Here is a 115,343-nt window from a genome sequence, read left to right as displayed (position 1 = left end):
AGAAACTCCTCATCGATGGGATAGCGCTCGCCATAGCGCCGCTGTTTCTCGTCCATCGATTCAAAAAAGCGACGGCGCTGTTCATCGGCATCGGTGAGTTCGCCAAACCCGTTCGCCAGTTCGACACCGCAAGCATAAACTTCAAAGCGCTCGGCGACATCAGGATTGGCCGCCTTGGTCCGCGCCAGCGCCGCTTCCGGTGTCGGATATTCGTAAAGCACGGTCATCCGCCCCTGCCCGAGATGCGGCTCCACATGCTCGACCAGGATCTTACTGAAAATGTCCGACCAGGTGTCGTCATCGGCGACGCGGACGCAGCCTTGTGCTGCCGCGGCGAGTGCTGCTCTGTCTCCCTCGTGCTGCCGCACGGTTGCGGCGAGATCGACGCCGGCAAAGCGCTCGAAAGCATCAAAAACGGTCAGGAATTCCGGTGGCAAACTTGCATCAGCTTTCTGGCCGCGGAAGCTGAACTCCCGCGTCCCCGCCGTCTCGGCAGCCAGCTGGATGATAGCAACCGTATCCCGGATGACCGCCTCGTAGTCTTCATTCGCCCGGTACCATTCCAGCATGGTGAATTCCGGCAGATGCCGATCCCCGCGTTCGCGATCCCGAAAAACCCGCGCCAGCTCGAAAATGCGCGTTTCGCCGGCCGCCAACAGCTTCTTGCAGGCGAATTCCGGCGACGTCCGCAGGTACCGCTCGCGTTTTTCGCCGTCATGGCCGGTCAAATCCGATCGCGGCGCGTGCAGATGGGTCTCATTGCCCGGCGACACCACCAGCGCCCCGGTTTCCACCTCGGTGAAGCCGTTAGCGTCGAACCAGGCCCTGACGGCGCGCGTTATTTGCCCACGCGCGGTGAGGAAGCCGCGGCGGTCATTGTGGCGGTTTGGGCTCCACCAGGGTGAAATCGGGGTGGTTTCGGGGGTCAAAACGGCCCCTTTTTCGGTTGCAAGGCGCTGGCATTCCGACCGCAAATCAGTATGTTGCAGCCCGAAATCGCTTCGCAGGCCGCGTGGCAGCAATCGTGCCCCATCCGGCCTCGGCCGACAAATTCAGGAAAATTCACTGTGAGAGTCATCGCCAGTTCTATTCGCAAGGGCAACGTCATCGAGCAAGACGGCAAGCTCTATGTGGTTCTGTCCGCCGAAAACATCCATCCCGGCAAGGGCACCCCGGTCTCGCAGATCGAAATGCGCCGAATCAGCGACGGCGTGAAGATTTCGGAGCGCTACAAGACCACCGACCAGGTGGAAAAGGCGACCATCGAGGACCAGAACTTCTCCTACCTCTATCAGGACGCCGACGGCTACCATTTCATGAACCAGGAGACCTACGACCAAGTCCAGGTTCCGCCGGACGTGATCGGCACCTCCGCCCCGTATCTGCAGGAAAACATGGTCGTGAAGCTCTCGCTGCACGACATGGTGCCAGTCGCCATCGTGCTGCCGCAGCGCGTGACGCTCGAAGTCGTCGAGACCGAGCCGGTCACCAAGGGCCAGACCGCCTCGTCCTCCTACAAGCCGGCGATCCTGTCCAACGGCATCCGCTCCGCGGTTCCCCCGCATGTCGGCACCGGCACGCGCATCGTCGTGCTGACCGAAGATGGTTCCTACGTCGAGCGCGCCAAGGACTGATCCTTCGGCGGTCGAACTGACATCAAGCCCCGGACGCTCACCGCGTCCGGGGCTTTTGTTTTGCGCCGGCGGAGCACGTTGCTGCGACAGCTTTGCCCTGCCGCACCCGGCCATCCCGCGCTAGACTGACGGGATGAATCAGATCGATCTCCGCCTCACCCGCCGTGCAGTGCTGCAGTCCGGTCTCGGCGCCGCGGCAACGCTTACGCTGCCCGGCGCAGCGCTCTCCGCGCCCGCGGGCTTCGATGCCTGGCGCGACGGATTTCGCGCCAAGGCATCGGCCAAAGGCATTTCCGCGGCCACTTATGACCGCGTGATGGGCCGCCTGGAGCCGGACATGTCCGTGTTCCAGAAGATGAAGAAGCAGCCCGAGTTTCACGAACAGGTCTGGCAATATGTGAACCGTCGCGCCTCCGACTGGCGCATCACCGCCGGCAAGGACGCGCTCCGCAAGAACAGCGGGCTGTTCGATCGCATCGAGCGTGATTTTGGCGTCGAGCGCGGCACGCTGCTGGCGCTGTGGGGCGTCGAGTCCGCCTATGGCGATCCCTTGGTGCAGACCAATCACATGCGCCCGGTGTTTCCGCAGCTCTCGGCGCTCGCCTGGAACGAGCCGCGCCGCCGCGCTTACTGGGAAACCGAACTGATCAACGCGCTACGCGTGGTGCAGAACGGCTGGAGCACGCCGGACGAGATGCGCGGCTCCTGGGCCGGCGCCATGGGGCATACGCAATGGATGCCCGAAGTCTGGCTCAATGTCGGCATCGACTACGACAAGGACGGTCGCGTCTCGCCCTTCGGCAAGCCCGATGACGCGCTCGGCTCCAGCGCGCGCTTCCTCGTCAACCGCGGAAAATATCCGCGCGGCGAGCATTGGGGTTATGAGGTGCGCGCTGACGGTGCCGCTTCGTCGGATGCCAAGCGCAGTTACGCATCATGGACTGCAGCCGGCGTGACGCGTGCGGATGGGCAGGCCTTTCCGCAACCAAATGCAACGGCAAAACTCTGGACGCCGGCGGCGGGCGGACCCAGCTTCCTGCTCGGCCAGGGTTTTTACGCCGTGCGCAGCTACAATCCGTCGATGAATTACGCGCTGGCGATCTGCCATCTCGGCGACCGCATTCTCGGCGCGCCGCCTTTCATCCAGCCGTTCCCCGGCTCGGAGCGCATCCTCACGCTCGCTGAAGTGCAGGAATTGCAGACGCGATTGACACGCGCGGGCTTCGACACCGGCGGCACTGATGGGCGCGTCGGCAATGACACGATGCAGGCAGTGCGAAATTTCCAGACCAAAGCAGGACTGCTGCCTGCGGATGGCTATGGCGGCCTGAAGGTGTTGGCGCGGCTGCGGCAAGGCGGCTGACGCTGCCGTAGAATGGATTGAGCGCAGACGACGAGCAGCATGAATTTTCGCTGCGCTCAACCGATCAAACGATATCGAACTATTTGCTCAGGCTCAGCACGCGATCGACCATCGGGCCGCACAGGCCGAGATAATTCGCGGGATCGCAATGCTTGCGGATTTCGTCTTTGCCGCCGAGCGCTTCGACGATCTCCGGTACCTCGGTGAGAATATCGGCAAGCCTGCCGCCGCCATCGATGGCCTTGCGGCAGGCGTCATAGACGACGTCATGCGCATGCTGGCGACCGAGCTTGGGCGCAGCCGCCATCATCACGGCTTCCGCCACAATGAGCCCGTGGGTGAGATCGAGATTGTCCAGCATCCGCTTCTCATGAACCACGAGACCGCCGAGCATGAACTTTGCATTGGCCAGCGACGCGGCGGTGAGCAGGAAGCTCTCCGGCAGCGAGGCCCATTCCACATGCCAGGGGCCGGTGGCGCGTTCGAGATCATGGATCATGCCGTCGAGCATGGTGGCGACGTGCTGGCGCACAGCCTTGGCGGCAGCGAGCATCAGCTCGCTCGAAATCGCATTGCGCTTCTGCGGCATGGTCGAGGACGCGCCGCGGCCCGGCACGAACGGCTCCGCCACTTCGCCGAATTCGGACGACGACAGCAGCATCACGTCGGTGGCGATCTTGCCGAGGGTGCCGGTGATGAGACCGAGCAGCGTCACCGCTTCGGCAATGCCGTCGCGCGCGACGTGCCACGTGATCGACGGCTGATGCAGGCCGAGTTCCTCGCAGAACAGTTTCTGCATTTCGAGGCCACCCTCGCCCACCGAGGCCAGCGTGCCGGCAGCGCCGGAGAATTCACCGAGCAAGATGCGCGGCAGCGCCTGATCGACGCGCTCGATATGGCGGTCGATGGACGACAGCCAGACCGCGGCCTTGTAGCCGAAAGTCACCGGCAGCGCCTGCTGCAGATGGGTCCGCCCGGCCATCGGCGTGTCGCGATACTTTTTCGCCATCGCCTGGAGGATGCCACGGACCTCGCGGAGATCGCGTGCGACGATCTTCAGTGCGGCGCGGATCTGCAGGACATTGGCAGTGTCCATGATGTCCTGGGTGGTGGCGCCCCAATGGACGAAACGGCCGGCCTCGCCTGCGGCGGCGGAGAGCTGATGCACCAGCGGCAGGATGGGATAGCCGACGATCTCGGTCTCGTGGCGGAGCTTGTCGTAATCGATCTTGATCGATTTTCCGGCGGCTTCGATGGCGACAGCAGCATCCTTCGGTACCACACCGAGACGTGCCTGGGCGCGGGCGAGAGCGACCTCGGCTTCGATATAGCGGCCTACCAGCGCCTCGTCGGAAAAGATCTCGCGCATCTCCGCGGTACCGAACATGTCGCGAAACAGCACCGAGTCGAAAACCGTGCTCCCCATGGTGTCTCCCTCTTATCGTGTCTTAGGTCGGATGGGGCGAACGCGAAGATACCCATCCTGCGAAATCACCTGATCATTCGCGGCTCGCTCGACGGCAGCGCCACGTCGATGACGCGCATCTGCACCCGCTCCTGTCCCTGCCAGCGATCGACGGTGAGCGAACCGGCTACATGCACCTGCTGCCCGCGATATTCCTGCAAGGCATTGCCGAGTTTCTGGCCGATGGAGCGGAACGCGATGCCATTGACCATGGCGCCATCGGCCGCCTTGAGACGCAGCCGCAGATGCGCCTGGCCGACTTCATCCACATAAGCGAGCTGATGCGCGGGCAACGCGATGACAGGCTCCGGATTGGCTTGGCCAAATGGGCCCGCGCGGTTGAGCGTGTTGACGAGATCGACAGTGACGCCGCGCGCAGTGACGGCGCCGTCGATGAACAGCTCTTTCTCGTTGCGTGACTTCGCGACATCCGGCGCGAGGCGCTCTTCAAGGAAAGCGCGAAATTCGCCGAGCTTCTCCTTCTTCAATGTGACGCCAGCAGCCATGGCGTGACCGCCGCCCTTCATCAGCAGGCCGTCCGCCACGGCCTGACGTACCGCCTTGCCGAGGTCGACGCCGGAGATCGAACGGCCGGAGCCGGTACCGATACCGCCGGGCTCCAGCGCGATGGCAAAAGACGGTCGTGCGAACTTCTCTTTCAGCCGTGATGCGACGAGACCGACGACGCCGGGATGCCAGCCTTCGCTCGCGGTGACGATGACGCTGCCCTTGTCCTCGAGGCCGAGCGCAGCCAGCGCCTCGGCTTCCGCCTGCGCCTCCGCCGCCTGTTCGATGACGCGACGCTCCATGTTGAGGCGATCGAGTTCGGCGGCGATCTTCGCGGCCTCGGAGACGTCGCCTTCAAGCAACAGCCGAACACCGAGATCGGCACGGCCGATGCGGCCACCGGCATTGATGCGCGGGCCCAACATGAAGCCGAGATGCCAGGCTTCCGGCGGCCCGTTGAGCCGCGCCACATCCATCAGCGCGACATGGCCGACATGATCGCGCCGACGCAACGCGATCAGGCCTTTGGCAACGAAGGCGCGGTTGAGGCCGATCAGCGGTGCCACGTCGGCAACGGTGCCGAGCGCCACGTGATGCAGCATGTCGAGCAGGTTCGGCTCGGGCATTTCCGGCTTCCAGAAACCGCGTGCGCGCAGCTCGCGATTGACGGCGACCAGCGTGATCAGCACGAGGCCGACGGCGGCGAGATGGCCAAGACCGGAAATGTCGTCGAGGCGATTGGGGTTCACGACAGCCTCGACGTCGGGCAGTTCCTCATTGGCCTGATGGTGATCGATGACCACCACGGACATGCCGAGCTTCTTCGCCTCGGCCAGCGGCTCGAACGACGTGGTGCCGCAATCGACGGTGACGAGCAGCGTATTGCCCTTCCCGGCCAGCGCGCGGATCGCATCGGCATTGGGGCCATAGCCCTCGAAGATGCGGTCGGGAATGTGGATCGCGGGATCGAGGCCGCAATGGCGCAGGTGCCAAGCGAGCAGCGCAGAGGATGTCGCGCCGTCCACGTCATAGTCGCCGAAGATCGCGACCTGCTCCCTGCGCACCGCGGCATCGGCGATGCGCTTCGCGGCGGCTTCCATCTGGGTGATGGTGAACGGGTCCGGCATCAGCTTGCGGATGGTGGGATCAAGGAAATCCTCGACGGCATCGATCGGGATGCCGCGCCCGGCGATGACCCGCGCGAGCATCTCCGGCAGCTTGAACCGCTGCACCATGGCCAGCGCCCGCGCCGCCCCGCGCTCGTCCACCCGGTCGCGCCAGATGCGGCCGGTGGCGGATTGGGTCACGCCGAGGAAGGCGGGATGGATGAGTTCGGGGATGTCGGTGGTCGGAGACATGCGCGCAGATAAGCATGATGGGCGCGGATGGCAAATGGGCGGGTGTCAGTGCCCGAAATAGCGGGTCAGGCCGGAGGCGACGAAGATCGCGACCAGAAAGCCGAGGAGCTGGATCGTCGTTGGCATCGCATCCAAGCGACCGCGGATGTAGCTCATGTCAGTACGCAACGAATTCATATCGCTGCGAATTGCTTTCACATCGGTTTTCAATTCCGACATGTCATCCTCAAGTCGTTTGACGCGGAATTCCATGGGATCGAGCACCTCTCCGCCCCCATCAGCCATCGTCGCAAATTCGCCTGACACAACCAATAAGGTATAATAAGCAACCTCAGCGAGAGATCAAGGTCTCTACCGGTTCGCCATCGGCGTCTTAGCACCCCAGCCGCTTCGCCATGTCCTCAAAATCTTCCGCCACTACGTCCCAGTCGCCGTCGGCCTTGAAGTCGCGGCTCTGGTGCGGGCCGTATTCGGTGATGCGGGGGACGAAGCTGGTCTTGAGGCCACACTTTTGCGCGGCGTCGAGGTCGTTGTTGTGGGCGGCGACCATCATCACTTCATGCGGCTTGAGGCTGAGCAATTCGCAGGCACCGAGATAGCTTTCGGGATCGGGCTTGTAATGCTTGAACAGCTCGGCGCTCATGATGAGGTCCCATGGCAGGCCGCCGAACTTCGCCATATTGGTGAGCAGCGCCACATTGCCGTTGGACAGCGGGCTGATGACGAATTTCGTCTTCAGGCGGGTGAGGCCCGGCACCGAGTCCTTCCACGGATGCAGGCGGTGCCAGCCGAGGGTGAGATGATGCAGATCGTCGTCGGTCAGGCCCTTGATGCCGAACTTCTCGACGAGCGCTTCCAGCGAGTGGCGATGCAGTTTGTCGAGCTTGAGGAAGCCACGCTCGGGGTGATGGCGCACGCTATCCATCGAAGGTACGTAAGCCTGCCGCCAGGCATCGACGAGCGCTGTCCAGTCGGCCTTGATACCCCGGGGCGCGCTCCAGGCAGTGAGGTCGTTGATGAGGCTGGTGCGCCAGTCGACGACGGTGCCGAACACATCGAAGATCAGGGCTTTGACGGCGGAGGTGTCGCTCATGGTCTCGCTCCCGTGTTTTGTTTTTTGATTTCTTCGTAGCCCGGATGGAGCGAAGCGCAATCCGGGAACCGGCGTTTCAATTAGCTCTGCTGTACCCGGATTACGCTTCGCTCCATCCGGGCTACAATTCAGAATATCTTCCGATACTGCATGAAGCCGGAATTGTCCGCGACCTGATCATACAGAATCCGCGCCTGTGCGTTCTCATTCTGGGTCAGCCAGTGCACGCGGCTGCAGCCGTCGGCCTTGGCTTTCGCATAGACCGCCTCGATCAGCGCACGGCCGAGGCCGAGACCGCGGGCGCTGTTGTCGACGAACAGGTCTTGCAGATAGCAGTAGTCACCCGGCGTCCAGGACGAGCGGTGATACAGGAACTGGACGATGCCCGTGAGCTTGCCGTCCACGTAAGCGCCGAGCAGAAACATCTGCTCATTGGCATCGTGAAAGCGCTTCCACGCGGTGTCGGTGGCAACCTGCGGCAGCGTCGCCTTGTAGAAGGTCAGGTAGCCCTGCCACAGCGGCTCCCAGGCGGCCCGTTCATCGGGGCCGACCGGGCGGATTTCAACATTTTGGGCTTTGGGCATTTGCGCCTTGCTCAATCGAGGTGGAATTTTTCGAGCTGGCGATGTTCGCCCTTGATGACGCGGACGGTGCCGGTCACCGAGCGCATCACGATGGTCTCGGTCTCGATCACATTGCCGCGGAATTTGACGCCCGACAGCAGCGCGCCATCGGTAACGCCAGTGGCCGCGAACAGGCAGTCGCCCTTGGCCATGTCCTCGATGCGATAAATCATCTTCGGATCGGTGACGCCCATCTTGCGCGAGCGCTCGCGCTTCTCGTCGGTGTCGAGAATCAGGCGGGTCAGCATCTGGCCGCCGGTGCAGCGCAGCGCCACGGCCGCGAGCACGCCTTCAGGCGCGCCGCCGGTGCCCATATAGATATCGACGCCTGACTTGTCGGGATCGGTAGTGTGGATGACGCCAGCGACGTCGCCATCCGGGATCAGGCGGAGCGAGGCGCCGGTGGCGCGGATCGCGTTGATCAGCGCTTCATGGCGCGGACGCTCCAGCACCAGCGCCGTGATCTCCGACACCGGCACGCCTTTGGCCTTGGCAAGACGCTGGATGTTCTCGGCCGGCGGCGCATCGAGATCGAGCAGGTTCTTGTCGTAGCCAGGGCCGATCGCCAGCTTTTCCATATAGACGTCCGGCGCATGCAGCAGCGTGCCGCCATCGGCCATGGCGAGCGTCGCGATCGAGCCCGGCATGTCCTTGGCGCAAAGCGTGGTGCCTTCGAGCGGATCGACCGCAATGTCCACCTTCGGGCCGGCATTGATGCCGACCTTCTCGCCGATGAACAGCATCGGCGCTTCGTCGCGCTCGCCCTCGCCGATCACGATGGTGCCTTCGATGGGCAGCTTATTGAGTTCGCGGCGCATCGCGTCCACAGCAGCCTGGTCGGCTGCCTTTTCCTTGCCATGGCCGCGCAGGCGCGCTGCCGACACCGCCGCACGCTCGGTCACGCGCACGATTTCCAGTGTCAGAATGCGCTCCAGCAACTGCTGCGGCGGGACGGAAATAATGGTGGACATCGATTGGCTCCTTCAATTCTTCGGGGCGTTGCCGCCCCTTCAATTTAGCGAGGGCCTTGCGGCCCCGGGGTCATCTGACCCCGATAACGCTTACGCGGCCGTTCAGTTCTTTTCGATCCGGATCACCTGCGGCTTGCCCGAGATCACCTTGTCCTTCTGCACCGCCTGCAGCGCGCGGCGCATGGCGTCCTCAGAAGTCGCGTAGGTGATCAGGATAACCGGCACGGGTGACGATTTCTTGGTGCCGTCGATGGGCTCGAGACCGCCATTCGGATGCTTCTGCACGATGGATTCGAGCGAGATCTTCTGCTCGGCCAGGCGCGTGGCGATGCGCGCTGCGGTGCCGGCGAGATCACGCGCCATCAGGCGGATGTAATAGCCGCCTTCGTGCCGCTCCATCGGCGCCTTGGTGGTGGTCTTGAGTTTGGCGACCGGTTGCGCGAATGGCAGCGCACGGACGTTACGGGCGACGTCGGCGACATCGGCGAGCACGGCGGATGCGGTGGCCGCACCACCTGCCCCGGGACCAACCAGCGTGATCGGCGCAATGCCGGCGCCGTCGATGGTGACGGCATTGGTCACGCCCATCACCTGCGCGATCGACGAGGTCAGCGGCACCATGGTCGGATGCACACGCTGTTCGATGCCCGTCTTGGTGCGCATGGCAACGCCAAGCAGCTTGATGCGGTAGCCAAGATCGGCGGCCGCGCGAAGGTCTTCGGCGGCGATCGTTGAGATGCCTTCCACCGACACTGCGCTCTCATTGACCTTGGTGCCGAATGCGAGGCTGGCGAGGATCGCAAGCTTCTGTGCGGTGTCGTAGCCATCCACGTCGAACGACGGTTCGGCTTCGGCATAGCCGAGGCGTTGCGCGTCCTTGAGGCATTCCGCGAAAGACAACCCCTCCTGCTCCATCCGGGTCAGGATGTAATTGCAGGTGCCGTTGAGAATGCCATAGACCCGATTGATCGAGGTGCCCGACAGGCCCTCGCGGATGGTCTTGATCACCGGGACCGCGCCGGCGACCGCGGCTTCATAATTCAGCGCGCCGCCATGCTTCTCGGCCAAAGTTGCTAGCTTGACGCCATGCTTGGCCACCAGCGCCTTGTTCGCGGTGACGACAGACTTGCCGGCAGCGAGCGCCGCGGAGATCGACGACAAAGCGGGATCGCCTGCACCGCCCATCAGTTCGACGAAGCAATCGACCTCGGGATGGGTCGCGACCGCCAGCGGGTCCTTCATCCAGTCGATGCCGCGCAGGTCAATCCCGCGCTTCTTGGACTTGTTGCGGGCAGTAACCGCCACAACCTTGATGCCACGGCCACAGCGCGCCGAGAGGATGGATTGCTGCGCTTCGATGAGACGGACGACTTCGGCACCAACGGTGCCGAGACCCGCGATACCCACTTTGAGGGGTGCGACCATAAAGATTAGACCTGTCGGAAGAGTTCTTATTGAGCGACGGACCGGACGCCGCAAGCGACGTCCGGACGGTGCCTATCGCCGATTGGCGAGCGGAACCACGTTGTGCAACGTTTCCAGCCCGCTTTCAAGGAAGCGGCGGACGCCGCGGGCAGCCTGGCGAATACGTTGTTCGTTCTCGACGATGGCGATGCGGACATAGCCCTCACCGTGTTCGCCGAAACCGATGCCGGGGGAAACCACCACGCCGGACTTTTCAACGAGAAGCGTTGCAAACTGCATGGAGCCGATCTCGCGGAATTTCTCCGGCAGCGGAGTCCAGGCGAACATCGAGGCTTCCGGCACCGGGATGGTCCAGCCAGCACGGCCAAAGCTCTCGATCAGCGTATCGCGGCGCTTGCGATAGGTGTCGCGCATCTCCTTGATGCAGTCATCCGGACCGTTGAGCGCAGCCGTCGCGGCAACCTGCACCGGCGTGAAGGCGCCGTAATCCAGATAGGATTTTACGCGCGCAAGAGCAGCGATGATGCGTTCGTTGCCGACCGCGAAGCCCATGCGCCAGCCGGCCATGGAGTAGGTCTTCGACATCGAGGTGAATTCGACGGTGACATCCATAGCGCCCGGCACCTGCAGCACCGAGGGCGGCGGATTGGCGTCGTTGAAATAGATCTCGGAATAAGCGAGGTCCGACAGGATGTAGATCTCGTGCTTTTTCGCGAAGGCGACGAGGTCCTTGTAGAAATCGAGGCTAGCGACCTTAGCCGTCGGATTCGAGGGATAGCAGACCACCAGCGCGATCGGTTTGGGAATCGAATGCTGGATCGCGCGCTCGACGGCCGGGAAGAAGTCCGGCGTCGGGTCCGACGGCACCGAACGGATCACGCCGCCGGCCATCAGGAAGCCGAAGGCATGGATGGGATAGCTGGGATTGGGCACCAGCACGACGTCCCCGGGCGCGGTGATGGCCTGGGCAACGTTGGCAAAGCCCTCCTTGGAGCCGAGCGTGGCGACGATCTGGGTGTCAGGGTTGAGCTTCACGCCGAAACGGCGGGCATAATAGGCAGCCTGCGCCTTGCGGAGACCGGGAATGCCCCGCGACGACGAATAACCATCGGTCCGCGGTTTGCCGAGCGTCTCCTTGAGCTTTTCCAGGACGTGCGGCGGGGTCGGCAGGTCCGGGTTGCCCATGCCCATATCGATGATATCGGCCCCCGAATTGCGCGCGGCGGCTTTGGCCCGGTTGATCTGTTCGAACACATAGGGCGGCAGACGGCGAATTCGGTAAAAGTCTTCCATTGGTCTCGGGCTCCGGGGAAACCGCCTTCAAGGTGCGGTTGAATCGCCTAGTTTTAGCATGGGGACCGGGTGACACCAGTCACGACCGGGTGGAATCGCTCAGCGGGTCGAGGTTTTTGCCGCTGCGGCCGGCGGGGTCACGATGGCCTGCCGGTCCCGCGCCCGGATCAGATCGGCCTCGATCTTGGCCTGTTCGGACGGCGCCAGTGTCTTGTTTCCAGTGCTGGCGGGCATGTCATGGACCGGGAGGTATTCGCCGGGCTGCGCCGGACGCTGCGGCAGCCCCGCCGGAGCACCCACAACGGGCAGATCGGCCACGGTCGAGGCGCAGCCGGCCAGCCCGGGAAAGGCCAGCACGGCAAGCGCCAGCCAAGCCGCCGCACGCCCTGCCCGGCTGCCTCGCGTCGATCCAACCGCTGTTCCTGAACGCGTCACGCCACAACCTTACATCTCATTCGGATCGGGTTCATCCCGCCGTGTGGTCACACCCGAATAGATGACAACTGATTAACGCCGACAGAATGGCGGAGGCTTGGCGCTGCAATATGACGGAAGCAAGACCTGAGCGCACTCATGACGCACCGCAGCACATCGAATCCTGCGACGATCCGCGAACTATGTCATCATGCTGCCGCGTGGTGACGTATCGTCACCGCATTGGAATGAAACCGTAGCTGCGCCATGACCGACGTCGTCGAGACCAGATCTCCCCCGGCCACACCAACGGCAAGGCTGACGACGGGGCTGCCAAACCGTTCAACCCGGAAGCCTTTGCGCTCAACATGGCGAAGGCGATGGAAAGCAGCGGCAAGGCGCTGGCCGCCTATCTGCAGCCGCGCCAGACCGGCGAGACCGGCGATAAGCCGCCGAATGAATTGACCGAGATCATCAAGACCTTCAGCACGGTGGCCAATTACTGGCTGTCCGACGAGAAGCGCTCGTCCGAGCTGCAGATGAAGCTCGGAAAAGCCTATCTCGACCTCTGGGGCAATGCGATGCGCCGGATGACCGGCGAAGCATCGGCGCCATCAAGTCAGGCCCCGCTGAAGGACAAGCGCTTCAGCGATCCCGAATGGAAGTCGAACCAGTTCTTCGATTTCGTGCTGCAGGCCTATTTGCTCGGCACCCAATGGGCCCATGAACTCGTCCGCAATGCGGAGGGGCTCGACGCGCATACGCGCAAGAAGGCCGAGTTCTACGTCACCCAAGTGACCAATGCGATGTCGCCATCGAACTTCGTGCTGACGAATCCGGAAGTGCTGCGCGAGACCGTGGCCTCCAATGGCGGCAACCTCATGCGCGGCATGTCGATGCTCGCCGAGGACATGGAAGCCGGCCGCGGCGCGCTGAAAATCCGCCAGTCAGACCCCAGCAATCTCGCCGTCGGCGTCAACATGGCAATGACGCCGGGCAAGGTGATCTATCAGAACGAGATCATGCAGCTGATCCAGTACACGCCCGCGACCGAGAGCGTGCTGCGGACGCCGCTGCTGATCGTGCCGCCGTGGATCAACAAATTCTACATTCTAGACCTGAAGCCCGAGAAGTCCTTCATCAAGTGGTGCGTCGATCAGGGCCTCACGGTGTGAGTGATCTCTTGGGTCAATCCGGACAAGGCGCTCGGCGCCAAGACCTTTGAAGACTACATGAAGCAAGGCCCGCTCACAGCCATGGATGTGATCGAGAAGGTCACCGGCGAGTTCACCGTCCACACGATCGGCTATTGCGTCGGCGGCACCCTGCTCGCCTCGACATTGGCTTGGCTCGCCGAACATCGCCGCGTCCGCGCGGCGTCAGCGACTTTCATGGCCGCGCAGGTGGATTTCTCCCATGCCGGCGATCTCATGGTGTTCGTCGACGAGGACCAGATCGCGGCGCTGGAAAAGGACATGCAGGCCGCAGGCGTGCTCGAAGGCAGCAAGATGGCAATGGCCTTCAACATGCTGCGCTCGAACGACCTGATCTGGTCCTATGTCGTGAACAACTATCTCAAAGGCAACATGCCCCGCGCCTTCGATCTCCTGCACTGGAATTCCGACGCGACGCGGATGCCTGCCGCCAATCACTCCTTCTATCTGCGCAACTGCTATCTGGAGAACAAGCTCTCCACCGGCAATATGGTGCTCGACAACACCCGCCTTGACCTCTCCAAGGTGAAGGTGCCGGTGTATAATCTGGCCACCCGCGAGGATCACATCGCGCCGGCGGAGTCGGTGCTTTACGGTTCGCAGTTCTTCGGTGGCCCCGTGAAATATGTGCTGTCCGGCTCCGGCCACATTGCCGGCGTGGTGAACCCGCCAGCATCCGGCAAGTATCAATACTGGACCAATGACAGCAACCACGCCGCCAATGTCGCCGACTGGATGAAGTCGGCCACCGAACATGCGGGATCATGGTGGCCGAACTGGCGGGAATGGATCGGCAGCGTCGATGGCGAAGAAGTGCCGGCGCGGCGTGTCGGGACGGAAGCCTATCCGCCGATCGAGGACGCACCGGGCAGTTACGTGCGGGTGCAGGCGTAACGCACTTCCCTCCTCCTTCCCTTGGCGTTGTCATACCAACCGTCTATGCTTCCCCACGAGCATGGCTGCTCCGCCCTGCTCACGATTTGCATGACCTTTTTCCCGCGTTTTTCGCGGACATTTCGAGGAACCGCCCATGACACGCGAGTTGTTCTGGCTGACGCTGACGGTGATTCTCACTGGCGTGATGTGGCTGCCCTACATCCTCAACCGCATCATGGTGCGCGGCGTCGGTGGCGCCATGGCCAATCCCTCGCGCGCGGACAAGCCTCAGGCAGAATGGGCCAACCGCATGATGTTCGCCCATGACAATGCGGTCGAGAATCTCATCATCTTCGCGCCGCTGGTGATTATCCTGAACCTCGCCGATGTCTCGACCCCCGCTACCGTGATGGCCTGCATGGTCTATTTCTGGTCGCGGATCGCGCATCTCGTGGTCTACACGCTCGGCCTGCCGGTGCTGCGCACCGTCGCCTTCATGATCGGCTTCGTCGCCCAGGCCGTGCTGGCGATCGCGATCCTGCGTATTCCGGTCTGAGGCGGGATGCGCTAGTCCATCTCGATGAGCAAAGCTGCGCCAGATCTCCAGACCGTCGTGACCGAAATAGCCGAGGAGATGGCGCAGCGGCCCGACCGCGGCGAAGTCGCCACCTACATTCCCGAACTCGCTGGCGTCGATCCCAACCAGTTCGCGCTGGTGGTCGTTGACGCTGACGGCAATATCGCCGCCGGCGGCGATGCGGACGTGCCGTTCTCGATCCAGAGCATCTCGAAGGTTTTCACGCTGACGCTGGCGCTCGGCATGGTCGGCGACCGGCTCTGGAAGCATGTCGGCCGCGAACCCTCGGGCAACCCGTTCAACTCCATCGTCCAGCTCGAGCGCGAACGCGGCGTGCCGCGTAACCCGTTCATCAATGCAGGCGCCATCGCCGTCACCGATGTGATCCTGTCCGGCCACCAGCCGCGCGAGGCGATCGGCGAGATCCTGCGTTTCATGCAGTTTCTGTCCGGTGACAATTCGATCGTGATCGATGAGACGGTGGCCGCCTCGGAAAAGCGCACCGGTTTTCGCAACACTGCGCTGGCGAACTACATGAAGTCGTTCGGGGTCATCAACAATCCCGTCGATTTCACGCTCGGCGTCTATTTCCATCACTGCGCCATTGCCATGTCATGCCGGCAGCTGGCCATGGCGACGCGGTTTCTGGCCTATTCCGGGCGCAATCCGAGCACCGGCCTGTCGGTGGTTTCATCCGAGCGCGCACGCCGGATCAATGCGCTGATGCTGATGTGCGGTCATTATGACGGCTCCGGCGAATTCGCCTACCGCGTCGGCCTGCCCGGCAAGAGCGGCGTCGGCGGCGGGATTATCGCGGTGGCGCCCGGCAAGGCATCCATAGCGGTCTGGGCGCCCGGTCTCGATCACCACGGCAATTCCCACTTGGGACGGATTGCGCTGGAAGAACTGACGCGGCGGCTGGGGTGGTCGATCTTTGGGACGTGAGGTGCTCACGAAAAAGGGCCGAAACATCGCTGTTTCGACCCTTGATCTCCGACCTCGCCCGGCGCGTTCAATGCTCCACCTTCCTGGCGTCAGCGATGGCTTCATCGTGATACCAGCCTGAGCCGAAATCCACGGCGGGATAGTCATGGAAGTCTGCCGGCTTGATCTCGCCTGGGCGCGCATTGAGGCCCGAGCGGCCGCCTACCGGGAACTGATAAATGGTTGCAGTCGGCTGGTTTTGACCGGAATGATTGGTAGTCCTCATCTCCTGGATCTCCTGCCTGACGTGTTTTTGGGTCGGTTTGCCGTCAGGGCTTGCAAGTGTAACAGCCCGGCTCGCGCTTTGTGCCAACTGCCTCATAAAAAGCAGGCAAATGCCACTAATATGCGCAACTCAAAGGTATGCGCTTTGGGCACGCAGGTTTTCGCTGCGGTCTACCGACCTGACATCGCCCGAATGAGCGCCTGAGAAGCAGAAAAGTTCCTCTCAAAATGCCCCTGCAACGGAATTGAGCAGGAGGTATTTTGGTGTCCGACCAAAAATCTGCTGAATTTCGAGAATTTTGCGCCGATTCTTCCGCCGCCGACCGGCCGATGGCGGGGTCACGGAGCGTCTCTGGGGACACAGGCGATTTTCTCGTCACAAAACCGTTGCACCGCGGCAAGTTGGCATACTACGTGCTTATAAGGACACGCCGCCGGGGATGGAATGTCCGATCCCGGCAATGTCCGAGTTTACTCCTGCCGGGGTTCACTCCTTTCGCTAACTCGTGAGAGACCTGAATGACCAAGTTTAAGCTCGAGTATATCTGGCTCGATGGCTACACCCCCGCCCAGAACCTGCGCGGCAAGACCCAGATCAAGGAATTCGACGCGTTCCCGACGCTTGAGCAGCTGCCCCTGTGGGGCTTCGACGGTTCATCCACCGAGCAGGCTGAAGGCCGTTCGTCGGATTGCGTGCTGAAGCCAGTCGCCGTGTTCCCGGATGCTGCCCGCGTCAATGGCGTGCTGGTGATGTGCGAAGTCATGATGCCCGATGGCGTCACCCCGCACGTGTCCAACCACCGCGCCACCATTCTCGACGACGCAGGCGCATGGTTCGGCTTCGAGCAGGAATACTTCTTCTACGAGAACGGCCGTCCGCTCGGCTTCCCGTCGGAAGGCTATCCGGCTCCGCAGGGCCCCTACTACACCGGCGTCGGCTACAAGAATGTCGGCTCGGTCGCCCGTGAAATCGTCGAAGAGCATCTCGACCTCTGCCTCGCCGCCGGCATCAACCACGAAGGCATCAATGCCGAAGTGGCCAAGGGCCAGTGGGAATTCCAGATCTTCGGCAAGGGCTCCAAGCGCGCCGCCGACGAAATGTGGATCGCTCGCTACCTGCTGCTCCGTCTGACGGAAAAGTACGGCATCGATATCGAATTCCACTGCAAGCCGCTCGGCGACACCGACTGGAACGGCTCGGGCATGCACGCCAACTTCTCGACCGAATATATGCGCACTGTCGGCGGCAAGGCTTACTTCGAAGCTCTGATGGCCCAGTTCGACAAGAACCTGATGGACCACATCAATGTCTATGGTCCGGACAACCACATGCGCCTGACCGGCAAGCACGAGACCGCGCCGTGGAACAAGTTCTCCTACGGCGTTGCCGACCGCGGCGCCTCGATCCGCGTGCCGCACTCGTTCGTCAAGAACGACTATAAGGGCTATCTGGAAGATCGCCGCCCGAACTCGCAGGGCTGCCCCTACCAGATCGCTTCGCAGATTTTGAAGACGATCTCCGAAGTCGCGACCGAAAAGAAGGCCGTCGCGTAAGCAACGCCTGACCTGACAAACGAAACGGCCCGGATGAAAATCCGGGCCGTTTTGTTTTGGTGCGCAGCTCATTTGTCGCGCCACGATCGATCCGGCAATTGGTATGGATAGCGACGCGCATGATCCAACGCGCATCCGTTTCAGCCGACAGGACGACAATGTCTTCCGAACCATCTCCGACGCATCCGGTACAATTCGCCTGGTGCCATGACACGACCGCAACCGACGCCGTTCTCGGTATCCTGCTGGCCTATGACGATCCCGCTTACATCTCCCATTCGGAGCTGCAATACGGCGTGGCTGACGACATCGGTCGCTGGTCGCCGGATCGCGCGACCAAGGCGCGGACATACATCAATGGCCTGCTGTCGAATGCGTCCAGCGACGAGACGATGCTGGCAACTGCGACACAGGGCGGCGTCATTGTGGGATTTGCTCTGGTCGAGATCTCCCGGCTCAATCCGGAACGTCCGTTCGCCACCATCCACGATTTGTTGTTTTCGCCGTCCGTGCGCGGTCAAGGGCTCGGTAGCGCCCTGTTCGACTGGCTCGCCGAGCAATGCCGCACGCTTGGCGTCACCCGCTTCTTCCTGGAGAGTGGCGTCGATAATCACCGCGCGCATCATTTCTTCGAACGACACGAATTCAGGCAAACGTCGATCGTGATGATGCGAGATCTGTGAACGGACAGCGTCAATAAAGAAACGGCCCGGATCGAAATCCGGGCCGTTTTGTTTGTGCAGCCTCACTCTGCCCTCATCCTGAGGAGCGCGCCCTTGCGCGCGTCTCGAAGGATGGCGGCACACTACTCGCCAGGCTAGCTCATGGTTCGAGACGGCGCTACGCGCCTCCTCACCATGAGGGACGGAGTTACGGGAACATCGCCGGCTGATCGATGCCGAGCGTTTCCGCAAAGCCCAGCACCAGGTTCATGTTCTGAACCGCCTGCCCCGACGCGCCCTTGGTGAGGTTGTCGAGGGTCGAGACGATGATCGCGCGGCCCGGGATACGATCCGCGGCGACGCCGATGAAGGTCATGTTGGAGCCGCGGACATGCCGCGTGTGCGGCGTCTTGCCGAATGGCAGCACGTAAACGAACGGCTCCTTCTCATACTGCTTCACCAGGATCTCGTGCAGCTCCTCGGCAGTCTTGCCGCGCCGGCCGCGCACATAGATCGTGGAGAGGATGCCGCGGTTCTGCGGAAGCAGATGCGGCGTGAACGTCACGATTACTTCCTTGCCGGCGGCCTTGGAGAACTGCTCGTCGAGCTCGGCCATGTGCCGGTGCTTGCCAACGCCATAGGCGTTGAAGCCGTCGGACACTTCCGAGAACAGCATCTCTTCCTTGGCGGCGCGGCCGGCGCCGGTCATGCCCGACTTGGCGTCGATGACGATCTCGTCGGTCTCGATGGCCTTGGCCTTGATCAGCGGTACCAGCGGCAGCTGCGCACAGGATGTGTAGCAGCCGGGATTGGCGACGAGCCGCGCCTTCTTGATGTCGCGCCGATAGACTTCGACGAGGCCGTAGACGGCTTCCTTCTGCAGCTCCAGCGCATGATGCTCGTGGCCGTACCACTTGGCATAGGCCGCGGGATCGCTGAGCCGGAAGTCGGCGGAGAGATCGACGACCTTGGTCTCCGGCGCCTTGGCGAGAACGTCCTGCAGCACCTTCTGCGTGGTCGCATGCGGCAGCGCGCAGAACACGAGGTCGATGCCGGCGGTGGTCCAATCGACGCTGTCGATGGTCACCAGCGTGGGCAGCTCATAAGGCGCGAATTGCGGAAACACGTCGCCCATCTGCTGGCCGGCGCGCCGGTCGGCAGTGAGGATCGTCAGCTCGACCTTCGGGTGGCGCAGCAGCAGCCGGACCAGTTCGGCGCCGGTGTAGCCAGAGGCGCCCAAAATGGCGATTTTCTTCTTGTTGCTCATCCCATAAATCCTTCCGCCTCGGCCATAGCAGCCAAATGTGACGTCTCTTCCGCAAACAAATGCGGCCGTAATTTGCGCATCGCGTCCGAAATCTCAATGGCGTCCGGCTCTGGCCGCATGGCCAGCGCGCTCATGACAGCCAGATGATCGGCATCGGACTTGTGCTGGTTGAGCTTGAAGCTCCCCTCGACTTCATCCACGGCCATCACCACGCCGACGATCGCCTTCCGCATCGCTTCGAGCCGCCCCCTGGCCATCTTGGCGGAGGTCCAGGGTGGCTTCGGTGCGAGCCAGCTTTCGAACCTCGCGCTCAGCGCGTCAAGATGCGCGCCGAGTTCGCGCTCGGGCAGAAGCCGCACAGGCCCTGTCAGATGCACCGCCTGATAGAGCCAGGTGCCGACCTGATCCGGCGAGACATACCAGTCGGGCGAGACATAAGCGTCGGCTCCGAGCACCGCCATGGTCCACGACGTCACACCGTCGGCGTGCTTTAGAAGCGGGTTCTGCCGCGCGAGATGGAAAGCCAGATGCGGCGTGCCGTCGTTGCCGTATTCGAGATAGAACGGCACCGCCGAGGCTATCGGCTTGCGGCCGTCAAAGGCGCACACCGTTCCAAAGCCACGCGCATCCGCAAACGCCAAAGCGTCGCTGCGATCGGTCTGGAATCTCGGCGGGGTATACATTGTCAGGCTCCTTCTGGGTTGAAGGCCGCCGGATCGATCGCGCTGCTGTGAGGGAAAAGACTGCCGCGGACCGTATCCGGCGGCAGTGAGGCGATCCTTAGAGACTAGCGCCTGCTGCCGCGGGAATGCGGCGACGGCGGGCGATGGCGCTGGTCACGAAATGGATCATGGCCGCGGACATAAAGCCGCGGCCATGAAACGTCAAGGTTGTTTGTTTGGATCGTAGGGCGGATCAGCGCAGCGTAATCCGCCGGCCGAGCTCAAAGCTGAAACTCCGCGGCGGATTACGGCTCCGCCTCATCCGCCCTACGGCAGGCTTAGTAACTTACACCGGGCTCCACGGCGCCGGGACGATGCGATAGCCGCTGCCGTCCTTGACCACGTGGCCATTGGCCGGGAATGGATAGTGGAAGCCCTGCACGCGCATCTTCTCGGCCACCAGCATGTCATAGACCTTGCGGCGGGTGGCCTCGGCCTGGGCCGGGTCCTGGTCGAACATCAGATGCCAGCCGGGATTGGCTGCGAACAGCGCCGGCTGATTGGTGATGTCGGACTGGATGAACAGCTTGTCGCTGCCGGACGAGAGGATGAACGAGGTGTGGCCCGGTGTGTGGCCGGCAGCTTCTACTGCCAGCAGGCCCGGCGCGATATCCTTGCCCCACTCATAGGGCGTGACCTTCTTCTTCAGGCCATCATTGAAGAGTTTGCGGTTGCTGGCGAACAGGCCCTTCATCCGATCATTCGCAGCCTTGGCCATTTCGCCATCATCGTTCCAGTATTTCCACTCGGCGGCCGGAACGAGCACTTCGGCATTCGGGAAAGCCGGCGTGCCATCGGCAGCGAGAAGGCCGTTCACGTGGTCGCCATGGAAATGCGAGATCACGACCATATCGACATTCTTGGCATCGATGCCGGCGGCGGCCATGTTGCTGGCGAACTGGCCGACATTGCCCTTGGTGGCGGCGAAAGCGCCAGGGCCGTTGCCGGTGTCGATCACCACCAGCTTGCCGCCGGTGTTGATGACCAGCGGCGCGAAATGGATGGTCATCTTGTCCTTCGGCAGGAAGGACTTTTCCAGCTGCGCATTGACCTCGTCCTTCTTGGCATTGAGGACGAACGTATCGGCGAGCGGAAAGGTGTTGGCGCCATCGGAGATGACATTCACCTGGGCATCGCCAACCTTGTAGCGATAGAAGCTCGGCGCCTGCTTGTCGGCAAGCGGCGCAGCGGCCTTGGCGGGAATTGCGGAAACAAGCGGGGTTGCTGCGAGCGCAGCAGCGCCGGTGAGAGCCTGACGACGTGACAAGTCCATGGTCCATCCCTCCAGTGAAACTGACCAGCATGATGCCGGGCAAATGTCGCAGCGATCTTTATCAGCGGTTTGACAGTTCCGCGAGACGACAGATCGCCATGCGCGGGTTCAACACCTGCAGGATCGAGTTATTCCAGCGGGACTATTTGAGCTTCAGCGCCCATTCGGTCGCGACCGAGAGCGCATCGCCGCACATGATGAGCACGGCCGACCAGACAAAGGCGGAGGAGAAGTTTGCGAGCTGGAAACGCCAATAGGGCATCTCGAAAATGCCGGCGACGAGCGGCACCGAGGCGCGCAGCGGGCCGGAAAAGCGGCCGATGAAGACGCTCGGCACGCCCCATTTCTTGATGAATGCCTCGCCGCGCGGCAGCAGGTTAGGGAATTTCGACAGTGGCCACATCTGCGCGACGCGCTCCTTGTATCTGTGTCCAACCCAGTAGGACAGCCAGTCGCCCAAGGCCGCGCCGATCGCGCCGGCGATCAGCACGGGCCAAACGCTGAGATCGCTGGCGGCCACCAGCGCACCGATGGCGATCAGCGCTCCCCAGGCCGGGATGAGCAGCGATACAAATGCGAGTGACTCGCCGAATGCGAGGAGCAGGACGATGGGGGCCGCCCATGCCTGATGCTCCCTCACGAAATCGGTGAGGCCTTGGAAAGCGTCTACCATGGCGTCAGGTCTTGCCAGAGCCGCAGGCCAATTGCCAGCAACGACCCTGCGACATGATCATCACGGTTTGCGGAGGAAATAGTCATCGCCGCCCAGGGAGCCGTAGACGAACGGTTCCTGGCTATTACCGGTGGCCGCCATCACGTCGTCGCGAACCAGACCGAAAAATTTGCGAATTTCGACCCCAGGCTTGCCCATGTTCCGGATCAGCGCCGTGGCAAACGGGCTATTGGCCTGCCCGGCCACGCCGTCCGACGCCACCTGCCCTGCCTTGGCCGCGTAAGCCACGAGAGTTGCACTAGATTCCGGCTCAATCCGCGCAAGCCCACGGCCCACCGACCGGCTCGCCACGGTCTTGGCCATGTCGCGCAGGAACGGATTGTCGCGGCAGGCATCCAGGATCACCAACCGCAACTTGCGCGCGCTTTCCACGCTCGCCAGCACCGAATCGAGCGGCACCGCTTCGAACTGGACGGAACGGTCGGTTTTCAGCTTGGCATCGACCGGGATCAGGTAATTGGTGCCACTCACCTCGATTCCGTGGCCGGCATAATAGACCACAGCCCAATCCGCCTGCGCCGCCTCGGCGGAGAAGGCATTCAGTTTCTCGCGCATGGTCGCGGCATTGAGATCGTTATCGAGATACACCGTCTTGAAACCGGCAGCCCGGAGCGAGTCGGCAACGGCTTTGGCGTCGCTGCCCGGATTCGGCAACTTGGGCACGGAGGCATAGGCGCCATTGCCAATGACCAGCGCGACGCGGACCTCACCGCCCGGCGCGTCCTGTGCGATCACGGTGGGCGCGACCGGGCTCGGCGCGGGATCGGCAGCGGCCGTGGCGACCGGCGGGGCCGACTTCGGCGCTGGAGCCGCGGCCAGTCCGTTGGCGCGCTCGCGGGCCTCCGCCATCTCGCGTGGCGTGACGGAAGACGGATCGACACGCCGCGCCTGTGCAAAATCGGCGGCAGCCTTGTCGGCCTGCCCGACCTGCTCATAGGCCATGCCCCGCGCGACAAAGGTCTTACCGGCGCGCGGGTCCATCCGGACGGACTCGTTCAGATTGGTGAAGGCGCGCTCGACGTCACCTTTGCCCTGATAGGCCACGCCGCAGACGCGATAGGCGACCGCATTGCGCGGATTGACGCGAATGATCGCATTGCAATCATCCAACGCCTTGTCGAATTCGCCGTTCTTCGAATAGGCGGAGGCGCGGTTCAGCACCGTGACTGTATCGTTCTGGCCAAGGCCGATTGCCTGCGTGTAGTCCTTGATGGCCTCGTCATATTTCTTGAGCTGAAAATAGACCGCACCACGTGTGGAATAGGTCAGCGCCGAATTGGGGTTGCGCCTGATCGCATCATCGAGAGACGACAGCGCGCGGGCATAGTCTCCCTTCTTGAACAGCGCCACCGCGGCATTGTTGGCCCGCGCCACGGAGGCGTTGCTTTCCGGCACCTGCCGGATCGTCTGAGCGATGGCCGGGGACATGATCGGTGCGAAAGTGAGGACCGTCGCAATGACCAGTCGTCGGAACCTCATCTGCACTCTCCTGCTTCTCGCCCGTCGGCCAATTCGACGGATCTCTGCCGTCACCGCTTTCCCGTAGCATTCGTGGCATAGCCGGGTGCCGACGTTCACACCAGCGTGGGGGGAATTTCGACCTCAATTGTCTCATCCGCATCCCGGCTTCGTGACCGGGATCGGTGAACCATCCGGAGGTTGCAGCGCCTAACGCTCTCTCTGCCGGCTTGCCCATTGCGGCCTCCCGCCGGCCAATCACAATCAAGAGGATGATTTGATGATCGGATCGCTGATGATCTGCGTGAGCGCTGTCGTATTGCTGGTCGGGATGGTGGCCGGCATCGTCATGGGGATCAAACAGGACTTTTTGCTCTCGCCCGCCCATGCCCACCTCAATCTGGTCGGTGGCGTGCTGCTGTTCCTGTTCGGACTGTATTATCGCGTAGTACCCACGGTCGGACGTAGCCTGCTGGCGCGGATTCAGGGTTGGCTGCATATCGTCGGCGGCCTGATGTTCCCGGTCGGGGTCGGGATTACGCTTCTGGCCAACCATGCCTATATGGCGGTTCCCATCATCGGTTCACTGATCATGCTCGCAGCCATGGTGCTTTTCGTGGTGATCGTGCTACGCACCGAGCACGCCGCCGCCGTGGCCTGAGCCCGGCGCCGCTGGCCGGTTAGCCCATGGACAGCCCAGTCGTGGCATAGTCATCGCAACGATTCGCCGCGGAACGCCGCGGCGACACATCAGACAAGACTTCAAGACATATGGCCAAGGCACTGAAACCGAAAGATAAAGCCGACCTTTTTGGATCGGCTGCCGCAAAATCCGCTCCCGCCACCAAGGTAGCCCCGAAGGCTGCCAATGCGGAGGCCGGCTACACTGCCGCCGACATCGAGGTGCTCGAAGGCCTTGAGCCGGTGCGTCGTCGCCCCGGCATGTATATCGGTGGAACCGACGAAAAGGCGCTGCATCACCTGTTCGCCGAAGTGATCGACAACTCGATGGACGAGGCGCTGGCGGGCCATGCGACCTTCATCGAGGTGGAACTGTCGGGCGACGGCTTCCTGACAGTCTCGGATAACGGCCGCGGCATCCCCATCGATCCGCATCCGAAGCATCCGAAGAAGTCGGCGCTCGAAGTCATCATGTGCACGCTGCATGCGGGCGGTAAATTCGACTCCAAGGTCTACGAGACCTCGGGCGGTTTGCACGGCGTCGGCGTCTCGGTGGTGAATGCCCTCTCCTCGCTCTGCGAGGTCGAGGTCGCGCGCAACCAGCAGCTCTACAAGATGACTTTTGCCCGCGGCATCCCGCAGGGCAAGCTGCAGGAGCTCGGCAAGGTCCATAACCGCCGCGGCACCCGCGTGCGCTTCAAGCCGGACACCGAAATCTTCGGCGCCAAGGCGCAGTTCAAGCCGCAACGCCTGTTCAAGATGGCGCGCTCAAAAGCCTATCTGTTCGGCGGCGTCGAGATTCGCTGGAAGTGCGATCCCGAACTGCTCAAGGGCCTGGAAGACTGCCCAGCCGAGGCGACCTTTCACTTCCCCGGTGGCCTCAAGGACTATCTCGCCGCAGCGATCCATGCCGACACGCTGGTGCATCCGGAGATCTTCTCCGGCAAGTCCGGTCGCAACGGCTCCCACGGCGCCTGCGAATGGGCCGTGGCCTGGACCGCGGATGCTGACGGCTTCATGGCGTCCTACACCAACACCGTGCCGACCCCCGATGGCGGTACCCATGAATCCGGCATGCGCAGCGCCATGCTGCGCGGCCTCAAGGACCACGCCGAGCGCGTCGGCCAGGGCAAGCGTGCCGGCACCATCACTTCGGAAGACGTGATGGTCGGCGCCGCCGTGATGCTGTCAGTGTTCGTCCGCGAGCCCGAATTCCAGGGCCAGACAAAGGATCGTCTCGCCACGGCCGAAGCGCAGAAGATCGTCGAACAGGCCATCAAGGACCCGTTCGATCACTGGCTGTCCGGCAATCCCGTGCAGGCGAACAAGCTGCTCGAATTCGTGCTGGAGCGCGCCGACGAGCGCCTGCGCCGCCGTGCCGAGAAGGAAACCTCGCGCAAGACGGCGGTAAAGAAGCTGCGCCTGCCAGGCAAGCTGGCCGACTGCACCAATACCGCGACCGAAGGCTCGGAACTGTTCATCGTCGAGGGTGACTCGGCAGGCGGCAGCGCCAAGCAGGCGCGCGACCGCAAGACCCAGGCGATCCTGCCCTTGCGCGGCAAGATCCTTAACGTCGCCTCGGCGACCAAGGACAAGCTGACCGCCAATACCCAGCTCGCCGACCTCATGCAGGCGATTGGCTGCGGCACCGGCCCGCAATATCGCGAGGAAGACCTGCGCTACTCACGTGTGATCATCATGACCGACGCCGACGTCGACGGCGCGCATATCGCATCACTGCTGATCACCTTCTTCTACCGGCAGATGCCGAAGCTGATCGACGAGGGGCACCTCTATCTCGCAGTGCCTCCGCTCTATCGACTGACCCATGGCAGCAAGACGGTCTACGCTCGCGACGAAGCCCATCGCGATGCGCTGCTGAAGAGCGAGTTCAACGCCAATGCCAAGGTCGATATCGGCCGCTTCAAAGGCCTCGGCGAAATGATGCCCGCGCAGCTGAAGGAAACGACCATGGATCCGTCGCGCCGCACGCTGCTGCGCGTCCAGCTGCTGCCGGATGACCGCGAAGGCACGGCCGACTCCGTCGAGCGCCTGATGGGCACCAAGGCCGAAGCGCGCTTCGCCTTCATCTCGGACAAGGCGGAATTCGCCAGCGACGAATTGCTGGACGTCTGAGGCTTTCTTCTGGCCTTACGAAACTGATTGCGGGGACGTGCGTATATGGCATATGCGCGCGCCCCTGCTCACTCTCGGTATTCTTTCGGTTCTGGTCGGCCTGCTCTGGATCGGCCAGGGCACGGGCCTTGTCCCCTGGCCGCGGTCGAGCTTCATGATCAATCAGATGCCATGGGCCTATTACGGCGCGGCACTGGCCGCGATCGGCGTCGGATTGACGGGCTACGCATTGTCACGCCCCTGATCGCATAGCCCCCTTTCCTCTCGCTCCCACTCTTGCAATGATCCCCTCAGGCGCGCCCCAGAACGCGCCGACAACCAATGGGTGGATCGCGTGACCAACCAGCTTTTCGATCTCAAGGGCCGCGTGGCCATCGTCACCGGCGGCAATGCCGGCATCGGACTTGCGATGGCGCGTGGGCTCGCCGAGGCGGGTGCGGCGATCACGATCGCGGATCGTAACGCGGACAATTCGGCACAGGCGAGAGCCTCGCTCGAACGCGACGGTCATCAGATCCTTGCCTGTGTCACCGACGTGACCAATCCCGCCTCTGTCGCGCAGATGGTGGCCTCGACGCGCGAGCGCTTCGGTCGCATCGACATCCTCGTCAACAATGCCGGTATCAGCATCGCAGCGCCGCTGGAAGAGATGTCGCTCGGCAACTGGCAGACGGTGATCGACGTGAACATGACCGCGCCCTTCATCTGTGCGCAGGCCGTCTATCCCGAGATGAAGGCAGCAGGTTCCGGCAAGATCATCAACATCGCGTCGGTGCTGGCGCAGCTCGGTTCGGGCGGTGCCGCGAACTATGCCGCCAGCAAAGGCGGCATCCTGCAATTCACACGGTCGCTGGCAACCGCTTGGGCTGTAGATAATATCCAGAGCAACGCCATCCTGCCCGGCTGGATCGACACGGATCTGACGATCCGCGCCCGCGAACGCGTCCCCGAACTGCATGATCGCATCGTGTCGCGCGTGCCCGCGGCGCGCTGGGGCCGGCCTGATGATCTCGTCGGCGCGACCGTGTTTCTCGCCAGCGCGGCATCGGACTTCGTCAACGGCGCGGCGCTCACCGTCGATGGCGGATTCTCCATTCAAGGCTGATTTCGTGAAGAGGACGATACAATGACAAAGGGACTGTTCGATCTCACCGGCCGCGTGGCCATCGTCACCGGCGGCAATGGAGGCATCGGGCTCGGAATGGCGCATGGCCTTGCTGCAGCGGGGGCGTCGATCGTTGTCGCCGGGCGCAATCAGGCGAAATCCGAAGCGGCCGTCGCCGAACTGGTGGCAGGTGGTAGCAAAGCAATCGCGCTGACTCTGGAGGTCAATGACACCGCTGCCGTGAAAGCAATGGTTGCCGACACACTCAAGGCGTTCGGCCGCATCGATATCCTCATCAACAACGCCGGCATGAATGTCCGCAAGTCGCCGGACAAACTGGCGCTGGAGGAATGGGAGAGCGTGATCAAGACCAATCTCACCAGCGCTTTCGTGATCTCGCAGGCGGTACATCCCGCGATGAAAGAAGCCGGCGGCGGCAAGATCATCAATATCGGCTCGATGATGTCGATCTTTGGCGCGAGCTTCTCGCCCGCTTACGGCGCCAGCAAGGGCGGCATCGTTCAATTCACCCGATCATGCGCGATTGCATGGGCGCCGGACAACATCCAGTGCAACGCGGTGCTGCCAGGCTGGATCGATACCGAGCTGACACAGAACGCGCGCCGCGAGGTCGATGGCCTGCATGACCGCGTGCTCGCTCGCTCGCCAAGCGGACGCTGGGGCCTGGCCGGCGACTTCGCGGGGATCGCGGTGTTTCTGGCATCACGCGCGTCAGATTTTGTCACGGGTGCTGCGATCCCGGTCGACGGCGGCTACTCTGTGCAAGGCTAAGGCGTCGATTGCGTCTTCGCCTCCGGCGACTGCACATGCTCTGGCCGCACGCCGATCGCAAGGAAGCGCGCAGCCAGGCCCTGGAGCAGCGGAAACGCGTTGACGACGCGCATGAAGAACGGCGGCGTAAGCGGTTTGTCGCCCGGCGCCAATGCGCGGCTGATGATATTGTTCTGCATCATCACCTGCATCGCCTGGGTCGCACGCATGGGAAACTCGCGACGCTGGCGCACGGTGTCGAGATCGGCTTCGCTGACCGGTCCCTTCTGCAATTTCGCCGCCAGCAGATTGGCGGTGGCGACAGCGTCCTGAACGGCAATATTGACGCCGACACCGCCGACCGGCGACATCGCATGCGCGGCATCGCCGATGCAGAGCAGACCCAGGAGATGCCAGCGCGTCAGGCGGTTGATGGCGACGGTGAGTAGCTTGACGTCATCCCAGCTCTTGAGGTCGTCGATATGCGCGGCGAGGATCGGCGCCAGCCGCGATACCTCGGTGCGGAAGGCATCGATGCCCCTGCCCTTCACCTCGTCAAAATGGTTCTTGGCGATCACATAGGCGCATTGCCAGTAATCGCCGCGATCGATGGTGACCATCATTTTGCCGGGCTCGAGCCGTGCGAACACACTCTCGGTTTCCGGCCCCTTGGCGATGCGAAACCAGAGAATGTCCATGGGGGCGGCGATGTCTTCGACCTCGAGCTTTGCAGCTGGCCGCACCACGGAATGGCGTCCGTCGCAAGCCACGATGAGATCGGCACGTATTTCGATGGGACCCTGCTCCGTCGTCGCCTTCACCCCGACCACTTGCGCACCCGACCAGACGAGATCCGTCGCCTCGGTCTTCATCATCACCTTGAGATGCGGAAAGCGCTGTCCCTTGTCCCTCAGGAAATTGAGAAAGTCCCATTGCGGCATGAAGGCGATGAACGGGTATTTTGCTGACGTGCGCGTGATATCGACGATGCGCAGTTTGTGCTGGCCGAAATAGCCGTCCATCCTCGCAATGCGATCGTGCTTGATTTTGAGGAAGTCGTCGATCAGCCCGAGTTCGTCCATCACCTGCAACGTTGATGGATGCACCGTATCGCCGCGAAAATCGCGGAAGAAATCAGCATGCTTCTCGAGCACGACCGTATCGACGCCGGCGCGGCCGAGCAGATAGCCGAGCATCATGCCGGCAGGCCCGCCACCGACGATACAGCAGCGTGTGGTGAGGCGGTTGGTGTCGGTGACCATGGCAATTCCCCAAGCTGTGACGTGCAACTTGAGGAAGCGTCGCAGCGACGTCAATGCGCTCTGTCGTTATGGCAAGAAAAGTGAGCGCTCTGGTTTGTGAATCTCTGGATTACTTCGTCGCTATCGCTTGTCGCCATGGCGGGACGCAAATGTCGTTTATTTCCGGAACGTCCTGATCTCGGACACGCTGCCGTCGCGGAATTGCAGTTCGACCGAGACAGAGCGCGCGCCGCCCGGCACCTTCATGTAGATCGGCGCGTTGCTGGGTACAGCCATGGGATCCCGCTGATTGCACGGTGGTAGTTTCAGCACCTGATCCGGCACCGATGTATCGAAGCCGAGTTTTACTTCGCGGATCGCGCAGCGATACGAGATCAGATGGGTGTAGTAGAGCAGCCCGTTGGAGCCGCCGAATTCCAGCCAGTTCGACGCGGTCATGTCGAGAATCTTGCGCTGGTCGCGCACGAGGGCCGCTTCCGGATCGAAGCGGATCGGAAACGGGCCCTGCATCTCGCCGGTGATATCGATGTAGCGCACCTGAAGCGTGGTCGCCGGCTCGTCTGCATTCAACTGGATCGACGGATTGGGCAGTCGCTTTCGCGTGCGTGGATCCAGCGTGTCCATGAAGCCGGTTTCGCGAAAGTCGCCGCTATCGCCCTTGCGCCATGAAATGCCAAGCGCGGGATCGACGATGGAGAACACCACGGTCCAACCGCCGTTGTGGCGGGAGAAGGAGGCGATCGGTGCGTTCGGATTGTCCGGTGTGGGCAGTGGTGACGTATTCACCGGCGGCAGCGCTGCGACTTTCGGCAATTGCGCGGTCGGGATGGTGCTGGCCTGGACCGGCTCGTTCGGCTGCGCCTGGCCGTTGAGGAAGACGTCATCCACCATCTGGTCGAAATAGACCGGCACCTGGCGGTGCTTCACGGTATCGGCGAGTTCACTCACGGTGCGACGTGTGCGCTGCGCGACCTGCACCAGATTGAGCGACGGCTCCTGAATTTCCTTGATGAAGGTGCGCGTAAAGACAGAATTCGGATCGGTGTCGTTATTGGACAGCCGATCAAGCGCCGTCTGGCGAGGACCGGCGGAAAAGATGGAAAACACGCCTTCGGGCAATTGCACCATTGGCGCGAGACCGGCGCCACCCGCAAGCGACCGCGTGCCTGACCGTTCGAACGGATTGTTCCGGCAGGCGTCGAAGACGAGGATCGCGCTACGCACGCCCTTATTCTGCAGCCGATCGACGATCCGGTCGGCCAGCACGGAACTGTCGCGCACCAGTTCCTCCTGCCCGGCGGTCGCCGCGGGAACGTCGGTCGGCAGCAGATAGTTCTGGCCGGTGATCTCGAAACCGTGGCCCGCGAAGAAGAAGAACGCGGTATCGCCCTTGCCGAGTTTCGTTTCGAACGACAGCAGCGCCTGGCTGAACCCCTGCCGTGTCTGGTTTTCGGCAACCATCACCTCGAAGCCGAGCTTCTTCAGCACCTCGCCCATGGCGCGGGCGTCGTTGACAGCTTTCTGGAGCTTCGAGACATTGCGGTAATTGTCGTTGCCGACCACGAGCGCGACGCGTTTCTCCGCCCATGCGGGGAAAGCCGATGAGGCCACGCTCACCAGCACACCTATGGTGATCACGAACCGTCTCATCGTCGCATTCATGCCTGCATTCCCGTCGTCCAGCGATCCCGTGACCGCGCGATTGTCTGCCTTGGTCGAGACAAAAGTGCGGCCGGTTCAATGGTAGCTGTACCCGCCTCGCGCCTGTTTGTCCTGTATTGACGGGCAGATCGACGCGCAATCTGCCGCAAGGCTGCGTCACATTTCATTTGTCGCGGGCAAAGCGTGGCTAGAGGCACTGATCAGCAAAGATCGACGGCGCCCTGTGGCTGTATCGCGGTCCATGACAACTGAAACCGGCGCACATGGAACCGGCATCACGCGCGCATCTGTGGACAAGACGCCTTAGAACTGCTCGACAATTTCGCGCCAAAATCGCATATTTCAGAATATTCAGAATCTATTCGGTTTTTTCAGACCCACCTTTGCGTCGGCAGATGCACGATCCGGAAGCGGATTTCTCCTGCCGAAGGTGACCGAAGTCGAGACACGCGAAGTGAAGTTGGCCACGGCCGATACCTTTGCGCGATCAGCGGGTTTTTCAAGCAACGCGATTTTCATCATTCCCGTTTGCTCCCTCTCGCCCGACTTCTAGACTGGATACCCGACGATCGATGGCCAAGAAGATGATCACCCCCGGGCACGACTTGTTGCTCAGGGTCAACCAAGCTTTCCTCGATCACGGTTATGCCGGACTATCGATGGTCGGCCTCGCCCGTATCTGCGGCTTCACGCAGCGCGCGCTGTATTACTATTTCAGCAATAAGGAAGAGGCATTCCGGGCAGCCGTCCAGTTTCGGAATGAACAGGCCATCGCCACGGCCATCGCTGCCGGCACCGCACTTCGCCAGGAAGGCGCCAGCGCGCTCGATATCGTCGCCTGCGTTGTGGATCTGCGCTACAGCGAAACGCGGCAAATGCTGACGCAGTCACCGCATACGATCGAGCTGACCGCTGAAGCATTCCGACGTTGCCGCGACATCGTGGTTCGGACGAGCGCCGATTTCCAGACCGCACTGGAAAAGCTTGTCGCAGACCTGCAAAGCCAGCATCGCCTCGAACTGACCGGCCGCTTCACAGCCGCCGAGATCGCGCAGGCGCTTGCCGACGGCGGCCGCGCCGTCAGTCAGGCCATTCCCCTGACGGACGCAAATGATTGCTCGGCGCGCTATCGGCAGACATGCGAATTCGTGCTGTATGGCTGTGCGGCATATCCGTCATCGACGGAGCCTGTCATGTCAGCGGCGCGGTAGCCCGGCCTCGACCAGCAAGTCCCGGACGCGTGCCGACGCTTCGAGATAGACCGGACTGGTGTTCTCCGCGGGAGGACTGATATTTTCGGCGGTCGCGCCGGGCCGCAGTTCCAGCGCTTTCGCCAGCAGCGCCTGCGCCTCGGCATGCTGGCCCAGCCGCTGATGCGCAGCGACCAGCGTGAGATGCGTGCGGCCGGTGCCGGGCGTCACCGCAAGCGAGCGTTCGAGCCAGCGCACCGCCTCCGCGTCGCGCTCCAGATAGACCAGGCTGACCCCCGCCCCGAGCAGCCACGTCCAGCGCGACACCGTCGGCGTGTCATATTGGTCGGCAAGCTTGAAATTCCCGAGCGCGTCTTCGAACCGGCCGAGAAATATCTGGCCGAGGCCGATGTGATAAATCGCCAGTCCGTTCCATGGATCGAAGGACAATGTCCGCGCGCAAGCGACCAGGCTGTCGACGAAGCGATTGGTGGCACTGAGCAGGCGACAATAGCTTTCGAGCACCGGCACGTAGCTCGGCTTCGCTCGCAGCACGCGCTCCATCATGGCCTGCGCGCTATTGCGAACGCCTTCGCGCTCGTCGGGATCGTACCAGACCATCTGAATGCCGCGCAGCTGCAGTGCAGCCAGCGCCGATTGCACGTCGATATTGTCGGGATTTTCCGCCAGCGCCTTTTCGAGCATGGCCTGCGCCGCGCGGAAACGTTCGCGCGAAGTGTGCACGATCGATGCAGTCGCCTGCTCCACCGCGACCTTGGCGCTTCCCGACATGCCCTTGGCACCGGGGCCCGCCTCGTTGAGGATGGCGTTGAGGCGAACAGCTAACGGATGGCCGAGGGCAGCCGCGAGACGGGACTGCTGGGTGTCGGCGTCCATATCGCCACCGGCGACAGTAATGTCTGACGCCCACGCGATCTCGCCGGTCGTGCCACGGGTCAGGCGGGCACGGAGCAGCCAGCCCTGATCGTCTTTTTTCGTAAGTTCGGCATTGACGACATAGTCGGGGACAGTCGCGCGTGTCGGCTCGAGTGACGCCCGTGCCGTGACCTGCATCGGCGTCACCACGCGGATATTCTCGATGCGCGCCAAGCCTGCGCCGAGACGATCGGTCACGCCGACCGCCAATGTGCGCATGTCCGGTTCGTCACTCAGCGAAACGATCGGTGTCACCGATACTGTCGGGCCCGCGCGCGACGCGATCGTGCCGCCATTGAAGAGCGGAATCGCAACAGCCAGCCCGCCAATCACGACCATGCTGGCAGCGATCACAACCGCGGCGGCAATCGACCATCGCCGCGCTGGCGCTGGGCGCCGTGCCGACACGACGTCGTCGATAGGCCCTATGTCAACCGGGGTGATCGCAGGGTGACCGTCGCTCTGCCCGTCGACAACCCTCGCCTCTTGCGACGGCGCGGCCGCTGCTATGCCGCCAGCATCAAGATCGGCCACCTCGGCTTCGAACAGATAACCGCGTCCGGAAATGTTGCGCAGGATCTGGCGTCGCCCATCGCCGAGCGCCGCGCGGATTTCGCGGATGCACTGGAAGAGACTGTCCTCGCCGACATGAACCCCCGGCCAGAATCGCTCCATGAGCTCTTGCTTGGCCACCACGCGACCGGCGTTACTGACAAAAAACGCCAGCATATCGAAAGGCTTGGGCCTGAGCTTGATGATGTCGCCATCCACGCGGCGCAATTCGGCGCGCTGCACATCGATGATGAAATCAGCAAAGCGAAACACCGCAGCCCCCCGAGATAGCTGACCTGTCCAAGGCGGTCTCAATAAACCTTGGCGGTAAATTTGACGATATCAGAATTTCTTCAGAAGAAATCCGGTCATCGACATCCCAATATCAGGACATCGCTTCATCCGCCATGAGACCAACCTCCAGCAGCCACTGACTCTGGAGAACATTTTTGCGTGCAATTTTTAGGCGAGCCTCTCTGAACTACACCCATGAGCACGTGCGGTATACTCGGTAGCGCCATGATCAACATACCCACGTCGCTCCGGATCGCGATCGGCTTTATCACTGCGCTTTGGGCTGTCGGCCTGATCGCCCTTGCCATCGGCGCGCCCGGCGAGATCGTTCTGGCGACGGCCGCCATCGGCACTGTCGGCGCCTTCGTCGAATGGAGCAGCCATCGACCGGACGGCCCACCCGCGATGCCGCCGGCGAACGAGGCCGGCGACCTGCCCGTCACTGTGCAGATGCGGTATGAGGCCGATCCAGAAGCGGAATTTCGCCGAAAACATTAAGCTTTTGGGGCAGTTCCACTCCCTGCGGATTGACTTTGGGGGATTCGGGCCTATGTTCCGCCTCGAAGCGGCCCGGTATCGAAACGCGATATCTCGAGTAAGCCGCCTGTCAGCGCCCAGCGATCCCCGTGCATGTTTGCGTGCCGCTCCGGGGGTAGGCGTGATGGTTTTTCCGAGAATCCAAGCGGCGGTTTCGACCAGAGGCATGATCTCGCACCGGCATCGAATGAGCGATACACCGTTCTGCGATAGCATCATGGCCCCATAACAGAGGCTCAATGTCCTTTTCCAATCTCGGCCTGTCCGACAAGGTTCTCGCCGCCGTCACGGCCGCTGGCTACACCACCCCCACCCCCATTCAGGAACAGGCGATTCCCCACGCCCTCGCCCGCAAGGACGTGCTCGGCATCGCCCAGACCGGTACCGGCAAGACTGCGGCCTTCGTGCTGCCGATGCTGACCATGCTCGAAAAGGGCCGCGCCCGCGCCCGCATGCCACGCACGCTGATCCTCGAACCAACCCGCGAACTCGCCGCTCAGGTGAAGGAGCAGTTCGACAAATACGGCGCCGGCCAGAAGCTCAACGTCGCGCTGCTGATCGGCGGCGTCTCGTTCGGCGACCAGGACATGAAACTGACCCGCGGCGTCGATGTGTTGATCGCCACCCCGGGCCGCCTGCTCGACCACACCGAACGCGGCGGCCTGCTGCTCACCGGCGTCGAATTGCTGGTGATCGACGAAGCGGACCGCATGCTGGACATGGGGTTCATTCCGGACATCGAGCGCATCTGCAAGCTGGTGCCGTTTACCCGCCAGACGCTGTTTTTCACGGCGACCATGCCGCCGGAAATCCGCCGCATCACCGAGACCTTCCTGCATAATCCGGTGAAGATCGAAGTCGCCAAGCCCGCGACCGCCGCCGCCACCATCACCCAGTCGCAGGTCGCCGTCTCCCGTGACGACTGGCAGAAGCGCGACGTGCTCCGCACGCTGCTCCGCGAGGCCGAAGACCTCAAAAACGCGATCATTTTCTGTAACCGCAAGCGCGAAGTGGCAACGCTCGCCAAATCGCTGCAGAAGCACGGTTTCGCCGTCGGCGCGCTGCATGGCGACATGGAGCAATCCGCCCGCCTCGCCGCGCTGGATCAGTTCCGCAAGGGCGAAATCCCAATCCTCGTGGCCTCCGACGTCGCCGCCCGCGGCCTCGATATTCCCGCGGTGAGCCACGTCTTCAATTTCGACATTCCGCACCATTCCGACGATTACGTGCACCGCATCGGCCGTACCGGCCGCGCCGGCCGCACCGGTTTTGCGATCTCGCTGGTGTCGCCCTCGGACCAGAAGTCCATGGCCGCCGTCGAGAAGCTGATCGGCACCTCAATCGCCAAGCATGAAAGCGCCGCTCTCGACGCCATGCCGGCCCACGAGGAATCCGCCGAGGGCGAGGCCCCGCGTTCGGGGCGCCGCCGCAGCGGCAATCGCGAAGCCAATGACGATGCGCCGCGTGGCGGTCGCCGCGATGGCCGCCGTGAGCGTTCCGCCCGTCCCGAGCGTGCACCGCGCGCCGAGCGCGAACCCCGCGCTCCCGCGAACGAGGCCCGTGCGCCCGAGAACGAAGCTCAGCGCGAGCGCAAGCCACGTCGTGAGCGTCGTCCTAACGAGGATCGCAATGGCGGCCAGCAGCAGCCCGCTGCAGCATCGAATGCTGCACTGCCGCCTTCGATCGGCCGTCCGCAGGCCCCGCGTCCGCGCCGCGAAGAGGACTTCGAGCCCGGTGATCACTCGCATCTGCCCGCCTTCCTGCTGCGCCCGATCCGGGCACGCGCGTAGGTAGCATTTTCAGGCTCTATTTACCTTCGATTCACACACCTGCCCTAGTCTCACTGCGATATTTTAGCAATTTCGCAGCTGAGGGCGGCGCGTTTGGCGCCGCTTGTGGGGACACAGGACGTGACCGCAAACCTCGACGACATCGAACGCACATTGGCGTTCGCCGACATCGCGCTTGGGCAGATCCGCTCACTGCGCCAGCCAGCTATCCCGCGTAACTACGAGATCTGGTACGTCTATGCGACCGGCTACAATCCGGCGCTCAACAAGGTGATCAACGAGACACTGGCCCGCAATGGCCGGCTCAGCGATTCCGATCTCGACCAGATCCACGACACCTATCTGTCCCAAGCCCGCGTCACCGACCGCATCGACCAGGTCGGCTCGCGCGTGATCGGCGAAATCGACGACGTGATGACGCTGATCAACGATGCGCTCAACCTGACCGTCGATTTCAATGCGAGCCTGAGCGGCGCCGGCAAGCAACTCGCCGTCGCCCGCGATCCCGCGGCCATCAAGGCGGTGATCGAGAGCCTGGTGAAATCCACCCGCGAGGTGCACGACAACAACAAGGCCTTGGAAGAGCGCCTGTTATCTTCGCGCGGCGAAGTCAGCGTGTTGCAGCAGAGCCTCGAAGCCATCCGCGCCGAGAGCCTGACCGACCCTCTCACCGCACTCGGAAACCGCAAGTATTTCGACCGGGCGCTGACGACCGCGATCGAGACCGCGCAGAAACGCGGCGAGCCGCTTTCGCTGCTGATGCTCGACATCGATCACTTCAAATCGTTCAACGACAATTACGGCCATCTCACCGGCGATCAGGTGCTGCGTCTCGTCGGCATGTCGCTGAAGCAGACCATCAAGGGCCAGGATATCACTGCCCGCTACGGCGGCGAGGAATTCGCCGTGGTACTGCCCAACACGCCGCTGCGCCAGGCACTGACGGTGGCCGACCACATCCGCCGCGCTGTCATGTCGAAAGAGTTGAAGAAGAAATCGACCGGGGAAATTCTGGGTCGCGTGACGATCTCGGTCGGCGTCTCGATGCTGCAGAATGGCGACGACATGGACACGCTGATCGGCCGCGCCGATGCCTGCCTCTATGCAGCGAAGCGCAACGGCCGCAATCGCGTGATCTGCGAGGTCGATCCGGAATATCAGTCGGAGATTACGTTCCAGGTGGCGTAACCATAGACGTCATTGCGAGGAGCTCTTGCGACGAAGCAATCCAGTCTTCGCTTTGCTGCATTCTGGATTGCTTCGGTTCGCTCGCAATGACGGCTCAGATTTCTTCGCTTTCGTCTTCGCAATCTTCTTCTTTGCCGCCTTCTTCAGCGCTGCCCGGATCGCCGCGGCATGCGCGGTGCGCGCCCATTCCGTCACCTCATCGGGATCGTCATAGAGCCGCTCCGGCAATCGCCAATAGGAGGCGATCATCCGCAGCTTGCCTTTCATCTCATATTGAAAGCATTGCGATCCCTCCGCCTGGAAACGCGGGATCGAGTTTTCGTCGGCGCGCAGATAGATCGCCCCGCGCAGCACCAGCGCGAAGTTGATGCCATCGGCGGAAACGCCGAAGCCGGAAAACATCCGGCGGATCGTCACCGGCCCGAAGCCGGCGAACAGTTCGGAGAGGAATTCGCGGTCCATGAAGGACTGTAGCCCGGATGGAGCGAAGCGCAATCCGGGGACAGGGACATGTGAGGAAGCGCCGGTCCCGGGTTACGCTTCGCTTCACCCGGGCTACGGCCGCGTCAATCCACCTTCGCCGGCTGTAGCTGCACGGACTCGCCGCAACCGCAAGCGCTGATCTGGTTCGGGTTGTTGAACACGAACTGCGCCTGCATCTTGTCGGTCTTGTAGTCCATCTCGGTGCCGAGCAGGAACAGCACGGCCTTGGGATCGACTAGGATCTTGACGCCCTTGTCCTCGACGACCTCGTCGGTCGGCTTCACGTCATGGGCATATTCGACAGTATAGGACTGGCCGGCGCAGCCGCCATTCTTGATGCCGACGCGCAGCCCGATGATCTCGGAATCGGCACGCTGGGTCAGCGCCATCACGCGCTCAGCCGCAGCATCGGTCAGGCGCATCACCTGCGGCCGCGGGCGCGGCTTCGGCTTGGCCGATTTTTCCAACGTGGAGGCTGGTGCGTTCGGTGTCATCTCAGTCATGTGTTCAGTCCCTTGGGCGGTTCAAGGCCGCCAACGGAGAATTCAGGTAGACGCTGATCTCACCACATATTGAGGACGAGGCGCGCCTCGTCGGTCATCCGGTCCGGCGTCCAGGTCGGTTCCCAAACGATGTTCACCTTGACGATGCCGACACCGGCAACGCTGGCCACGGCGTTCTCCACCATCGTCGGCAGTTCCTCGGCGGCCGGGCAGTTCGGCGTGGTCAACGTCATGTCGATATCGACGCCACGATCGTCCTTGATATCGACCTTGTAGATCAGGCCGAGTTCATAGATGTCGGCCGGAATTTCCGGGTCGTACACCGTCTTCAACGCGGCTACGATCTCGGTGCCCATGCGTTCGGTTTCGCCAGCGTCGAGCGCCGAGACGGTCTGCATCTGCGTCCCCTTCTCTTCGGTTGCAACCGGGCTATTGGCGACTGCGGTCTCACTCATGCAAACAACTCCCGTGCCTTGATCAACGCCTGCGCGAGATGATCGATTTCTTCGCGGGTATTATACAGTCCGAACGACGCGCGGCATGTGGCCGTCACATTGAATCGTTCCAGAAGCGGCATCACGCAATGCGTGCCCGCACGCACGGCGATGCCCTGGCGGTCGATCACCGTCGCGATGTCATGGGCATGCGCGCCCTTAATCTCGAACGAGATCACCGGCCCCTTGGTTTTCGCCGTGCCGAAGATGCGCAACGAATTGATCTCGCGCAGCTTGCCTTCCGCATAGGTCAGCAGGTCGTGCTCATGCGCCGCGATCCGCTCGCGGCCGATCGAGTTCACGTAGTCGATCGCCGCACCGAGGCCGATGGCCTCGACGATGGCCGGCGTGCCAGCCTCGAACTTGTGCGGCGGATCGCCATAGGTGACCCAGTCCTGCGCCACTTCGCGGATCATCTCGCCGCCGCCGGCATAAGGCCGCATGGCTGCGAGGCGATCATACTTGCCATAGAGCACGCCGATTCCGGTCGGCCCGTACAGCTTGTGGCCCGTGAAGACGTAGAAGTCGCAATCGATGTCCTGCACGTCCACGATGCCGTGGACCGCAGCCTGGCTGCCGTCCACCAGCACCGGAATGCCGCGGGCGTGCGCGATCTTCGTGACTTCCTTCACCGGGACCTGCGTGCCCAGTGCGTTCGACATCTGGGTGATGGCGACGATCTTGGTGCGATCGGTCAGCAGCTTCTCGAACTCGTCGATCAGGAAGTTACCTTCGTCATCGACCGGCGCCCACTTGATGACCGCGCCCTGGCGTTCGCGGAGAAAGTGCCAAGGCACGATGTTCGAATGGTGCTCCATGATGGAGACCACGATCTCGTCGCCTTCCTTGATGTTTTCACCACCGAAGGCCGCAGCCACGGTGTTGAGCGCATCGGTCGCGTTGCGCGTAAAAATGATCTCTTCCAGGCGCTTCGCATTGAGGAAGTGCTGCACCTTGATGCGCGCGCCCTCATAGGCTTCGGTCGCCGCATTGGCGAGGTAATGGAGCCCGCGATGCACATTGGCATATTCGGACTTGTAGGCCTCGGTCATGCGATCCAGCACGGCATTCGGCTTCTGGGCCGATGCCGCGTTGTCGAGATAGACCAGCGGCTTGCCATAGACCTGCATCGCCAGCGCCGGGAAATCCTCGCGGATCAGCGCGACGTCGTAGGAGCCGTTGATAACCGCCGGATGATCGCTCATGCACGCGTTCCCAACCAGCGCTCAGCTGCGCCGATGGCGACGTCACGCAGGTCGTCATTGACGATCGACTCCAGGGCTTCACCAACGAAAGCCTGGATCAGCAGCGATTGCGCTTCCTTTTCGGGAAGGCCGCGGGCGCGCAGATAGAACAGCAGGCTGTCGTCCAACGCACCGACCGTGGCGCCGTGGCCGCACTGCACGTCGTCAGCGAAGATTTCGAGTTCGGGCTTGTTGTCGATCTCGGCATCGTCCGAGAGCAACAGCGCGCGCGACATCATCTTGCCGTCGGTCTGCTGGGCGATCTGATGCACGTTGATCTTGCCCTGGAATACGGAGTGGGCATGATCATCGAGCACAGCGCGGAAGTTTTCGCGGCTCATGCAGCCCGGCGTGGCATGATCGATCACGAAGGTGCAATCGGCATGTTGCTGGCCGCGCAGCAGATGGATGCTGTTGGTGGAGAGCTCGGTGCCCTCGCCTGCGAGCGTAATGAAGCTCTGATAGCGGCTGACGCTGCCGCCGGTGGTCAGGCTGAACGTGTTGAACTTCGACTTCGCACCCACAGTGACGATGGCGCTGGCGATGCTTGCGGCATCGAGAGCGTCTTCCATCACGCGGACATGCTGCAGGTCGCTGTTGTCGCCGACCCAGATCACGGTGGTGTCGTGAACCTGATAAGCTTTTGCGGCCTCGGTCGCGACAAAGGTCTCAACCAGCGTCACCTTGGCATTGTTACCGATGCGGACCAGCGAGCGCGTGAAGGATGCCGCCTTGGGCTTGGTCGTCACATGGACGATCTGCAGCGGCTTTTCACGGTCGGTGCCATCGGCCACGCTGATGATCACGCCATCGGTGGCGAAGGCCGCGTTGAGCGCGAGCATGGGATCATTGACCTTGCTGAGCAGCAGGTCAGCGCGCGCAGCACTCGCCTCATCCGCCAGCACGGCGCTCAGCGCATGCACGGTCACTCCATTGCCAGCCGAGAGGTCGGACAGATCGGCGGCAAGCATGCCATCGACCAGCACCAGTTTCTGCGTATCGCCATCCTTCAGCGCCGCAACAGCCTTGCGGGCTTCGCCGAGCGCCGCCGCATCAGGTGCAGCGGCCAGCGGCGCGACATCGCCGAGCAGACGGCGCAGGTCGGTATATTTCCATTCCTCGACGCGGCGGGTCGGCAGGCCGCCCACGGCAAAGGTGTCGAAGGCACGCTGGCGCGTCTCGGTGACGGGCCCGGTGCCGGGCAGACGACCGCGCGCGGCGGCGAAAGTGCCGTCCAGCGTCGCGCCCGTCGTGGTCTTTGCAACAGCTACATTCATGATGATCTCACTCAGGCGGCCGCGTCTTCGTACTGCGCGTAACCCGAGGCTTCGAGTTCGAGCGCCAGTTCCTTGCCGCCGGTCTTCACCACGCGGCCCTTCGACATCACGTGCACGTGGTCCGGCACGATGTAGTTCAGCAGGCGCTGATAGTGGGTGATGACCACCATGGCGCGGTCGCTGGTGCGCAACGCATTGACGCCTTCGGAAGCGATGCGCAGCGCGTCGATGTCGAGACCGGAGTCCATTTCATCGAGGATGCAGAGACTCGGCTGGAAGAGCGCCATCTGCAGCACTTCGTTGCGCTTCTTCTCACCACCGGAGAAGCCGACATTGACGCCGCGGCGGAGCATGTCCTGCGGGATGTTCAGGGAGGCGGCGACTTCACGCACCTTCTTGAGGAAGTCCGGGGTCGAAAACTCGTCCTCGCCGCGGGCCTTGCGCTGCGCGTTCAGCGCGGTGCGCAGGAAGGTCATGGTGGCGACGCCGGGGATTTCGACCGGATACTGGAACGCCAGGAACACGCCCTTGGCGGCGCGCTCGTCCGGCTCCATCTCCAGGAGGTCTTCGCCCTTGAACAGGATCTCGCCGCCGGTGACTTCATAGCCCGGCTTGCCGGCGATGACGTGGCTGAGCGTCGATTTACCCGAACCGTTCGGGCCCATGATGGCGTGCACTTCACCGGCATTCACGGTGAGCGTCAGCCCATGGAGAATCTCGCGATCCTCGACACGAACCTGGAGATTTTTGACTTCGAGCAATGAGGGCATTTCAGCTTTCCTTATGTATGGCCCTCGTCCTGAGGAGCGCGCCCTTGCGCGCGTCTCGAAGGACGGACCGAAACGGTGTCTTCCAACTCATCCTTCGAGACGCCGCTACGCGGCTCCTCAGGATGAGGACCTGTGCGTGACTTAACCGACGCTGCCTTCGAGGCTGATCGAGATCAGCTTCTGCGCTTCCACGGCGAATTCCATCGGGAGCTGCTGCAGCACGTCCTTGACGAAGCCGTTGACCACGAGGCCGACGGCCTCTTCCTGGCTCAGGCCGCGCTGGATGCAGTAGAACAGCACGTCTTCCGAAATCTTCGAGGTGGTCGCTTCGTGCTCGAACAGAGCCGAGGAATTCTTGGCCTCGATGTAAGGCACCGTATGCGCGCCGCACTGATCGCCGATCAGGAGCGAGTCACAGGCCGTGAAGTTACGGGCGTTCTTCGCCTTGCGGTTGGCCGTGACGAGGCCGCGATAGGTGTTCTGCGACTTGCCGGCGGCGATGCCCTTGGAGATGATCCGGCTCGTGGTGTTGTTGCCGAGATGGATCATCTTGGTGCCGCTATCGACCTGCTGATAGCCGTTCGAAATGGCGATCGAATAGAACTCGCCGCGAGAGTTATCACCGCGGAGAATGCAGCTCGGATATTTCCAGGTGATCGCCGAACCGGTCTCGACCTGAGTCCAGGATATCTTGGAATTCTTGCCACGGCAGTCACCACGCTTGGTGACAAAATTGTAGATGCCGCCCTTGCCTTCCGAATTGCCCGGATACCAGTTCTGCACCGTCGAATATTTGATCTCGGCATCGTCGAGGGTGACGAGTTCGACCACGGCGGCGTGCAGCTGGTTCTCGTCGCGCTGCGGCGCCGTGCAGCCTTCGAGATAGGATACGTAGGCGCCCTTGTCGGCGATGATCAGCGTGCGCTCGAACTGGCCGGTGTTGCGCTCATTGATACGGAAATAGGTTGACAGCTCCATCGGGCACTTCACGCCCGGCGGGATGTAGACGAAGGAGCCGTCGGAGAACACGGCCGAGTTCAGCGTGGCGTAGAAGTTGTCGGAGGTGGGGACCACCGTGCCGAGATACTGCTTCACCAAATCGGGATGTTCGCGGATGGCTTCCGAGATCGGCATGAAGATCACGCCGGCCTTCTTCAACTCGGCCTGAAACGTGGTCGCGACCGAGACCGAATCGAACACGGCATCGACGGCGATCTTGCGGCGCTCGGGATTCTCGTCGCCCGGCTGCGGCTCGACGCCTTCCAGCATTGCGACTTCCCGAAGTGGGATGCCAAGCTTCTCATAGGTCTTGAGAATCTCGGGATCGATCTCGTCCAGCGAGGCGATCGATTTCTTCTTCGGCGCTGCGTAATAGTGAATGTCCTGGAAGTCGATCTTCGGATAATCGACGCGCGCCCACTTGGGCTCTTCCATGGTGAGCCAGCGGCGATAGGCCTCGAGGCGCCATTCCAGCATCCACTCGGGCTCGTTCTTTTTCGCGGAAATATAGCGAACGATGTCTTCGCTCAGCCCCTTGGGGGCAAGCTCGGATTCGATATTGGTCTCGAACCCATAGCGATATTGATCGACATCGATGAGGCGAACCTGATCGATGGTTTCTTGTACGGCAGCCATTCAATCCTCCGCTCGCGGTTTCAAGGACCGCGGTGGACATAACCAAACCAAAATTCAGAACTTGCGGGGGTCTTTACGACGTTCCGGCGGGAAAATCACCAGCCTTAGAACCGTTCAACCTCTGTTTCGTCGCTCTGCTTAATTAATGATCCCGCGAGCTTTTTCCAAGCCTGAAGGCAGAGTTCCACGTCTTCGTGAGTGGTCGACCACCCCAGACTGAGGCGAATCGCGCTGCGGGTAAGTTCCGGCCCGTAGCCCATTGCCTCGATCACGTGGGACGGCTGCACCTTACCGGAGGAGCAGGCGGAACCTGATGATACCGCAATACCTTCGAGATCAAATCCGATCACGGCCGTCTCCGCGCGCAAACCAGGGGCGCCGAACAGGATCGTATTCGGCAGTCGGGGAGCGTCTGCTGCGAAGACAATGACGTCGTTGTGCTGCCGCAAGCCACTCTCAAGCTTTTCTCTTAGCTTCGCGATATCTGCTGCCTGCGCCAGCCCCGCGGTCGCGACCTTTGCAGCCGCGCCAAAGCCGGCGATCCCAATGACATTTTCGGTCCCGGCTCGCCGCGACAGCTCCTGCCCGCCGCCGCGCAGCAGCGGCTCCGGACCAGCCAGGCGATCGCCAACCACCAACGCACCGACGCCCTTGGGGCCGCCGATCTTATGTGCAGAAATCGATAGAAGATCGATCTGCAATTCATTGATATTAAGCGGAATCTTCCCAAGAGCCTGCACGGCGTCCACATGCAGCAGACCACCTGCTTCATGTATTACATGAGCAATATCCACGATGGGCTGTAGAGCTCCCGTCTCATTATTCGCAAGCATGACCGACACCAGGGCCGGCGATCCGCCTGCCAGCATCGACCGCAAATGCGCGGGATCAACCACCCCGTTCCGATCGACCGCCACCACCGTCGCGGCCTCCGACGGGAACCGGCCGGCGGCCATGACTGACGGATGCTCCACGGCCGACACGATCAACCGCTGAACCGGTGCGCTGCCTTTGCGGCCGATCCCGGGAACCAGGGCCATGACATTTGCTTCGGTTCCACCTGACGTGAACACCACTTGCCGCGCCTCGGCGCCAACCGCTGCGGCAACTGCCGCGCGGGCATCCTCGACCAGGCGCCTCGCCTGGCGCCCCTCGGCATGGACCGACGATGGGTTCCCTACCGTATCCATCGCAGCCAGCATCGCCACCCGCGCCTCATCGCGCAGCGGGGTCGTGGCGTTCCAGTCGAGATAAACGCGAGGGCGCGCCAAACTTGATCTCCTTCGGTTCCGTCCGGGCGTCTTAGACCAACTTGGCGGCAAATGCGCGTCCGGCTGCATCGCCACCCGTTCAATATGCTTGCTTTTCGCCCCTGCGCTTATGGTAGAACGCGACCTCACGCCACCCGGCGCCGTGTCTTGCGGTGCCGATCGCCCGCCTCACAGGCGCGAGAGATGCCGCCACGCCGACGCAAGGCTGGCCGACCGCGCCGCGAACGGGACCAAGGATCACGATGCCCGAAGTTATTTTTACCGGTCCTGCCGGCCGTATCGAAGGCCGCTATCATCCTGCCAAGCAGAAGAACGCGCCGATCGCGATGGTGCTGCATCCGCATCCGCAATTCGCCGGCACGATGAACCACCAGATCGTCTATCAATGCTACTACGCCTTCGTGCATCGCGGCTTCTCGGTGCTGCGTTTCAATTTCCGTGGCGTCGGCCGCAGCCAGGGCTCGTTCGACCACGGCACCGGTGAGCTCTCGGACGCGGCAGCAGCGCTCGACTGGGCGCAGTCGATCAATCCCGAAGCCCGCGCCTGCTGGGTCGCCGGTTTCTCCTTCGGTGCCTGGATCGGCATGCAGCTCCTGATGCGCCGTCCGGAAGTCGAGGGTTTTATCTCGATCGCCCCGCCGGCCAATCTCTACGACTTCTCGTTCCTGGCGCCCTGCCCGTCCTCGGGCTTGATCGTGCATGGCGACAAGGATGCCGTGGTGCCGGCCAAGGACGTCAACACGCTGGTCGAGAAGCTGAAGACCCAGAAGGGCATCGTGATCGACCAGCAGGTCATCCCCGGCGCCAACCACTTCTTCGACAACAAACTCGAGCCGCTGATGGAATCGGTGACGAGCTATCTCGACATGCGTCTCGCCAATGTGAGGTGAGACGTAGCTCTGGTAGCCCGGATGGAGCACAGCGAAATCCGGGGACCGACGCTTCGGCCATCTCGACATTCCTGGGTTACGCTTCGCTCCACCCAGGCTACCAAAACAAAAAGCCCTCGGCCTTTCAGCCGAGGGCTTTTTGTTTGCGATCAGAACGACCGCAATATCTGCACCGAGCCGTTATAGAGATTCTGGTCCCGGATCTCGTAGGCCTGCCCGGCCGGCCTGCCGGTCACGTTGCCCGTATAGGTGCCGCCGAGATTCTGATCGAGCCGCGTGAAGGTGAACTCGGCCGACAGGGTCAGGTTCTTCACCGGCGTCCAGGCCGTCCGCGTGCCGATCTGCGCGATCGCGAAATCGAAATTGTTCGTCGTGTCCGCGATACTGCCCGCATTGACGCCGGTCGGCGCTGCCGCCGTGCTGGTGCCCAAACGGCCACCGGCTGCGCTGAAGGCCGCCGCCAGCAACGCATTGCCGCCATCGCCATAGGAGATGTGGCTGTAATTGCCGAACAGCGAGGTGCGCCACGCCGTGTTCCAATAGTGTTCGTAGAAGGCGCTGACCTGCCAGGTCTCGGCCTGCTGGATCTGGCCGTTCGGCGCGAACACGCCGTCGAGCAGGTAGCCAAATCCGACAGTGTTGCCCTCGAACTTCGCGAAGCGGCCGCCACCCTGGGTATCGAGCGTGCCACCACCAAACACATACTTGGTCGCGCCCTTGCCGTAGGATGCTTCGAGCTTCAGGCTGTCATTTGCACCGGTCGGCAGATTTTTGAACTCGACCGCACCGGTGACCGCGAATCCATAGGAATCATCGGGGTGGCCGAAGGATTCGTTCGCGCCCCAGAAGCCCGGCGTGATCGTGTGCATGGCCGCGCCGAAGTGCAGCGAGCCCCACTTTTGATCGAGGCGGACATTGCCCACGATATCGGGAATGTGGTTGCCGCCATAGGAATTGCCGAGGAAGGTGTTCGACACCGTGCCATATTGCTGGCTCCCGAACTGGGCGGCGCCGGGTGCGACGATGAAGTTCGCTGTGTTGTAGAGGCCGGCATTGCGATAAGGCGACGCGTTCTCCAGCGAGATCGACGCCGAGACGCCATTGCCGAATTCGGCGGTGTAGGCGATCTGCGGAAGGCCCGTACTGTTGTTCGAACCAGCCAGGAAGCCCGACGAAATATAGGGTTTTGTCAGCGCCCATTGCGGATCGAATTGCGACACCGCCTTGCCGAAGGTGAACCCTGCAAACTGGACGAAGGCCAGATCGACCTCCGTGAAACCGCCGGCGATGTTGTCGCGATCCTGGGTGAAATCGAGCTGGAAATTCGCGTAGGTGCGGACCATACCGTATTCGGTGGCGGTCCGCGTATCCGTGGTCAGATTCACGCGCGACCGAGTGAGGTAATTGTTCTTTGTCCAGAGATCGTTCCCACCGGCGCCGCCCTGCCAGAACGGCGCATCATAGGGACCGCCGTTGAACGTCGTATCGATGCGGATCGCGCCGCCGATCTTGATGCAGGTGTCGGTACCCGGAATGTAATAGAAGCCTGCGCCGTAGAGCGAGCACACCTTCACATACTCGATCGCCTTGGCCTTGACGGGAAGGTCCGCTGCCTGCGCGCTGCCGATCGCCATCAGCGCTGCCGCCGAGCCGAGAACCGCCTGCTTGATCGTCGTCATCTTGCCTCCAGAGCGAAGCCGCAGCGAGCAATCAGGCGCTCGGCGATATCGGCATCGCATCATTCCGTTGCGCCGGCCTCAGAGCCGGTGGCGCAAATCTGTTGAAGACACCGTCATGACACAATGGCTGCGATCAATCGACGCAGTAGATTTTCGCGATGTGTGGTTTGAGCAACAAAAACAGGGCCGACAGCAGCAGCGAGCTACCAATGCGATCACAAGTCGTCGGCGGTAGATCACAGCTTGGTGTTTACATCCGCGCGATATGTGAAGCGATCAACGAAGTCGTGCAGACAGTCGTGCGTTTCGCCGACTCGGTTCTGTTTCAGATGCCCGTCAACACGCCGCCCGATGACGCCGTCGCAATGCCCGTGGTGCCCGGAAAGGTGAATGGCAGTTGCTTTGCGCTGCGGACCGCGAGAAACGCAAAGGCCTGCGCTTCCATCGCATCTGCCGACCAACCGAGCGCATCGGCACTTTCGACCGATGCCTGCGCCGCGCGGTCGCGAAGCATCGACAGCAGCGTCGGATTGCGTGCGCCACCGCCGGCAACGATGAAAGTACGCGGCGGCTTCGGCAGGAGCGGCGCGATCGCTGCGATGCTCGCGGCCGTAAACGCGGTCAGCGTTGCCGCACCATCGGCCGGCGATTTGTCATCGACGCTCAACGCCGCAAAATGATTGCGATCGAGCGATTTCGGCGGTGGTGCGCTGAAGAAAGAATTCTGAAGCGCGCGTGAGACCCAAGCCTCATCCACGCGCCCTTGTGCAGCCAGTGCTCCATCCGCATCGAATGGCCGTCCTGTCGTCTTGAGTACGAAGTCGTCGAGCAGTGCGTTGCCGGGCCCTGTGTCACAGGCGATCAGCACGTCGTCGCCATCAATGTAAGTGATGTTGGAGACTCCGCCGATATTGACCACGATCAATGGGCCTGTCCGATCCAGCCCGCGCGCCAAAGCGCGGTGATAGACCGGGACCAGTGGCGCGCCCTGCCCGCCCGCCGCGACATCGGCGGCGCGCAGGTCGTAGACGACGGGCAGACCAAGGCGCCTGGCCAGCCCCTCGCCGTCGCCGATCTGCACTGTCAGCCGATCCGCCGGACGATGCAGGACGGTCTGGCCATGGAAGCCTATGAGATCGACGCTTTGGCGTGCGATCCCGTGCATCGACAGGAAGGCCTCGACAGCCTCGGCATGGGCATCGGTCACCACACGCTCGGCCTCCGCCAGCACGCCCGGCCGCGCATTGCGGTCGCTCATGCTGACGGCATCGCTCAGCGCCTGCCGCAACAGCATTCGCTCAGCCTCGGCATAAGGCCGATAACCGGACGGTCCGAACGCGGTGACCCGCTCGCCATCGGTCTCGATCATGGCGACGTCCACCCCGTCCAGCGAGGTTCCGCTCATCAGCCCGATCGCCCGTAGCGCCTTGGTCACGCAAAATCCCCTGAATTCCGGTCCAAACTTGTGCCGAACCGCCCAATCTTATACCAAACGGCTCTCTGGTGGCCCGACGCCACGAGCATGCCGCCGATCAGTTGAAGCGGCGTAAAACCTTCAGACCCGAGTCCCGAACCGATGACCACCTACAAGTCCGATTTCCTCAACGTGCTGGACCAGCGCGGCCTGATCCATCAGGTCTCTGACGGTGCCGCGCTGGATGCCGCCTGCTGCAAGGGACCGGTCACGGCTTATGTGGGCTATGACGCCACGGCGACCAGCCTGCATATCGGCAACCTGATTTCGGTGACCATGTTGTACTGGTTTCAGCAGACCGGACATCGCCCGATCACGCTGATGGGCGGCGGCACCTCGATGGTCGGCGATCCCTCGTTCCGCGACGATCAGCGCTCCCTGCTGACGGTCGAGAAGATCGCGGAGAACATCGAAGGCATCAAAAAGATTTTGGCAAGATGCTGCGTTACGGTGATGGCCCGACCGACGCGCTGATGGTCAACAATGCCGACTGGTTGCTGAAACTGAACTATGTGGAATTCCTGCGCGACGTCGGCCGCCACTTCTCGGTCAACCGCATGCTGTCCTTCGACAGCGTGAAGCTGCGCCTCGATCGCGACCAGTCGCTGTCGTTCCTCGAATTCAACTACATGATCATGCAGGGCTACGACTTCACCGAGCTCAACCGGCGCTACGGCACGATCCTACAGATGGGCGGCTCCGACCAGTGGGGCAACATCATCAATGGCGTCGATCTCAGCCACCGCATGGGCGGCCCGCAGCTCTATGCACTGACCACGCCGCTGCTGACCAAGTCCTCCGGCGAGAAGATGGGCAAGTCGGCATCCGGCGCCGTCTGGCTCAATGGCGACCTCTTCAGCCCCTATGACTTCTGGCAGTATTTCCGCAATACCGAGGACGCCGATGTCGGCCGCTTCCTGAAGGTGTTCACGCGACTGCCGCTGGACGAAATCGCCAAGCTCGCCGCGCTCGGCGGCTCGGAGATTAACGAGGCGAAGAAGATCCTCGCGACCGAGGCGACCGCCGTCGTGCATGGTCGCGACGCCGCGGATGCCGCCGCCGAAACGGCGCGAAAAACCTTCGAGGAAGGCGCGCTGGCTGAGAGCCTGCCGACCGTCAGCATTCCGCGCGGCGAGTTGGAGGCCGGCGTCGGTGTGCTCGCCGCCTTCGTCAATGCCGGCTTCGTCGCCTCCAATGGCGAAGCACGCCGGCAGATCAAGGGCGGCGGACTGCGCGTCAACGATGTAGCGGTCAATGACGAGAAGATGCTGCTGACCCCGGACCAGTTGACGCCAGAAGGCGTGATCAAACTCTCGCTCGGCAAGAAGAAGCATATCCTGCTGAAGCCGGAATAGAGGCTGCCGTAGCCTGGATGGAGCGAAGCGCAATCCAGGGACAGCAGAGCCCGTTGAAACGTCGGTCCCCGGATTACGCTTCGCTCCATCCGGGCTACGGCCTCGCATCTGCATAGCCGCATTCATCCAGCGCACTTGTCCCCGGCGAGCGGAACGCGTCCCATGGCGTTCTCGCAACCGCCGTGAAAAAGAGCGTCGATGGATCTGAAGACGTCCCAGCGGACCGGACTGACCGTCCTCGGCCTGAGTTTCACCTTCTCGCTCTTTGGCCGGGGACTGCAGGAAAGCTTCCCGGTTTTCCTGCTGCCAATTTCGCAGTCGCTCGGCTGGGACCGCGGCGAGGTCGTTTCGATCTATTCGCTGACGGCGCTATGCGTCGGCCTGTCCTCGCCATTGATCGGTCGGCTGTTCGATCGGTCCGGTCCACGAACGGTCTTCGTCATCGGTTTTTCGGTCCTCGGCCTGTCGTTGCTGGCCGCCGCCTACGCCCGGCAACTCTGGCAGTTTCAACTCGCCCTCGGCGCCTGTTTCGGCTTTGCCGTCGCCTGCATCGGCAACGTCCCCAACGCGCTGCTGCTCGGACGCTGGTTCGGAAAACGCCTGCCGATGGCCATGTCGGTCTTCTATTCCGCCGCCGGCGCTGGCGTGCTGGTGATGCTGCCGCTCGCCCAGCTCCTGATCGATCAGGTCGAGTGGCGTGGCGCCTACCGGATATTCGGGTTTGTCGCTCTCGCCGTGCTGGTCCCCATCCTTTTCCTGCCCTGGCGCATCATCGGTTCGGGATCACCGCATCTCGACAAGCTTCAGAAGCACGACGACATCATTGACGAAGGCTGGACGCTTCTCTCCGCCATGCGCCATCATGCGTTCTGGGCGCTGTTCGGCACCTTCTTCTTCACCGCCATCGGCATGTTCACGATCACCCCGCAGGTGGTCGCCTATCTCGTCGAAGCCGGCTTTCCGCCGCTCCAGGCGGCCACCGCCTGGGGCTTCAGCGGCATCGCACTCGTCTGTGGCATGCTCGGTATCAGTTGGCTCGACGGCGTGATTGGCCGGCGGCCATCGATCCTCTTCAGCTATTCGATGTCGATCCTGGGCATCGTGATGCTATGGCTGTTGCAGTGGTACCCGAATTACATTCTCCTCACCGGCTTCGTCGTCTGCTTCGGCAGCATGATCGGATCGCGCGGGCCCTTGCTCTCGGCCACTGCCATGAAGATCTTTCGCGGCAACCGGGTCGGGACGATTTACGGCGCGATCACATTCGGCAGCGGACTCGGCGGAGCATTGGGCTCATGGAGCGGCGGCCTGCTGCATGACTGGACGCAGAGCTACAATTCGCTGCTGGCCTTTGCGCTCATCAGCGTCGTGCTCGGCATGATCCCGTTTCTCGTCGTGCCCGCGCTGCGCAATTGAAATGCCCGCGTTCGCAGCGCGAACAGGTTGAGTTCCTCATGATTCACGATTGATAAGCGACTCCCCGGTATTGCAATGCGTCATTGCTCCCATCAGAGGTCGCTATGAGCCTGCTCAGCCGTTTTACGATCCGTACAAAGCTCACCAGCATGGTGCTGGTCTCCGCCGCATCTATCTGCGCCGTTATTGCCGTGGCTGCGTCACTCAGCCAGAAGCGCATGACGCAAGATCGCATGGAGCAGCTTCACACCGCGACGGACCTGATGCTCGGCATGGCGGAAGGCCTGCAGGAGGAAGTGACCGCCGGCAAGCTCAGCCTGGCCGATGCGCAGATGCAGTTTCGCATGCGCGCCCGCACCATGAGCTTCGGCAACAAGCAGGGCTATCTCGTTGCCTATCGTCCTGACGGTGTCATCCTCGTCAATGCCGGCAACCCGAAGCTCGAAGACAAGAACACCGGCGCCAAGGATTCCAATGGCGTGCTGATCTCGAAGGCGATCATGGACGCCGGGCGCCAGAGCGCCACAGGCGGCATCGCCTATTATCTCTATCCGCGGCCGGGGCAGACCGAACCCACGTCGAAGATGGTCTATGCCCGTCATTTCGCGCCCTGGGATGTCACCCTCAGCACTGGCCTCTATGTCGATGATCTCGATGCCGACGTGAATGCGCTGCTTGTCCGTCTTGGTTCGCTTGGTGCCGGCGTGCTGGCGCTGATGGCGCTGCTGTCCTGGCTGATCGCCAGCGACATCCTCGGCGCGCTGCGTCGCCTGCAGGCCCGCATGCATGAGATCGCCAATGGCGCGCTCGACAAGACGGTCGATGAGACCGATCGCGGCGACGAAATCGGCCGCATGGCAGAAACGTTGGAAATGCTTCGCCAGACCTCGCTGACTGCCCGCATGCTCGAAGCCGAACAGACCGAGCTCAAGCAGCGCGGCGAAGCCGAAAAGCGCGAGGCGCTGATCGCCCTCGCCGACCGCTTCGACTCCTCGGTCGGCCAGCTCGTCGGCCTGATGGCCTCGGGTTCGACCGAACTGGAAGCCACCGCACAGTCGATGTCCGGCACCGCCGCCCGCACCAATGATCAGGCCGGCGTAGTCAGCAATGCTGCGACCCAGGCCAGCTCGCGGGTGCAGACCGTTGCTGCCGCAGCGGAAGAATTGTCTTCGTCGATCTCCGAGATCGCACGCCAGATGGCACAGTCGGCACGCATCACCACCCACGCGGTGGAAAGTGCACGTCGTACCGACACCATCGTCCGCGCGCTGGCGGAAGGTGCGCAGCAGATCGAGAGCGTGGTCGAACTGATCTCGACCATCGCGGCGCAGACCAACCTGCTCGCGCTCAACGCGACGATCGAAGCCGCCCGCGCCGGCGATGCCGGCAAGGGCTTTGCGGTGGTCGCCACCGAAGTGAAGAGCCTTGCCGGCCAGACGGCCAGCGCCACCAAGGAAATCGGCAGCCGCATCGCGCAGATCCAAAGCGCGACCAGGGAGGCCGTGGACGCGATCCAGGGCATCACGACGACCATCGAGGAAGTCAGCTCCATCGCCACCACGATTGGCTCTGCCATCGAGGAGCAAGGTGCAGCAACCGCCGAAATCGCCCGCAATGTCACCCAGACGGCGCAGGCAACGCAGGACGTCACCACCAATATCGGCGATGTCACCAATGCCGCACATGAAACCGGCAATGCCGCAACCATGGTGCTGAGCGCTGCGTCGGGTCTCTCGAAGCAGGCCGAGCAACTCACTGGCGAAGTGACCACCTTCCTCGCTGGCGTCCGCGCCGCCTGATCGGATAAGACTGAAAAGCAAAGGGCGCGGTCAGCGATGACCGCGCCCTTTGTGTTTCTTGTAGCCTGGATGAAGCGCAGCGTAATCCAGGGACAACAAAACCAATTGAAACGCTGGTCCCCGGATTGCGCTGCGCTCCATCCGGGCTACGCAGGCATCAGCGCGCAGTGAAGCCCCCGTCCACCGGCAGCGCCACGCCGGTGACGAAGGTCGACTCGTCCGACGCCAGCCACAGCGCTGCGTTGGCGACATCCTCGGCCTTGCAGAGACGGCCCATCGGCACCGCGGTGAGCAGCTTGGCTTCGTTCGCCGCAGCTTCTGCAGCAACGCCAGAGCGGCCGGTGAAGCCGAGCTTCATCGGCGTGTCGGCAAGGCCCGGGCAGATCACGTTGACGCGCACCTGATCGGGCGCAAAGGTCTGGCAAAGCGACTTGGTGAGGCCGACCACGGCGAATTTCGCCGCCGAATAGATCGGGCTCATCATCGAGCCGACCATGCCCGACACCGACGAGGTGAAGATCACCGAACCGCCGCCACGCTTGCGCATGTGCTTGACCACTTCGCCTGCACCGATGGTGGCCGAGGTGACGTTGAGCGACATGGCGAATTCATAGGCCTTGAGATCGAGATTCTCGACGCCGGCCGGACCGGGCGTACCGGCATGGGCCCACAGGATATCGACGCCGCCGAGCGCGGCCGCCGCATCATCGATGGAGCTCTTCATCTCATCGGTCTTCGAGAGATCGGCCTGGATCGTGATGAGGTCAAAACCCTTGGCCTTCATGTCGGCCTTGAGGTTCGCCAGCGCATCGGCATTGACGTCCACCGCCGCGACCTTCGCGCCCTCCTTGAGGAACAGCTCGACACCGGCGCGGCCCATGCCGGACGCGGCAGCGGTGATGACGGCGAGTTTGTTGGCGAGACGCATGGCTTAGTCCTTCTTGTGGTGGTTGCGAAGTGGTCGAAAAAAGAACGCGCAGCGCGGGATCACCGACATCTGCGCGTCCAAGTCTCGGGAGTTCAAGTCTCGGGAGTAAACAGACTTACTTGATCAGCGGGCAGCCGCCGTCCTTGAGCGGGCGGAACGCCTTGTCGGCCGGAATGGTCGCCACGACATTGTAGTAGTCGTAGGGCTTCTTCGATTCCGCCGGCTTCTTGACCTGCAGCAGATACATGTCGTGCAGCACGCGGCCGTCTTCGCGCAGCGTGGTCTTGCCGAACAGCGGATCATCGAAGGTGCCCATGTCGCGGATGGCCTTGACGACGGCAGCGCCGTCCTTCGGCGAGCCGACCTTGGCGACGGCCTTCAGATAGGTCAGCGCGGCGGAATAGGCACCGGCCTGGTTCATGCTGGGATAGCGGTTGTTGTGACGCTTGGCGAAACGCTCGCCGAACTCACGGGTCTTGTCGTTGAGATCCCAGTAGAAGGCTTCGGTGAGCTGCAGTCCCTGCGCGGTGTTCAGGCCGAGCGAGTGTACGTCCGAGATGAACATCAGCATGGCGGCGAGCTTCTGGCCGGCCTGCACGATGCCGAATTCCGACGCCTGCTTGATCGCCTTGATGGTGTCGCCACCGGCATTGGCGAGCGCGATGACGTCGGCCTTCGAGGCCTGCGCCTGGAGGAGATAGGACGCAAAATCGTTGGAGTCAGTCGGGTGTTTGATGCTGCCGAGCACCTTGCCGCCATTGGCATTGATCACGGCCGTCGCGTCACGCTCCAGCGAGGCACCGAGCGCGAAATCGACGGTCAGGAAGAACCAGCTCTTGCCGCCGGCCTTGGTCATCGCATCGGCGGTGCCGTGGGACAGAGCCCAGGTGTCATAGGTCCAGTGCACCGAATTCGGCGTGCAGGCCTTGCCGGTAAGATCCGACGTGCCCGATGCGGTGAACAGGGCGACCTTGTTCAGCTCGGCGGTGAGCGGTGCGACGGCCAGCGACGTGGCGCTGGTCGGAATGTCGAGGAGAACATCGACGCCTTCGGTCTCGAACCACTTGCGCGCGATGTTACGTGCGATGTCCGGCTTGTTCTGCGGATCGCCCTGGACGACCTCGATCTTGAACTTGTCGGCACCCGGCAGCTTGTTGAAGTCCTCGACCGCCATCTTGGTGGCCTCGTAGGAGCCCATGCCGCCGATGTCCGAGAAAATGCCGGACATGTCGGCGAGCACACCAAGCTTCACTGGTGTCTGGGCGGACGCCATCGATGACGACAGCATGCCGATCGACAACGCCATGACGGACACGGCGAGCGTGTTGCGGAAATTCATGAATTCCTCCCCTGACTAGACCCGGGTGATGCCGCCACCAACCCCGGTGCCGGAAACCCATCACACGAAAATTCTTGTTTATGAATTTATAAGACCTATACATGAATTGGAAGTCAAGACCGCTTCTGTGGGTCTGGACGGCTTTCAAAAGCCGTCCAGTTCTGCAAAGGCCAACCAGAACGTGCGGAAACGCTGGCCTCGACGTGGGGGCCAAACAGGAAGAGCGGATTTCAATGCTGGTCAGGCAGGCAGCCAACGTCCTTGAGCTGATGGAATATTTTGCGCGGCGTAAACGGCCCGCGACGCTCGCCGAAATCTCGGATGACCTCGGCTGGCCAAGGTCCAGCACCTTCAATCTGGTCGGCACCATCGCCGACAAAGGCTGGCTGTATGAGCCCCGCGCCCGCAACGGCTATTATCCGAGCCCGCGCTGGCTCACTCTCGCCCGTACCGTGGCCGAAGCCGAGCCGCTGCCGGATGCGGCGCATGCATTGGCGCTAGAGATCGCCGACAAGACCGGCGAGACCACGGCAATCGCGGCCCTGGCCGGCACCAATGCCATTTTCCTGGATGTGGTCGAATGCAGCCACTCGGTGCGCTATTTCGCCCAGATCGGCGATCGCGTGCCGGTGCATGCAAGCTCCGTCGGCCGCGCCATTCTTGCACAGCAGTCACCGGAAGAGCGTCGCGGCATCTATCGCAAGATTCGCTTCGAGCCGTTCTCCGATACGACGCCCTGCTCTGCCGAAGCTGTCGAGGAAGCCCTCACCGAGGCCGCTGAACGCGGCTATCACCAGAGTTCGTCGGAATACATCGCTGATCTCGCCGGCGTCGCCGTGCCGCTGCCGATCAACCATCGGCGACTTTCACTGGTCGTGGCCGGGCCAACATCGCGTTGCCTCACCCGCCGTCCCGAGACGGCAGCCACGATCCTCGCATGTATCGAGCGATTTCTGCCCGACATCGCACCCAACTGATCACTCAGCTCAACGGATCAGTTGCTGTTGTTGTTCTGATTCGGGAATTCGACGCCGTTATTCTGCCGGCCCGTACCGAAGTCGAAGACCTTTCGGAAAATGCCCGGCGCAACGGCAGAGAGCGGATTGACGCGCAACACCGGAGCGCTGGGCGAGCCGACCACTTCATAAGTGACGCCGAACAGGCCTTCATTGCTGCCGCCGCCGAGCAACAGGCCGACCACCGGAATCTGACCGAACATATTGTTCAAGCCATACAACGGCACGAAGGTGCCGCTCATCCGCACCTGATTGGTGTTGTAGTCGATATTGCCTTCGATCGTGGCGCCGACCGACGGCCCCTTCACCACGCCGTCGCGGACGGTCAGAAGATTATTCTGCCGGGTGAATTCAGCGCGCAGGCGCGAGAACTGCACGCCGCTATTGGCGGCGCCGGGAGGCCCGCCCGAGGCCGCGACGCGCTCCAGCGACGCTTCACCCTTGACGGTGAAGTCGCGCACATTGATCAGGCCTTCCTTGGGACGCGTATCGGATGACGGCGCATCCATCGCCAGCGCAAGTTGCCCGCCGACCATCTTCGAATAGGTGTCGGTCGCGCGCAGGAAGGCGCCAGCGTCGTTGGTCTCGACATAGATCAGGTCACGCCCGGCGCCTTGCGCCTTGCCGCGCATGTCACCGGTGAGCGGCGTATCGCGGCCCAGCTTGCCGGTCAGCGAGAACTTCGAGATCGTGCCATTGCGGCGCGATATCTTGGCGTCGAGGCTGCGGATCGCTTCGCCGTAAAAGCCGGCAACCGCACCGAGCTTGAGATCGATGTCGAAATCAACGGCCTTTGCTTTGCTTTTGCTATCGGACTCCTTGCCCGACGTCATCGACTTCATGAAGCCGCGGCCGTCGAACACGTCGCCCCGCATGGCAACCTTCATCACGCCGTCATTGCCGCGCTCGGCCTTGATCGACGTCTTGTCGCCTTCGGACGGCGAATAGGTCGGGAAGTTGACATTGACGAGATCGCCGTTCTGATCGAGTTCAACCGATCCCTTGATCGAAGCCCCTGCACCATCGACGGCAATATCTTCGAGGCGCGTCGAGTCGCCCTTCTTCACCACGTTGAATGCAGCCTTCGCCGACTTTCCTGCGACCTTCGTCCAGCCCGGCAACAGATTGTCGAGCTTGAGCGGTGTCAGGTCAGCCTCGATACCGAATTTGCTATCGCGATCACCGCTCCCGATCTTGCCGACCAGCTTGACCGGCACCGCGCCGACCATGGCCGTACCGAGATCGAAACCCAGCCTGTTGCGGCTGGCGTCGTCGAGGGTCGCGCTGAGGCGCACATCGGCATCGCCGTCGGTGGGCTTGCGATAGTCCAATGCGCCCGTCTGGCCATTGACCTTGATGTCACCGCGGACCTGATAGCCCTGATTGGTCGCCGTGATCTTCAAGGCATTGGCATCGACCTTCTGGTTCATCACCAGCTTGTCGGCCGAGAAGTCCTTCAGATCCGCCGTGATATTGTAGGTCGTATCGGCCTTGGTCAGCTCATGCTGGATCGGCATGCCCATGGCGACCTGCGCCGTTACATTTCCCTTGATCGCAGCGGGATCCAGCATGTTGCCGGATGCTTCGCTGAGACGGTCGGAATTGAGAACCTCGACAACGCCGGGCGCGGGTCCATCGAGCTTGAAGCGAATGCGCGACGGCGACGGCTTCGGCGCCATATCCGGCACTTCGAACACGATGTCGCTCAGGTTGATCTTGCGACCACCCGGCGTGTTGCTGTTCGCCTGGCCGATGGTCACGGTGGCCGTGCGGCCGGTGATGCGCGCGCGCAGATCGCCGTCCTGGATCACCGGCAGGCCATCGACCGGCCGCACCGAGACATCATTCGCGATGATGTTGACGTTCAGGCCGTCATCTGGAATTGGCGGTCCGCGGCGCGTCAGGTTCTTGGTCGGCGAGTTCACACCGATTTCGATCCGCTGCAGATTGCCGGCTTCGATCCGCTCGATCACCCATTCCCGCACTTCCGGCACGATCAGGATGGGCCACATGCGCTTGAGCGCCGATGCGGACATGGGCGTCCCTGCAAAGCCAAGCTTCATGCGCGGCTCGCCAGCGTAATCAATGCTGCCGGTGCCGGCAACGCCGAGTTCGCCATTGCTGATATTGGCCTGGGTCAACGACACCTGTCGGTTATCCGCGTCGAATTTGGCGCGGATGGAGATGTTGTTGAAGATCAACGGCGCTTCATTGCCCTTGCCGCCGAGCACGATGGTGCCGCCGCTGAGGCCTGCCTGCCATGCCGTGGTCACGCCATTCGGCGGCTCGATATGTGCCAACAGCGTTACACGATTGGCGCCCGAGATGACCTTGAACGGCGCCAGCAGGACACGTCGGCCGGAATCCCATTCGAAGCTGATTTCGGCGCCGTCGATGGGCATCGGATAGTCGGGCGTATCGTTGTCGATGATATCGCCGGCGCCGGCGAGCAACTTGCCGCGGAAATAGGTCGGTAGACCATCGCGACCGATCTCGCCTTTCAACTCACCGGTCAGCGGGATGTCCGCGCTATAGGTGAGATCCTTCATGCGCAGCGCAAGCAACAGATTCTTGGTCGAGACCTTGTCGGCCTTGAGATCGACTGATCGCACTCCGTTGGAGGGTGCGCCGATATTGATCCCGAGCGACCAGGGATCTTGCCGCCCTCGCCGACCGTCAGCGCGACGCCGCCGCCGCTCGGGCGACGCAATGCGAGGGAGATGTTGTTGAACTCCCACTTGTTGCCGCGCTGCTGGTCATCGACCACCAGTCGGCCATTCTTCAGACCGACCTCGTCGAGGCTCTGCCCGTCCAGGCCGGACAATGTCAGCGTATCAAGCCAGTCCAGACCGGCCAGAATGCCGGTCGGGCCTTCACGCTTGTCGCCTGGCGCAGCCCCGGCAGGACGCTCGACAGTCACGACGGGGGCTGAGGTTGGCGCGGAAAGGTCAGTTCCGGTGGCTTGGCGGGACCTAGCCATGATCCCGGCACCCGCGGCGACGCCATGCCGGTCGCGATCGGACGATCATCATTGCCCGTCGAGACCGTGACCTGTCCTTCCGGCGTGATCCGCACCGCCAGAACGACGTCCACGAGGTTGAGGCTTTCGGCGCGCATGCGCCCCATCAACAAAGCCGGTACCGAAATCTTCACTTCGGCCTTGGGAGCGCTGGCGATGACGGCATGATCGCGGTCCCGGACCACGATATCGCGCAAGCGCACGGCCATGCGGACCCGCCCCGCCCGCTCGATCTGGGTGCCACCGACCTCGACGGTATTCCCGGCGCCGATATTGTCCTGGATGGCTTCGGTCAGCCACGGCGTTGCGACGTCGAAATTGATCGGACCGGTACCGAGCCGCCACCAGAGAACGGCAAAGCACACCGCAAGAACGATGAAGAGACCGCCGAATACCGTGACGATACGCCGGCCCCAACGACCGCCGGGACGACGCTCACGAAACGCGCGGAACCTGTCGCTGAAGCGGTGCCAGCCGGATGGTTTTCGGGAGAGCAATTTTCGCGCACGGTCGTGCCCAGCCGCAACCTGCTGGTGATCCCAATCGGAATCGTCCCAACGCATGGAGCGGTCATCGGCGCGCGGGCGGTGCGCTGCGGGTGGCTTGCTCTTTGCCATATCCTCTAGGTGCCGGGTCTCTCGGTGGTGGCGCTGACAATGAGACCGATCACTACCGGCAGTCCGCGCATCGATTTCAACGAACGCCTGTCTGCCGGCAGAGCTGCCAATCCCGGATTGAACTATAGCTCGTCTTCTGGTCGTCGCGCCGCCGAGAGGCGCCTGCAACGTGTCTCGTCTCGAATCCTTAGGTCACCATACCCCGCGAGTGGCGATTTTGCACCGCGACGCTGAGGCCGGTGGACTGTGAAGCACTGCCTGCAATCTGATCACAGTGACCGCCGGAAAGCGACGAAAGGAAGGCGTATGTACAAGAAATCGCGCAAGAATTCCTCGAAGACCGGGTTAGGAAATGACCGGACGCGCATCTGGGATCACCCCCGAGCGGTCGTTGGCGCGTCACCCGCGACGAACGGCCTCCCTGCATGTCGGCTGGCGGTGCCAGCCATGGAGCAATTGCCGGCTCTCGGATAAGACGACGCGATCAGACGCCCAATACCGAGGACTCCCGATGGCCAAGGCAGCATCGACCACGACAACCACCCCATCCGACGTCCTGGTCGCAGGCAAGAAGGCCCCGCCTTCAAGCTTCCCCGCGATGGCGGCGGAGCCGTCTCCCTGGCTGACTATGCCGGCCGCAAGCTGGTCATCTTCTTCTATCCGCGCGCCAGCACGCCCGGCTGCACCAAGGAAGCGATGGACTTCAGCCGACTGGCCGCTCAATTCGCGGCAGCCGATACCGACGTGCTTGGGGTCTCCGCCGATCCGCTCAAGGCGCAGGAGAAGTTTCGCGACAAGTATGAACTCACAATGCCGCTGCTCTCGGACACCGAGCAAGCGATGCTCGTGGCCTATGGCGCGTGGGGCGAAAAGAAGTTGTATGGCAAGGTGTTCGAAGGCGTTCTTCGCAGCACGGTACTGATCGGCACGGACGGTAAAGTCATCAAGACCTGGCGCAACGTGAAAGTGGACGGCCACGCGGACCAGGTCCTCGCCGAGGCGCAGCGGCATTAACCGAACTGCAAATTTGACGGATGTCATTTAGCTGGAATTAACCATGCCGGGCTCAAATCCCTCCTGTAGTTGAGCCCGCCGACGAGTCTCCCGGCAGGCCCGGGAGTGCTGATGTCGAACCGTCCTGTCCAATACGCCGAGTACCCTCAGCACCACGCTCACGATCACGGACGCCCCCAGCCGCGGCGCGTCGCCCCTGCCAAGCCGCCCGCAGCGATGGCCGCACGGCAGAGCGACTACACGATCGCGCATCGCGGCAAGCAGGTCCGGATCGGACCAGTGGTGTTCTGGATCGTGGTCGGCACCGTAACCGTGCTCGGCGCATGGTCGGCTGCGACCGCCACCTATTTCGCATTTCGCGACGACGTGCTGACCAAGCTGATCGCCCGTCAGGCCGACATGCAGTACGCCTACGAGGACCGCATCGCCGAGTTGCGCGCCAAGATCGACCGCACCACCAGCCGCCAGATGCTGGATCAGGAGCAGTTCGACAAGAAGCTCGAACAGGTCCTGCGTCGCCAGAACCAGCTGGAATCCCGTGCCAGTGCGCTGGGCAATGTGCCTGACCTGTCGGTCACCGGCTCGCTCCCGCCGACGAAAGCACCCGGCCGTGGCGCATCGCTGGATACGAATTCGCTTCAGAAAACCGCTCAGATCAGCGACACCGTGACTTTCGTGGTGCCACCCGATCGTGAAGCACGACTGGAATCTCGTGCGCCTGTTCTGGCCGCGCCGCCACAGACCCAGGTCGCCAAGCTTGGCGGCGCCGACAATGTCATCGATCGCCTGCAGGCCTCGCTTGACCGCGTGGAAAGCAAACAACTTGCTGCGCTCAGCTCGGCAGAAGAAGGTATGGACTCCAAGGTCCGCCGCATGCGCGGCGCCATCGCCGATCTCGGCCTGAACATGGCGAAGCTGGAAGCCGCCGCACCACGCGGCGGGATGGGCGGCCCCTATATCCCGGTCAAGCTCTCGTCCAGCGCCGACCCGTTCGAACGTCAGCTCTATCGCCTGCACATGACCCGCGCGCAGATGGACAAGCTGAACCGCACCATGGCGCAGGTGCCGTATCGCAAGCCCGTTGTCGGCACCGTCGAATTCTCATCGGGCTTCGGCGTCCGCAGCGATCCATTTCTTGGCCGCCCGGCCATGCATGCCGGCCTCGATTTCCGCGGCTCCACCGGCGATCCGATCCGCGCCACCGCCAATGGCCGCGTCGTCTCTGCCGCTTATGCCGGCGGCTATGGCAAAATGGTCGAGATCGATCATGGCAATGGCCTCTCCACCCGTTACGGCCACATGTCGGTGATCGGCGTGAAGGTCGGCGACAGCGTCAAGATCGGCCAGGTGATCGGTCAGGTCGGCTCCACCGGTCGTTCCACCGGCCCGCATTTGCACTATGAAACCCGCATTGATGGCGACGCCGTCGATCCGCAGAAATTTCTCCGTGCAGGCGTCCGTCTCAGCGCCAGCTAAGACGGCGGCATTGTTGCCCTGCCCGCAATGTGATTGAAGCGACATCGAAATCCATCGAGGTCGCAGCGTGACATCTCCCCGACGCATTGGTCCCCGTTATCCCCGCCTCGGCCGGTTCTGCTTCCGCGCCACGCGGCGGCTGACGACCTGGGTGATGTCGCTGGCGGGCTTTCATGCCAATGACAGCCACTTTACGGTTCGTCGCATTAACGAGCTCCGCGCCAAACTGGCGCGCGGCGAGACCGTCTATCTCGCAGGCCTGGGATTGCCGGGCACGCATAACTCCGGCGTTGCACTGGTCGAGGTCACGCAGGCCGATGGCCCACGCCTGATCATCAACAACGAAGAAGAGCGTTTCTCCGGCGACAAGCACACCACGCAATATCCGCGCGCTGCGCTCGATGCGATGCGCAACACGCTGCGCGGGATGGGCCTCGATATCGCCGATATCGATGCGTGGCTGACGAGCTGGGACTATCCCGACCTCACGGGCACGCTGGTGCGCAGCATCGTCGAAGAGTTCCCCGATGGCCTGAAACTGCTGCGCACGAAAAATTCCGTCAGCTTCGATGCCAAGCGCCTTGAGCAGATGACGCGAACGCCAAAGCTGCTGCGCAAGCAGTTCGGCTTGCCCGCGCGCGTGCCGCTCATGATGATGCCGCATCATGACAACCACGCCTGGTTCTCGTTCGCGGCATCCCCCTTTCCTGATGACGAGCCAGTGGCCATCGCCGTGCTGGATGGCACCGGCGATCTCGGCTCGGTCTCGACCTATGTGGTGCAGAACGGCGCGATCACGAAACTCTACTGCAACGACAGCGTCTTCGACTCCCTCGGCGCATTCTACAGCGTGATCTCCTCCACCCAGGGCGGCTGGACCTGGCTCTCCAGCGAGGGCCGCTATATGGGCGCAGCCGCCTGGGGCAATATGGATCGCGCCAGCAATCCCTATTATGCGCGCCTGCGCGAGGTGCTCGACTTCGGCCCTGACGGCGAGATCAAGCTCAACCGCGCCATGGGCAACTGGTATTGCGACCCGTTCGACACCCCCTACAAGCAGCCGCTGATCGACATTCTCGGCGAACCGCTGAAGCCTGACCAGCTGTGGAATCCCGATGCCGTGCTACGCGTCGAAGACATCCAGCATCGACCGGACACGCAGGACCGCCTCGACAAGGCGGCTGCCACGCAGCTCGTGTTCGAGGATGCCATGATCCATGTGGTCGCCGGCCTGCTGCGCAGGACCGGTGCGCATCGCGTCGTGCTGACCGGCGGCGTCGCGCTGAATGCGCTCGGCAATATGCGGCTGCTCGAATATTTCGATGAGGCATGGTTCGAACGCGAACAAGGCCGCAAGGTGCGCCTGCATCTGTGGATGCCACCGACACCCGGCGATCCCGGTGTCACCATCGGCGCCGCCTGGATTTTTGCGCATCTCATCGGCGCCCCGCGCGGCGCACCGATGACACATGCGTTCTATTGCGGTGACGCACCAGCAGCGCCAGAAATCGCATCCGTGCTCAAAGCTGACGACATCAATTCAAAGACCATCGGTGATATCTCGACGCCGGACGGTCTCAACGCTGCCGCTGATCTAATGGCCTATCTGGTCGCACAGAACGGCATCATCGCGCTCTATCAGGGTGCGGCAGAAACCGGGCCCCGCGCGCTGGGGCACCGCTCCATCTTTGCCAGTCCCTGCGATGCCGGCACCCGCGAACGCCTCAACGAGCGCGTCAAATATCGCGAGGCCATCCGCCCGCTGGCGCCGATGGCGACGCGCGAGGCGGCCCTAGAGTATTTCGATCTTCTGGAAGGCGCGTCAGACGCCGACTACAATGCCTATAACTACATGGTGCTGACGGCCCAGTCGAAGCCGCATGCGCGCGACAAGATCCCGGCCGTGATCCATGCCGATGGCACCGGCCGTATCCAGATCGTGCGTGCCGAGGACGATCCGCTCACACATGCTTATCTGAAAGCGCTGGGCCGCCACATCGGCGTCGAGCTGTCGGTGAATACGTCGTTCAATGTTGCCGGTCCGATCGCGCAGACACCGCAACAGGCCGTCGAGACCCTGCGCCGCTCAGCGGGTCTCGACGTGGTCTTCATGGTGGCCGCAGATGGCACCGTCACCGCCGCATGGCACGGCGGTGAGCGCGACAGCGGCCGGTTTACGGCGTGGCTCGCGGAGCGGTCCCGCAGCCGCGCTTAGACCTTGCCGATCTTCTTGGCGGTGGCGACGAGGCGTTCGCTGTCCTTCGCGACGAACTTCGCGAAGTCTTCGGAGTCCTGATAGGCCGGCATGTTGCCGGCGGCCTCGAAGACCTTGGTGACTTCCGGATCCTTCATCGCATCGCGCACGGTGTCGCGCAGCTTGGTGACGACGGGCGCAGGCATGCCTTTCGGCGCGAACAGGCCGGCCCAGATGTAGAACTCGACGTCGGAATAGCCGAGCTCCTTGAAGGTCGGCAGGTCCGGGAATGCCGCCAGACGCTCGGCACCGAAATTGGCGAGAACACGCAGCGTGCCGGCATCGACATGCTGCTTAAGCGTGCCCGGTGCCGAAGCGAGTGCCTGAATCTGGCCGCCGATGAGATCGCTCACCGCAGGTGCAGCGCCACGATACGGCACGTGCAGCATCTTGAGGCCGGCCGAGAGGGCGAACATCTCCATCGACACATGCAGCGTGCCGAACGGACCCGACGAGCCGTAGGAGATTGCACCCGGACGCGCCTTCGCATCGGCGACGAATTCCTGGATTGTCTTCCAGGGCGCGCTGGCCGGCACGGCGAACAGCGTGGGATCGGCAAGCACGCGGGCGATGGGCTGCAGTTGATCGACTTCATAGGCGACCGGACGACCATAAATGCGGTCCGACTCCGGCAGCACGGCAAGCGACGACAGCGTCATCAGCAGCGTGTGCCCATCGGGCGCCGCGCGCGCCACGGTCGAGTTGCCGAGCGAGCCGCCCGCACCGCTGCGATTGTCGATGATGACGGCCTTGCCCAGCACCTTCTGCATATAGGTCGCGACCGGACGCGCAGCGATATCGGCCTGCCCGCCTGCGGGAAACGGCACGACCATGCTGATATTCTTGCTCGGCCAAGCTTCCTGCGCCTGCACGGTCTGACCAGTCAGAGCAAGAGTCGACAGGCCGCCAAGGCCTGCGAGGAAATCACGGCGTTTCATGGATATCTCCCGTTTATTCTGTTCAGCAATGCATCGGATACGTGCATCGAAGGACGCGCCACTCCCTGGGAGTGGAATACTTGAAGCTTGTAGTGTTCGCACATGGGGCGAAGACCGCCCCATGTGTCTCGATTGCCGTCGGGTGGCTGATCAGCCGACCGGATTTTCCAGGCGGCCGATGCCGCTGACTTCGATGGCGACGACATCGCCCTTCTTGAGAAAGCGCGGCGGCGTGAAGCCGAGGCCGACGCCGGCCGGTGTGCCGGTGGCGATGACGTCGCCGGGCTCCAGCGTGATGCCGGCGGACAGCGTCTCGATCAGCGTCGGGATGTCGAAAACGAGATCGGCGACCGACGCGTTCTGGCGCAGCTCGCCATTCACGAAGGTCTTGAGGTGCATCTTAGTCGGATCCGGCATCGCGTCGGCAGTAAGGATCGCCGGGCCCATCGGGCAGAAACCGTCGATGCCCTTGCCGATGAACCACTGACGATGCTGATGCTGCAGCGTGCGCGCGGTGACGTCGTTGATGATCGTGTAGCCGAACACATGCTTGAGCGCGTCGGCCTTTTTGATGCCGCGGCCGCCGCGGCCGATGATGACCGTGAGCTCACCTTCATAGTCGGTGCTGTCGGTCGTATCGAGATGCTGCGGGATGGCGGCGCCCTGCCCGATCACCGTGCTCGACGGCTTGGTGAAGATGACGGGATATTCCGGCACGATTTCCTTGGCCGAGGAGTCATAGCCGCTGCCGGCGAATTCCTTGGCGTGCTCATGATAGTTCTTGCCGACGCAGAACACGTTTCGCGCCGGGCGCGGGATCGGCGCCAGCAGTTCGACGCCTGCGAGCGAAATCGCTGCACCGGCGCCAGCCAGGCTACCTTTGATGTCGTCGTATTTGGAGATCAGGGTGAGCATGTCCGGCGCGACATTTGCCGGCAGAGGCTGAACCTTGGAAAGCGCCTCGTCCGCGATGCCGACGGTCGGCCGGCCTTCGTGCATGAATGTGACGAGATGCATGGTTTCCTCCTGATAACAGCTTCTGAGCGGCTGCGCGCCGCGTCTCCTATAGGTACGATTATCTTCGATGGGAGATTTGCGCAAGCGGTCGGTTCCGGATTTTTCCTCTTTAGAAGACGCGGCTAATTGCCTCTTAACGCCGTCACCGCCTTTAACTTAGCTAACCGACGCGACTGATTTTCTTCCAGCAGCATGTGACATCTCGCGAAACCGCGCCTAAAGTAGAATCGATTTCAGACTGAACGGAGCATTATTCGATATGGCGAAGGCGGCGGCACGGAAGGTCGTACGTGAAGACCCCGTCAGCCGCGCATTCGGCGATCGGGTGCGCACATTGCGTGAGGAAGCCGAACTCACCCTGGAGCAGCTCTCGAAGCAATCCGGTGTCAGCCGGGCGATGCTGTCCAAGGTCGAGCGCGGCGAGAAAAGCCCGACGATTGGCGTTGCCCGACGCATCGCTCTGGCGCTCGGCACATCGTTCTCGTCTCTCATGGGAGACGACGACGGCCCCCGCCGCGCCTTTGCGATCGTGCGGAAGGACCAGCGGCCCGTGTTCCGCGATGCCGACACCGGCTTCGAACGCTTCCTGTTGTCGCCAGTGATGGCGGGGATGCCTGTCGAAGTCGCTTTGCATCATCTGCCGCCGAAGACCTCGACAGGTGAATTGCCCGCCTACCCCGTCGGCACGTCGAAGCATGTGCTGGTCGCGCGCGGCAAGGTCACCGTCATCACCAAGGACACCGAAACGGTGCTCGACGAAGGCGACTCGCTATATTTCGAAGTTGATGTCGAACACTGGTTCGAGAACCGCACGACGCGCGCCTGCGAGTATTATCTGGTGATTTCAGCACCGCCGTCATTCGGGCGGCGCGAAGGCAAGTAAGTTGAGCCGTAGGGCGGATGAGCGAAGCGTAATCCGCCGCGGAGTCTCCTCCATAAAGTCGGCCGGCGGATTACGCCTTCGGCTCATCCGCCCTACGTCCTCAAACTTACTTCTTCAGACACAGACCGACGGTAGGCGTCGTCGCGCATTTCACGCCATCCGGCGCACCACCGCTCGGGCACAGCACCGAGACAAGCGTCTCGCTTGCATCGCAAGTGACTGCGCCATCCGCCTGCACCGCACGGAAAGCGGGAGCAGCCTCGCCTTTGTCACCTTTGTCGCCCTTCTCACCCTTGGCCCCAGGCGCGCCCTGCGGACCTTGCGGCCCCTGCGCGCCAGCCTGCCCTTGTGCACCCGGCACGCCCTGAACGCCTTGCGCCCCCTGCGGTCCGGCCGGGCCCTGCGCACCTGGATCGCCCTTTGGCCCGGGATCGCGACCACAGCCGCTGACCATCAAGGCAACGCCGATTGCGAGAACTGGAAAGATCTTCCTCATGCCCCATACCCCTTGTTTGACACCATCACGCGCGATCGCGCCGGGACAATCCGGCAGCGTCGGCCGTGTTCCGGCACAGGGATGATATCGGGGGAGATACGGAAGGAAAGCGAACGAACTGCGACGTCTCTGTTTCAAGACGCCGCAGCTGGAAGATTAATCGACGTCGTCAATCGCGCCCGGCGTCGTGCCGAAAGCGCGCTGGGCCAGGGTTGCGGCCATGAACTCGTCGAGATCGCCGTCGAGCACGCCCGAAGTGTCCGAGGTCTGCACGCCCGTGCGTAGGTCCTTCACCATCTGATAGGGCTGCAGCACGTAAGAGCGGATCTGATGACCCCAGCCGATATCGGTCTTGGCGGCCTGATCGGCAGCGGCCTTTTCTTCGCGACGCTTCAGTTCGATTTCGTACAGACGCGCACGCAACATGTCCCACGCCTGTGCGCGGTTTTTGTGCTGCGAACGGCCGGCCTGACAGACCACGGCAACACCGGTCGGAATATGCGTCAGACGCACTGCCGATTCCGTCTTGTTGACGTGCTGACCACCGGCGCCGCCCGAACGCATCGTATCGACGCGAACATCCGACTCGTTGATCTCGATCTTGATACTGTCATCGACAACCGGGAAGATCGCCACCGACGAGAACGAGGTGTGACGGCGGGCATTGGAGTCGTAAGGCGAGATTCGCACCAGGCGATGCACCCCGCCTTCGGTCTTCAGCCAGCCATAGGCATTGTGGCCGGAGATCTGGATGGTCGCCGATTTGATGCCGGCTTCTTCGCCCTGGGTCTCTTCGAGATATTCGATCTTGAAACCGTGCTTTTCCGCCCAGCGCGTATACATGCGCAGCAGCATCGAGGCCCAGTCCTGGCTCTCGGTGCCGCCAGCGCCGGCATGGACTTCGAGATAGGTGTCGAAGCGATCGGCCTCGCCGGACAGCAGCGCTTCCAGCTCGCGGCGCGCCACTTCCTTCTTGAGGGCCTTCAGCGCGTTCTCGGCTTCGGTTACGATGCTCGCATCGCCCTCGGCCTCGCCGAGTTCGATCATCTCGACATTGTCGTCGAGTTCACGCGTAACCTTGCCGATGCCCTGCAGCGAATCCTCAAGCGAGGTTCGCTCCTGCATCAGCCTTTGGGCCTTCTGGGGATCGTTCCAGAGATTGGGGTCTTCGGCGAGAGCGTTCAGCTCTGCGAGTCGTGCCGTGGAAGCATCGACGTCAAAGATGCCTCCTCAGCAGCCCGACTGACTGCTTGATCTCTTCTACGAGGCGTTCGATTTCAGCGCGCATGGAAATTCCGTTGTGTTGGGCGCGTGTGTAACCGCGGCGCCCGTCTTATTCAACCCGTCACAACCGTCATTGCGAGGAGCCCTTGCGACGAAGCAATCCAGTTCTTGGTTTTCTGGATTGCTTCGCTGCGCTCGCAATGACGATCTCAGGCGCCGATCAATACAGACCGCCGGTTCCCGGGCGCATGAACATGCGATCGGTATCGGGGGCGATCTGCTGCGAGCGACCATCGGCATCGGCCACGCCGATCACCGAATAATTGTCCGGCGGCGCCGTGCCCGGCTTGAAGGCCTCGAGGATGGTGCGACCACCATCGCCCGGCCCCGCCCGCATGCCGGTCTTGGCATCGACGCGGATCAGCTTGATGCCGGCGGGCACCTTGAACGGCACGGCGGGCTTGTCGGCCAGCGCGAGCTTCATGAAATCTTTAGCGATCGGCGCAGACAACACACCACCGGTGCCGCCACGGCCGAGATTGCGCGGCTTGTCGTAGCCGACATAGATGCCGACCACCACGTCCGGCGAGAAGCCGACGAACCAGGCGTCCTTCTCGTCATTGGTAGTGCCGGTCTTGCCGGCGATCGGCTTGCCGACCTCGCGCATGACGGTCGCGGTGCCGCTCTGCACGACGCTCTCCATCATCGACGTGATCTGATAGGCCGTCATCGGATCGATCACCTGCTCGCGGCGATCGATCAGTTGCGGTTCGGGCTGGTTCTTCCAGCCGTCAGGCGCATCACAGCCACGGCATTCGCGCTGGTCGTGCTTGAAGATCGTATGCCCGTAGCGATCCTGAATACGATCGATCAGAGTCGACTTCACGCGGCGTCCGCCATTCGCGAACATCGAATAGGCCGTGACCATGCGCATGACCGTCGTCTCACCGGCGCCGAGCGCGTAAGACAGATAGTTCGGCAATTCGTCGTAAACGCCGAAGCGCTTGGCATATTCGCCGATCAGCGGCATGCCGACATCCTGCGCCAGACGCACCGTCACCGTGTTCAGCGAGCGCGTCAGCGCATTCCGCATGGTCGTCGGGCCGTAATACTTTCCGGTCGAGTAATTCTCAGGACGCCACACGCCGTTGCCCGAGCCCTGATCGATTTCGATCGGCGCATCGATCACCACCGTCGATGGCGTATAGCCATTGTCCATCGCCGCCGAATAGACCAGCGGCTTGAACGACGAACCGGGCTGACGATAGGCTTGCGTGGCGCGGTTGAACTGGCTCTGGTCGAAGGAGAAGCCGCCGACCATCGCCAGCACGCGGCCGGTGTTCGGGTCCATCGCGACCATGGCGCCAGAGACCTCCGGATACTGCCGCAGACGGAACTGGCCTTCAATGATCGAACCGTCCTTTTGCGTGAGCGGATCGACATAGATGACATCGCCCGAGCTCAGCACCTGCGACACCGCCGTTGGCGTCTTGCCGCGGGTCGGGCCGGCCGCGGGCTTGGCCCAGCGCACGCCATCGAGCGAAATCAGGCCGGTCTGGCGATCCTTCGACACCGCACCGCCGAGTTCGCGCCCGGGCTGGAAGCCGATCCGCGCCGACTGATCGGACACATCGAGCACAACCGCCATCTTCCACGGCGAAATGTCGGACAGCGACTTCACCTCGGCGAGCTTGACGCCCCAGTCGCCGGAAATATCGATCTTATTGGTGGCGCCGCGATAGCCGCGCGCTTCGTCGTAATTGACCAGACCATTGGTCATGGTCTTGCGCGCCATCACCTGCATCTTCGGATCGAGCGTCGTGCGGACCGAGAGGCCGCCTTCGTACAGTTTCTTTTCGCCGTAGCGCTCAAGGATGTCGCGGCGCACTTCTTCGGCGAAATATTCACCGGCGAAGATATGGGCGTGGCTGCCACGGCCGGTCACGCTCAACGTTTCCTTGCGGGCCTTGTCGGCATCGGCCTGCTTGGTCCAGCCGTTCTCGACCAGGCGATCGATCACGTAATTGCGGCGCTCGATGGCGCGGTCGCGGTTCTTCACCGGGTGAAGCGTAGACGGTGCCTTCGGCAATGCTGCGAGATAGGCCGCTTCGGACACGGTCAGTTCATTCACCGACTTGTCGAAGTAAACCAGCGACGCCGCGGCAATGCCATAGGCACCGAGGCCGAGATAGATTTCGTTCAGATACAGTTCGAGGATCTTATCCTTCGAATAGGTGCGTTCGATACGCATCGCCAACAGCGCTTCCTTGATCTTGCGATCGAAGGAGACCTCGTTGGTGAGCAGGAAGTTCTTGGCGACTTGCTGGGTGATCGTAGATGCGCCCTGCGGGCGCCGGTTTGAACCGATGTTCTGCAGATACAGCAGGCCGGCACGCGCCATGCCCGTGTAGTCTAGACCACCGTGTTCGTAGAAATTCTTGTCTTCGGCCGCAAGGAAGGCGTTCACGACCAGCTTGGGAATCGCCTGGATCGGCAGATAAAGCCGGCGCTCCTTGGCGTATTCGCCGAGCAACTGACCGTCCGACGCATGAACGCGCGTCATCACCGGGGGCTCGTAATCCTGCAGCTGCGAATAGTCCGGCAAATCCTTGGAGAAGTGCCAGATCAGGCCTGCAGCGGCGGCGACGCCGACCAGGAACACGACGGTTCCCGCGGCGAACAAGAACCCGAAAAACCGCACGAGCAGACGCATTTTGAGACGATCCGTTTCAGTCGCTGTGCGGCCATATCATATGGCAGCCGCCGAGGGCGAAAGTCAGCCTAAACTCACACAGCCAGAACCGCCCGCGGCCACCCGTGAGGATGACCGATTCTGGGGAAGGTGTACGCGGTTTTATAGAGCGTGCGCTGTGGCCAAACTAGGGCTTCGACGTTGAAAGCCCTGTCATTTTCGTAACCTTCAGTTACCTGCGCCGGCCGACACCACGTGCTTGGCGAAATAGACGTCGATCGCCTTGGCGACCGCCCCGACCGTCTTGGAACGCCAGTTCTCGGACATCAGCGACTGCAGGTCGTCCTTGTTGGACACATAGCCGAGCTCGATCAGCACCGACGGCACATCCGGCGCCTTCAGGACGCGGAAACCGGCCGATTTCAACGGGTTCTTATGCATCCGGGTGGTCACTTTCATCTCGCCGGCCACCATCCGGGCGAAGCGGCCGGAGAAGGTCTTGGTCTCGCGCTGCGCGAGATCTATGAGGATATCCGCCACATCGGTCGGCTCCTCGGTGAGATTGACGCCGGCAATGGCGTCCGCCTTGTTTTCCAGGTCAGCCAGCCGCTGGGCCTCGGCGTCGGACGCCTTGTCCGACAGCGTGTACACCGTCGCACCCTGCGCATCGCCCTCGCCGCGCGGCAAGGCGTCTGCGTGAATAGACACGAACAGAGCCGCATTCTGGCCCCGCGCGATCTTCACGCGCTCGTCGAGGGCGACGAAATTGTCGTCGGCGCGGGTCATCACGACGCGGAGCTTGCCGCTCTTTTCGAGCCGATCGCGCAGCGCAAGGCCAAAGCCGAGCACGATGTTTTTCTCGCTCTCGCCGCCAGCCTGGGTGCCGTTGTCGATCCCGCCATGACCGGGGTCGATCACCACGACCGGGCGGGTGTCCGTCGCTGAAACCGCCGCCGCGCTTGCCACGACGGTGGTTGCCACGGGTGCTGGCGATACGCTGCCTGTAATCCCCGGACGGAGCTCCGGGCGATTCTCCACTGCCAGACCCTGCACGAAGGTCGTGCGGTCCACGGCTTCAAGCTCGATCACCATCCGGGCCGGCTGGCCGTTGGCCGGATCGAGCGCCGTGGCACTCTTGATCTTCGCAGGCTTGGCCAGATCGAACACCATGCGCGAGCCGCCCGGCATCACCATGCCATAACGAAATGCCTTGATCAGGCCGCGCGCCACGGTCCCTGCCCCGGGATCGAGCTGGAACGTCACCTGCGGCATATCGATGACGACGCGATACGGGTCTGCCAACGTGAAGGCGCGAAGCGACACCTTGCGGTCGAGATCGAGGATGAATCGGGTCTGCTTCTCGTCGCCGGCGATGCGCACGTCGGACGCCACGGGAAGCGATGCTTCGGCCGGCTTTTCAGTCGCGGTCTCAGGCGCATCGCCCGGGGCGGCGCGGGTATCCGAGCACCAGACAAGCGTCAGCGCAGCACTCGCAAGCGCCATTCCCAGCGAAACGATATGGTTTGCGCGGCGCGTCAAGCGAATCCCAAGCCTCCGGAGCAGCCCATCCCTAGCCCATTAGAATCACAGGGTTAACTTGCGTTTAACGAAGCGGGGACGAATTCCCCGGACTGTTGCAGAGGCGTGACGCTTCCCTTGCCAGCGGGGTCCATTCCACGTATGTACGATGAGCTGACGGAATAACTCCCGGTTGTGTCGCGTTCAACCTCCCGGTGCAGCGTTCATCTCCCCGATCGCATCTCCCAGATCGTATCGGAGACCTGAGCGTTTTTGATCATCCCTCCAAGACCAGCGCCGGGCGCGGTTTGCGGAGAGACGATCCTGGCCCGAGCGGTGTCCGGTCCCTGGTTCTTACTCGCTTACAGGGCGGTTTCAGACACGACATGACCGAAAACTCCGGCCACTCCTTTCGGCCGAGTTAGCGACAACCGACGCACGCATTCGCGTGGCGCCGGACGTCAGCGCAGGCGGTGCCTTTGCCGCCCAAAAGTTTAGACGGGCCGACGCTTGATGCGCCAGACTGTGATGCCGACCGAGACCCGCTTGGGGACACCGATGCGAAGCGCCCGCTTCGTGCGGTTTTCCACGCGGCTCTCGCATTCGGCAACCTTGCAGTTGTCACGGCGCGACGGTGAGCGTTTCGGCCTTCCCCTCACCCCAGAATCAGGTGGACCCTCGCGTCACCCGGCCGCGCCAGACGCGCTTGCCGCCACGCGTGCACTCCGCCGCCATGAGTCACTCCATGCCAAACAAAATGTTGATCGATGCGACGCATCCCGAGGAGACCCGGGTCGTCGTGGTTCGCGGCAACCGCGTCGAGGAATTTGATTTCGAGACCGCGCAGCGCAAGCAGCTCCGCGGTAACATCTATCTCGCCAAGGTCACGCGCGTTGAGCCGTCGCTGCAGGCCGCCTTCATCGAATATGGCGGCAACCGCCATGGCTTCCTCGCATTCAGCGAAATCCACCCGGACTACTACCAGATCCCGACGGCCGACCGTCTGGCCCTGATCGAGGCCGACGAGGCCGCGCATCGCGAAGCCGAGGAAGAGAACGAGAAGCGCTCCAGCCGCCGCCGTTCGCGTCACCGCAATTCGCGCCGCCGTGACCGTGGTGAACGGGTGCGCAGCAATGTCGTGGAAGGCGCGGCGATTGATCCGTCCAAGGCCGAACAGCCGGGCGAGGATTTCCAGGGTTGGGTGCCGGCTCGCTTTGACGCGCCGGAAGACCATGCCAGCGCGCCAGCTGCCGCTGAGGCGCCCGAGGTCGTGGCATTCGAGCCAGTCGTCACCGAGACCCAGACCGAACAGCCGGCCAACGAAGTTGCTGCCGAGCCGGTGGCTGCCGAAGCCAGCGAGCCCGTTGCCGCCGTGGCGCAGGATGAGCCGGTTGAGCAGACCGCGATTGCCGCAGCTGACGAACAGCCTGTTGAAGCCCAGGCTGACGACGCGGCTTCGCACGAAGCCCCCGCTGATAGCGAGCACGCCGAGGGCGACGAGTCCGAAGAAGACGACGAGGACGAAGACGAGGACGACGAGGAAGAGTCCGAAGAGGATCAGGTCGAATCCGTCGGCGGTGACGATGTGCTGGAAGAAGTGCCGGAGCGTTCGTTCCGTCCGCGCCGCCAGTACAAGATCCAGGAAGTCATCAAGCGCCGCCAGGTGATGCTGGTGCAGGTGGTCAAAGAAGAGCGCGGCAACAAGGGCGCGGCGCTGACGACCTACCTCTCCCTCGCCGGGCGTTACGCCGTCCTGATGCCGAATACCGCCCGTGGCGGCGGCATCTCGCGCAAGATCACCTCGGCGCAGGATCGTTCGCGCCTGAAGGAAGTGGTGTCGGATCTGGACGTGCCGGAAGGCATGGGCATCATCCTGCGCACCGCAGGCGCTTCCCGCACCAAGCCGGAAATCAAGCGCGACTTCGAATACCTGATCCGGATGTGGGAAACCGTCCGCGACATGACCCTGAAGTCGCAGGCTCCGACCCTCGTCTACGAAGAGGGATCGCTGATCAAGCGCTCGCTGCGCGATCTCTACAACAAGGAGATCGACGAAATTCAGGTCGCCGGTGAAGCCGGCTACCAGGAAGCGCGCGACTTCATGCATATGCTGATGCCGAGCAACACGCGCGCCGTGAAGATGTATCGCGACGGCCAGCCGTTGTTCTCGCGCATGGGCGTGGAAAGCCAGCTCGACGCCATGTTCACGCCGACCGTGCAACTGCGCTCGGGCGGCTACATCGTCATCAACCAGACCGAAGCCCTCGTCTCCATCGACGTGAACTCGGGTCGTTCGACTCGCGAGCATCACATCGAGGATACCGCGCTGAAGACCAATCTCGAAGCGGCCGAGGAAGTCGCGCGCCAGCTCCGCCTGCGCGACCTCGCCGGACTGATCGTGATCGACTTCATCGACATGGACGAGAAGCGCAACAACCGCGCCGTCGAACGCAAGATGAGCGACTGCCTGCGCCAGGATCGCGCGCGCATCCAGGTCGGACGTATCTCGCATTTCGGCCTGCTCGAAATGTCGCGCCAGCGCATCCGCGCCAGCGTGCTCGAAAGCTCCACCGAGGTCTGCACGCATTGCGGCGGCACCGGTCACGTCCGCTCGGTCTCGTCGGTCGCGCTGCAGCTGCTGCGCGGCGTCGAGGAAGTGCTGATGAAGGGCGCAACGCATAATCTCGTCGTCCGCACCCGCACCGACGTCGCGCTCTATGTCCTGAACCACAAGCGCGGCCATCTGCGCGATCTCGAAGAAAGCTTCCAGGTCACGCTCGCCGTGCTCGCCGATGCGCATGTCACCGGCCAGCAGTCCTATGTGATCGACCGCGGCGAACAAGTGCACACGCTGGAGGCCGCCAAGGCCCTGCTCGCAGCACAGCTCGCCAATCTGCCGCCCGCGCCTGAGGAAGAGCCCTTCGAGGACGAAGAGCTGTTCGAGACGGAAGCCGAAGTCGAAACCGAAGAGACCGAAGGTCTCACCGATGAAGACGGCGCCGAAGCATCGAGCGATGGCGAAGGTGGTGATCGCAAGCGTCGCCGCCGCCGTCGTCGCCGTGGCCGTAACGGTGAAGGTCGCGAAGGTGCTGAAGCCAATGACGTCCAGGTCAGCGACACCCAGGTCATGACCGACGGCGCTATCGAAGCCGTCGCGACCGGTGACGACGCTGAAGGCGAAGACGACGAGGCTGATGACCAGCCGCGCGAAGCCCGTGGCGAAGACGGTGCCGACGGCGAGCGCCGTCCGCGTCGCCGGGGGCGCCGTGGTGGCCGTCGCCGCCGTGGTGGCGAGCGCGGTGAAGGCAATGAGGAAGGCCTCGCCGGCTCGATCGCCGACGAACTCGCCGGCCCCTCCGAGTCCGAAGCCAGTGAAGCCGTCGCCGATCTCGACAACGGCAACAATGGCCATGGTAATAGTCATGGCGAACAGCCCAGCGTCGCCGCTCAGCCTGCTGCCGCTCAGCCAATCGAAGCGCCCAAGCGCGACCATGACTCCGTGCCGATGTTCGCCCCGGCGGAGCCCGCGCCTGCCGCTCCGGCTCCGGTCGCTGCAGCGCCCGAGCCTGCGCAGGACGATGACAAGCCTGCCCGCCGCCGCTCCACGGTGCGCGAGAAGGTGAGCTTCGCCACCCCTGCTCCGGTCGAGCAGCCGGAAGCAGCAGCCCCCGTGGCCGCGACCGAGGCGCCCGCACCGGTCGCCACCCCCGCTCCGACGCCGGATGCTCCCGCAGCTCCGCGCAAAGCCGGCTGGTGGTCCCGCGCCTTCGGTGGTGGCGAGAGCTAAGCTCGAGCACCCAGACAGAACAAAAAAGCCGCCTGGCAAAACCAGGCGGCTTTCTTGTTGGAGGTTTAACAGATCAGCTTCGTCGCAAGCGAACCGAGCGACGTCGTCATTGACCGATTGGAGACGTGGTCCCAGCGACTCTACACAAAGAAAAGGCCACACGGTTTTGCCGGGCGGCCTTTCATGTTGCAAGGTTCGTCTTCGCTTAGCCCGTGGTGATCGCCGTCTCGACATCGGAGGGATCGATGTCCTGGTTCAGCTTGGCGTGCATCGTGTCCTTGTCGAGCTCACCTTCCCACCACGACACGAACACGGCAGCGATGCCGTTGCCGGTGATATTGGTGAGCGCACGGACCTCGCTCATGAATTTGTCGATGGAGAACACGATCGCCATACCCGGGACGAGGCGCGGATCGACCACGGCCAGCGTTGCTGCCAGTGTGATGAAGCCGGCACCGGTGACGCCCGAGGCGCCCTTCGAGGTCAGCATCGCGACGATCAGGATGGTGATCTGCTGGCCGAACGACAATTCCACGCCGAGTGCCTGGGCGATGAACAGGGTCGCCAGGGTCATATAGATATTGGTGCCGTCGAGATTGAACGAATAGCCGGTCGGGACCACGAGGCCGACCACCGACTTCGAGCAACCGAGACGCTGCAGCTTCTCCATCAGCTGCGGCAGCGCGCTTTCCGATGACGAGGTGCCGAGCACGATCAGCAGCTCATCCTTGATGTAGCGGATGAACTTGAAGATGTTGAAGCCGACGATGCGCGCGATGATGCCGAGCACGACGACCACGAACAGCAATGCGGTCCCGTAGAACAGCAGGATCAGGCTGAACAGATTGGTCAGCGCGGCCGGGCCGAACTTGCCGATGGTGTAAGCCATGGCGCCGAACGCACCGATCGGCGCCGCCTTCATGACGATGGCGATGACGCCGAACACGGCATGCGACGTCTCGTCGATGATGTCGCGCAGCTTGTGGCCGCGCTCACCGAGCGCCATCAGCGCGAAGCCGAACAGGATCGCGAACAGCAGCACCTGCAGGATATCGCCGCGGGCAAAGGCGCCGACGACGCTGTCAGGGATGATGTGGAGGACGAAGTCGACCGACTTCTGCGCTTCCGCCTGCTTCACGTAACCGGCGACGGCAGCATTGGTCGGATCGACTTTCGCGGTGAGCCCATGGCCGACCTGGAACAGGTTGCCCATGATCAGGCCGAGCACCAGCGCGAAGGTCGAGACGATCTCGAAATAGACCAGCGCCTTGATGCCGACGCGGCCGACCTTCTTGGCGTCCTGGATATGCGCGATGCCCGAGACCACCGTGCAGAAGATGATCGGCGCGATCACCATTTTGATCAGCTTGATGAAGCCGTCGCCGAGCGCCTTGATCCAGTCATTGGTGGCGAATTGCGGTTCAAGCCAGCCGATCAGCACACCGATGACGATGGCGATCAGCACCTGGATGTAGAGGACCGTGTACCAGGGCTTTTTCACCTCTGAGGCGCCAGGGCTGGCGGCCGTTGCTGTCATCGACATTGAACGTTGTCTCCCAGTTCGTCGTAAAACTGGGGGTCCTTACACGCAATAATGTCGCACCCGCAACCCGCCATACGGAATAAAATATCCGATAAGGCGAGAAATTGGTCGAATACACGCCTAGTTGTTGCGGCGAGCCGCCGCACCATGCGCGAGTGGAATCAGCAACGCGCCGATCGCGTTCTTGAGCAGCGCGCCGGCCAGGAACGGCGTCACGCCCACGATCAGCGCCTTCGCCGGCCCGAGACCAACGCCCAATGCCAGCCATCCCCACCCCATGGAGAGGATGATGACATGGCCGATCCCCATGGCCACGAACAACCAGCCGACCGACCGATCCCAGCCGCGCTCGGCAAGCCAGCCGGTCAGGAATGCCGCGACGACGAAGCCGAACAGGAAGCCGGCCGTGGGACCGAACAGCGGCTTCAGGCCACCGGTCGGGCCGGCAAACACCGGCAATCCGCAACCGCCGGCAACGAGATAGAGAACGATCGTCGCCGTTCCGAGCCGCCAGCCATAGGCGGCGCCGATCATCAGCACCACCAGCGTCTGCAATGTCATCGGCACATAAGGCAGCGGCAGGTTCACCTTGGCCGAAATCGCGAGCAGCACGACGCCCGCCACGGCAAGAATGGCCGCACGCCGCACGACGGAGGTGCGTGTGCCGCTGGCTGGCCACAGGACGCCCGCGATCGGGGATCTAACCATGTCCATGCTCATGCCAGCCACTTCCGGATCCGCGTCACCGCGTCCTGCATCTCGTCGCTCGACCGCGCATAGGACAGGCGGATGAAAGACTTGCCGTGGAACGGATCGAAATCGGCGCCCGGCGTTACGGCCACATGGGCCTGTTCGAGCATCTGTTTGGCGAATGCGAAACTGTCATCCGTGAACGCCGACACGTCCGCATACAGATAGAACGCGCCGTCTGCCGGCAGGAAATTGCTGAGGCCTGCCTGCGGCAACCCAGCGGTCAGGATGCGGCGGTTTTCCTGGTAGCCGTGCTTGATCTCTTCCATCTCAGCCGCCCCGTCGAACGCCGCCTCGGCAGCGATCTGCGACAGCGTCGGGACCGAAATGGATAGATTCTGTTGCAGACGTTCCATGGAGCGCACCAGCGACGGCGGCACCACCATCCAGCCGACGCGCCAGCCGGTCATGCAGAAGTATTTCGAGAACGAATTGATGACGAGCGCATTCGGCGACAATTCGGCGGCAGTGACCGCCGGGAATGCGTAGTCGAGGCCATGATAAATCTCATCCGAGATAAAGCGGATGCCTTCGCTCTCGGCTGCGGCGATCAGGTCGGAAAGCGCCTCGCGCGACATCATCGTTCCGGTGGGATTGGCGGGGCTCGCGACCAGAACGCCCTTCAAGGGCTTCTTGCGATGGGCTTCGAGCAAGGCTTCGCCGGTGAGCGCGTGGCGCGTCTCGGCATGGGTCTCGATCAGCACCGGCTCGCAGCCCAGCGCGGTGAGGATATGCCGATACGGCGGATAACCCGGCGCCGCGATGGCAACGCGATCGCCGGGCTCGAACAGGGCGAGAAAGGCAAGAATGAACGCACCGGATGAGCCGATGGTCACCACGACCTGTTCGGGATCGACATCGCATTTGTAGGTGTCGCGATAGTGCCGTGCGATACGGGCGCGCAGCGACGGCATACCGAGTGCCGCGGTATATTCGACCTGCCCGCGCGCCAGCGCGGCCTGCGCCGCCTTGATCGCCGTCTGCGGCGCGGGCGCGGCCGGCTGGCCGACCTCCATATGGATGACGTGGCCGCCCGCCGCCTCGATCCGGGCGGCCGCAGCCATTACGTCCATCACCATGAAAGAAGGAACATCGCTGCGGCCGGACGCCGCAAGCAAGTGATTGGCGCGGGCACGGAGGATCGTATCGGACATCGTATCGGGCCTGGAAATCTGCTATCTGCGCGGCAACAAGCATCTGCAACGGGCGAGCCACGCCGCGCTCCCGCCGCAATATTGAACTGTACCGGTCTATCGCGAATTCGAACCCCGGCCAATGATGAAAGACCTGCACCTGCAGCCTCAAAAAGCTGCAACCCGGCTGTTCTCCAGGCTGACTGCCCTGCTCACGGCCGCCGCGATCACGCTGACGCCGATGGCGGCAAGCGCCCAGCAAGGCGGCATGCGCCTGCTGCGCGATGCCGAGATCGAGCAATTGCTGCGCGACTATACGCGCCCGATCCTGCGCGCGGCGGGGATGGAAAAGCAGAACATCCAGATCGTCATCATCAACAATGCGAGCTTCAACGCCTTCGTCGCCGACGGCCGACGCATCTTCGTCAACCACGGCGCGTTGATGCAGTCGCAGACGCCGAACCAGTTGATCGGCGTGCTCGCCCACGAGACCGGCCATCTGGCCGGCGGCCATCTGTCAAAGCTGCGCCAGCGCCTCGCCGAGGCGCAGACCCAGATGATCGTTGCCATGCTGCTCGGCGTCGGCGCCATGGCGGCCGGTGCGCGCGGCGGTAGCACCAATAACAATCTGGGCAATGTGGGTGCCGCAGCCATCGCCGCTCCCCAGGCGATGCTGATGAACACGATGCTGGCCTATCAGCGCCAGCACGAGGAAAATGCCGATCGCGCCGGCGTCAATTTCCTCAACAAGACCGGTCAGTCGTCCAAGGGCATGTATGAGACGTTCCAGCGCTTCTCGTCCGACAGCCTGTTCGCATCGCGCGGCGCCGACCCGTATATGCAGTCGCATCCGATGCCGCGCGAACGCGTCGCGGCGCTCGAAGGTCTCGCCAAATCGAGCCCCTATTGGGACAAGAAGGACGATCCAGCGCTGGTGCTGCGCCACGAACTGATGCGCGCCAAGACCGCGGGCTTCATGGAGCAACGTGACACCGTGATGCGGCGCTATCCGCCATCGGACACCAGCCTGCCCGCGCAATATGCCCGTGCCATCTCCACCTATCGTCATGGCGATCTCACCGTCGCCATCGGACAGATCGACCAGCTCATCAAGGCGCAACCGAACAACCCGTACTTCTACGAACTGCGCGGCCAGGCTTTTCTCGAAGGCGGCAAACCCAATGAAGCCATCCCACCGCTTCGCCGCGCGGTGCAGCTCGCAGGCAATGCGCCTTTGATCGAGATGATGCTCGGCCAGGCGCTGATCGCATCGGGCAACAACGCCTATACGGACGAAGCCATCCGCATTCTCAAGGGCGCCATTGCCCGTGAAGGCGAAGCCCCCGCCGGCTATCAGCAGCTCGCCATGGCATACGGCCGCAAGGGCGAACTCGCGGAAGCCGACCTCGCCTCGGCGCAGGCCGCATTCTTGCGTGGCGACAACAAAACCGCGCGCGATCTGGCTTCTCGTGCCAAGGCACGTTTTGCCGTGGGTACGCCCGGCTGGGTGAAGGCGGATGACATCATTGCGGCGAAGGTGGCGGGCAAGAATTGAGTCGCTCTTTCAGCCTCCCCTCACTGGAACCTCTCTAAAAACAGGCATGGCGCGACATTTTCGTAACCGCCAACATATGTGGCGTGGCGTCGCAGCAACATGCTGACACACAATCTTCGATCTCGATTGGTTCTAACTCGCATCCTCTAGGCAGCAGCTCCTGTTTTGTGAGAGCGCATCCCCAACGCCGCACAAGGCGGCGGTGACTTGGGGTGCCAAAACGTGAAATTGAACTATCTGACTCGCACGATCTGTCTGGGTGCCGTGAGCACTCTTGCATTGTCGATCGATTCCGCCATGCCGGTGCTGGCGCAATTGACTCTTCCCGCGATCAGTGTCGATGAACCCTCACGACCGAGCACCCGCAGCTCCACGCCGTCGCGCCGTGCTTCGGCCACGCGCGCAGCGCCGCGGCGTGCGGCAGCGCCGCTGCAGCAGGTTGCGCCGGTGCCCTATATCGTGCCCGGCCGCGGCACCGTCGGCGCATTGACGCCGTCCTATGCCGGTGGGCAGGTGGCGAACGGCGGACAGCTCGGTCTGCTCGGCAATCGCGGCGTGCTCGATACGCCGTTCAACCAGACGACATACACGCGGGATCTGGTCGAGAACACGCAGGCGCGCACGCTGTCCGACGTGCTGCTCAACGATCCCTCGGTGGCCTCGGCGCTGCCGCGCAATATCGGCCGCGAACAGCCGGTGATCCGCGGCTTCTTGCTCGGAAATTCCAGCGTCGGCTTCAACGGCTATTTCGGCCTGATCGGCAACAACAATTTCAACGTCCTCGATGCCGTCGAGCGCGTGGAGGTCATCAAGGGCCTCAACGGCCTGCTCAACGGCCAGTCGCCGGATGACAGCATCGGCGGCGCCATCAACCTGGTGATGAAGCGCGCGCGCAACGAGCCGATCGCGGAGCTCACCACCTCCTTCGCCTCCCGCGGCCAGGGCGGCGTGCATCTCGATGTCGGCCAGCGCTATGGCGAGCACAAGGAATACGGCATCCGCTACAATGGCAGCTATCGCGACGGCAAGACCGAGGTCGACAATCAAAGCCTGCGCGACGAATCCCATGCGTTGGCTCTGGATTATCGCGGCGAGCGCGTGCGCGTTTCCGCCGACATTCTCTACAATCAATTTAGCGGCAGCGGGCTGAGCGCGCGCAACACACTGGCGAACACGTTGCCGGGCGTACCGGCACCGCCCTCGCCGACCAATTTCTGGAATCCGTCCTGGACCGGCATCAAGGGTGAGAACACGGCGGCGCTATTCCAGGCCGAAGTGGATGTCACCGACTGGCTGACCATCTATGGCGGCGGCGGCTTCTTCGACAACGCGATTACGCCGATCATCTCTAACCCGACCATCATCAATGCCCGCGGCGACACGACGGCCTCGCCTTTCGTGAATCGTCAAGACCGCCACAACCACACCGAACAGGCGGGCTTCCGCGCCACGGTGGAAACCGGCCCAGTGCTCCACGAGATCAATTTCAACACCACGCTCTGGAGCAACCAGATCGACGGCTCGCGCACCAACGGCACCGCAGTATCGTCGAACATCTATAATCCGACACCGTCGCCGTTCCAGGCGATCCCGCTGGCGGCGGTGACCAAGGCCAATACAAGCTCGCTGAACAGCTATGGCATCGCCGACACCATGTCGGTGTGGAACAAACGCATCCAGTTCACCGCAGGCATCCGCCGCCAGGAAGTCGCGCAAGACGCCTTCAATGCAGCCGGCGTCAGCACGTCGAGCTACAGCGCCGCCGCGTGGTCGCCGGCCTTCACGCTCATCATCAAGCCGCTGGAAAACGTCTCGGTCTATGCGAACTATATCGAAGGCCTGCAGATGGGCACAATCGTGGACCAGACCTACCAGAATAGCGGCCAGGTCTTCCCGCCCTACAAATCCACGCAGCATGAGATGGGCGTGAAGGTGGACTGGGGCCGTTTCACCACGACGGTGGCCGCCTATGACATCTCGCAGCCGGCGCAGATCAGCATTTCAAATCCGCTGCCGCAGCTTCCGACCTTCTCCATCGACGGCATCAACCGCAATCGCGGCGTCGAGATCAACACTTTCGGCGAACTCACGCCCGGCTGGCGCCTGCTCGGCGGCGCGTCCTTCATGGACGCCCGACAGGAGCGGACGCAGAACGGCACCAATGACGGCAAGCGTTCGCTCGGCATTCCCGACGTGCAGGTCAGCCTCGGCACCGAATGGGACACGCCCTTCATCAATGGCCTGACGCTCACCGGCCGTGCCATCCATTTCGGCGATGCCTTTGCAGATGCGGCGAACAAGTACCTGATCCCGAACTGGACCCGGTTCGATCTCGGCGCGCGCTATACGTTTGCATCACCGTGGAACGGCAAGCCCATCACCGTGCGCTTCGCGGTGGAGAACGTTGCCAACAGCGCCTTCTGGATGACCAGTTCATCGGATAGACAGATCTATCTCGGCGCACCGCGGACCTATCTTGCTTCCACCACGTTCCGCTTCTAATGCGGGACGATCACGGAACGTGATGCCATGACAACTGACGCATGCAGGACCGGATTGTTTCGACGCCCGGCCTGCGTGCGCCCTGAGGCATGGCGCCCATGATCTCGTTCTCGGTCTTCATCCATAAATGGACGGGCCTGTTCACGGCGGTGTTCCTCATTATCGCTGGCGTGACTGGCAGCCTGCTTGCCTTCGAGAAGGAACTCGAAGCCCTCGTCAATCCCGGGCAATATGTGGTGCCCGCGCGCGTCGATGCGAACGGGCAACCGGCGCCCATGCTCGATCCGTTCGACCTGCATGAACGCGCCATCGCCGCACTGCCGGGCTACCAGATCTCCGGCTTCCCGTTCCTGCGCGAACCGGATCGTTCGGTGCGCTTCAATCTGGCGCGCAGCGACAAGACTCTGCCCGATGCCGACCAGGCCTTTCTCGATCCTTATGACGGCCGCCTGCTCGGCATCCGCAAATATGGCGCGACGCCGTTTGACCGCACCACGCTGATCGGCTTTATCTACAAGCTGCACTACGCACTGGCGCTGCCGCGGCCTTACGGAGAATGGTTCTTCGGCATCGTCGCGCTGGTATGGACGGTGAACTGCCTGGTCGGCATCGTCTCCACCTTCCCGCGCATCTCGCCGTTCTGGCGGCGCTGGCTGCCGGCCTGGCTGATCAAGCGCAGCGCCTCGACCTATCGTCTGCATTACGACATCCACCGCGCCTCCGGACTATGGCTGTGGGGCGTGCTGTTCCTGTTCGCGTGGTCGAGCGTGATGCTCAACCTGCGGCAGGAGGTCTATACGCCCGTGATGTCCACGTTCCTCGACTTCAGGAAGAATCCGGAACCGCGCAAGCCCGATACGAGCAAGCCGCTGCTCGACTGGCGGCAGGCTTACGCCATCGCCGTCCGCACCATGGATGAGGTGGCGTCGAAGGAAGGCTTCACCGTCAATTTCCGCAGCCAGCTTTTCTACAACCGCCGGCTCGACACCTATATTTATTACGCCAACACATCGCGCGACGTGCAGAACGACCGCGGTCAGACCGGTGTGTTCATCGATGCCCGCACGGGCGCCCTGCTGCACACACGCATTCCCACTGGCGAATATTCGGGCGACACGGTGAGCCGCTGGCTGCAGTCGCTGCATATGGCGAAAGTGTTCGGCCTGCCCTATCGCATCTTCGTCGCGATCATTGGTTTGGCGCTGGCGATCAGCGCCTATACCGGGCTCTATGTCTGGTGGAAGAAGCGCAAGGCCCGGCTGATCAGCGAGAAGCGGAAGCAGGCCAAAGCTGCGCGTGCGACATCCGATCTTCAGGCTCAACCCGCAGGCTTGCGTCTCACCAGATAACGCTGCGTTCCTTCCATCACCAGTTTCGACGCCTGGTTATGGACGGTGGAGGTGATGCCGATGACGCCGGTCGTGCGGGTGGGCGTCAGCCCCGTGATCTCCAGCGCGGGATACAGCGTGTCGCCGCTGTAGACCGGGAGCAGGAAGCGCGAGGACTGATCGAGGAAGCCGATCAGGCTGTCTTCCACCATGAACGGAAAGTCACCGGCGCCGGCCGCGGTCTGAATCAGGATCTGGTAGCCGTGCGCCAGCATGTGCGGCATGCCACGGCGGCGGCAATATTCGACATCATAATGCACCGGATGGTTGTCACCGCTGGCACTCTGGAAAGCGAGGAACAGCGCATCGGTCATGGTCCGGCTCGGCAAGACAGAACGCTCGCCAAGCTTGAAGTCATCGAACCAGCGATTGGCGTGCCGCCGGTGAAGCGCGGGATCGAAGGGGGGCGACATCGGCAGTCCCTTTCAAAGTGTAGGGTGGGCAAAGCGAAGCGTGCCCACCTTCAAATGCACGCTGATTGAGGTGGGCACGCTGCGCTTTTCCCACCCTACGCAGCTGACGTTACTGCGCCACCGGCCCGAGGCTGCCGGCGAGTTCGGCCCAGACCGGCGCTTCTTCCTTGTAGATCTTCTGGCTCGCGGCCACCGTCATTGCGGCTTCGTCGATGCCCTGCTTCTTGAGCATCTCCTGGATGCGATCGGTCTTGCCCGCTGCGACCATCAGTTCCGATAGCTTCGTCACGATCTCCTGCGGCGTGCCGGTCGGCGCCACGCAACCCTGGAACGTCATCAATTCAGTCGCGCGCGAGGTCATGCCCTGCTCCTTGAACGTTGCTACATCCGGCAGTGACGGAATGCGACGCCGCGAGGTGGCGATGGTCTTGATCTTGCCGGCATCGAGCAGCGGCATCGCCGAGACATAGGTGCCGATGCCGGCATCGATGGCCTGTCCGGCAAGATCGGCGAACATCGGCGCCTCGCCGCGATAATGGATCGCTTCCATCTTGAGGCCGTATTGCTTGTTGAGTTCGGCGACCACGATATGCGCATAGGATCCCGCGGCGTAAGTGCCGATATTCACCTTGCCGGACTTCTTCGCATAGTCGATGAACTCGGCCAGCGTCTTCGCCGGCACTTTCTCGCTGACGAACAGCGGCACGCTGCCGCTCGGCATCATCGAGATCATCGCAAAATCCTTCAGCGGATCGTAGCGGATATCCTTCATCAGCACGGGATTGAGCATGAAGGTGGTGGTGTTGGTGATCATCAGCGTGTGACCATCGGGCGCCGAGCGCTTCAACTCGACAGCCGCCAGCGCGCCGCCTGCGCCCGTTTTGTTCTCGACCACCACGGTCTGCCCGACCTCGCGCGAAATGTAATCACCATAGGCGCGCGAAAACTGATCGGTCTGGCCGCCGGCGGCAAAGCCCGCGAGGATGCGGATCGGCTTTGTCGGCCATGAGTTGGCGCGCACCAGCGAAGGCGCGCAAAGCAAAGCTGCGGCACCCGCGCTTGCAGTCATCAATCGGCGCCGAGTGAGCAAAGCCGTGGTTGTCATGGTCGTCCTCCGGATCGTGAGATCGTCTTGCGTGTTTGAAACTGCGCACCGCTTGCCATGCTCGCATGACAATGAAAAGGCGGAGCAAGCCGTGACCGCGCAAATCCTGATTGCGCAATTCCGTGAGACGAGACACTTCATCTAGAAGATGTTCGGCATGGATGCATCACGCAGCGACGTCACCGCTTGCGTGTCGAGAATTACGCTGCGGTGATCCGCTGTGCGGTCTCCTCCAGCCCCATCGCATCGATTCCATCCATGCGACCGCGGATCGGCAGACGACCGAGATCGCGCATGGCAACAGGCAGCGGCGACTTGAACTGCGCAATAGCCGCACGCGATGCGACGAAGCCGCCGTCGATATCGCGGCTGAGTGCTTCGAGCCGCGACGTGGTGTTCATCACATCGCCATTGAACACGATGGCACGCTTGACGTCGCCGATTTCGCCGATGATCACCGGGCCGAAATGCAAGCTGCCGCGGATGCGCGGTGCAACGCCGAATTCACGCTCGAAATAGCCGGATTTCTGCGCAAGCTCGTCGCGCATGGCCATGAAGCAGCGCAGCGGCCGGCTATCCTTCGCACCTTCGCGTTTGGTCCAGGTGACGATCATCTCGTCGCCGACATAGGCCAGTACTTCCCCTCGGTGATCAACGACGGGAAGCGACAACTCGCGAAAGGTGCGATCAAGAAAACGATGGATACCGAGGCTGCCGAACTTCTCCGCCAGCCCGGTGGATCCGGCGATATCGACGAACAGCACGAAGCGCTCTTCCTCGACGGGGGCGTGATAGCGGCCGGTGAAGAAATTCAGCAGCGCACGCCCGCCGACAAGATTGGTGATGGCGAGCGCGAGGTTGACAATAATGGAGACGACGACCGAATAGAGCAGCGACGACCAGAACGTGTCGATGCCGAGCATGGGACGTCTACCCAGAATCCACTCTACGATCGGAAACCACTGAACCGTGAGGATCACCGTCGCATAGAAGGTGCTCTTGATCAGCAGGCTGGCGGTGAAGGAGCGATCGTTTAGCCAGGCCCGCACCGGTCCGTCGAAGATGAGAATCTCGAAGCCGCCGAGAATCGAGCTGATCAGCAGACCCGTGACCACACCAGGCAGCAGCGGCAGCCCATGGGTGGCGGCGAACACCGCGCCGGCAAAGCTGCCTGCCGCCGCGATTATGACGATGACCCGCAATTTCCGTTCGAGTCTGGCGTTCATGGTCCCTCCCACCGGCCTGGCCGATGGGAGGATATAGCAGATCGAAGCTTACAGCTCGATTTCCATGAGGTCCTTCGCGACCACGATCGGGCCGCTATAGTGCTTCTTGGCGTCGGCCGCCCACATCTCGTCGGTGATGGTCGGATCATCGCCGGGCACGAAATGGGTCATGACCAGCTTCTTGACCTTGGCCATGGCGGCGATCTTGCCGACATCCTCGGTGGTCGTGTGCGACGCGATCAGGTGCTCCTTCAGCGTCGCGGCGTTCTTGACGCGGGCCACCATCTTGTCGACGCCGGGCACATAGATCGTCTCATGGATCAGCACATCCGCACCTTCGGCGAATTTCGCCAGCGCCGGATTGAAACTGGTGTCGCAGGCATAGACGAACACGCCATCCGGGGTTTCGAACTTGTAGGCGAAATTTTCGGTGATCGGCGGATGCGGGGTCTTGAAAGCAGTGACCTTGACCTTGCCGTTATCCAGGACGATGCCGGAGTCCTTGATGTCCTTGGCGACCAGCAGCTTGCGCGGGTCCGGCTTGCTTTCATCGGCAATGCGGATATCGACGTCGAATTTGATGCTTTCCCAATAGGCCTTGGTCAGTGCTTCCATGCCGATCGGCGCGAAGGCCTCGACCGGATGATTGAGGCCGGCCGACCAGCCGCCATAGACCATGTTGCCGTATTCCAGCACATGATCTGAATGCAGATGCGTCACGAACACATAGCGCACGTCCGGCAGCGCCACCTTGGCTTCGACCAGGCGCTTCGACACGCCGGGGCCGCAATCAACCACGTAGGGCACGTCATCGACAATCAGCACATTGGCGGGATTGGAGCGGCCGAGGCCGACGCGCGGGCCGCCTTTGGTGCCGAGGCAGATCCAGCGCGCCTTGCGTTTGCCGGCGGGTGCGGGAGCTGCGGTCTGTGCCTGTGCAGTGGATAGCATTGACGAGCCTGCGATGGCCCCCATGGCGGAGAGTTGCAGAAGCGTGCGGCGGTCGAGCGTCATCGTCGTAGTCCTTGGTTGGTCGAAGCCGTAAGGTGGGTCGCGCATAACGATACCCATCAATTCCGGCATTTATGGTGATGGGTCTCGCGACGCGCGACCCATCCTACTCCCCCGTTACGCCGCGCGAACGGCGCCGAGGAATTGCGAGATGCGCTGGGCCAGATCGCCAGAGCGCGTCGAGAGATCATCGGCCTTGGCGATCATGCGCAGCGCGGCGGCTTCCGCCTCCGACATGGCGGTCGAGACGGCGCCGACATTCGACGACACGTCCTTGGTGCCGGTTGCTGCCTGCTGGGCATTGGCTGCGATCTCGCTGGTGGCCGTGCGTTGCTGCGAGACAGAGGCCGCGATATCAGCGGTGACCGCATCGACGCGACCTATGGTCTGCGAGACGCCCTTGATGGCCTGCACCACGGCCGCCGTCTCGGTCTCGATGCTGGCAATCTGTGCGGTGATCTCGTCGGTGGCTTTGGCGGTCTGTGTCGCCAGCGCCTTCACTTCACCGGCGACCACTGCAAAGCCCTTGCCGGCATCGCCGGCGCGTGCCGCCTCGATGGTCGCATTGAGCGCAAGCAGATTGGTCTGGCTTGCAATGTCCTGGATGAACTTGATGATATCGCCGATCCGCGCAACCGCATGATCGAGGCCGACGATGCGCTGGTCGGCATCGCCGACTTCACGCACGGCTTCGGCGGCAATGGAGGCGCAGGTCTCGAGCCGTTCGGCGATCGACGTGACAGCGACGCTCATCTCTTCGGCTGCGCTGGCAATTGTGCTGACGCTGACCGAGGCTTCCTCGGCGCCGGCTGCGACATTGGTGGCACGCTCGGACGAACCGCTGGCAAGGCGCGAGGTGGCCTCGGCATCACGTCGAACGTCCTCGCCAGCAGCGCCGACGCCGTAAATGACCTCGGAGCTCGCGGTGTCGAATTCGGCTGTCAGCGCATCGATACGCGCGGCCCGGGCTTCGCGGGCCTCCTGCTGGGCACGGTGTTCGGCCTCAAGACGCGCGGCCTCGATGGCGTTGATGCGCAGGGTTTCCAGCGCTTCCGCCATTTCGCCAATCTCGTCGCGGCGACCGCGGGCGGGCACCTCGATGTCGCGGTCGCCTTCGGCCAGACGGGTGATCGCATGGGTGGTCTCGACCAGCGGTTTCACCACGCGGCGAACGAACAGCATGGTGACTCCGACCACCAGCAGCCCCACCAGCACCATGCCGATGGCCACGATGGAGAGATGGATCAGCGCCTGGCGCTTGGCCACATCCGCGAGATCCGCGGCTTTGGTCATGACGGCATCGCGCACGGCCATAGCGGATTGCGCGGGACCGACAAGCCGCTTCAGCACGTCCTGGAAGGAAACGCCGTAATCAGTACCGGCGAGGCCTTTCTTCGTCATCTCGGCAATAAAAGCGTCCGTCTCGCCGAAGAACTTGCCTTCGGTGGACTTCACGATGGCTGCGAGGCCGGCATCGTCGCCGAGCTGGGCAATGGTCGCCTGCAGGCGCGCCCAGGCATGACGGATTTCACCGGTCGCTTCCGCAACACCCTGGATGTCGGCGGTGCTCAGCCCCTTGCTGTTGCCGACGGCGCGGGTGAAGTAGCTGGCGCGGCGGCCGGCCGCGTCACGCATGTCCCAGGACAGCCGCGCGATCTGGATCAGACTGCCGACACTCTCATGGGCGGCGGCGGCATTGCGCTCGAGACCATTGACCACCCGGTCGAGCGCGGTCTGCAGCTGCAACATGCGCGACACGTAATCGCGCAACAGCGCCTGATCGCGCTGGGCGCGCGGCTGCGGATAGGCACGATCGAGCTGACCATAGATCTCATTCAGGTCCTGCCCGATCTTATCGAGGGCGGCGAGCGCACGCTGCTGCTCGGGATAGGTCGTCGCGGCAATAGCGGCGCGGGCGGCGGAGAATTCGTCGCCCAGCGCCTTGCGGGCGGCAGCAATGGCGCTCAAAGCCGGTGCCGCCGCGGGCTGATCGGCAATCAGCGAGACATTCTGGGGACCGCGGCTGACCGACATCTGCTCGGTGGTGCGCAGCACGGCAGCCGTCGCGCGCGCCAGATGGCCGGCTTCGCTGGCGTTGCGATAATCGCCCCACTGCTGGACCATGAAAACCGCACCGGCAATGGCAATGATCGACGCCATTGCAGAGGCACACAGCATAAAAAGCACACGAACGCGCATAGAAGTTCCTTCCTCAACCCCGCGCTTTCGTAGGTTGATATTCTTAATTCCGCGTCAAGGAAGGTATTCGGTTCCGGCATGGGCCTATGCTTGAGCGTGTCGCACAACTGTCAGGCACGGCTAATGGGACCGTCCCAACCCACGACGATTTGTCCGAAGATGGGTTCATAAATTGCGCGTATTCTGTGCGCAGGATGCTAAGCAGTTTTCGGCCGATTTGCCTTTCCTGCGAATCCACTCCCCCAAAGGATCACGAACCCATGCGCACCTTTCGCCTTCTCGCTTCTGCCGCCGTGGCGCTTGCCTTGTGCGGCGCGCCCGTCATTGCGTCGGCGCAGTCGGCTGCGCCGGCCTTCAACGATGCGCAGCGCGGCGAAATCCAGAAGATCATGAAGGACTACCTGCTGCAGCATCCGGAAATCCTCGAAGAGGTGTCCGCCGAACTGCAGAAGCGCCAGGCCGCGGCTGAAGCCGAGAAGCACAAGGCGGCGGTGACCGCCAATGCCGATCTGATCTTCAAGTCGCCGCGCGGTGTCACCATCGGCAACAAGGACGGCGACGTCACCTTCGTCGAGTTCTTCGATTACAATTGCGGCTACTGCAAGCGCGCCATGGAAGACATGGTGACGATCATGAAGGCCGATCCGAAGCTGAAGGTCGTGCTCAAGGAATTCCCGGTGCTCGGACCGGGCTCGGTGGAAGCTGCCCAGGTGGCCGTCGCCGTGCGCATGCAGGACCCGACCGGCAAGAAGTATCTCGACTTCCACCAGAAGCTGCTCACCGGCCGCGGCCAGGCCGACAAGGCGCGCTCGATGGCAGCCGCAAAGGAAGCCGGCCTCGACATGGCGAAGCTAGAAAAGGACATGGCCAGCCCCGAAGTGCGCGCCACCATCGAGGAAAACTTCAAGCTCGCCGAGAGCATGGGCATGAACGGTACGCCGAGCTATGTGATCGGCAATCAGGTGGTGATCGGCGCTGTCGGCGTCGATGCGCTGAAGGAAAAGATCAATCAGGCGCGTTGCGGCAAGGCCGTGTGCTCGTAAGCGCCTGAAAGACGATCAGCGATCGAAAAGCCGGCTGCGAACCAGCCGGCTTTTTGCTGAGAATTCGTAGGATGGGTAGAGCGCAGCGAAACCCATCACAACACGCACCGAATATGCGGCGATGGGTTTCACTGCGGCGCTAACGCGCCTCCGCTCTACCCATCCTACGGCGGCGGAGAATTTGGACGGCAGTTAGCATTAACGTCGCCAGCATCACACCACCCACGATCGCCCCTGCCCGCAATCGTCCGCCTGGTCGATCGACATAGAGTGACCACAGCGATGGCGCTTCGCCATCGCGCGGCACGCGGAATGCGACGATGCTGTCGCCGATGGAGGTGCCGGCCTCCGAATGCCCGCCGGCGCCGATCACCACATACTGCTCGCCATTCAGCATATAGGTCATCGGATTGGCGATGCCCGGCACCGGCAGCCTGCCCTGCCACAGCTCCTTGCCGCTGCCGGCATCGAACGCACGCAGGTACGCGTCCATTGCGCCAGTGAAGATGACGCCGCCGGCGGTGGCCAGCACACCGCTGACCAACGGCGTGCCGGTGTTCAACGCGAGGCCGAGCGGCGCGATGTCTTCGGTGGTGCCGACACTAGATTCCCACAACACCTTGCCGGCCTTGAGATCGACTGCGACCATGGCGCCCCAGGGCGGCGGATTGCAGGGCATACCGAATGGCGACGCGACCAGCGCACGCGTCATCGCAAAGGGCGCGCCGCGCTGCGGACCGAAATCGGCGCCTGATGGCGGCTTGTAGTTCTGCGCCTGCGCGCGCGGGATCAGCGTGATGCGATGCGCGGCGCGGCTGGTATTGGCAATTAGTATCTGCCGAACCGGATCGTAAGCCACGCCGCCCCAATTGACACCGCCGCCGGTCATCGGAAACACCACGGAACCTTCCGTCGAGGGCGGCGTGCACAAACCGTCGTAACGTCCCATCCTGAGCTGCTCGCCGCAGGCATCGCGATCCCAGAAGGTCAGGCCGAATGGTTTGGTGCGGTCGAGTTGCTGCGGCACCAGCGACGGCAGGTGGGTCGGAAATGGCTGCGTCGGCGACAGGCTTTCGCCGGGTGCTCCGCTCTGCGGCACCGGCCTCTCCTCGACGGGCCAGACCGGCTGTCCGGTCTCGCGATCCAGCACGAACACAAAGCCCATTTTTGTGGCCTGGATCACCACATCGCGCGAGCCAGTGCCACTGTCGATACGCGCCAGTGTGGGCTGTGCCGGAACGTCGTAGTCCCAGACATCGTGATGCACGGTCTGAAACGTCCAGGCGAGTTCTCCTGTCTCGATCTTCAAGGCAACGACCGAATTCGCATGCTTGTTGTCGCCCGGCCGCTTACCGCCGAAGAAATCGGGGCTCGGCGACGACGTCGGCAGGAACACCAGCCCACGCTCCGCATCAACGGTCATCGGCGCCCAGACATTGGCATGCCCGGCCTCGATGCCATCGCGGATCAGCGGATCGAACGTCCAGCGTGCTCCGCCGGTGCGGACGTCGAACGCACGCACGATGCCGCGCGGGGCATCGACGCGGCGATTGTCGGCGAACGATGATCCGACCACCATCACATCGCGGGCGACCACCGGCGGCGACGTCACCTGGAATTCGCCGGCATATTCCAGCGGTGCGCCGGGATCGAGTTTCACTTCGCCGGCCTTGCCGAAATCGCTGCAGGGCTGACCGGTCTTCGCATCCAGCGCGACCACGCGGGCATCATTGGTGCCCATGACGATGCGGCTGGCGCAGGCGGCTCCCGCCGTCGCGCGCGCGTCGCGCCAATGCGTAACACCGCGGCAGACCCAGCGATTGCCGGGCCTGAGATCCGCGGGCACGCCGGGATCGTATCGCCAGCGCGCGCGCCCCGTCGCCGGATCGAGCGCGATCACTTCGTTGAACGGCGTGCAGAAGATCAGGCTGTCCTCGACAAACAGCGGCGTTGCCTCGAACTTGCTGCGACGGATCTGCTGCGGCGTACGGGCGACGAGATCGCCGGTATGGAAAGTCCAGGCCTCGATCAGGCGCGGGGCGTTGCCGGGCGTGATCTGGCCATGCGACGAGAATCGCGTGCCACCGGCATCGCCGCCCCAATGCTCCCATGCGAAGGCAGGGCCCGCGCATAGTGCGGCAAACACGGCAATTCCGGCAATCCACAGCCGCATCGACAACCCACTCCGCGGCGCCAGCCATGGCCGCGAAGCAAAGGTTATTTGAGTTGAGCGGTTTGTCTATTGCAGCTCTTTGCCGCGTCTCAGAAACGATAGTTGAGGCCGACCTTTGCCATGTGGAGACCGATATTGTTGGAAACGTCGCGCCCCTGAACACTATCAACCGAGCCCGGAATAATCGGGGTTGCATATCTGACGCAGATCGTCCTGAAATACTCCACGCATACGCGCGCGCCGGCATATTGCTGCGTCGCTCCCTCCCGCGCCTGCTCATATGCTAGTCCGGCGTCGCTAAAACCTGCATAAGTATATTCGCCCTTCAACGACCAGTTGTTATGAAGCGTAAACTCAAATCCGCCACCTGCGGTCCAGCCGATATTTGTGCTCGTATCAGCCTCGGTGAAGAATTGGTCGGTATTGGTTGGAGTCGCCGTTGGCTGGACTGCGGCGTATTGGCTGCGCGATCCGCTCTGCTGCAGGAAGGCAGCACCACCGGTGCCATAGACCATCAGGCGTCCGAAGGAATAGCCCAATCGGCCGCGCAACGTGGCAAGCCAGTCGAGCCGTATCTCTGTCACGGACTGCAGCTGCCCACGTCCGACCAGCGACGCAGTCTCCTCCGTCAATGTCCGGCTGCTCGCTCGTTTGTCCAGCATGGAGAAATCTGCCTCCATACCGATCACAATCCGATTGTCGAACTGATAGTTGTAACCGATCTGGCCGCCGAAGGTCGAACCGCGATCGCTGAAATTCACGGCTTCGCTCAAAGCGACGGGCCCGCCAGCCGCCGTCGTCACCGCGCTTGCCACATTGGATGACAATTGCGCCACGTGACCGCCGACATAGACGCCGGTCCAGTCGTCGCCGGGATTGCCCTTCGATGCATAGCCGAGCGGCGGCAGCGTCGGGATCACCGGCAGATTGGCGCCGCCGAAGCGGTGCGTCAGGCCGAGCCGCGCGGTGCGGCCGGGCGACGGCATGCCGGTGGTGGCGAGCGGCCCGTAATAATACTGGTCGGTGATGTTCTCGATGCTGAGATTCATCATCGTGTCTTCGCTGAACCTGTAGCTGGCGAACAGATCGTAGACGACGAATTGCGGCCATGTGAAATTAAGGCCGATCAGACCGATCGCAGCCGGATTTTCCGGCGGCCAGTTCGTGCCGATGCGCGTCGACGAGAAGAAAGCGCGACCGCCGATGGTCAATGCCTGATCGAAGAAGCGTACGCCACCGGTAACGCTGCCGCTCCATTCCGGCGGCACGAAGGTCGGCGGCGTGACATTGGCGAGCACGCTGTCGAGCTTCGGGAGGCTGCAGTCGCTCTTGGTCGTGCAGTACTCCGCTTTCACATATCGGGTATAATTGCCTTCGACAAAGACCGTGCCGGCATCATAGCTGCCGGACAGTTCGAAGCCGTGATAGTTGGCGTGATCGATATTAGCAAAATGCTGCTGGCCGGGAACGTCAGGCACATCCTGCATGATGACGTAATCGTCATAGCGGTTGCGGAAGTAAGCCGCCTTGAAGCGCAGCTTGTCGCCCTGCGTCAGTACATCGTCACGCAGCAGGTTTGCGCCAAACTCCCAGTTTTTGGAGACTTCGCCGCGCAGGTTCGGATTGACCTGCAGCGTATAAAGTTCCCAATACAATTCACGCAGGCTCGGCGGGCGATAACCTTCTTTATACTGGGCGAACAGTTGCAGCCCCTCCAGCGGTGTCGTCACGACACTGAAATTGGGACTGACGCGTGATCCCGAGCGATCGGGAAACACCGACGCGGAACCGACGCCCTCGGCGGAATAGCTATCGACACGCAGACCGGCCGACAGTGCCAGCCATTTGACGGGTTCATAGGTGGACTTGCCGAAAGCCGACGTCATGGTGCGAAGGCCGTTCGGACCGCGGCTGGTCTGCCCGGCTGCATCGAGTAGCTCGGGCGCCTGCGCTTTCTCATGGCGAAACTCGGTGCCGTAATCGAAAGACAGTGCGCCGAACGCCGTATCGAAGCGTGAGGTGTTGGCGACGTCGCCGCCGAAAGTCACCGCGCTGTGGTCGCGAATGCCCGCGGGAAACGCATTGCCGCGCTTGTGGTCGAGACTGGTGCCCCAGAGATTGGCACGCAGGTCGAGCAGCGGATTGTCGGAGCGATGGCGATACTTCGCCGTATAGGTGTCGAGCCGCGTCTTGCTGAGCTGGCGCTGGCCGAAATTGCTGAGGTTGTTGAGAAGCGCCTCGTCCTCCTCGCCCGCCTTGCTGTCGTACAGCATGTAACCAAGCTCAAATGACTGGCCATCGCCCCATTTGGTCTTGCCCTTGGCGAGAAACGAGTTGGTGTCTTCGGAGGTGTTGTAGACTTCCGCGCCCGGCCGGACGATCGCGTTGCGGCCGGGATTGAGACCCATGGCGCCCTGCGGAAACACAAAGCCATCCGGCACATTACTGGAGCCGGCATAGTAGTTGCCCTGCCTGCGTTTCGAGAACGCGACGATCCCCTCGAAATTTTCCTGCATGGTCGCCGCAGCAGCGCTGCCAGACCAGCTGTCGCCATTGAGGAAGGACGGGGTATTGCTGTCGCGCATCACGGGCGGCGCGGTGTTGCCGATCACCGGGATGAATGGCGAGCGCGTATTGCCGCCAATTCCGGTCTTAACGCGAACGCCCCAATTGTCGCCGGGCTTCACGATATCCTGCGCCGACAACGTGCGGAAATTGATGCTGCCCCCGATGCCGCCGGTGCCGACGCTATCACTCGGTCCTTTCGAGATATCGATGCTGCCGATCAGGTCGGGATCCACATAGGTCTCGTCGCGATTGCCGGCATAGCCGCGATAGGACGTCGACGAATTCGATGCGCCGTCCACGGTCGTGTTGACCCGGCCCATGCCTTGCAGGCCGCGGATGTTCGGATTCAGCGAGGTGCCGACGCGGTTGCCGCCATTCAGGACGCCGGGCGTGCCGATGAAGACGTCGCCTGGCGATGTCGGCGGCAGGCGGTCGATCTGTTCGCGCGAGACATGCGCGTTCGAGCCCGGCGTCCGATATGGCGCATCCCCTGCGGACACGCGGGCGCCGCTCACCTCGATCGTATCGAGCGTAATGGCGCCGGCCGTGTTCATCGCCGCGTTGCTCGCTCCGCCAGGTACAGAGATCGCAACCGTACGTGCATTGGAGAAACTGTAGTTGAGCCCGGACCCCTGCAGCAGCTGCGCCAGCGCGGCGTCGGCGCTGATTTGACCTGACACCCCCGATGATTGCTTGCCGGAGGCAATCTGCGGAAGATACGTGACCTGCAATCCGGATTGGCGCCCGAACGCAGCAAGCGCCGTCGTCATCGAGCCGGCAGGAATGTTGAACTGGGTCTGCCGCACGGCAACCTGAGCCTGTGCGGCGGTGGGCATAGCGACGATAACTGCATGGGCCGATGCTGTCGTCAGCAAAGCCATGATGACGCTGCGACACACGCCTCGATGTGCCGTATTTGTTATTCCGAATTCCACAATGCCACTCCACGCGATCACATCAAGGATCGTGCTCGGCGGCAGCTAGCAGTGTCCCTGCCAGATGAAACGAACGGCAGCGCGGGATTTTCTCCCGTCGCGCAAATTTCTTATGAATTTTTTAGATTGTCGACACGACCGTCAGCCAGGGCGAGAGCTGGCGGATCTTCGCACCATAAGGATGCACCACGGCCTCGAGCGCCATGATCGGATCCTTGAGGTCGAACACACCGCTGATGCGCTGCGCACCGAGCGACGCATCGGCGATGACGATCCGGCCATTGTACCAGCGGCGTATCCGCGACGTGACGGCCGCGACGGTCTCGCGCTCCGCCACGATCATGCTGTCGCGCCAGGCCGCAATCTGCGCGAGGTCGCGCTTGCTGCGCTCGGCTTTACCGAGATCGTCGTCCCAGCTAAGCACATCGCCCTGCACCAGCGTCACGCTGCTGGACAGCATCGCATTCGGCAAGGTCGCATCGACGCTGCCGCGGCCAACCGACATCGTATCGAAGCCGGTATCCCTGCTGAGATCAAAGGCGCCGCCGAACGAGCTCAGCGACAGACGATCGAGCGTGGCTCGAAACGGCCGCGCGGGGTCATCGGCCACATCGAAGAACGCCATTCCCGCCAGCAACTCGACGCGTCGCTCGGTCGGCGCGAACGCCGATCGGATCGCGCTTTTCGGTCCCAGTGTGACCGTCGAGCCATCCGTCAATGCAACACGGCGCAGCTCGGCAGTCGCGGTGACATGATCGGCTTGCAGGCGCAGCCATGTATCCGGTCCGTAAGCGGCGCTTGCCCCTGCCGCTGCAACCGCAACGGCGCCGCCAAGGATCATATTGCGGCGAGACATGCGCGTGCCCGGTTGCGCGGCCTTGCGCTGATCGGTCAGGACCTTGCCCGCCATGCCATGGATTTCGGTGACCTCGGCCCACACCGCCTCATGGTCCGCGCCGCGCGCGCGCCAGCTCCTGACCAGATCGCGGGCAACCGGATTGGCAGGATCGTTCTGCAGCCGGATCATCAGATCCAGCGCCTCCCCGAACAGCCGATCATCTTCGGTCACAGCTTCAGTCATGCGTTCCGGTCCGGGCGCCTCCAAGCGCCGCCGCCATGGCGATTACATATCTGGAACGAATGGAAGATGCAGATTTTCTCTCGGCGCCGACAAATATTTCGTCATTTGCTGGCTTCGTCCGCCAAACGCGACCGCAAATGCCGATAGGCATCGCGGATCAGTGTCCAGGTCCGGGTTCTGGACAGCTGCAGTTCGGCCGCCACTTCGCACAGGGTCTGTTCGCCGATCCGGTGCATCTCGAACGCCCGCCGCGTCTTTTCCGGCAGCTCCCGGATGGCGGCGTCGATGATCGCCAGCCGCTGCCGGTCATAGACGATGTGTTCTGGCGACGGCGACGCATCGGCGATGCCTAGGAAATCGTCATCGGCGACATGCACGAATTCGACGCGCCGTTCGCGCCGCGCGAGATCGATCGACAGGTTCCGGGCGACCTGATGAAGATAAGCTCGGGGATTTTCGCAGGATGATGGCACGGCCGCGGTCATCGCACGCACGAATGTATCCTGCGTAAGATCAGCCGCCGTTTCCGGCGGATGTCCGCGGCGACGCAGGAAACGATTGATTTCCCGCGCGTGCCTGACGAATAGATTTTGCAGATCCCACATTCCGCGACGCCACCCCGCGCCAATGCCTTTCGGCCTCGGCCGTGCCCATTACGCGGAAATCAATAAAGTGGCAGGGAAATGCCCGCAACGGCTAGCGACTTAGATTGCCTCCAACGGAGGTGGCTAGGCCTGGCCAGCCGGAAGCTCTGCTGCTTCGGACTCGAACGCTTGGCGTCCATCGCCCGATTCGCCCCGGGCAATCTTGTTGGCCGTGTTTTCCAGAACACCAGCGACGATACCCGACACCGCATCCTCCAGCGGCGCCACCTCGGTGATCTTCTGTACCAGACGCTCGACAAAGGCGGTCATCGCGGATTCCTTATGCCGCAACCCAATGCAGATGGCGGACTTTCGTTCCAGTCGTTCGCCCTTCTCCCTTTCTGGAACGCCTCCAGCAGTCCGTGCATTGAATTGCGGAGGATGGAGGCTGGAAATGCCCAAGTATCATTTTGAAATTGTCGATGGCTTTACGCTGGAGGACCCGGTCGGTCTCGACTGCCGCAATGACGTACAAGCCAAAACCGTCGCCAAGGATATCGCACGGCAGATCGCAGAGGATCTCGGCGGGAAAGACGATCGCAGGGTCGTCGTGCGCGATGACGATGGCGCTGAAGTCTATGAGACCGCGATCAGGAACCAGCAACGGCCATCGTAAACGTGAGTCGTGTCAGCACTGCTGACAGACACGTGCATGCTCAGAAGATCAGCAAATAAACTACACTCTCGTTCGGAACATCCTCATACGCGCTCCGTTGTCGGGCGGGCAATGCAACTATCACTGTGAGGAGAAACGAGATGAACAAGCGTTTATTTGCGACCGTCGCTGCTGCTGCTTTGATTGCAGGTACGAGCCTTGTTAGCGCACAGAGCCCAGGAGGCGCCGGTGGCGCGAGCCCGGGCGGTGCGAGCGGCGCTGGCGGTGGCGCGACCATGAGCCGTGAAGCCCCGTCGGGCGGTGGTGCAGCAGGCGGTGCAGCCGCGCGCGGCGGCGCAGAAGATCGTGCGGCCCCGGCGGCAAACACAGCGCCGAGCAAGCGCGATGAAGCGACCGACACCACCAACAAGTCCGACCAGAAGCAGCCTGCCACCAAGCAGACCCAGTCGGATGATAAAATGCAGCGCGATAACGGCAATCAGCGTGCCGGCGATCAAACCCGCGATGGCGGCAAGAACGCAAAGGACATGAAGGCCGAAGACAAGAACAATCCGGCAGCGAATTCGAAGTCGGCGGCTGACAGCAAGTCGACGACGGAGAAGTCAGCGACCACCGGCCAGGCCGGCGCGGGTGCCAAGCTCACCACCGAGCAGCGCACCAAGGTCACAACCGTGGTGAAGCAGCAGAACATCAAGCCCATCACCAATGTGAACTTCTCAATCAATGTCGGCACCCGCGTGCCGCGTGACGTTCACTTCCATCCGGTCCCGGCTGAGATCGTGACGATCTATCCGGCCTGGCGCGGCTACAACCTGATCATGGTCAGCAACCAGATCATCATCATCGATCCCGCCACTTACGAGATCGTGGCGGTCATTGACGCCTAAGCGCTATCATTGGGCTTACGGCGCGGGCGGGTTCTTCGGAACTCGCCCGCTGTCGTTGCGCAACACCTGAGTCGCGCCGGTCTTGCGCAAGGACGGCTATTTCCGCGTTGCGGCTCCCGCGTGGTTAACGGGCCAATTGGCTGGTTCCATTGCGTGTTTTATCAACCCGCCAAGGTATTTGGCTGGGGGAACCGGACGGTGTAAGGCTTCCCCTGCCCGCCGAGGTTACCTATAACCCCCGGCAGAACCGCGCTTTTGCGCCCTGTCGCCTGTCCGGGACCTCCGATGGCCAACACCGCCGCCAACACCATCTTCGTTCTCAACGGCCCCAACCTCAATCTCCTGGGGATCAGGGAGCCGGAGACCTATGGGCACGCCACCCTCGCCGATGTCGAGGCGCTGTGCGCGAAGGCGGCTGCGCAATATGGCTTCACCGCCGATTGCCGGCAGTCGAATGTCGAGGGCGAACTCGTCAATTACATCCACGAGGCGCGCACCAAGGCTGTTGGCATCATCATCAATGCCGGCGCCTATTCACACACCTCGATCGCGATCCATGACGCACTGGTCGGCGTGAAAGTGCCGACGGTCGAAGTGCACATCAGCAACGTCTATACCCGCGAAGACTTCCGCCACCATTCCTTCACGGCCCGCGCCGCCTTTGCCAGCCTGTGCGGCTTCGGCATCGAGGGCTATCGCCTCGCGATCTCCGGTCTCGCGGCCAAGCTCGGCAAGACATCGCTCACCTGATTCAAACCCACTCCTTCAGATATCGGATTGCCCATGGCCCGTAAGCCTCCTGCCAAAGCCGCCGCCGCGAAAGCAGCCGCCCCGAAAGTCGCCGCTGCTGCTCCGGCTGCCTCAGCTGACAGCGCCTTCATTCGCGAACTCGCGCAGCTGCTGAACGAGACCAATCTCACCGAGATCGAAGTCGAGCGTTCGGGCCTGCATGTCCGCGTCGCCCGCGAAGTTCATGTGACCGCTGCTGCTGCCCCGGTCTACGCGCCTGCCCCGGTCGCCGCCGCGCCCGCACCGGTTGCCGTTTCGGCCGTCGCCGCCGCTCCTGCCGCGCCGTCGGGCCCGGACTATAGCAAGCATCCGGGCGTCGTGCCCTCGCCCATGGTCGGCACCGCCTATGTGGCGCCGGAGCCGGGCAAGCCGCCTTTCGTCAGCGTCGGCACCAAGGTGACTGCTGGCCAGACCCTGATCATCATCGAAGCGATGAAGACCATGAACCAGATCCCGGCGCCGCGTGCCGGCACCGTGACCCAGATCCTGGTCGAGGACGGCGCGCCCGTCGAATACGGCGAACCGCTGGTTATTATTGAGTAACAAATCTCTCCGTCATCCTGAGGTGCCTGCTCGCAGAGCAGGCCTCGAAGGATGAAGGGCTCGGAGCCCGTGGCCATCCTTCGAGGCGCGCAAGAGCGCGCGCCTCACAAGCTGAACGCAACAGCGTTCAGCGGGGATGACGGCACAGCAAGGCAGATAATATGTTCGAGAAAATCCTGATCGCCAATCGCGGCGAGATCGCACTTCGCATCTTGCGCGCCTGCAAGGAGCTCGGCATCGCGACCGTGGCCGTGCATTCCACGGCCGACGCCGACGCCATGCATGTGCGCCTCGCCGACGAGAGCGTGTGTATCGGCCCGCCGGCGTCGAAGGACAGCTACCTGCATATCCCGTCGCTGCTCGCTGCCGCCGAGATCACCGGCGCCGATGCGGTGCATCCCGGCTATGGCTTCCTGTCTGAAAACGCCCGCTTCGCCGAGATCCTCGCCGACCACAATCTGGCATTCATCGGCCCCAAGGCGGAACATATCCGCACCATGGGCGACAAGATCGAAGCCAAGAAGACCGCCAAGCGTCTTGGCATTCCCGTGGTGCCGGGCTCGGATGGTGGCGTCGGCCCCGATGACGATGCGATGGCAATCGCGAAGGAAATCGGTTTCCCGGTGCTGGTGAAGGCGGCTGCCGGCGGCGGTGGCCGCGGCATGAAGGTGGCGCAGACCGAAGCCGATCTGGAAATGGCGCTGTCCACGGCGGCGACCGAAGCCAAGGCCGCGTTCGGCGATGCGTCGGTCTATCTCGAAAAGTATCTGACCAAACCGCGCCACATCGAAATCCAGGTGCTGGGCGACGGCCGCGGCGGCGCGCTGCATCTCGGCGAGCGCGATTGCTCGCTGCAGCGTCGTCACCAGAAGGTCTGGGAAGAAGGCCCGTCGCCGATCCTCTCGCCGGCAGCGCGCGAAAAAATCGGCGGCATCTGCGCCAAGGCGATGCAGGAGATGAAGTATCTCGGCGTCGGCACCATCGAATTCCTGTACGAGGACGGCGAGTTCTATTTCATCGAAATGAACACCCGCATTCAGGTCGAGCATCCCGTCACCGAGATGATCACCGACATCGACCTCGTGCTGGAGCAGATCCGCATCGCCGCCGGTGGCGACCTGCCCTGCACCCAGGACGAAGTGCAGATCATCGGCCACGCCATCGAGTGCCGCATCAATGCGGAGAACCCGGAAACCTTCCGGCCCTCGCCCGGCACCATCACCCAGTATCACCCGCCCGGCGGCCTCGGCGTCCGCATCGATAGCGCGGTCTATCAGGGCTACAAGATCCCGCCTTATTACGACTCGCTGGTCGGCAAGCTGATCGTGCACGGCAAGAACCGGCCGGAATGCCTGATGCGGCTGCGCCGTGCGCTGGACGAGATCGTGGTGGACGGTGTCGAGACGACTTTGCCGCTGTTCCGCAAACTCGCCCGCGAGAAGGACATGATCGAGGGCGATTACCACATCCATTGGCTCGAACAGTATCTGGCTGGGAAATAAGCCGCACCTGGATGCAAGAATTTTCAAACGCCGATGGAACCAATTCGAAAGATCGGCGTTTGTGGGGTACCGGGAACTCCCGGTTCCCCGGGGAAGCGTTGAAATTCCAGCTAAAATCCTTGCGAGCCGACCGTGACTGCTGACGCGGCCCGCAAACGCGCCTTCTGGCAAATCGTCCTGCTATCGGCGGGATTGCTGGTGCTTGTCGCCATCAGCGCGGCATCGGTCATTTTCGTCAACCGCGCCAGAGACGACCAGCGCTGGGTGACCCACACGGTCGAGGTCCAGAACCAGATCTCCAACCTGTTGCTGGAAATTCGCCGCACAGAGAGCGCAACCCGCGCATATCTGCTCTCGGCAGCACCGCGTTTCATGGAAGAGTATGAGCGCTCGTCGTCAGCGATCATGCCGGCGGTGGAGAAACTCGTCAGGCTCGCCAACGACAACCCGGCCCAGGTCCAGAACACCAACAAGCTCCGTTCAGCTGTCGAGCAACGGCTTGCCGAATTCGGCCGGGGCATGGACCGCATCAAGAACAACGAGCTGCAGACCAGCATCGATATCCTTCGCCGCGGCGGGGCCAACGAAGCTGCAACAGCCATCGCCGAGATCACCGGCGCCATGCGCGCCGAGGAAGGCCGGCTGTTTGTCGAGCGCACGCGCACCGCCGACGAGAGCCAGCAATGGGCTTCGTTCATCACGATCGCCGGTTCGGCCCTCGTGGTGTTGTTCGCAGCCGGATCGATTTTCCTGGTCCGACAGTCGTCCAACGCCCGCGACGATGCCGAAGCCAAGCTGCGCGACAGCAATCTCAACCTCGAAACCACCGTGCAGGAGCGCACCGCCGACCTGCGCGAGGCCAATGAGGAAATCCAGCGCTTCGCTTACATCGTCAGCCACGACCTCCGCTCGCCGCTGGTCAACATCATGGGCTTCACCAGCGAGCTCGAAGAGCTGCGCGGCGACATCTTCCGCCGCATCGCCACACTGGCCAATGAACAACCCGTGGTCCCCGACACTGACGGCAACCTGCCGGAACCTGCACTGCCGGCCGAAGACAAGCAGCTATCGTCAGACTTCAGCGAAGCGCTCGGCTTCATCAAGTCCTCCATCGGCAAGATGGACCGCCTGATCAGCGCCATCCTCAATCTCACGCGCGAGGGTCGCCGCGAATTCAAGCCGGTCAAGATCGACACCCGCGAGTTGATCGAAACCATCGCATCAACCGTAGCGCATCAGGCTGCGGAGACTGAGACGCAGATCAGGATCGAACCGTTGCCCGAGATCGTCTGCGATCGTTTGGCAATGGAACAGATCTTTGGCAACCTTATCGACAACGCCCTGAAATATCTGAAGCCCGGGGTTCCCGGCGACATCCACATCAAGGGCCGCACAAAGATGGGCTTCGCCATCTTCGAAATCATCGACAATGGCCGCGGGATCGACCCGAAGGACCATCAGCGGATATTTGATCTTTTCCGCCGCGCAGGTACACAGGACAGGCCGGGCCAGGGTATCGGGCTGGCGCATGTGCGAGCTCTTGTGCGCCGGCTCGGCGGCACCATGTCGGTGTCATCGGAACTCGGCAATGGCAGCACATTTACCGTGACTTTGCCCGCCAAATGGACGGGCCGCAGCAGAAACGAGACCGCATGAGTAACCCAGTTACCATCATCATGATCGAGGACGACGAGGGTCACGCCCGTCTGATCGAGCGCAATATCAGGCGCTCGGGTGTCAACAATGAGATCGTTCCGTTCACCAACGGTACAGACGCCCTCACCTATCTGTTCGGTGCGGATGGCAGCGGCTCGGCCCATCGCGGCGACGCGCTGCTGATCCTGCTCGATCTCAATCTGCCCGACATGACCGGCATCGATATTCTTCGCCGCGTCAAAGAGAATGAGAATCTCAAATGCGCTCCCGTCGTGGTTCTGACCACCACCGACGACGCGCAGGAAATCAAGCGATGCTACGAGCTCGGATGTAACGTCTACATCACCAAGCCCGTGAATTACGAAAACTTCGCCAACGCAATCCGTCAGCTCGGTTTGTTCTTCTCCGTCATTCAGGTTCCACAAGCGGCTTCATGACATCTGCCTCGACGCCAGTCCTGCTCTACATCGATGACGACGCGGGTCTCGCGCGGCTGGTGGAGCGCGGCCTGACGCGACAGGGCTACAAGGTCGAGCATTGCGACAATGGCGAAGCCGGCATCGCACGCATCAAGCAGGGTGGCATCGACGTCATCGCGCTCGATCAGTACATGCCCGGCCTCGACGGACTCGAGGTGCTCGAGCAAATCCAGAAACTGCCTTCGCCGCCCCCCGTCGTTTTCGTGACCGCATCGCAGGACAGCAAGATCGCGGTTACGGCCTTGAAGGCCGGCGCTGCCGACTATCTCGTCAAGGACACCCAGGGTGACTTCCTGCCGCTCCTGAACGTCGCGTGCGACACGGCCATCCGTCAGGCGCTGGTCATGAAGGCGCGTGACGAAGCCGAAGCCGAAGTCCACGCCGCACGCGATCGCTTTGCGGCACTCGCTGCCGAACGCGAGGTGTTGCTGCGCGAGGTCAATCACCGCGTCGGCAACTCGCTGCAGATCATCGCATCGCTGCTGCATCTGCAGGCCAATTCGGCGCGCGAAGACGACGTGAAGGTGGCGCTCACCAATGCGATGGGCCGCGTCGCCGCGGTGGCGCAGGTGCATCGCCGGCTCTATACGTCGCACGATCTCAACAGCGTACTGCTCAACCAGTATCTCGAAGCACTGCTCGAGGACCTGCGACGCTCGGCCGAAGGCAACAGGATGTCGCGCCTCACGCTGCAGGCGCAGCAGATCGAGATCGACCCGGATCGTGCCGTCGCGATCGGCATCATCGTCAACGAGCTGGTGATGAACGCTGTCAAATACGCCTATCCCGACGGCGCCGGCCCGATCCATGTGGTTCTGTCAGGCCAGGGCGACGATCTCGAATTGTCGATCACCGACGACGGCGTCGGCCTCAATGTGAAGGCCGATCCGCGCTCCACCGGCATGGGCCAACGCATCGTCAGCGCCATGGCCAACAAGCTCGACGCCACCGTCGAGCGCGATCCCAACCACACCGGCACGCGCGTGATCCTGAAGTTCAGCGCGGTGACGAAGACGGCGCCGAAGCTCGCAGTCAACGCCGCGAAGTAACCGTAGCAAAGCGACGCCTTAGCCGACGCGCAGCGTCAGCCACGGCATGACCACGAGCAGCAGACCGGCGAAATAGATCAAGCCGAAGATCAAGCCGAACTTCCAGAAGTCCGCCTTGCCGATATAACCGCTGCCGAAATACATCGGCGCAGGTCCGGTCGCATAGGGCGAGATCACACCGATCAATCCCAGCGAATAGATGCAGAGCAATGTGAGCGTCTGCATATGAATGCCGGGGATACTTGATCCGACCGCGAGCACGACGGGCAGCATTGCCGCCGCATGCGCCGTAATGCTCGAGAAGAAATAGTGGATCCAGAAGAACACCGCGACCAGCAGGATAGTCGCGACCGTCGGGCTGAAACTAGCGAGCGGCGCGGACAGGCCGCCTGCAGCCCATTTGATGAAGCCGATTTCATTGAGGCCCGATGACAGGGTGAGCAGAGAGGTGAAATAGAAGAACACCTCCCACGCGGCTTTTTCTGCAATGATGTCTGCGAAGGAGACGACGCCGGTCAGCAGCATCATCGAGATCACGACGAATACGACCATGGTCGCGTTGATGAAGTTGGAGCCGAGACCGGGCAGTGTGATGTCGGGATTGGAGCCGGTGATCCACAGGAACATCGCGAGCACGACCAGACCGGCCATGATCTTCTCATGGCGCGACAGCGGCCCCATCGCGGCCAGTTCGCTCGCGCTCCAGGCGACGATTTCCGGGCTGTGCTTCACCTCCGGCCGGCAGATCAGATAGGTCAGCAACGGCAGCAGCAGAATGAGTGGCACGCCGAGCGGCGCGAAGCCGATGAACCATTGCGACCAGCCGACATCCACGTTCACGATCTTCTTGGCGATGCTCAGTGCCGCCGCATTGGGCGCCAGCGCGGTGAGAAACATCGAGCTCGTCACCGCTGTCGCCGCAAAGGCAGTCCACATCACATAGGTGCCGATCTTGCCGGCTGTCGGCCCCGGCTCCGAACCGTAGATCCGCGGAATGTTGCTGATGATCGGATAGACGGTGCCGCCGCTACGCGCGGTGTTCGACGGCGTCGCAGGCGCCAGCACCAGATCGGAAAACGCGACGGCATAGCCGAGCCCGATTGTGCTTCGTCCCAGGCCCCGCACCAGCAAGAGCGCCAGCCGCCGGCCAAGACCACTCTTGCGATAACCGATCGAGAACACGAAAGCGCCGACGATCAGCCACACCGTGCTTTCGGCGAAGCCGCCGAGCATCCAGCGCAGCGACTTGTTGGGATCGTGCTCCACATAGCCCATCACCCCCGCGAAGGTGAGCCCGATGAGCCCGACCGCGCCGACCGGCATCGATTCCAGGATCAGGCCGGTGATCACGGCGGCGAAGACCGCAAAATAGTGCCATTGATTGGCGACGAGACCCGCCGGTGTCGGGATCACATACAGCACCAGCCAGACGACAAGCGGTGCGATCTTCTTCCAGCCCAACGCCACAGCGTCCCCTCCGGCACATCGATCGTGTTCTGCGACACGTGCGACAAATTAACACCAGGGACGGTCCGGCACGCAATCCGCTAAGCGAACCACGCTGTGCGTATTGCTGCAGAAGACGGGCGAACGCTTTCTCACGGTCGCAAATGCGGTCCGCCAGAAGGATCAACGCGCGGACTTCAGACGTTGCGGTACAGTCTCACCGGTGCGTACCGCTGGATCATCCAGCACTGCCCGCCCTTGCGTGATCAGCCGCGCTCCGCGTTGATCGAGGGTGTGGATCCACAACCAGTTCAAAGCGACGGCGAGACGGTTGCGCAAACCGATCAGGAAATAGATGTGGGCGATGCCCCAGATCCACCACGCCAGCGCGCCGCGCAGCCTGAACCGGCCGAAGTCGATGACAGCAAGATGCTTGCCGATCTGCGCGAGACTGCCGTCGTGCCTGTAGCGGAACGGCGCCGGCGTCTCGCCGCGCAGCCGTTGCTTGATGGCATTGGCGACATAGCGCCCTTCCTGCTTCGCCGCCGGCGCAATGCCGGGCACAAGCGAGCCATCCGGTGCTGCAATGCTCACGGTGTCCCCGATGGCAAAGATGTCGGGATGATCGGGCACAGTGAGATCAGCATTCACCTGCAGGCGTCCCGCACGATCGGCCGCAACGCCAAGCCATTCCGCTGCCGGTGATGCGCGCACACCCGCAGCCCAGATGATGGTGCGCGCCGGCAGATGCGTGTCGCCATAGACGACGCCGTCCACATTGCAATCCGAGACCGCATGCCCGAGCGCCACTTCCACGCCAAGCTTCTCCAGCGACCGATGTGCATAGGCCGAGAGCTCTTCCGAAAAATTCGCCAGCACACGTTGCCCCGCCTCCACCAGCATGACGCGTGCCTTGCGCGTATCGATGTTGCGAAAATCGTCAGGCAATGTCGTTCGCGCCATTTCGGCGATGGTCCCGGCGAGTTCGACGCCGGTCGGCCCCGCACCGATGATGACGAAGGTCAACAGTGCCGCCTGTTCGGCGGGATCGTCCGCACGCTCGGCGCGCTCGAATGCTGTCAGGATACGGCGACGAATGGTCGTCGCATCTTCCAGCGTTTTGAGGCCCGGCGCGAACGGCTCCCATTCGTCATGGCCGAAATAAGCGTGGCCGGCGCCGGTGGCGAGAACGAGCGTGTCGTAGGGCAGCATCTGGCCGTCATCGAGCCGAACGCATTTCGCTGCAACATCGACGCCGGTCACCGTGCCAAGCAGCGTCGTAACATCCTTACGCCCGCGCAGCAGATAGCGGATCGGCCAGGCGATCTCGGATGTCGCCAGCGATGCCGTCGCCACCTGATAAAGCAAAGGCTGGAACAGATGATGATTGCGCTGGTCCACCAGTGTCGTCACGGCATCGACGCCGCGCAGCCGATACACCGCTTCAAGCCCGCCGAAACCGGCGCCGACGACAACGATGCGATGAGCTCCGGTATCGGCAACATGCGGGACTGACGTCATGGTTCGCTCTCCATTCGTCTGTGCAGGTTATGACGGTGGCGGTATCGTACAAGCCGGTCGCGCTTATCGCGCCATTCTGTTAGCCTATCGATATGAGCTCACGCGACAACGCATCATCCGACATCACGCCCGAACTGCTGCTGCGCGCCTATGCCTGCGGCATTTTCCCGATGTCGGAGAGCGCCGACGATCCCGGCCTGTTCTGGGTCGAGCCGGAAATCCGCGGCGTGATCCCGCTGGATGGCTTTCGTATCAGTTCACGCCTTGCGCGCACGGTGCGTTCGGATGCCTTCACGGTGACGGTAGATAGCGCCTTCAAACGCGTGATGTCCGAATGCGCTGCGCCGAAGCCGGATCGCGAGGACACCTGGATCAACAAGCGCATCCGCGACCTCTATGGCGCGTTGCATGAGATGGGCCATGCCCACAGCGTCGAGGTCTGGCAAAACGACGATCTCGTCGGTGGCCTCTATGGCGTCTCGCTCGGCCGCGCGTTTTTCGGCGAGAGCATGTTCCATCACGCGCGCGATGCATCGAAGGTGGCGCTGGTGCATCTCGTGGCCCGGCTGATCGCGGGCAATTATGGCCTGCTCGACACGCAATATGTGACGGATCATTTGCGCAGCTTCGGCGCCGTCGAAGTGCCACGCGATCGCTATCGGCAACTGCTCGATGCGGCACTGGATGACGTGGCAGATTTCGAGGCGCTACCGGCCACGATGACCGGCGAGGATGCGCTGGCGATCATCGCGGAGCGACAGTCGTAGCCTGGATGGAGCGAAGCGAAATCCAGGAACAGCAGAGATAGTTGAGACGCCGGTCCCCGGATTGCGCTGCGCTCCATCCGGGCTAAGAGGCGCTCACTGCCTGAAAGCCGGGAAGCCCGGCGGCGGCGCCAGTTGCTGTTGCGGCTGAGGGCGCGGCTGCTGCTTCGGCGGCGGCGGGCGTTTTTGCGCGGCGGCGGGTGCCGGGCGCGTCTCCTGCTGCGTGGCAACCACTTCGGGCTGCTTACAGTCGGTGAGCCAGATGTCGTAAATCGGATGCTCGACGCCGTGCAGGCCGGGGCTCGCTGCGAACATCCAGCCTGAGAAGATCCGCTTCACCTCACCCTGCAGCGTGATTTCGTCCACCTCGACGAACGCGTCAGTGTTGGCTGCTTCCGTCGCCGGGCGCGTGTAGCAGGCATCGGTCTTCACGCGCAGCGCGCCGAACTGCACGGTCTCGCCGATATCGGCATCGAAATTGATGATGCGGCCGGTGATCTTGTCGAGACCCGAGAACGCTGCCTTCTTGTTGGCGATCTTCTGGGCTGGCGGCTCGGTCACCACCTCGTCGCCGGGTTGCAGGGTCGCGGCCGGCGGCGGCGCATTCTTCGGTGCCTGACGGCCATTCGGAGCCGCGCCGGGCGGAGCGTTGGCGACACCTGGCTGCTGCGGCTGGCCGGGCGCGGCCGGCTGTTGGGCCTGTCCCTGCGGGTTCTGGGGCACGATGGTGGTGTTGCTGCCCGGCGGCGGCGCCAGCGGCTGCGACTGCACGGCGCCCGGCGGCGGCGCGCCCATGCCCGGATTCGGCCGCGACGGCAGCAGGCGTCCCTGCGGCAGCGCCGGCACTTCCTCGTCGTCATCGATGGGCGGTGGAAGCTGTTGCTGCTGCTGGCCACGCGGCACGGAGCCCGGCGGGCGCGGCGGCGGATCGCCGAACAACGGACCAAACTGCGCCAGCACCGGGGTGCTGGACAGCGAGGTGGCAGCCAGCAAGGCTGCAAATCCGGCAATCGTCAGGGTTCGCAACATGCGGCGGCGCTCAACCGAGAATCAGGCTCGCGACATTGTAGGGGAATGGCCGCGCAATCGCCTCCGGTTAACACGTCGAATGAGGCGACGGAAGGGCGCATGCTTCCCATACCACCGTCTGGCCAGCCCTCCTCCGGCATGAAATAGTTCGCAGCAGAGCCGGCGCGCGATGCGCGACTGGCCGACAATCCGGATCAACCGGAGTTGCAGGGAGAATGCAAAATGGCCGACGGAATTCGTCTGGATGGCAGGGTCGCTGTCGTCACCGGGGCTGCCGGGGTGATCGGCACCGAGACCATCAACCTCTTCGCCGCGCGCGGCGCCAAAATCGTTGCGGTGGACCGCGATGCCGCTGCCCTCGACCGGGCCATCGCCGAGCTTCCGGCCTCCGCCGAGGCGCTGGCGATCATCGCCGATGTGACCAGCGAAGAGGACGTGACCGGCTATGTCGCCGCCGCGGTGAAACGCTTCGGCCGCATCGACATCTTCTACAACAATGCCGGCATCGAGGGCACGATCACGCCGATCGTCAACGCCTCGCTCGCCGACTTCCGCAAGGTGCTTGACGTCAATGTGGTCGGCGTCTTTCTCGGCATGAAACACGTGCTGCCGGTGATGCTGAAACAGGACAGCGGCTCGATCATCAACACCGCTTCCATCGCCGGCCTGATCGGCTCGGCGGAAGTTGCGGTCTACAGCGCCAGCAAGCATGCGGTGATCGGCCTGACCAAGAGCGCGGCCCAGGAATGCACCGGCACCAAGGTGCGCGTGAACTGCGTTTGCCCGGGTCTGATCGACAGCCGCATGCTGTCGGCGATCGTCGATGCCCGCGTCGGCCGCGGCGCGCCGGCACCGGTCGAGAAAGTCGTCGATCGCGTCCCGCAACGGCGACTAGGGCTCGCAAAAGAAGTCGCGCCCATCGTTGCCTTCCTCGCCTCCGACGATGCCAGCTACGTCACCGGCTCCGCCTATACGGTGGATGGCGGCCGCACCTCCGCATAACCATCCACAAGCAAGAGCAGCACATGCCCGTCACTCTCGATCCCGATGCCAGCGCCGTCCTCAACGTCTTCCGCGATGCCGGTCGTCCACCCTATGAAACGCTGACGCCGCCGGAAGCGCGCGAGTGGTATCTCAAGGCCCGCCCGGTCGCCAATCCGGAGCCGCCGGAGCTCGCTTCGGTAACAGCATTGACGATCCCCGGGCCGGCCGGCGCCATCCCTGCCCGCCTCTACACGCCGAAGACGCTGCGGCAGCAGGACGGCCTGTCGCCCTGCCTGGTGTTCTTTCACGGCGGCGGCTGGGTGATCGGCGATCTCGACAGCCATGACGTGGTCTGCCGTTTCCTCGCTTATGAAGGCGAGATGCTGGTGATCTCGGTGGATTATCGCCTCGCGCCGGAACACAAGTTTCCTGCCGCCATCGACGATGCCGTCGCCGCCACGCGCTGGATCGCGGACAATGCGGTGCAGCTCAATATCGACGCCCAA

The 115,343-nt window shown here is 62.6% G+C and carries 93 protein-coding genes and 3 pseudogenes (2 of these 96 running past the window's edge); 41 read left to right on the top strand and 55 right to left on the bottom strand.

The features are described from left to right. Positions 1-929 carry the 5' portion of an EF-P lysine aminoacylase EpmA gene (gene epmA, locus RPMA_RS14485; protein ID WP_211913665.1) on the bottom strand. The gene continues 118 nt to the left of window position 1, outside the view, so the window shows 929 of its 1,047 coding nt (coding positions 1-929); its start codon is at positions 927-929; its stop codon lies beyond the left edge, outside the window. Positions 930-1,067: 138 nt separating this feature from the next. Between epmA and efp the strand changes: the two genes are divergently transcribed. Beyond that, positions 1,068-1,634, top strand: coding sequence for an elongation factor P (efp, locus tag RPMA_RS14480; protein ID WP_211907950.1), 567 nt, complete (start codon positions 1,068-1,070; stop codon positions 1,632-1,634). Between the two features lie 133 nt (positions 1,635-1,767). Then, on the top strand, positions 1,768-2,997 hold the full coding sequence (locus tag RPMA_RS14475; protein ID WP_211907949.1) for a lytic murein transglycosylase: 1,230 nt from the start codon (positions 1,768-1,770) through the stop codon (positions 2,995-2,997). Positions 2,998-3,076: 79 nt separating this feature from the next. On the opposite strand, the gene RPMA_RS14470 is transcribed toward RPMA_RS14475, so the two are convergent. The 9 genes from RPMA_RS14470 to RPMA_RS14430 form a co-directional block, all read right to left on the bottom strand. Then, positions 3,077-4,423: a class-II fumarase/aspartase family protein gene (locus RPMA_RS14470; protein ID WP_211907947.1), complete on the bottom strand. Its 1,347-nt coding sequence runs from the start codon at positions 4,421-4,423 to the stop codon at positions 3,077-3,079. A 65-nt stretch (positions 4,424-4,488) separates the two neighbouring features. Next, positions 4,489-6,327, bottom strand: a complete 1,839-nt coding sequence (gene recJ / locus RPMA_RS14465; RefSeq protein WP_211907945.1) for a single-stranded-DNA-specific exonuclease RecJ — start codon at positions 6,325-6,327, stop codon at positions 4,489-4,491. A 45-nt stretch (positions 6,328-6,372) separates the two neighbouring features. Next, positions 6,373-6,612, bottom strand: a complete 240-nt coding sequence (locus RPMA_RS14460; protein WP_211907944.1) for a hypothetical protein — start codon at positions 6,610-6,612, stop codon at positions 6,373-6,375. Positions 6,613-6,700: 88 nt separating this feature from the next. Continuing rightward, complete coding sequence (locus tag RPMA_RS14455) at positions 6,701-7,420, bottom strand: haloacid dehalogenase type II (RefSeq protein ID WP_211907942.1); 720 nt, start codon at positions 7,418-7,420, stop codon at positions 6,701-6,703. Positions 7,421-7,548: 128 nt separating this feature from the next. After that, a complete protein-coding gene (locus RPMA_RS14450) occupies positions 7,549-8,004 on the bottom strand; it encodes a GNAT family N-acetyltransferase (RefSeq protein WP_211907940.1) in 456 nt (151 codons plus the stop codon). 11 nt (positions 8,005-8,015) lie between these two features. Further along, positions 8,016-9,014: a class II fructose-bisphosphatase gene (gene glpX, locus RPMA_RS14445; protein ID WP_211907938.1), complete on the bottom strand. Its 999-nt coding sequence runs from the start codon at positions 9,012-9,014 to the stop codon at positions 8,016-8,018. Between the two features lie 102 nt (positions 9,015-9,116). Next, positions 9,117-10,439 carry a homoserine dehydrogenase gene (locus tag RPMA_RS14440; protein ID WP_211907936.1) on the bottom strand — a complete coding sequence of 441 codons (1,323 nt, stop codon included), beginning with the start codon at positions 10,437-10,439 and terminating at the stop codon, positions 9,117-9,119. A 72-nt stretch (positions 10,440-10,511) separates the two neighbouring features. Then, positions 10,512-11,732, bottom strand: coding sequence for an LL-diaminopimelate aminotransferase (locus RPMA_RS14435; protein WP_211907934.1), 1,221 nt, complete (start codon positions 11,730-11,732; stop codon positions 10,512-10,514). 99 nt (positions 11,733-11,831) lie between these two features. Further along, a complete protein-coding gene (locus tag RPMA_RS14430) occupies positions 11,832-12,167 on the bottom strand; it encodes a hypothetical protein (protein WP_249225183.1) in 336 nt (111 codons plus the stop codon). A 347-nt stretch (positions 12,168-12,514) separates the two neighbouring features. Between RPMA_RS14430 and RPMA_RS14425 the strand changes: the two are divergent. The 3 genes and pseudogenes from RPMA_RS14425 (at position 12,515) to RPMA_RS14415 (ending at position 15,758) form a co-directional block, all read left to right on the top strand. After that, positions 12,515-14,254, top strand: a pseudogene (locus RPMA_RS14425) (PHA/PHB synthase family protein). Positions 14,255-14,390: 136 nt separating this feature from the next. Next, the gene (locus tag RPMA_RS14420) at positions 14,391-14,792 is read left to right on the top strand and encodes an MAPEG family protein (RefSeq protein WP_211907932.1); all 402 of its coding nucleotides are present in this window, start codon (positions 14,391-14,393) and stop codon (positions 14,790-14,792) included. 24 nt (positions 14,793-14,816) lie between these two features. After that, positions 14,817-15,758 carry a glutaminase gene (locus RPMA_RS14415; RefSeq protein ID WP_211907930.1) on the top strand — a complete coding sequence of 314 codons (942 nt, stop codon included), beginning with the start codon at positions 14,817-14,819 and terminating at the stop codon, positions 15,756-15,758. Positions 15,759-15,825: 67 nt separating this feature from the next. Here RPMA_RS14415 and RPMA_RS14410 read toward each other — a convergent pair whose 3' ends face one another. Then, entirely contained in the window at positions 15,826-16,023 is a 198-nt protein-coding gene (locus RPMA_RS14410) for a DUF2735 domain-containing protein (protein ID WP_211907928.1), read from the bottom strand. 518 nt (positions 16,024-16,541) lie between these two features. Between RPMA_RS14410 and RPMA_RS14405 the strand changes: the two genes are divergently transcribed. After that, complete coding sequence (locus RPMA_RS14405; protein WP_211907926.1) at positions 16,542-17,576, top strand: glutamine synthetase beta-grasp domain-containing protein; 1,035 nt, start codon at positions 16,542-16,544, stop codon at positions 17,574-17,576. A gap of 158 nt (positions 17,577-17,734) precedes the next feature. Continuing rightward, positions 17,735-18,259: a GNAT family N-acetyltransferase gene (locus RPMA_RS14400; RefSeq protein ID WP_211907924.1), complete on the top strand. Its 525-nt coding sequence runs from the start codon at positions 17,735-17,737 to the stop codon at positions 18,257-18,259. Positions 18,260-18,446: 187 nt separating this feature from the next. On the opposite strand, the gene argC is transcribed toward RPMA_RS14400, so the two are convergent. From argC to RPMA_RS14375, 5 genes are all read right to left on the bottom strand, one after another. Continuing rightward, a complete protein-coding gene (gene argC, locus RPMA_RS14395) occupies positions 18,447-19,505 on the bottom strand; it encodes an N-acetyl-gamma-glutamyl-phosphate reductase (protein WP_211907922.1) in 1,059 nt (352 codons plus the stop codon). Continuing rightward, positions 19,502-20,188 carry an FMN-binding negative transcriptional regulator gene (locus RPMA_RS14390; RefSeq protein WP_211907920.1) on the bottom strand — a complete coding sequence of 229 codons (687 nt, stop codon included), beginning with the start codon at positions 20,186-20,188 and terminating at the stop codon, positions 19,502-19,504. The genes argC and RPMA_RS14390 overlap by 4 nt, the downstream gene beginning before the upstream one ends. A 325-nt stretch (positions 20,189-20,513) precedes the next feature. Then, a complete protein-coding gene (locus RPMA_RS14385) occupies positions 20,514-21,500 on the bottom strand; it encodes an MBL fold metallo-hydrolase (RefSeq protein WP_211907918.1) in 987 nt (328 codons plus the stop codon). 142 nt (positions 21,501-21,642) lie between these two features. After that, a complete protein-coding gene (locus tag RPMA_RS14380; protein ID WP_211907916.1) occupies positions 21,643-22,173 on the bottom strand; it encodes a DedA family protein in 531 nt (176 codons plus the stop codon). 60 nt (positions 22,174-22,233) lie between these two features. Further along, positions 22,234-23,712: a caspase family protein gene (locus tag RPMA_RS14375; RefSeq protein ID WP_211907914.1), complete on the bottom strand. Its 1,479-nt coding sequence runs from the start codon at positions 23,710-23,712 to the stop codon at positions 22,234-22,236. A 259-nt stretch (positions 23,713-23,971) separates the two neighbouring features. On the opposite strand from RPMA_RS14375, the gene RPMA_RS14370 reads away from it, so the two are divergent. The 5 genes from RPMA_RS14370 to RPMA_RS14350 all read left to right on the top strand — a co-directional run bounded on the left by RPMA_RS14370 (position 23,972) and on the right by RPMA_RS14350 (position 28,405). After that, positions 23,972-24,352: a hypothetical protein gene (locus tag RPMA_RS14370; protein ID WP_211907906.1), complete on the top strand. Its 381-nt coding sequence runs from the start codon at positions 23,972-23,974 to the stop codon at positions 24,350-24,352. A 110-nt stretch (positions 24,353-24,462) separates the two neighbouring features. Beyond that, entirely contained in the window at positions 24,463-26,508 is a 2,046-nt protein-coding gene (gene parE / locus RPMA_RS14365; RefSeq protein WP_211907904.1) for a DNA topoisomerase IV subunit B, read from the top strand. Between the two features lie 52 nt (positions 26,509-26,560). Continuing rightward, on the top strand, positions 26,561-26,752 hold the full coding sequence (locus tag RPMA_RS14360; protein ID WP_211907902.1) for a hypothetical protein: 192 nt from the start codon (positions 26,561-26,563) through the stop codon (positions 26,750-26,752). Positions 26,753-26,842: 90 nt separating this feature from the next. Next, positions 26,843-27,613, top strand: coding sequence for an SDR family NAD(P)-dependent oxidoreductase (locus RPMA_RS14355; protein WP_211907900.1), 771 nt, complete (start codon positions 26,843-26,845; stop codon positions 27,611-27,613). A 21-nt stretch (positions 27,614-27,634) separates the two neighbouring features. Beyond that, positions 27,635-28,405: an SDR family NAD(P)-dependent oxidoreductase gene (locus tag RPMA_RS14350; protein ID WP_211907898.1), complete on the top strand. Its 771-nt coding sequence runs from the start codon at positions 27,635-27,637 to the stop codon at positions 28,403-28,405. Here the strand turns inward: RPMA_RS14350 and RPMA_RS14345 are convergent. The 3 genes from RPMA_RS14345 to RPMA_RS14335 all read right to left on the bottom strand — a co-directional run bounded on the left by RPMA_RS14345 (position 28,402) and on the right by RPMA_RS14335 (position 31,830). Further along, positions 28,402-29,646 carry an FAD-dependent oxidoreductase gene (locus RPMA_RS14345; RefSeq protein WP_211907896.1) on the bottom strand — a complete coding sequence of 415 codons (1,245 nt, stop codon included), beginning with the start codon at positions 29,644-29,646 and terminating at the stop codon, positions 28,402-28,404. The two genes, RPMA_RS14350 and RPMA_RS14345, sit on opposite strands and share 4 nt — an antisense overlap. Positions 29,647-29,802: 156 nt before the next feature. Next, the gene (locus RPMA_RS14340) at positions 29,803-31,296 is read right to left on the bottom strand and encodes a caspase family protein (protein WP_211913663.1); all 1,494 of its coding nucleotides are present in this window, start codon (positions 31,294-31,296) and stop codon (positions 29,803-29,805) included. 363 nt (positions 31,297-31,659) lie between these two features. Beyond that, entirely contained in the window at positions 31,660-31,830 is a 171-nt protein-coding gene (locus tag RPMA_RS14335) for a hypothetical protein (RefSeq protein ID WP_211907894.1), read from the bottom strand. Positions 31,831-31,880: 50 nt separating this feature from the next. On the opposite strand from RPMA_RS14335, the gene RPMA_RS14330 reads away from it, so the two are divergent. Further along, positions 31,881-32,519, top strand: coding sequence for a TetR/AcrR family transcriptional regulator (locus RPMA_RS14330; protein WP_211907892.1), 639 nt, complete (start codon positions 31,881-31,883; stop codon positions 32,517-32,519). On the opposite strand, the gene RPMA_RS14325 is transcribed toward RPMA_RS14330, so the two are convergent. Continuing rightward, positions 32,505-34,259 carry a winged helix-turn-helix domain-containing protein gene (locus tag RPMA_RS14325; protein ID WP_211907890.1) on the bottom strand — a complete coding sequence of 585 codons (1,755 nt, stop codon included), beginning with the start codon at positions 34,257-34,259 and terminating at the stop codon, positions 32,505-32,507. The genes RPMA_RS14330 and RPMA_RS14325 overlap by 15 nt on opposite strands. A gap of 246 nt (positions 34,260-34,505) precedes the next feature. Here RPMA_RS14325 and RPMA_RS14320 point away from each other — a divergent pair, with 246 nt between their 5' ends. The 3 genes from RPMA_RS14320 to RPMA_RS14310 all read left to right on the top strand — a co-directional run bounded on the left by RPMA_RS14320 (position 34,506) and on the right by RPMA_RS14310 (position 37,795). After that, positions 34,506-34,778, top strand: a complete 273-nt coding sequence (locus tag RPMA_RS14320) for a hypothetical protein (protein ID WP_211907888.1) — start codon at positions 34,506-34,508, stop codon at positions 34,776-34,778. Between the two features lie 278 nt (positions 34,779-35,056). Further along, on the top strand, positions 35,057-36,607 hold the full coding sequence (locus RPMA_RS14315) for a DEAD/DEAH box helicase (RefSeq protein ID WP_211907886.1): 1,551 nt from the start codon (positions 35,057-35,059) through the stop codon (positions 36,605-36,607). 120 nt (positions 36,608-36,727) lie between these two features. Continuing rightward, on the top strand, positions 36,728-37,795 hold the full coding sequence (locus RPMA_RS14310) for a GGDEF domain-containing protein (protein WP_211907884.1): 1,068 nt from the start codon (positions 36,728-36,730) through the stop codon (positions 37,793-37,795). 9 nt (positions 37,796-37,804) lie between these two features. Here RPMA_RS14310 and RPMA_RS14305 read toward each other — a convergent pair whose 3' ends face one another. From RPMA_RS14305 to RPMA_RS14270, 8 genes are all read right to left on the bottom strand, one after another. After that, the gene (locus RPMA_RS14305; RefSeq protein WP_211907882.1) at positions 37,805-38,257 is read right to left on the bottom strand and encodes a TfoX/Sxy family protein; all 453 of its coding nucleotides are present in this window, start codon (positions 38,255-38,257) and stop codon (positions 37,805-37,807) included. 104 nt (positions 38,258-38,361) lie between these two features. Next, a complete protein-coding gene (locus tag RPMA_RS14300; protein ID WP_211907880.1) occupies positions 38,362-38,781 on the bottom strand; it encodes a HesB/IscA family protein in 420 nt (139 codons plus the stop codon). A gap of 59 nt (positions 38,782-38,840) precedes the next feature. Beyond that, complete coding sequence (locus RPMA_RS14295; RefSeq protein WP_211907879.1) at positions 38,841-39,236, bottom strand: SUF system Fe-S cluster assembly protein; 396 nt, start codon at positions 39,234-39,236, stop codon at positions 38,841-38,843. Next, positions 39,233-40,480: a cysteine desulfurase gene (locus tag RPMA_RS14290; protein WP_211907877.1), complete on the bottom strand. Its 1,248-nt coding sequence runs from the start codon at positions 40,478-40,480 to the stop codon at positions 39,233-39,235. The genes RPMA_RS14295 and RPMA_RS14290 overlap by 4 nt, the downstream gene beginning before the upstream one ends. Beyond that, positions 40,477-41,796, bottom strand: coding sequence for a Fe-S cluster assembly protein SufD (gene sufD, locus RPMA_RS14285; protein WP_211907875.1), 1,320 nt, complete (start codon positions 41,794-41,796; stop codon positions 40,477-40,479). Before sufD ends, RPMA_RS14290 begins: the two co-directional genes overlap by 4 nt. An 11-nt stretch (positions 41,797-41,807) precedes the next feature. Next, positions 41,808-42,566, bottom strand: a complete 759-nt coding sequence (gene sufC, locus RPMA_RS14280) for a Fe-S cluster assembly ATPase SufC (RefSeq protein WP_211907873.1) — start codon at positions 42,564-42,566, stop codon at positions 41,808-41,810. A 141-nt stretch (positions 42,567-42,707) separates the two neighbouring features. Next, the gene (sufB, locus tag RPMA_RS14275; RefSeq protein WP_211907871.1) at positions 42,708-44,201 is read right to left on the bottom strand and encodes a Fe-S cluster assembly protein SufB; all 1,494 of its coding nucleotides are present in this window, start codon (positions 44,199-44,201) and stop codon (positions 42,708-42,710) included. Between the two features lie 104 nt (positions 44,202-44,305). Continuing rightward, positions 44,306-45,472, bottom strand: coding sequence for a cysteine desulfurase family protein (locus tag RPMA_RS14270; RefSeq protein WP_249225181.1), 1,167 nt, complete (start codon positions 45,470-45,472; stop codon positions 44,306-44,308). A 242-nt stretch (positions 45,473-45,714) separates the two neighbouring features. On the opposite strand from RPMA_RS14270, the gene RPMA_RS14265 reads away from it, so the two are divergent. Beyond that, entirely contained in the window at positions 45,715-46,362 is a 648-nt protein-coding gene (locus tag RPMA_RS14265) for an alpha/beta hydrolase (RefSeq protein ID WP_211907862.1), read from the top strand. Between the two features lie 149 nt (positions 46,363-46,511). On the opposite strand, the gene RPMA_RS14260 is transcribed toward RPMA_RS14265, so the two are convergent. Together RPMA_RS14260 and RPMA_RS14255 are read right to left on the bottom strand one after the other, a co-directional pair. Beyond that, positions 46,512-48,041: a porin gene (locus RPMA_RS14260; RefSeq protein WP_211907854.1), complete on the bottom strand. Its 1,530-nt coding sequence runs from the start codon at positions 48,039-48,041 to the stop codon at positions 46,512-46,514. A gap of 325 nt (positions 48,042-48,366) precedes the next feature. Beyond that, positions 48,367-49,476: an anhydro-N-acetylmuramic acid kinase gene (locus RPMA_RS14255; protein WP_256438165.1), complete on the bottom strand. Its 1,110-nt coding sequence runs from the start codon at positions 49,474-49,476 to the stop codon at positions 48,367-48,369. A gap of 141 nt (positions 49,477-49,617) precedes the next feature. Between RPMA_RS14255 and tyrS the strand changes: the two are divergent. The 3 genes and pseudogenes from tyrS to RPMA_RS14240 all read left to right on the top strand — a co-directional run bounded on the left by tyrS (position 49,618) and on the right by RPMA_RS14240 (position 54,085). After that, positions 49,618-50,870 (top strand): annotated as a pseudogene (gene tyrS, locus RPMA_RS14250) (tyrosine--tRNA ligase). Between the two features lie 198 nt (positions 50,871-51,068). After that, positions 51,069-52,286 carry an MFS transporter gene (locus RPMA_RS14245; RefSeq protein ID WP_211907852.1) on the top strand — a complete coding sequence of 406 codons (1,218 nt, stop codon included), beginning with the start codon at positions 51,069-51,071 and terminating at the stop codon, positions 52,284-52,286. A 104-nt stretch (positions 52,287-52,390) separates the two neighbouring features. Then, positions 52,391-54,085, top strand: a complete 1,695-nt coding sequence (locus RPMA_RS14240) for a methyl-accepting chemotaxis protein (RefSeq protein ID WP_211907850.1) — start codon at positions 52,391-52,393, stop codon at positions 54,083-54,085. A 157-nt stretch (positions 54,086-54,242) separates the two neighbouring features. Here the strand turns inward: RPMA_RS14240 and RPMA_RS14235 are convergent, their stop codons facing one another. Both RPMA_RS14235 and RPMA_RS14230 read right to left on the bottom strand, forming a co-directional pair. Further along, complete coding sequence (locus RPMA_RS14235; RefSeq protein WP_211907848.1) at positions 54,243-55,013, bottom strand: SDR family NAD(P)-dependent oxidoreductase; 771 nt, start codon at positions 55,011-55,013, stop codon at positions 54,243-54,245. Between the two features lie 115 nt (positions 55,014-55,128). Beyond that, positions 55,129-56,352, bottom strand: coding sequence for an ABC transporter substrate-binding protein (locus RPMA_RS14230; RefSeq protein WP_211907846.1), 1,224 nt, complete (start codon positions 56,350-56,352; stop codon positions 55,129-55,131). Positions 56,353-56,585: 233 nt separating this feature from the next. Here RPMA_RS14230 and RPMA_RS14225 point away from each other — a divergent pair, with 233 nt between their 5' ends. Next, on the top strand, positions 56,586-57,329 hold the full coding sequence (locus RPMA_RS14225) for an IclR family transcriptional regulator (RefSeq protein WP_211907844.1): 744 nt from the start codon (positions 56,586-56,588) through the stop codon (positions 57,327-57,329). A 17-nt stretch (positions 57,330-57,346) separates the two neighbouring features. Here RPMA_RS14225 and RPMA_RS14220 read toward each other — a convergent pair. Further along, positions 57,347-61,004: pseudogene (locus RPMA_RS14220) on the bottom strand (YhdP family protein). Positions 61,005-61,487: 483 nt separating this feature from the next. Between RPMA_RS14220 and RPMA_RS14215 the strand changes: the two are divergent. The 3 genes from RPMA_RS14215 (at position 61,488) to RPMA_RS14205 (ending at position 65,709) form a co-directional block, all read left to right on the top strand. Then, positions 61,488-62,018, top strand: coding sequence for a peroxiredoxin (locus RPMA_RS14215; protein WP_211913660.1), 531 nt, complete (start codon positions 61,488-61,490; stop codon positions 62,016-62,018). A gap of 111 nt (positions 62,019-62,129) precedes the next feature. Continuing rightward, a complete protein-coding gene (locus tag RPMA_RS14210; RefSeq protein WP_211907843.1) occupies positions 62,130-63,494 on the top strand; it encodes a M23 family metallopeptidase in 1,365 nt (454 codons plus the stop codon). Positions 63,495-63,561: 67 nt separating this feature from the next. Then, positions 63,562-65,709 carry a carbamoyltransferase C-terminal domain-containing protein gene (locus RPMA_RS14205; protein ID WP_249225179.1) on the top strand — a complete coding sequence of 716 codons (2,148 nt, stop codon included), beginning with the start codon at positions 63,562-63,564 and terminating at the stop codon, positions 65,707-65,709. Here the strand turns inward: RPMA_RS14205 and RPMA_RS14200 are convergent. After that, positions 65,706-66,686, bottom strand: a complete 981-nt coding sequence (locus tag RPMA_RS14200) for a Bug family tripartite tricarboxylate transporter substrate binding protein (protein WP_211907841.1) — start codon at positions 66,684-66,686, stop codon at positions 65,706-65,708. The genes RPMA_RS14205 and RPMA_RS14200 overlap by 4 nt on opposite strands. Before the next feature lie 150 nt (positions 66,687-66,836). Next, positions 66,837-67,703, bottom strand: a complete 867-nt coding sequence (locus tag RPMA_RS14195; RefSeq protein ID WP_211907839.1) for a fumarylacetoacetate hydrolase family protein — start codon at positions 67,701-67,703, stop codon at positions 66,837-66,839. 259 nt (positions 67,704-67,962) lie between these two features. Between RPMA_RS14195 and RPMA_RS14190 the strand changes: the two genes are divergently transcribed. Beyond that, on the top strand, positions 67,963-68,586 hold the full coding sequence (locus RPMA_RS14190) for a helix-turn-helix domain-containing protein (protein WP_211907831.1): 624 nt from the start codon (positions 67,963-67,965) through the stop codon (positions 68,584-68,586). A gap of 106 nt (positions 68,587-68,692) precedes the next feature. On the opposite strand, the gene RPMA_RS14185 is transcribed toward RPMA_RS14190, so the two are convergent. The 4 genes from RPMA_RS14185 to RPMA_RS14170 all read right to left on the bottom strand — a co-directional run bounded on the left by RPMA_RS14185 (position 68,693) and on the right by RPMA_RS14170 (position 74,537). Then, the gene (locus RPMA_RS14185) at positions 68,693-69,082 is read right to left on the bottom strand and encodes a hypothetical protein (protein ID WP_211907829.1); all 390 of its coding nucleotides are present in this window, start codon (positions 69,080-69,082) and stop codon (positions 68,693-68,695) included. Positions 69,083-69,238: 156 nt separating this feature from the next. Further along, positions 69,239-70,370 (bottom strand): peptide chain release factor 2 gene (gene prfB / locus RPMA_RS14180; RefSeq protein ID WP_211907827.1). Its coding sequence is split into 2 segments (ribosomal slippage): positions 69,239-70,300 and positions 70,302-70,370, totalling 1,131 coding nucleotides; the frame shifts between segments, so codons are not numbered across the junction. Positions 70,371-70,526: 156 nt separating this feature from the next. Further along, positions 70,527-73,019, bottom strand: coding sequence for a penicillin-binding protein 1A (locus tag RPMA_RS14175; RefSeq protein ID WP_211907826.1), 2,493 nt, complete (start codon positions 73,017-73,019; stop codon positions 70,527-70,529). A gap of 207 nt (positions 73,020-73,226) precedes the next feature. After that, positions 73,227-74,537, bottom strand: a complete 1,311-nt coding sequence (locus RPMA_RS14170; RefSeq protein WP_249225178.1) for an N-acetylmuramoyl-L-alanine amidase — start codon at positions 74,535-74,537, stop codon at positions 73,227-73,229. A gap of 724 nt (positions 74,538-75,261) precedes the next feature. Between RPMA_RS14170 and RPMA_RS14165 the strand changes: the two genes are divergently transcribed. Beyond that, positions 75,262-78,303 carry an Rne/Rng family ribonuclease gene (locus RPMA_RS14165; protein WP_211907824.1) on the top strand — a complete coding sequence of 1,014 codons (3,042 nt, stop codon included), beginning with the start codon at positions 75,262-75,264 and terminating at the stop codon, positions 78,301-78,303. A 205-nt stretch (positions 78,304-78,508) separates the two neighbouring features. Here the strand turns inward: RPMA_RS14165 and RPMA_RS14160 are convergent, their stop codons facing one another. From RPMA_RS14160 to RPMA_RS14150, 3 genes are all read right to left on the bottom strand, one after another. After that, entirely contained in the window at positions 78,509-79,846 is a 1,338-nt protein-coding gene (locus RPMA_RS14160) for a dicarboxylate/amino acid:cation symporter (RefSeq protein WP_211907822.1), read from the bottom strand. Between the two features lie 120 nt (positions 79,847-79,966). Beyond that, a complete protein-coding gene (locus RPMA_RS14155; RefSeq protein ID WP_211907820.1) occupies positions 79,967-80,554 on the bottom strand; it encodes a biotin transporter BioY in 588 nt (195 codons plus the stop codon). 8 nt (positions 80,555-80,562) lie between these two features. Beyond that, positions 80,563-81,750: a pyridoxal phosphate-dependent aminotransferase gene (locus RPMA_RS14150; protein WP_211907818.1), complete on the bottom strand. Its 1,188-nt coding sequence runs from the start codon at positions 81,748-81,750 to the stop codon at positions 80,563-80,565. 124 nt (positions 81,751-81,874) lie between these two features. On the opposite strand from RPMA_RS14150, the gene RPMA_RS14145 reads away from it, so the two are divergent. The 3 genes from RPMA_RS14145 (at position 81,875) to RPMA_RS14135 (ending at position 87,135) form a co-directional block, all read left to right on the top strand. After that, entirely contained in the window at positions 81,875-83,284 is a 1,410-nt protein-coding gene (locus RPMA_RS14145) for a M48 family metalloprotease (RefSeq protein WP_211913657.1), read from the top strand. A gap of 222 nt (positions 83,285-83,506) precedes the next feature. Continuing rightward, complete coding sequence (locus RPMA_RS14140; protein ID WP_249225175.1) at positions 83,507-85,786, top strand: TonB-dependent receptor; 2,280 nt, start codon at positions 83,507-83,509, stop codon at positions 85,784-85,786. 98 nt (positions 85,787-85,884) lie between these two features. Next, positions 85,885-87,135 (top strand): PepSY-associated TM helix domain-containing protein, encoded by a 1,251-nt coding sequence (locus tag RPMA_RS14135; RefSeq protein ID WP_211907816.1) that lies wholly within the window; start codon positions 85,885-85,887, stop codon positions 87,133-87,135. Here the strand turns inward: RPMA_RS14135 and RPMA_RS14130 are convergent. From RPMA_RS14130 to RPMA_RS14110, 5 genes are all read right to left on the bottom strand, one after another. Continuing rightward, positions 87,105-87,587: a MaoC family dehydratase gene (locus RPMA_RS14130; RefSeq protein WP_211907814.1), complete on the bottom strand. Its 483-nt coding sequence runs from the start codon at positions 87,585-87,587 to the stop codon at positions 87,105-87,107. The genes RPMA_RS14135 and RPMA_RS14130 overlap by 31 nt on opposite strands. Positions 87,588-87,696: 109 nt before the next feature. Further along, positions 87,697-88,692 carry a Bug family tripartite tricarboxylate transporter substrate binding protein gene (locus tag RPMA_RS14125; RefSeq protein WP_211907812.1) on the bottom strand — a complete coding sequence of 332 codons (996 nt, stop codon included), beginning with the start codon at positions 88,690-88,692 and terminating at the stop codon, positions 87,697-87,699. Positions 88,693-88,892: 200 nt separating this feature from the next. Further along, a complete protein-coding gene (locus tag RPMA_RS14120; protein WP_211907810.1) occupies positions 88,893-89,918 on the bottom strand; it encodes an adenylate/guanylate cyclase domain-containing protein in 1,026 nt (341 codons plus the stop codon). 48 nt (positions 89,919-89,966) lie between these two features. Beyond that, entirely contained in the window at positions 89,967-90,932 is a 966-nt protein-coding gene (locus RPMA_RS14115) for an MBL fold metallo-hydrolase (protein ID WP_211907808.1), read from the bottom strand. Positions 90,933-91,046: 114 nt separating this feature from the next. Next, complete coding sequence (locus RPMA_RS14110) at positions 91,047-93,089, bottom strand: methyl-accepting chemotaxis protein (RefSeq protein ID WP_211907806.1); 2,043 nt, start codon at positions 93,087-93,089, stop codon at positions 91,047-91,049. A gap of 299 nt (positions 93,090-93,388) precedes the next feature. Here RPMA_RS14110 and RPMA_RS14105 point away from each other — a divergent pair, with 299 nt between their 5' ends. Then, positions 93,389-94,171, top strand: a complete 783-nt coding sequence (locus RPMA_RS14105; RefSeq protein ID WP_211907804.1) for a DsbA family protein — start codon at positions 93,389-93,391, stop codon at positions 94,169-94,171. A 139-nt stretch (positions 94,172-94,310) separates the two neighbouring features. Here the strand turns inward: RPMA_RS14105 and RPMA_RS14100 are convergent, their stop codons facing one another. From RPMA_RS14100 to RPMA_RS14080, 5 genes are all read right to left on the bottom strand, one after another. Further along, on the bottom strand, positions 94,311-96,344 hold the full coding sequence (locus RPMA_RS14100; protein WP_211907802.1) for a pyrroloquinoline quinone-dependent dehydrogenase: 2,034 nt from the start codon (positions 96,342-96,344) through the stop codon (positions 94,311-94,313). Positions 96,345-96,433: 89 nt separating this feature from the next. Beyond that, positions 96,434-99,793, bottom strand: a complete 3,360-nt coding sequence (locus RPMA_RS14095) for a TonB-dependent receptor domain-containing protein (protein ID WP_211907794.1) — start codon at positions 99,791-99,793, stop codon at positions 96,434-96,436. Between the two features lie 175 nt (positions 99,794-99,968). Continuing rightward, positions 99,969-100,928, bottom strand: a complete 960-nt coding sequence (locus tag RPMA_RS14090; RefSeq protein ID WP_211907792.1) for a FecR family protein — start codon at positions 100,926-100,928, stop codon at positions 99,969-99,971. 101 nt (positions 100,929-101,029) lie between these two features. Then, on the bottom strand, positions 101,030-101,533 hold the full coding sequence (locus RPMA_RS14085; protein ID WP_211907790.1) for an RNA polymerase sigma factor: 504 nt from the start codon (positions 101,531-101,533) through the stop codon (positions 101,030-101,032). Positions 101,534-101,656: 123 nt separating this feature from the next. Further along, on the bottom strand, positions 101,657-101,842 hold the full coding sequence (locus RPMA_RS14080; protein WP_211907788.1) for a hypothetical protein: 186 nt from the start codon (positions 101,840-101,842) through the stop codon (positions 101,657-101,659). A gap of 124 nt (positions 101,843-101,966) precedes the next feature. Between RPMA_RS14080 and RPMA_RS14075 the strand changes: the two genes are divergently transcribed. The 8 genes from RPMA_RS14075 (at position 101,967) to RPMA_RS14040 (ending at position 109,093) form a co-directional block, all read left to right on the top strand. Then, the gene (locus tag RPMA_RS14075; protein ID WP_211907786.1) at positions 101,967-102,188 is read left to right on the top strand and encodes a DUF6894 family protein; all 222 of its coding nucleotides are present in this window, start codon (positions 101,967-101,969) and stop codon (positions 102,186-102,188) included. Positions 102,189-102,328: 140 nt separating this feature from the next. After that, positions 102,329-103,075, top strand: coding sequence for a DUF1236 domain-containing protein (locus RPMA_RS14070; RefSeq protein WP_211907785.1), 747 nt, complete (start codon positions 102,329-102,331; stop codon positions 103,073-103,075). A 285-nt stretch (positions 103,076-103,360) separates the two neighbouring features. Beyond that, positions 103,361-103,825: a type II 3-dehydroquinate dehydratase gene (gene aroQ, locus RPMA_RS14065; protein ID WP_211907783.1), complete on the top strand. Its 465-nt coding sequence runs from the start codon at positions 103,361-103,363 to the stop codon at positions 103,823-103,825. A gap of 33 nt (positions 103,826-103,858) precedes the next feature. Then, positions 103,859-104,407 carry an acetyl-CoA carboxylase biotin carboxyl carrier protein gene (gene accB, locus RPMA_RS14060; RefSeq protein WP_211907782.1) on the top strand — a complete coding sequence of 183 codons (549 nt, stop codon included), beginning with the start codon at positions 103,859-103,861 and terminating at the stop codon, positions 104,405-104,407. Between the two features lie 161 nt (positions 104,408-104,568). Then, on the top strand, positions 104,569-105,909 hold the full coding sequence (gene accC, locus RPMA_RS14055; RefSeq protein WP_211907781.1) for an acetyl-CoA carboxylase biotin carboxylase subunit: 1,341 nt from the start codon (positions 104,569-104,571) through the stop codon (positions 105,907-105,909). 132 nt (positions 105,910-106,041) lie between these two features. Then, the gene (locus RPMA_RS14050; RefSeq protein WP_211907780.1) at positions 106,042-107,565 is read left to right on the top strand and encodes a sensor histidine kinase; all 1,524 of its coding nucleotides are present in this window, start codon (positions 106,042-106,044) and stop codon (positions 107,563-107,565) included. Further along, positions 107,562-108,002 (top strand): response regulator, encoded by a 441-nt coding sequence (locus RPMA_RS14045; RefSeq protein ID WP_211907779.1) that lies wholly within the window; start codon positions 107,562-107,564, stop codon positions 108,000-108,002. The genes RPMA_RS14050 and RPMA_RS14045 overlap by 4 nt, the downstream gene beginning before the upstream one ends. Continuing rightward, a complete protein-coding gene (locus RPMA_RS14040) occupies positions 107,999-109,093 on the top strand; it encodes a response regulator (RefSeq protein WP_211907778.1) in 1,095 nt (364 codons plus the stop codon). The genes RPMA_RS14045 and RPMA_RS14040 overlap by 4 nt, the downstream gene beginning before the upstream one ends. A gap of 18 nt (positions 109,094-109,111) precedes the next feature. Here RPMA_RS14040 and RPMA_RS14035 read toward each other — a convergent pair whose 3' ends face one another. Together RPMA_RS14035 and RPMA_RS14030 are read right to left on the bottom strand one after the other, a co-directional pair. Then, complete coding sequence (locus tag RPMA_RS14035; protein WP_211907776.1) at positions 109,112-110,560, bottom strand: DASS family sodium-coupled anion symporter; 1,449 nt, start codon at positions 110,558-110,560, stop codon at positions 109,112-109,114. Between the two features lie 162 nt (positions 110,561-110,722). Continuing rightward, entirely contained in the window at positions 110,723-112,060 is a 1,338-nt protein-coding gene (locus RPMA_RS14030) for an NAD(P)/FAD-dependent oxidoreductase (RefSeq protein WP_211907774.1), read from the bottom strand. Between the two features lie 92 nt (positions 112,061-112,152). On the opposite strand from RPMA_RS14030, the gene aat reads away from it, so the two are divergent. Continuing rightward, positions 112,153-112,827, top strand: coding sequence for a leucyl/phenylalanyl-tRNA--protein transferase (gene aat / locus RPMA_RS14025; protein WP_211907772.1), 675 nt, complete (start codon positions 112,153-112,155; stop codon positions 112,825-112,827). 93 nt (positions 112,828-112,920) lie between these two features. Here aat and RPMA_RS14020 read toward each other — a convergent pair whose 3' ends face one another. Beyond that, entirely contained in the window at positions 112,921-113,853 is a 933-nt protein-coding gene (locus tag RPMA_RS14020; RefSeq protein WP_211907764.1) for a DUF2155 domain-containing protein, read from the bottom strand. A 222-nt stretch (positions 113,854-114,075) separates the two neighbouring features. On the opposite strand from RPMA_RS14020, the gene RPMA_RS14015 reads away from it, so the two are divergent. Continuing rightward, positions 114,076-114,855 carry an SDR family NAD(P)-dependent oxidoreductase gene (locus RPMA_RS14015; protein ID WP_211907763.1) on the top strand — a complete coding sequence of 260 codons (780 nt, stop codon included), beginning with the start codon at positions 114,076-114,078 and terminating at the stop codon, positions 114,853-114,855. A gap of 23 nt (positions 114,856-114,878) precedes the next feature. Next, positions 114,879-115,343, top strand: the 5' portion of a protein-coding gene (locus RPMA_RS14010) for an alpha/beta hydrolase (protein WP_211907762.1). 480 nt of this gene lie beyond the right edge of the window; only the first 465 of its 945 coding nucleotides appear in the window; the start codon lies at positions 114,879-114,881; its stop codon lies off the right edge, out of view.

Origin of the sequence: Tardiphaga alba, assembly GCF_018279705.1 — a bacterium.
In the GTDB taxonomy this organism is placed as follows: Bacteria; Pseudomonadota; Alphaproteobacteria; order Rhizobiales; family Xanthobacteraceae; genus Tardiphaga; species Tardiphaga alba.
This window is presented reverse-complemented; position numbering and strand designations above follow the sequence as displayed.

Bases quoted from the DNA above. Each gene is read 5' to 3' on its own strand.
- RPMA_RS14260 (WP_211907854.1), bottom strand. From the start codon at position 48,041: ATGACGACGATCAAGCAGGCGGTTCTCGGCTCGGCGGCAGCGCTGATG.
- accC (WP_211907781.1), top strand. From the start codon at position 104,569: ATGTTCGAGAAAATCCTGATCGCCAATCGCGGCGAGATCGCACTTCGC.
- RPMA_RS14315 (WP_211907886.1), top strand. From the start codon at position 35,057: ATGTCCTTTTCCAATCTCGGCCTGTCCGACAAGGTTCTCGCCGCCGTC.
- RPMA_RS14350 (WP_211907898.1), top strand. From the start codon at position 27,635: ATGACAAAGGGACTGTTCGATCTCACCGGCCGCGTGGCCATCGTCACC.
- RPMA_RS14390 (WP_211907920.1), bottom strand. From the start codon at position 20,188: ATGTATACCCCGCCGAGATTCCAGACCGATCGCAGCGACGCTTTGGCG.
- RPMA_RS14105 (WP_211907804.1), top strand. From the start codon at position 93,389: ATGCGCACCTTTCGCCTTCTCGCTTCTGCCGCCGTGGCGCTTGCCTTG.
- RPMA_RS14420 (WP_211907932.1), top strand. From the start codon at position 14,391: ATGACACGCGAGTTGTTCTGGCTGACGCTGACGGTGATTCTCACTGGC.
- recJ (WP_211907945.1), bottom strand. From the start codon at position 6,327: ATGTCTCCGACCACCGACATCCCCGAACTCATCCATCCCGCCTTCCTC.
- RPMA_RS14410 (WP_211907928.1), bottom strand. From the start codon at position 16,023: ATGAGGACTACCAATCATTCCGGTCAAAACCAGCCGACTGCAACCATT.
- RPMA_RS14125 (WP_211907812.1), bottom strand. From the start codon at position 88,692: ATGACAACCACGGCTTTGCTCACTCGGCGCCGATTGATGACTGCAAGC.
- RPMA_RS14415 (WP_211907930.1), top strand. From the start codon at position 14,817: ATGAGCAAAGCTGCGCCAGATCTCCAGACCGTCGTGACCGAAATAGCC.
- RPMA_RS14155 (WP_211907820.1), bottom strand. From the start codon at position 80,554: ATGGTTAGATCCCCGATCGCGGGCGTCCTGTGGCCAGCCAGCGGCACA.
- RPMA_RS14295 (WP_211907879.1), bottom strand. From the start codon at position 39,236: ATGAGTGAGACCGCAGTCGCCAATAGCCCGGTTGCAACCGAAGAGAAG.
- RPMA_RS14380 (WP_211907916.1), bottom strand. From the start codon at position 22,173: ATGGTAGACGCTTTCCAAGGCCTCACCGATTTCGTGAGGGAGCATCAG.
- RPMA_RS14290 (WP_211907877.1), bottom strand. From the start codon at position 40,480: ATGAGCGATCATCCGGCGGTTATCAACGGCTCCTACGACGTCGCGCTG.
- RPMA_RS14090 (WP_211907792.1), bottom strand. From the start codon at position 100,928: ATGACTGAAGCTGTGACCGAAGATGATCGGCTGTTCGGGGAGGCGCTG.
- glpX (WP_211907938.1), bottom strand. From the start codon at position 9,014: ATGTCCACCATTATTTCCGTCCCGCCGCAGCAGTTGCTGGAGCGCATT.
- aroQ (WP_211907783.1), top strand. From the start codon at position 103,361: ATGGCCAACACCGCCGCCAACACCATCTTCGTTCTCAACGGCCCCAAC.
- RPMA_RS14030 (WP_211907774.1), bottom strand. From the start codon at position 112,060: ATGACGTCAGTCCCGCATGTTGCCGATACCGGAGCTCATCGCATCGTT.
- RPMA_RS14470 (WP_211907947.1), bottom strand. From the start codon at position 4,423: ATGGGGAGCACGGTTTTCGACTCGGTGCTGTTTCGCGACATGTTCGGT.
- RPMA_RS14075 (WP_211907786.1), top strand. From the start codon at position 101,967: ATGCCCAAGTATCATTTTGAAATTGTCGATGGCTTTACGCTGGAGGAC.
- RPMA_RS14320 (WP_211907888.1), top strand. From the start codon at position 34,506: ATGATCAACATACCCACGTCGCTCCGGATCGCGATCGGCTTTATCACT.
- RPMA_RS14040 (WP_211907778.1), top strand. From the start codon at position 107,999: ATGACATCTGCCTCGACGCCAGTCCTGCTCTACATCGATGACGACGCG.
- RPMA_RS14110 (WP_211907806.1), bottom strand. From the start codon at position 93,089: ATGGCGTCGATCATTGCCATTGCCGGTGCGGTTTTCATGGTCCAGCAG.
- sufB (WP_211907871.1), bottom strand. From the start codon at position 44,201: ATGGCTGCCGTACAAGAAACCATCGATCAGGTTCGCCTCATCGATGTC.
- RPMA_RS14345 (WP_211907896.1), bottom strand. From the start codon at position 29,646: ATGGTCACCGACACCAACCGCCTCACCACACGCTGCTGTATCGTCGGT.
- RPMA_RS14375 (WP_211907914.1), bottom strand. From the start codon at position 23,712: ATGAGGTTCCGACGACTGGTCATTGCGACGGTCCTCACTTTCGCACCG.
- RPMA_RS14200 (WP_211907841.1), bottom strand. From the start codon at position 66,686: ATGAAACGCCGTGATTTCCTCGCAGGCCTTGGCGGCCTGTCGACTCTT.
- RPMA_RS14400 (WP_211907924.1), top strand. From the start codon at position 17,735: ATGTCTTCCGAACCATCTCCGACGCATCCGGTACAATTCGCCTGGTGC.
- RPMA_RS14160 (WP_211907822.1), bottom strand. From the start codon at position 79,846: ATGTCGATGACAGCAACGGCCGCCAGCCCTGGCGCCTCAGAGGTGAAA.
- RPMA_RS14305 (WP_211907882.1), bottom strand. From the start codon at position 38,257: ATGGACCGCGAATTCCTCTCCGAACTGTTCGCCGGCTTCGGGCCGGTG.
- RPMA_RS14440 (WP_211907936.1), bottom strand. From the start codon at position 10,439: ATGGTCGCACCCCTCAAAGTGGGTATCGCGGGTCTCGGCACCGTTGGT.
- RPMA_RS14020 (WP_211907764.1), bottom strand. From the start codon at position 113,853: ATGTTGCGAACCCTGACGATTGCCGGATTTGCAGCCTTGCTGGCTGCC.
- RPMA_RS14225 (WP_211907844.1), top strand. From the start codon at position 56,586: ATGCTGGTCAGGCAGGCAGCCAACGTCCTTGAGCTGATGGAATATTTT.
- parE (WP_211907904.1), top strand. From the start codon at position 24,463: ATGGCCAAGGCACTGAAACCGAAAGATAAAGCCGACCTTTTTGGATCG.
- RPMA_RS14015 (WP_211907763.1), top strand. From the start codon at position 114,076: ATGGCCGACGGAATTCGTCTGGATGGCAGGGTCGCTGTCGTCACCGGG.
- RPMA_RS14405 (WP_211907926.1), top strand. From the start codon at position 16,542: ATGACCAAGTTTAAGCTCGAGTATATCTGGCTCGATGGCTACACCCCC.
- RPMA_RS14335 (WP_211907894.1), bottom strand. From the start codon at position 31,830: ATGATGAAAATCGCGTTGCTTGAAAAACCCGCTGATCGCGCAAAGGTA.
- RPMA_RS14080 (WP_211907788.1), bottom strand. From the start codon at position 101,842: ATGACCGCCTTTGTCGAGCGTCTGGTACAGAAGATCACCGAGGTGGCG.
- RPMA_RS14120 (WP_211907810.1), bottom strand. From the start codon at position 89,918: ATGAACGCCAGACTCGAACGGAAATTGCGGGTCATCGTCATAATCGCG.
- RPMA_RS14150 (WP_211907818.1), bottom strand. From the start codon at position 81,750: ATGTCCGATACGATCCTCCGTGCCCGCGCCAATCACTTGCTTGCGGCG.
- RPMA_RS14330 (WP_211907892.1), top strand. From the start codon at position 31,881: ATGGCCAAGAAGATGATCACCCCCGGGCACGACTTGTTGCTCAGGGTC.
- RPMA_RS14130 (WP_211907814.1), bottom strand. From the start codon at position 87,587: ATGTCGCCCCCCTTCGATCCCGCGCTTCACCGGCGGCACGCCAATCGC.
- RPMA_RS14240 (WP_211907850.1), top strand. From the start codon at position 52,391: ATGAGCCTGCTCAGCCGTTTTACGATCCGTACAAAGCTCACCAGCATG.
- RPMA_RS14165 (WP_211907824.1), top strand. From the start codon at position 75,262: ATGCCAAACAAAATGTTGATCGATGCGACGCATCCCGAGGAGACCCGG.
- RPMA_RS14360 (WP_211907902.1), top strand. From the start codon at position 26,561: ATGCGCGCGCCCCTGCTCACTCTCGGTATTCTTTCGGTTCTGGTCGGC.
- RPMA_RS14475 (WP_211907949.1), top strand. From the start codon at position 1,768: ATGAATCAGATCGATCTCCGCCTCACCCGCCGTGCAGTGCTGCAGTCC.
- RPMA_RS14385 (WP_211907918.1), bottom strand. From the start codon at position 21,500: ATGGACTTGTCACGTCGTCAGGCTCTCACCGGCGCTGCTGCGCTCGCA.
- RPMA_RS14265 (WP_211907862.1), top strand. From the start codon at position 45,715: ATGCCCGAAGTTATTTTTACCGGTCCTGCCGGCCGTATCGAAGGCCGC.
- RPMA_RS14185 (WP_211907829.1), bottom strand. From the start codon at position 69,082: ATGAGGAAGATCTTTCCAGTTCTCGCAATCGGCGTTGCCTTGATGGTC.
- argC (WP_211907922.1), bottom strand. From the start codon at position 19,505: ATGAGCAACAAGAAGAAAATCGCCATTTTGGGCGCCTCTGGCTACACC.
- accB (WP_211907782.1), top strand. From the start codon at position 103,859: ATGGCCCGTAAGCCTCCTGCCAAAGCCGCCGCCGCGAAAGCAGCCGCC.
- RPMA_RS14095 (WP_211907794.1), bottom strand. From the start codon at position 99,793: ATGGCTTTGCTGACGACAGCATCGGCCCATGCAGTTATCGTCGCTATG.
- aat (WP_211907772.1), top strand. From the start codon at position 112,153: ATGAGCTCACGCGACAACGCATCATCCGACATCACGCCCGAACTGCTG.
- RPMA_RS14435 (WP_211907934.1), bottom strand. From the start codon at position 11,732: ATGGAAGACTTTTACCGAATTCGCCGTCTGCCGCCCTATGTGTTCGAA.
- RPMA_RS14370 (WP_211907906.1), top strand. From the start codon at position 23,972: ATGATCGGATCGCTGATGATCTGCGTGAGCGCTGTCGTATTGCTGGTC.
- RPMA_RS14175 (WP_211907826.1), bottom strand. From the start codon at position 73,019: ATGCGTCTGCTCGTGCGGTTTTTCGGGTTCTTGTTCGCCGCGGGAACC.
- RPMA_RS14235 (WP_211907848.1), bottom strand. From the start codon at position 55,013: ATGCGTCTCGCCAACAAACTCGCCGTCATCACCGCTGCCGCGTCCGGC.
- RPMA_RS14455 (WP_211907942.1), bottom strand. From the start codon at position 7,420: ATGAGCGACACCTCCGCCGTCAAAGCCCTGATCTTCGATGTGTTCGGC.
- RPMA_RS14145 (WP_211913657.1), top strand. From the start codon at position 81,875: ATGAAAGACCTGCACCTGCAGCCTCAAAAAGCTGCAACCCGGCTGTTC.
- RPMA_RS14190 (WP_211907831.1), top strand. From the start codon at position 67,963: ATGGCGAAGGCGGCGGCACGGAAGGTCGTACGTGAAGACCCCGTCAGC.
- RPMA_RS14210 (WP_211907843.1), top strand. From the start codon at position 62,130: ATGTCGAACCGTCCTGTCCAATACGCCGAGTACCCTCAGCACCACGCT.
- RPMA_RS14245 (WP_211907852.1), top strand. From the start codon at position 51,069: ATGGATCTGAAGACGTCCCAGCGGACCGGACTGACCGTCCTCGGCCTG.
- RPMA_RS14195 (WP_211907839.1), bottom strand. From the start codon at position 67,703: ATGCATCTCGTCACATTCATGCACGAAGGCCGGCCGACCGTCGGCATC.
- RPMA_RS14100 (WP_211907802.1), bottom strand. From the start codon at position 96,344: ATGCGGCTGTGGATTGCCGGAATTGCCGTGTTTGCCGCACTATGCGCG.
- sufC (WP_211907873.1), bottom strand. From the start codon at position 42,566: ATGCCCTCATTGCTCGAAGTCAAAAATCTCCAGGTTCGTGTCGAGGAT.
- RPMA_RS14230 (WP_211907846.1), bottom strand. From the start codon at position 56,352: ATGAATTTCCGCAACACGCTCGCCGTGTCCGTCATGGCGTTGTCGATC.
- sufD (WP_211907875.1), bottom strand. From the start codon at position 41,796: ATGAATGTAGCTGTTGCAAAGACCACGACGGGCGCGACGCTGGACGGC.
- RPMA_RS14045 (WP_211907779.1), top strand. From the start codon at position 107,562: ATGAGTAACCCAGTTACCATCATCATGATCGAGGACGACGAGGGTCAC.
- RPMA_RS14300 (WP_211907880.1), bottom strand. From the start codon at position 38,781: ATGACTGAGATGACACCGAACGCACCAGCCTCCACGTTGGAAAAATCG.
- RPMA_RS14460 (WP_211907944.1), bottom strand. From the start codon at position 6,612: ATGGCTGATGGGGGCGGAGAGGTGCTCGATCCCATGGAATTCCGCGTC.
- RPMA_RS14070 (WP_211907785.1), top strand. From the start codon at position 102,329: ATGAACAAGCGTTTATTTGCGACCGTCGCTGCTGCTGCTTTGATTGCA.
- RPMA_RS14340 (WP_211913663.1), bottom strand. From the start codon at position 31,296: ATGAGACGGTTCGTGATCACCATAGGTGTGCTGGTGAGCGTGGCCTCA.
- RPMA_RS14085 (WP_211907790.1), bottom strand. From the start codon at position 101,533: ATGTGGGATCTGCAAAATCTATTCGTCAGGCACGCGCGGGAAATCAAT.
- RPMA_RS14450 (WP_211907940.1), bottom strand. From the start codon at position 8,004: ATGCCCAAAGCCCAAAATGTTGAAATCCGCCCGGTCGGCCCCGATGAA.
- RPMA_RS14135 (WP_211907816.1), top strand. From the start codon at position 85,885: ATGATCTCGTTCTCGGTCTTCATCCATAAATGGACGGGCCTGTTCACG.
- RPMA_RS14115 (WP_211907808.1), bottom strand. From the start codon at position 90,932: ATGACGCTCGACCGCCGCACGCTTCTGCAACTCTCCGCCATGGGGGCC.